The 114,011-nt window shown below is 71.2% G+C and carries 93 protein-coding genes and 1 tRNA gene (2 of these 94 only partly in view); 48 read left to right on the top strand and 46 right to left on the bottom strand.

Annotated elements, in window-relative coordinates:
- Nucleotides 1–2,011: the 3' portion of a sensor histidine kinase gene (locus tag ACX9TP_RS02450; protein ID WP_482978087.1), read on the top strand. It extends 356 nt beyond the left edge of the window; the window shows 2,011 of its 2,367 coding nt (coding positions 357–2,367); its start codon lies beyond the left edge, outside the window; it ends in the stop codon at nt 2,009–2,011.
- 4 nt (nt 2,012–2,015) lie between these two features.
- Here the strand turns inward: ACX9TP_RS02450 and ACX9TP_RS02445 are convergent, their stop codons facing one another.
- Together ACX9TP_RS02445 and ACX9TP_RS02440 are read right to left on the bottom strand one after the other, a co-directional pair.
- Nucleotides 2,016–3,116: a TolB family protein gene (locus ACX9TP_RS02445; protein ID WP_482978086.1), complete on the bottom strand. Its 1,101-nt coding sequence runs from the start codon at nt 3,114–3,116 to the stop codon at nt 2,016–2,018.
- Nucleotides 3,117–3,123: 7 nt separating this feature from the next.
- Nucleotides 3,124–4,752, bottom strand: coding sequence for a golvesin C-terminal-like domain-containing protein (locus ACX9TP_RS02440; RefSeq protein WP_482978085.1), 1,629 nt, complete (start codon nt 4,750–4,752; stop codon nt 3,124–3,126).
- A gap of 441 nt (nt 4,753–5,193) precedes the next feature.
- Here ACX9TP_RS02440 and ACX9TP_RS02435 point away from each other — a divergent pair, with 441 nt between their 5' ends.
- Nucleotides 5,194–5,931 carry a metallophosphoesterase gene (locus ACX9TP_RS02435; protein ID WP_482978084.1) on the top strand — a complete coding sequence of 246 codons (738 nt, stop codon included), beginning with the start codon at nt 5,194–5,196 and terminating at the stop codon, nt 5,929–5,931.
- Nucleotides 5,932–5,992: 61 nt separating this feature from the next.
- Nucleotides 5,993–6,574, top strand: a complete 582-nt coding sequence (locus ACX9TP_RS02430) for a TIGR02265 family protein (protein WP_482978083.1) — start codon at nt 5,993–5,995, stop codon at nt 6,572–6,574.
- A 10-nt stretch (nt 6,575–6,584) separates the two neighbouring features.
- On the opposite strand, the gene ACX9TP_RS02425 is transcribed toward ACX9TP_RS02430, so the two are convergent.
- The 3 genes from ACX9TP_RS02425 to ACX9TP_RS02415 all read right to left on the bottom strand — a co-directional run bounded on the left by ACX9TP_RS02425 (nt 6,585) and on the right by ACX9TP_RS02415 (nt 10,139).
- Nucleotides 6,585–7,610, bottom strand: coding sequence for a hypothetical protein (locus ACX9TP_RS02425; RefSeq protein WP_482978082.1), 1,026 nt, complete (start codon nt 7,608–7,610; stop codon nt 6,585–6,587).
- Between the two features lie 469 nt (nt 7,611–8,079).
- Nucleotides 8,080–8,153 (bottom strand) — tRNA-OTHER (locus ACX9TP_RS02420).
- A 63-nt stretch (nt 8,154–8,216) separates the two neighbouring features.
- Nucleotides 8,217–10,139 carry a potassium transporter Kup gene (locus ACX9TP_RS02415; RefSeq protein ID WP_482978081.1) on the bottom strand — a complete coding sequence of 641 codons (1,923 nt, stop codon included), beginning with the start codon at nt 10,137–10,139 and terminating at the stop codon, nt 8,217–8,219.
- A 258-nt stretch (nt 10,140–10,397) separates the two neighbouring features.
- Here ACX9TP_RS02415 and ACX9TP_RS02410 point away from each other — a divergent pair, with 258 nt between their 5' ends.
- Nucleotides 10,398–13,115, top strand: coding sequence for a sensor histidine kinase (locus tag ACX9TP_RS02410; RefSeq protein ID WP_482978080.1), 2,718 nt, complete (start codon nt 10,398–10,400; stop codon nt 13,113–13,115).
- A gap of 54 nt (nt 13,116–13,169) precedes the next feature.
- On the opposite strand, the gene ACX9TP_RS02405 is transcribed toward ACX9TP_RS02410, so the two are convergent.
- Complete coding sequence (locus tag ACX9TP_RS02405) at nt 13,170–13,715, bottom strand: hypothetical protein (protein WP_482978079.1); 546 nt, start codon at nt 13,713–13,715, stop codon at nt 13,170–13,172.
- A gap of 251 nt (nt 13,716–13,966) precedes the next feature.
- Nucleotides 13,967–15,967: a S9 family peptidase gene (locus ACX9TP_RS02400; protein WP_482978078.1), complete on the bottom strand. Its 2,001-nt coding sequence runs from the start codon at nt 15,965–15,967 to the stop codon at nt 13,967–13,969.
- Between the two features lie 217 nt (nt 15,968–16,184).
- On the opposite strand from ACX9TP_RS02400, the gene ACX9TP_RS02395 reads away from it, so the two are divergent.
- A complete protein-coding gene (locus ACX9TP_RS02395; protein WP_482978077.1) occupies nt 16,185–17,096 on the top strand; it encodes an acyl-CoA desaturase in 912 nt (303 codons plus the stop codon).
- 15 nt (nt 17,097–17,111) lie between these two features.
- On the opposite strand, the gene ACX9TP_RS02390 is transcribed toward ACX9TP_RS02395, so the two are convergent.
- On the bottom strand, nt 17,112–17,771 hold the full coding sequence (locus ACX9TP_RS02390; RefSeq protein ID WP_482978076.1) for a hypothetical protein: 660 nt from the start codon (nt 17,769–17,771) through the stop codon (nt 17,112–17,114).
- A 273-nt stretch (nt 17,772–18,044) separates the two neighbouring features.
- Between ACX9TP_RS02390 and ACX9TP_RS02385 the strand changes: the two genes are divergently transcribed.
- Both ACX9TP_RS02385 and ACX9TP_RS02380 read left to right on the top strand, forming a co-directional pair.
- Nucleotides 18,045–18,644: a hypothetical protein gene (locus tag ACX9TP_RS02385; RefSeq protein ID WP_482978075.1), complete on the top strand. Its 600-nt coding sequence runs from the start codon at nt 18,045–18,047 to the stop codon at nt 18,642–18,644.
- A gap of 150 nt (nt 18,645–18,794) precedes the next feature.
- Entirely contained in the window at nt 18,795–19,130 is a 336-nt protein-coding gene (locus ACX9TP_RS02380) for a hypothetical protein (RefSeq protein ID WP_482978074.1), read from the top strand.
- A gap of 49 nt (nt 19,131–19,179) precedes the next feature.
- Here ACX9TP_RS02380 and ACX9TP_RS02375 read toward each other — a convergent pair whose 3' ends face one another.
- Together ACX9TP_RS02375 and ACX9TP_RS02370 are read right to left on the bottom strand one after the other, a co-directional pair.
- Complete coding sequence (locus tag ACX9TP_RS02375; RefSeq protein ID WP_482978073.1) at nt 19,180–22,791, bottom strand: ABC transporter permease/M1 family aminopeptidase; 3,612 nt, start codon at nt 22,789–22,791, stop codon at nt 19,180–19,182.
- A complete protein-coding gene (locus tag ACX9TP_RS02370) occupies nt 22,788–23,702 on the bottom strand; it encodes an ABC transporter ATP-binding protein (protein ID WP_482978072.1) in 915 nt (304 codons plus the stop codon). The genes ACX9TP_RS02375 and ACX9TP_RS02370 overlap by 4 nt, the downstream gene beginning before the upstream one ends.
- A gap of 140 nt (nt 23,703–23,842) precedes the next feature.
- Here ACX9TP_RS02370 and ACX9TP_RS02365 point away from each other — a divergent pair, with 140 nt between their 5' ends.
- Nucleotides 23,843–24,298, top strand: coding sequence for a VOC family protein (locus ACX9TP_RS02365; RefSeq protein ID WP_482978071.1), 456 nt, complete (start codon nt 23,843–23,845; stop codon nt 24,296–24,298).
- 223 nt (nt 24,299–24,521) lie between these two features.
- On the opposite strand, the gene ACX9TP_RS02360 is transcribed toward ACX9TP_RS02365, so the two are convergent.
- The 5 genes from ACX9TP_RS02360 to ACX9TP_RS02340 form a co-directional block, all read right to left on the bottom strand.
- A complete protein-coding gene (locus ACX9TP_RS02360; RefSeq protein ID WP_482978070.1) occupies nt 24,522–25,784 on the bottom strand; it encodes a type II toxin-antitoxin system HipA family toxin in 1,263 nt (420 codons plus the stop codon).
- Entirely contained in the window at nt 25,771–25,965 is a 195-nt protein-coding gene (locus ACX9TP_RS02355) for a helix-turn-helix domain-containing protein (RefSeq protein WP_482978069.1), read from the bottom strand. The genes ACX9TP_RS02360 and ACX9TP_RS02355 overlap by 14 nt, the downstream gene beginning before the upstream one ends.
- Nucleotides 25,966–26,520: 555 nt before the next feature.
- Nucleotides 26,521–27,354, bottom strand: a complete 834-nt coding sequence (locus ACX9TP_RS02350; protein WP_482978068.1) for a DNA alkylation repair protein — start codon at nt 27,352–27,354, stop codon at nt 26,521–26,523.
- Between the two features lie 83 nt (nt 27,355–27,437).
- Complete coding sequence (locus ACX9TP_RS02345) at nt 27,438–28,121, bottom strand: cytochrome P450 (protein ID WP_482978067.1); 684 nt, start codon at nt 28,119–28,121, stop codon at nt 27,438–27,440.
- Between the two features lie 168 nt (nt 28,122–28,289).
- Entirely contained in the window at nt 28,290–28,703 is a 414-nt protein-coding gene (locus ACX9TP_RS02340) for a hypothetical protein (RefSeq protein WP_482978066.1), read from the bottom strand.
- A 546-nt stretch (nt 28,704–29,249) separates the two neighbouring features.
- Here ACX9TP_RS02340 and ACX9TP_RS02335 point away from each other — a divergent pair.
- A complete protein-coding gene (locus ACX9TP_RS02335) occupies nt 29,250–29,978 on the top strand; it encodes a type 1 glutamine amidotransferase (protein WP_482978065.1) in 729 nt (242 codons plus the stop codon).
- A gap of 101 nt (nt 29,979–30,079) precedes the next feature.
- Here ACX9TP_RS02335 and ACX9TP_RS02330 read toward each other — a convergent pair whose 3' ends face one another.
- Nucleotides 30,080–32,206 (bottom strand): hypothetical protein, encoded by a 2,127-nt coding sequence (locus tag ACX9TP_RS02330; RefSeq protein WP_482978064.1) that lies wholly within the window; start codon nt 32,204–32,206, stop codon nt 30,080–30,082.
- A 911-nt stretch (nt 32,207–33,117) separates the two neighbouring features.
- Here ACX9TP_RS02330 and ACX9TP_RS02325 point away from each other — a divergent pair.
- The gene (locus ACX9TP_RS02325; protein WP_482978063.1) at nt 33,118–33,336 is read left to right on the top strand and encodes a hypothetical protein; all 219 of its coding nucleotides are present in this window, start codon (nt 33,118–33,120) and stop codon (nt 33,334–33,336) included.
- A 420-nt stretch (nt 33,337–33,756) separates the two neighbouring features.
- Here the strand turns inward: ACX9TP_RS02325 and ACX9TP_RS02320 are convergent, their stop codons facing one another.
- The 3 genes from ACX9TP_RS02320 to ACX9TP_RS02310 are packed head-to-tail and all read right to left on the bottom strand — an operon-like array spanning nt 33,757 to nt 35,839.
- Nucleotides 33,757–34,701, bottom strand: a complete 945-nt coding sequence (locus ACX9TP_RS02320; RefSeq protein ID WP_482978062.1) for an alpha/beta hydrolase — start codon at nt 34,699–34,701, stop codon at nt 33,757–33,759.
- Between the two features lie 39 nt (nt 34,702–34,740).
- Nucleotides 34,741–35,340, bottom strand: a complete 600-nt coding sequence (locus ACX9TP_RS02315) for a TetR/AcrR family transcriptional regulator (RefSeq protein ID WP_482978061.1) — start codon at nt 35,338–35,340, stop codon at nt 34,741–34,743.
- A 58-nt stretch (nt 35,341–35,398) separates the two neighbouring features.
- The gene (locus ACX9TP_RS02310) at nt 35,399–35,839 is read right to left on the bottom strand and encodes a group II truncated hemoglobin (RefSeq protein WP_482978060.1); all 441 of its coding nucleotides are present in this window, start codon (nt 35,837–35,839) and stop codon (nt 35,399–35,401) included.
- Nucleotides 35,840–36,011: 172 nt separating this feature from the next.
- Between ACX9TP_RS02310 and ACX9TP_RS02305 the strand changes: the two genes are divergently transcribed.
- Complete coding sequence (locus ACX9TP_RS02305) at nt 36,012–38,474, top strand: PAS domain-containing protein (RefSeq protein WP_482978059.1); 2,463 nt, start codon at nt 36,012–36,014, stop codon at nt 38,472–38,474.
- 16 nt (nt 38,475–38,490) lie between these two features.
- Here ACX9TP_RS02305 and ACX9TP_RS02300 read toward each other — a convergent pair whose 3' ends face one another.
- The 3 genes from ACX9TP_RS02300 to ACX9TP_RS02290 are packed head-to-tail and all read right to left on the bottom strand — an operon-like array spanning nt 38,491 to nt 40,947.
- Nucleotides 38,491–39,402, bottom strand: coding sequence for a nucleotidyl transferase AbiEii/AbiGii toxin family protein (locus ACX9TP_RS02300; RefSeq protein ID WP_482978058.1), 912 nt, complete (start codon nt 39,400–39,402; stop codon nt 38,491–38,493).
- Nucleotides 39,399–40,019 (bottom strand): type IV toxin-antitoxin system AbiEi family antitoxin domain-containing protein, encoded by a 621-nt coding sequence (locus ACX9TP_RS02295; protein ID WP_482978057.1) that lies wholly within the window; start codon nt 40,017–40,019, stop codon nt 39,399–39,401. Before ACX9TP_RS02295 ends, ACX9TP_RS02300 begins: the two co-directional genes overlap by 4 nt.
- A gap of 43 nt (nt 40,020–40,062) precedes the next feature.
- Nucleotides 40,063–40,947, bottom strand: coding sequence for a 5'-3' exonuclease (locus tag ACX9TP_RS02290; protein ID WP_482978056.1), 885 nt, complete (start codon nt 40,945–40,947; stop codon nt 40,063–40,065).
- Between the two features lie 219 nt (nt 40,948–41,166).
- Here ACX9TP_RS02290 and ACX9TP_RS02285 point away from each other — a divergent pair, with 219 nt between their 5' ends.
- The 3 genes from ACX9TP_RS02285 (at nt 41,167) to ACX9TP_RS02275 (ending at nt 43,746) form a co-directional block, all read left to right on the top strand.
- Entirely contained in the window at nt 41,167–41,526 is a 360-nt protein-coding gene (locus tag ACX9TP_RS02285) for a DUF4398 domain-containing protein (RefSeq protein WP_482978055.1), read from the top strand.
- A gap of 26 nt (nt 41,527–41,552) precedes the next feature.
- Nucleotides 41,553–43,088 (top strand): OmpA family protein, encoded by a 1,536-nt coding sequence (locus ACX9TP_RS02280; RefSeq protein ID WP_482978054.1) that lies wholly within the window; start codon nt 41,553–41,555, stop codon nt 43,086–43,088.
- Between the two features lie 73 nt (nt 43,089–43,161).
- Nucleotides 43,162–43,746 (top strand): GNAT family N-acetyltransferase, encoded by a 585-nt coding sequence (locus ACX9TP_RS02275; protein WP_482978053.1) that lies wholly within the window; start codon nt 43,162–43,164, stop codon nt 43,744–43,746.
- Here the strand turns inward: ACX9TP_RS02275 and ACX9TP_RS02270 are convergent.
- Nucleotides 43,743–45,839, bottom strand: a complete 2,097-nt coding sequence (locus ACX9TP_RS02270) for a S9 family peptidase (RefSeq protein ID WP_482978052.1) — start codon at nt 45,837–45,839, stop codon at nt 43,743–43,745. The two genes, ACX9TP_RS02275 and ACX9TP_RS02270, sit on opposite strands and share 4 nt — an antisense overlap.
- A gap of 155 nt (nt 45,840–45,994) precedes the next feature.
- Entirely contained in the window at nt 45,995–46,747 is a 753-nt protein-coding gene (locus ACX9TP_RS02265) for a 2-oxoadipate dioxygenase/decarboxylase family protein (RefSeq protein WP_482978051.1), read from the bottom strand.
- Between the two features lie 123 nt (nt 46,748–46,870).
- Here ACX9TP_RS02265 and ACX9TP_RS02260 point away from each other — a divergent pair, with 123 nt between their 5' ends.
- Nucleotides 46,871–47,599 (top strand): SDR family NAD(P)-dependent oxidoreductase, encoded by a 729-nt coding sequence (locus ACX9TP_RS02260; RefSeq protein ID WP_482978050.1) that lies wholly within the window; start codon nt 46,871–46,873, stop codon nt 47,597–47,599.
- Between the two features lie 494 nt (nt 47,600–48,093).
- Here ACX9TP_RS02260 and ACX9TP_RS02255 read toward each other — a convergent pair whose 3' ends face one another.
- The gene (locus tag ACX9TP_RS02255) at nt 48,094–48,615 is read right to left on the bottom strand and encodes a hypothetical protein (RefSeq protein WP_482978049.1); all 522 of its coding nucleotides are present in this window, start codon (nt 48,613–48,615) and stop codon (nt 48,094–48,096) included.
- Between the two features lie 165 nt (nt 48,616–48,780).
- Between ACX9TP_RS02255 and ACX9TP_RS02250 the strand changes: the two genes are divergently transcribed.
- Nucleotides 48,781–49,299 (top strand): GNAT family N-acetyltransferase, encoded by a 519-nt coding sequence (locus ACX9TP_RS02250; RefSeq protein WP_482978048.1) that lies wholly within the window; start codon nt 48,781–48,783, stop codon nt 49,297–49,299.
- A gap of 113 nt (nt 49,300–49,412) precedes the next feature.
- On the opposite strand, the gene ACX9TP_RS02245 is transcribed toward ACX9TP_RS02250, so the two are convergent.
- Nucleotides 49,413–51,569: a DUF7151 family protein gene (locus ACX9TP_RS02245; RefSeq protein WP_482978047.1), complete on the bottom strand. Its 2,157-nt coding sequence runs from the start codon at nt 51,567–51,569 to the stop codon at nt 49,413–49,415.
- A 732-nt stretch (nt 51,570–52,301) separates the two neighbouring features.
- Between ACX9TP_RS02245 and ACX9TP_RS02240 the strand changes: the two genes are divergently transcribed.
- On the top strand, nt 52,302–52,835 hold the full coding sequence (locus ACX9TP_RS02240) for a phage tail protein (RefSeq protein WP_482978046.1): 534 nt from the start codon (nt 52,302–52,304) through the stop codon (nt 52,833–52,835).
- A gap of 88 nt (nt 52,836–52,923) precedes the next feature.
- On the opposite strand, the gene ACX9TP_RS02235 is transcribed toward ACX9TP_RS02240, so the two are convergent.
- Complete coding sequence (locus ACX9TP_RS02235) at nt 52,924–54,837, bottom strand: S8 family serine peptidase (RefSeq protein ID WP_482978045.1); 1,914 nt, start codon at nt 54,835–54,837, stop codon at nt 52,924–52,926.
- Between the two features lie 177 nt (nt 54,838–55,014).
- Between ACX9TP_RS02235 and ACX9TP_RS02230 the strand changes: the two genes are divergently transcribed.
- The gene (locus ACX9TP_RS02230; RefSeq protein WP_482978044.1) at nt 55,015–56,112 is read left to right on the top strand and encodes an AI-2E family transporter; all 1,098 of its coding nucleotides are present in this window, start codon (nt 55,015–55,017) and stop codon (nt 56,110–56,112) included.
- Between the two features lie 9 nt (nt 56,113–56,121).
- On the opposite strand, the gene bioA is transcribed toward ACX9TP_RS02230, so the two are convergent.
- Nucleotides 56,122–57,453, bottom strand: a complete 1,332-nt coding sequence (gene bioA / locus ACX9TP_RS02225; protein ID WP_482978043.1) for an adenosylmethionine--8-amino-7-oxononanoate transaminase — start codon at nt 57,451–57,453, stop codon at nt 56,122–56,124.
- Nucleotides 57,454–57,659: 206 nt separating this feature from the next.
- On the opposite strand from bioA, the gene ACX9TP_RS02220 reads away from it, so the two are divergent.
- From ACX9TP_RS02220 to ACX9TP_RS02210, 3 genes are all read left to right on the top strand, one after another.
- On the top strand, nt 57,660–58,454 hold the full coding sequence (locus ACX9TP_RS02220) for an acyl-CoA desaturase (protein WP_482978042.1): 795 nt from the start codon (nt 57,660–57,662) through the stop codon (nt 58,452–58,454).
- Nucleotides 58,455–58,756: 302 nt separating this feature from the next.
- Nucleotides 58,757–59,956: a GNAT family N-acetyltransferase gene (locus tag ACX9TP_RS02215; protein WP_482978041.1), complete on the top strand. Its 1,200-nt coding sequence runs from the start codon at nt 58,757–58,759 to the stop codon at nt 59,954–59,956.
- 103 nt (nt 59,957–60,059) lie between these two features.
- Nucleotides 60,060–60,746, top strand: coding sequence for a suppressor of fused domain protein (locus ACX9TP_RS02210; protein ID WP_482978040.1), 687 nt, complete (start codon nt 60,060–60,062; stop codon nt 60,744–60,746).
- Here the strand turns inward: ACX9TP_RS02210 and ACX9TP_RS02205 are convergent, their stop codons facing one another.
- Nucleotides 60,747–62,792: a PAS domain-containing sensor histidine kinase gene (locus ACX9TP_RS02205; protein WP_482978039.1), complete on the bottom strand. Its 2,046-nt coding sequence runs from the start codon at nt 62,790–62,792 to the stop codon at nt 60,747–60,749. It abuts the gene before it with no gap.
- Between the two features lie 314 nt (nt 62,793–63,106).
- Between ACX9TP_RS02205 and ACX9TP_RS02200 the strand changes: the two genes are divergently transcribed.
- A complete protein-coding gene (locus ACX9TP_RS02200) occupies nt 63,107–64,183 on the top strand; it encodes a dipeptide epimerase (RefSeq protein WP_482978038.1) in 1,077 nt (358 codons plus the stop codon).
- A 153-nt stretch (nt 64,184–64,336) separates the two neighbouring features.
- Nucleotides 64,337–70,834 (top strand): ELWxxDGT repeat protein, encoded by a 6,498-nt coding sequence (locus tag ACX9TP_RS02195; RefSeq protein WP_482978037.1) that lies wholly within the window; start codon nt 64,337–64,339, stop codon nt 70,832–70,834.
- A 27-nt stretch (nt 70,835–70,861) separates the two neighbouring features.
- On the opposite strand, the gene ACX9TP_RS02190 is transcribed toward ACX9TP_RS02195, so the two are convergent.
- Complete coding sequence (locus ACX9TP_RS02190; RefSeq protein WP_482978036.1) at nt 70,862–71,767, bottom strand: LysR family transcriptional regulator; 906 nt, start codon at nt 71,765–71,767, stop codon at nt 70,862–70,864.
- Nucleotides 71,768–71,864: 97 nt separating this feature from the next.
- Here ACX9TP_RS02190 and ACX9TP_RS02185 point away from each other — a divergent pair, with 97 nt between their 5' ends.
- Both ACX9TP_RS02185 and ACX9TP_RS02180 read left to right on the top strand, forming a co-directional pair.
- Nucleotides 71,865–72,311, top strand: coding sequence for a DoxX family protein (locus ACX9TP_RS02185; protein ID WP_482978035.1), 447 nt, complete (start codon nt 71,865–71,867; stop codon nt 72,309–72,311).
- A 112-nt stretch (nt 72,312–72,423) separates the two neighbouring features.
- Complete coding sequence (locus ACX9TP_RS02180; protein WP_482978034.1) at nt 72,424–72,807, top strand: hypothetical protein; 384 nt, start codon at nt 72,424–72,426, stop codon at nt 72,805–72,807.
- 101 nt (nt 72,808–72,908) lie between these two features.
- Here ACX9TP_RS02180 and ACX9TP_RS02175 read toward each other — a convergent pair whose 3' ends face one another.
- On the bottom strand, nt 72,909–74,321 hold the full coding sequence (locus ACX9TP_RS02175) for an IS4 family transposase (RefSeq protein WP_482978033.1): 1,413 nt from the start codon (nt 74,319–74,321) through the stop codon (nt 72,909–72,911).
- A gap of 384 nt (nt 74,322–74,705) precedes the next feature.
- Between ACX9TP_RS02175 and ACX9TP_RS02170 the strand changes: the two genes are divergently transcribed.
- Nucleotides 74,706–77,534: a sigma 54-interacting transcriptional regulator gene (locus tag ACX9TP_RS02170; RefSeq protein WP_482978032.1), complete on the top strand. Its 2,829-nt coding sequence runs from the start codon at nt 74,706–74,708 to the stop codon at nt 77,532–77,534.
- Here the strand turns inward: ACX9TP_RS02170 and ACX9TP_RS02165 are convergent.
- Both ACX9TP_RS02165 and ACX9TP_RS02160 read right to left on the bottom strand, forming a co-directional pair.
- Nucleotides 77,497–78,225 (bottom strand): hypothetical protein, encoded by a 729-nt coding sequence (locus ACX9TP_RS02165; protein WP_482978031.1) that lies wholly within the window; start codon nt 78,223–78,225, stop codon nt 77,497–77,499. The genes ACX9TP_RS02170 and ACX9TP_RS02165 overlap by 38 nt on opposite strands.
- A 36-nt stretch (nt 78,226–78,261) precedes the next feature.
- Nucleotides 78,262–79,017 (bottom strand): hypothetical protein, encoded by a 756-nt coding sequence (locus tag ACX9TP_RS02160; RefSeq protein ID WP_482978030.1) that lies wholly within the window; start codon nt 79,015–79,017, stop codon nt 78,262–78,264.
- 287 nt (nt 79,018–79,304) lie between these two features.
- Between ACX9TP_RS02160 and ACX9TP_RS02155 the strand changes: the two genes are divergently transcribed.
- Nucleotides 79,305–80,324 (top strand): SH3 domain-containing protein, encoded by a 1,020-nt coding sequence (locus ACX9TP_RS02155; RefSeq protein ID WP_482978029.1) that lies wholly within the window; start codon nt 79,305–79,307, stop codon nt 80,322–80,324.
- A gap of 34 nt (nt 80,325–80,358) precedes the next feature.
- Complete coding sequence (locus ACX9TP_RS02150; RefSeq protein WP_482978028.1) at nt 80,359–80,727, top strand: hypothetical protein; 369 nt, start codon at nt 80,359–80,361, stop codon at nt 80,725–80,727.
- Nucleotide 80,728: 1 nt separating this feature from the next.
- Here ACX9TP_RS02150 and ACX9TP_RS02145 read toward each other — a convergent pair whose 3' ends face one another.
- On the bottom strand, nt 80,729–81,913 hold the full coding sequence (locus ACX9TP_RS02145) for a S41 family peptidase (RefSeq protein ID WP_482978027.1): 1,185 nt from the start codon (nt 81,911–81,913) through the stop codon (nt 80,729–80,731).
- 122 nt (nt 81,914–82,035) lie between these two features.
- Between ACX9TP_RS02145 and ACX9TP_RS02140 the strand changes: the two genes are divergently transcribed.
- From ACX9TP_RS02140 to ACX9TP_RS02105, 8 genes are all read left to right on the top strand, one after another.
- Nucleotides 82,036–82,680, top strand: a complete 645-nt coding sequence (locus ACX9TP_RS02140; protein ID WP_482978026.1) for a LuxR C-terminal-related transcriptional regulator — start codon at nt 82,036–82,038, stop codon at nt 82,678–82,680.
- Nucleotides 82,681–82,700: 20 nt separating this feature from the next.
- On the top strand, nt 82,701–84,242 hold the full coding sequence (locus tag ACX9TP_RS02135) for an AAA family ATPase (protein WP_482978025.1): 1,542 nt from the start codon (nt 82,701–82,703) through the stop codon (nt 84,240–84,242).
- On the top strand, nt 84,239–85,069 hold the full coding sequence (locus ACX9TP_RS02130; protein ID WP_482978024.1) for a hypothetical protein: 831 nt from the start codon (nt 84,239–84,241) through the stop codon (nt 85,067–85,069). Before ACX9TP_RS02135 ends, ACX9TP_RS02130 begins: the two co-directional genes overlap by 4 nt.
- Nucleotides 85,066–86,730, top strand: a complete 1,665-nt coding sequence (locus ACX9TP_RS02125; RefSeq protein WP_482978023.1) for a M48 family metalloprotease — start codon at nt 85,066–85,068, stop codon at nt 86,728–86,730. The genes ACX9TP_RS02130 and ACX9TP_RS02125 overlap by 4 nt, the downstream gene beginning before the upstream one ends.
- Nucleotides 86,730–87,293 carry a hypothetical protein gene (locus ACX9TP_RS02120; protein WP_482978022.1) on the top strand — a complete coding sequence of 188 codons (564 nt, stop codon included), beginning with the start codon at nt 86,730–86,732 and terminating at the stop codon, nt 87,291–87,293. Before ACX9TP_RS02125 ends, ACX9TP_RS02120 begins: the two co-directional genes overlap by 1 nt.
- Nucleotides 87,290–88,609, top strand: a complete 1,320-nt coding sequence (locus ACX9TP_RS02115; protein WP_482978021.1) for a phenylacetate--CoA ligase family protein — start codon at nt 87,290–87,292, stop codon at nt 88,607–88,609. The genes ACX9TP_RS02120 and ACX9TP_RS02115 overlap by 4 nt, the downstream gene beginning before the upstream one ends.
- Before the next feature lie 706 nt (nt 88,610–89,315).
- The gene (locus ACX9TP_RS02110) at nt 89,316–89,939 is read left to right on the top strand and encodes a helix-turn-helix domain-containing protein (protein ID WP_482978020.1); all 624 of its coding nucleotides are present in this window, start codon (nt 89,316–89,318) and stop codon (nt 89,937–89,939) included.
- A gap of 251 nt (nt 89,940–90,190) precedes the next feature.
- Entirely contained in the window at nt 90,191–90,496 is a 306-nt protein-coding gene (locus tag ACX9TP_RS02105; protein WP_482978019.1) for a hypothetical protein, read from the top strand.
- 51 nt (nt 90,497–90,547) lie between these two features.
- Here ACX9TP_RS02105 and ACX9TP_RS02100 read toward each other — a convergent pair whose 3' ends face one another.
- The 3 genes from ACX9TP_RS02100 to ACX9TP_RS02090 form a co-directional block, all read right to left on the bottom strand.
- Nucleotides 90,548–90,805 carry a hypothetical protein gene (locus ACX9TP_RS02100; RefSeq protein ID WP_482978018.1) on the bottom strand — a complete coding sequence of 86 codons (258 nt, stop codon included), beginning with the start codon at nt 90,803–90,805 and terminating at the stop codon, nt 90,548–90,550.
- Complete coding sequence (locus ACX9TP_RS02095) at nt 90,796–91,038, bottom strand: helix-turn-helix domain-containing protein (protein WP_482978017.1); 243 nt, start codon at nt 91,036–91,038, stop codon at nt 90,796–90,798. Before ACX9TP_RS02095 ends, ACX9TP_RS02100 begins: the two co-directional genes overlap by 10 nt.
- Nucleotides 91,039–91,133: 95 nt before the next feature.
- Nucleotides 91,134–91,922: a radical SAM protein gene (locus ACX9TP_RS02090; RefSeq protein WP_482978016.1), complete on the bottom strand. Its 789-nt coding sequence runs from the start codon at nt 91,920–91,922 to the stop codon at nt 91,134–91,136.
- Nucleotides 91,923–91,975: 53 nt separating this feature from the next.
- Between ACX9TP_RS02090 and ACX9TP_RS02085 the strand changes: the two genes are divergently transcribed.
- From ACX9TP_RS02085 to ACX9TP_RS02070, 4 genes are all read left to right on the top strand, one after another.
- Complete coding sequence (locus ACX9TP_RS02085; RefSeq protein WP_482978015.1) at nt 91,976–93,274, top strand: asparagine synthase-related protein; 1,299 nt, start codon at nt 91,976–91,978, stop codon at nt 93,272–93,274.
- A complete protein-coding gene (locus ACX9TP_RS02080) occupies nt 93,259–94,452 on the top strand; it encodes a glycosyltransferase (RefSeq protein ID WP_482978014.1) in 1,194 nt (397 codons plus the stop codon). Before ACX9TP_RS02085 ends, ACX9TP_RS02080 begins: the two co-directional genes overlap by 16 nt.
- Nucleotides 94,449–95,399 carry an ROK family protein gene (locus ACX9TP_RS02075; RefSeq protein ID WP_482978013.1) on the top strand — a complete coding sequence of 317 codons (951 nt, stop codon included), beginning with the start codon at nt 94,449–94,451 and terminating at the stop codon, nt 95,397–95,399. Before ACX9TP_RS02080 ends, ACX9TP_RS02075 begins: the two co-directional genes overlap by 4 nt.
- A gap of 74 nt (nt 95,400–95,473) precedes the next feature.
- Entirely contained in the window at nt 95,474–96,025 is a 552-nt protein-coding gene (locus tag ACX9TP_RS02070) for a GNAT family N-acetyltransferase (protein WP_482978012.1), read from the top strand.
- Between the two features lie 33 nt (nt 96,026–96,058).
- Here ACX9TP_RS02070 and ACX9TP_RS02065 read toward each other — a convergent pair whose 3' ends face one another.
- Nucleotides 96,059–96,598: a pyridoxamine 5'-phosphate oxidase family protein gene (locus ACX9TP_RS02065; RefSeq protein ID WP_482978011.1), complete on the bottom strand. Its 540-nt coding sequence runs from the start codon at nt 96,596–96,598 to the stop codon at nt 96,059–96,061.
- Between the two features lie 168 nt (nt 96,599–96,766).
- On the opposite strand from ACX9TP_RS02065, the gene ACX9TP_RS02060 reads away from it, so the two are divergent.
- Nucleotides 96,767–98,203, top strand: coding sequence for a hypothetical protein (locus ACX9TP_RS02060; protein WP_482978010.1), 1,437 nt, complete (start codon nt 96,767–96,769; stop codon nt 98,201–98,203).
- A 13-nt stretch (nt 98,204–98,216) separates the two neighbouring features.
- Here the strand turns inward: ACX9TP_RS02060 and ACX9TP_RS02055 are convergent, their stop codons facing one another.
- Together ACX9TP_RS02055 and ACX9TP_RS02050 are read right to left on the bottom strand one after the other, a co-directional pair.
- On the bottom strand, nt 98,217–98,552 hold the full coding sequence (locus ACX9TP_RS02055; protein WP_482978009.1) for a hypothetical protein: 336 nt from the start codon (nt 98,550–98,552) through the stop codon (nt 98,217–98,219).
- A gap of 76 nt (nt 98,553–98,628) precedes the next feature.
- Nucleotides 98,629–99,858 (bottom strand): helix-turn-helix domain-containing protein, encoded by a 1,230-nt coding sequence (locus tag ACX9TP_RS02050; protein ID WP_482978008.1) that lies wholly within the window; start codon nt 99,856–99,858, stop codon nt 98,629–98,631.
- Between the two features lie 319 nt (nt 99,859–100,177).
- Here ACX9TP_RS02050 and ACX9TP_RS02045 point away from each other — a divergent pair, with 319 nt between their 5' ends.
- Nucleotides 100,178–101,074 (top strand): S1C family serine protease, encoded by an 897-nt coding sequence (locus ACX9TP_RS02045; protein ID WP_482978007.1) that lies wholly within the window; start codon nt 100,178–100,180, stop codon nt 101,072–101,074.
- Between the two features lie 21 nt (nt 101,075–101,095).
- Entirely contained in the window at nt 101,096–102,013 is a 918-nt protein-coding gene (locus tag ACX9TP_RS02040) for a S1C family serine protease (RefSeq protein WP_482978006.1), read from the top strand.
- 7 nt (nt 102,014–102,020) lie between these two features.
- Here ACX9TP_RS02040 and ACX9TP_RS02035 read toward each other — a convergent pair whose 3' ends face one another.
- On the bottom strand, nt 102,021–102,875 hold the full coding sequence (locus ACX9TP_RS02035; RefSeq protein WP_482978005.1) for an SDR family oxidoreductase: 855 nt from the start codon (nt 102,873–102,875) through the stop codon (nt 102,021–102,023).
- 248 nt (nt 102,876–103,123) lie between these two features.
- Between ACX9TP_RS02035 and ACX9TP_RS02030 the strand changes: the two genes are divergently transcribed.
- Both ACX9TP_RS02030 and ACX9TP_RS02025 read left to right on the top strand, forming a co-directional pair.
- Nucleotides 103,124–105,904, top strand: coding sequence for a sigma 54-interacting transcriptional regulator (locus ACX9TP_RS02030; protein ID WP_482978004.1), 2,781 nt, complete (start codon nt 103,124–103,126; stop codon nt 105,902–105,904).
- A 279-nt stretch (nt 105,905–106,183) separates the two neighbouring features.
- Nucleotides 106,184–106,831, top strand: a complete 648-nt coding sequence (locus ACX9TP_RS02025) for a LysM peptidoglycan-binding domain-containing protein (RefSeq protein WP_482978003.1) — start codon at nt 106,184–106,186, stop codon at nt 106,829–106,831.
- Nucleotides 106,832–106,855: 24 nt separating this feature from the next.
- Here the strand turns inward: ACX9TP_RS02025 and ACX9TP_RS02020 are convergent, their stop codons facing one another.
- Nucleotides 106,856–107,152 (bottom strand): ubiquitin carboxyl-terminal hydrolase 14, encoded by a 297-nt coding sequence (locus ACX9TP_RS02020; protein WP_482978002.1) that lies wholly within the window; start codon nt 107,150–107,152, stop codon nt 106,856–106,858.
- Nucleotides 107,153–107,310: 158 nt separating this feature from the next.
- Here ACX9TP_RS02020 and ACX9TP_RS02015 point away from each other — a divergent pair, with 158 nt between their 5' ends.
- Both ACX9TP_RS02015 and ACX9TP_RS02010 read left to right on the top strand, forming a co-directional pair.
- Entirely contained in the window at nt 107,311–108,795 is a 1,485-nt protein-coding gene (locus ACX9TP_RS02015) for a DHA2 family efflux MFS transporter permease subunit (protein ID WP_482978001.1), read from the top strand.
- 141 nt (nt 108,796–108,936) lie between these two features.
- On the top strand, nt 108,937–110,295 hold the full coding sequence (locus ACX9TP_RS02010; RefSeq protein ID WP_482978000.1) for a M23 family metallopeptidase: 1,359 nt from the start codon (nt 108,937–108,939) through the stop codon (nt 110,293–110,295).
- A gap of 168 nt (nt 110,296–110,463) precedes the next feature.
- Here the strand turns inward: ACX9TP_RS02010 and ACX9TP_RS02005 are convergent, their stop codons facing one another.
- Nucleotides 110,464–110,703, bottom strand: a complete 240-nt coding sequence (locus ACX9TP_RS02005) for a hypothetical protein (RefSeq protein WP_482977999.1) — start codon at nt 110,701–110,703, stop codon at nt 110,464–110,466.
- A 293-nt stretch (nt 110,704–110,996) separates the two neighbouring features.
- Between ACX9TP_RS02005 and ACX9TP_RS02000 the strand changes: the two genes are divergently transcribed.
- Complete coding sequence (locus tag ACX9TP_RS02000) at nt 110,997–112,181, top strand: Fic family protein (RefSeq protein ID WP_482977998.1); 1,185 nt, start codon at nt 110,997–110,999, stop codon at nt 112,179–112,181.
- A 7-nt stretch (nt 112,182–112,188) separates the two neighbouring features.
- Here the strand turns inward: ACX9TP_RS02000 and ACX9TP_RS01995 are convergent, their stop codons facing one another.
- The 3 genes from ACX9TP_RS01995 to ACX9TP_RS01985 form a co-directional block, all read right to left on the bottom strand.
- Nucleotides 112,189–112,662 carry a GNAT family N-acetyltransferase gene (locus ACX9TP_RS01995; RefSeq protein WP_482977997.1) on the bottom strand — a complete coding sequence of 158 codons (474 nt, stop codon included), beginning with the start codon at nt 112,660–112,662 and terminating at the stop codon, nt 112,189–112,191.
- Nucleotides 112,663–112,747: 85 nt separating this feature from the next.
- Entirely contained in the window at nt 112,748–113,332 is a 585-nt protein-coding gene (locus tag ACX9TP_RS01990) for a thioredoxin family protein (RefSeq protein WP_482977996.1), read from the bottom strand.
- A gap of 54 nt (nt 113,333–113,386) precedes the next feature.
- On the bottom strand, nt 113,387–114,011 hold the 3' portion of the coding sequence (locus ACX9TP_RS01985) for a protein-disulfide reductase DsbD family protein (RefSeq protein WP_482977995.1). The gene runs 1,697 nt beyond the window's last position; only the last 625 of its 2,322 coding nucleotides appear in the window; the start codon falls outside the window, past its right edge — the gene reads right to left on this strand; its stop codon occupies nt 113,387–113,389.

Below are 114,011 nucleotides of genomic sequence, written 5' to 3'. Positions count from 1 at the left end.
CTCGCCGCTCACCTCCGTGTGCCTGGTGCTGCTGGGCTCCGCGCTGGTGCTGCTGGGCGGGCCCCGGCGGCAGGCGAGGATGCGGGACGCGCTCACGCTGCTGGCGATGCTGCTGGCCCTGCTGGGCTTCAACGGCCTGCTGCTCGGCCCGCTGATGGGCGGAGGCGCCCTGCCCTTCCTCGCGCAGCGGAGCATGGGCCTGCCCACGTCGGTGGCGCTGGGGCTGCTGGGCCTGGGGACGCTGTGCGCGCGGCCGGAGCAGGGACTGCTGGCCCGCGTCACGCGCGACACGCTGGGCGGGTTTCTCGCGCGCCGGCTCGTCCCCATGGCGCTGCTGGGGCCGCTGCTGCTGGGCGTGGCCCTGGTGCTGCTGTACGGCGCGGGCCTCATCAACCATGAGGTGAAGCTGCCCCTCTTCGCCACCGTGGTGTGCGCGGGCGGCACGGGGCTGGTGCTGCTGGCGGCGCGCGCGCTGGACGTGCTCGACGTCCGCCGCCGGGAGACCACCGCCGCGCTGGAGTCCTCCGAGGCGCGCTACCGCGGGCTGCTGGAGACGGCGCCGGCCCCGGTGCTCACGGTGGACGCACGCGGCCTGCTGCGCTTCGTCAACTCGGAGGCGGAGCGGGTGTTCGGCTACCGGCGCGAGGAATTGCTCGGGCGCGAGGTGGAGGTGCTCGTGCCCGAGGGCCTCTTCGGCGGGCGCCGCCTGGATGCCACGCCCGATGAGCGCGCCCTGCACGGGCTGCGCAAGGACGGCACGCAGGTGCGGCTGGAGGTGCGGCTGAGCCTCGTGTCGGACCAGGAGGGAACGAGCCTGCTCGCCCTGCTCCGCGACGTCACCGAGCGCGAGCGGTTCCTCGCCGGAGTGAAGCGCGCCCACGAGGAAGCGGAGATGCAGCGCGGCCTCCTCCAGGTGGTGCTGGACCATACGCCCGTGGGCGTCGTGTTCGTGGACCCGGAGGCCGGCACGGTGGTGGCCAACCGCGTCGCCGACATGATGTATGGCCTGCCCCAGACGCCGATGCGGCAGTCCGACTACGTGAAGCTCCTGCGCTATCCGGACGGGCGGCTGGTGGGGATGGGGGAGCTGCCGTCCACGCGCGCCGCGGCGACGGGCCAGGCGGTGGGGCCGGAGGAGTACCTCATCGTCCAGCCGAACGGGCACACCCTGCCCGTGCTGGCCACGGCGGCGCCCATCCCCGGGCCCTCGGGCAGTCCTCGCGGCGTGGTGGTCAGCCTGCAGGACCTCACCACGCGCCACGAGCTGGACCAGCTGCGCGAGGAGTACGTGGGCCTCATCTCGCATGACCTGCGAGGCCCCCTCCAGGTCATCAACCTGCGGGCGAGCCTGCTCCAGCGCGGCCTGCACGCGCGGCACCTGTCGCGCGAGGAGGGACTCACGGAGGCCATCCTGCACAGCGTGGGGTGGATGAGCTCCATGATTGAGGACCTCCTCGAGGGCTCGCGGCTGGAGGGGAAGCGGGCCTCGCTGCGCCGCGAGCCGAGGGACCTGGTGCGCTTCCTGGAGGAGGTGCTGGAGCGCGACGTGCCGCCGAACCTGCGCGAGCGCTTCCGGCTGGAGGTGGCCGGACCGCTGCCGCAGGTGTGGATGGACTCCGCGCGGCTGGAGCGGGTGCTGGCCAACCTGCTCGGCAATGCCGCGAAGTACAGCCCGCCGTCCCTGCCGGTGGTGGTGCGCGCCCGGGCGCAGGAAGGGCGGGTGGTGGTGTCGGTGAGCGACCAGGGGCCGGGGCTGGCCCCCGAGGACGCGGCGCGCATCTTCGACAAGTACTACCGCACGCAGCAGGGCAGCGCGTCCGACGCGAAGGGGCTGGGCCTGGGGCTCTACATCAGCCGCCTCATCGTCGAGGCGCACGGCGGCCACATCTGGGTGGAGAGCGAGCCCGGCCGGGGCGCCACCTTCCTGTTCAGCCTGCCGGTGGAGCCCCCTCGCGAGGAGCCCGGCCCCGGCCCGCTGCCGGGCGCGACGGGGCCGGGGGGCAACGCGTGAGTCGCTAGCGCCGGGCCACCCAGCGCGGCAGCCAGTCCGCGCCCTTCGCCGTGGTGAGCCGCAGCTGCCCGGTGCCGTCCGCGCGCATGAGGTACACGTCCGTGTCCCCTGCGCGCTCGGACACGAAGGCCAGGTACTTCCCGTCCGGGCTCCACGCCGGCATGTCGTCCCGCTGCTGGCCGTCCGTCAGCGCCACCGGCGCGCCGCCGGCCGCGGGCGCCACCCAGATGCGGCTCTTCCCCTGGGGCAGGCGGCTCACGTACGCCAGCTTCTGGCCATCCGGGCTCCACGCCGCCTCGCGCTCCTCGCCCTCGACGGCGGCGCCGGACACCGGCCGCAGGTTCGCCCCGTCCGGGCGCACCACGTAGAGCTTGTCCTGGCCCTGGCGGTCGCTGATGAACGCCAGCCACTTCCCGTCCGGGCTCCACTGCGGCGAGCGGTCCTCCCTGTGGAAGGCGGTGATGCGCCGCTCCTGCGTGCCGTCCGCGCGCGCCACGTAGATTTCCGGGTCGCCCTCGCGGCTGCACACGTAGGCCACCTCCGTTCCGTCCGGGGACACCGCCGGCTCGAAGCAGCCCTGCTTCTCCTGCGTGAGCGGCACCTCCGGCACGCCCTCGCGCGGCTGGAGCTTCACCACGTCGCTGAAGCCCTTCGCGTCGGACTCGGCCACCAGCCACGCGCCGTCCGGCGCCCAGCTCGCGTTGCGCGCGCGCGCCCGGGGCGCATGCAGCGGCACCGCCGCCCCGCCGCCCTCCAGGGGCACCACGCGCAGTTGCTGGAACTGGAGCCCGCCCTGCTCGCGCACGGCCACCACCAGCAGGGACTTCCCGTCCGGCGACGGCGGGCCGGGGTAGTCGTCCTCCTCGCCCTGGGTAACCTGCGTCTCCTTCCCGTCCGGAGTCACCACCCACACGTCCTTCTGCCCCGCCCGCTCCGACAGGAAGGCCACCACGCCCGGAATGGCGCGTGCCTCTTCCTTCGACAGCGGCCCGGCGCCAGACGCCCCGCCACACCGGCCGGAGCACCCGACGCCGAGCACGGCGAGCGCGGCGACTGCCCGCGCCCGCCACGGCCAGGAACGCTGCTTCCGTTCGAGGCCCCGCATCGTCATCTCAGCGGACCTGGATGGCGTCCGCCATGACGACGTAGCCGGCGGTGGTCCAGCGGCTCAGCTGCACCTTGTTCCAGCCGGCCGGGAAGGCGAACGTGCCCAGCGTGTTCCACCTGCTGCCGTTGACCTGCTGGTTCGCGGTGACCGTCACGTTGCCCGACGTGGTGGTGATGATGAAGGGCGCGGCCGGAGCGCGGTTGGTGCCAGCCACCCACCAGGCGTCGATGGTCTTCGTGGCGGCGGCCGGCAGGTAGAACTCGAAGACGGCCGGCGCGGAGATGGCCTCGGTGGCGGCGAAGTAGTAGCCGCTGCCGTAGTAGCCGGTGCTGTAGCCATCCGTCCAGGCGCCCACCGTGGAGAAGCGCGCGTTGGCGGCGTTGTTGTTGGCGTTGTTGCTGTCCACCACGATGGAGCCCGTGGGCGTGCCGCCGTCACCGCAGTAGCTCTTGATCTTGCTGATGTACGAGGACCACGGCCAGTTCGGACCCGGGTCCGTGCGGGTGGCCGGCTGCAGCCGCCCGTGCGCCACGATGTGGTAGCTGTCGCGGGTGATGCCCTGGCCCTTGGTGATGTCGCAGGACAGCTTCGCCGAGGAGTCAATCTGGCCGGCGGGGAACGAGCTCTGGCTGGCGAAGCCGCCGTGCTCGATGCCCACGGAGAAGTGGTTCACCGACGTGCCGTTGAGGCCGCAGTCCACGCTGCCGTTGAGGCTGCAGCTGTAGGTGGCGCCCACGTGCCAGGCGCGGCTGGACTCGCGCACGAGCTGCGAAATCTCCGTGCCGCCCTCGTTGACCACGTAGTGGGCGCTGACGCCCGACGCGGAGTTGACCAGCCAGCCCCAGCAGCCCGCGTAGTTGCCCTCGCAGGTGTGGATGACGATCATCGACACGTTCGTGCCCGTCGGGCGCGCGTTGTAGTTGGGCGACGGCCGCCAGATGGAGGCGGCGTAGTCCGGGCCGGCCGCGAGGGCCTGCATGCGCGGCAGGGCGAACTTCGCCTCCACCGGGCTGGCCTCCAGCGAGACGGCGACCTTGCCCTCGGGGGTGAAGGCGCCTTCACCCGAGCGCAGCACGGCGTACACGTCATTGTGGATGTAGTGCGCCTGCACGTCGGGGTCGGTGATGTCCGTCAGGCGGACGGCCGCCGGGGCCCACGCGCCCAGGTCCGCGCGGTCGATGCCCGCCTCGGTGGCGTACTTCGACAGCAGCGCGGCGCCCGCGCGGAGGTTGGCGAGCGCGTCGGTGCGCACGGCCGCCTCGGACACGCCGGCCAGGGCCGCGCCCTCGGTGATGTGCGCCCCGCGCAGGGCCAGCAGGCCGAACGCGGCGGGACGGCCCTCGAACTCCTCGGCGCCCTGGATGAACTCCCAGCGCGTCTCCGCGTAGGAGATGGCCTTGAGCAGGTTCACCGGGACGTTGAACTCGCCGGCGGCCTTGGCGAACAGCGCATCCAGCTGCACGGGGGTGCGGCGGGCGGCGTCCGCCACCGCGCGGGCGGCGTCCTGGGCCGCGTTGGACGGCGTCTCGGAGGCGGGGGGCGTCTCCGGGGCCGGGGTCTCCGGCTGGGGGCCACAGGCCGTCATGGCCATGGCCGCGGCGACGGCCGCGAGAGTCTTGCGCAGCAGATGCATGGGAACTCCAGTGAGGGGGGTCAGCAGCTCCACGGTCCGCCCCCACTTTTCGGGAGCGGCGCAGGGGCGGGCCATGAGCAGCATGCGTGCCAACCACGTTCTCCCCGTGAAACCATGCTTTCCAGACTTCATCTGGAGCATGGATGCTCCACTCAGGAGTCAAGAAATCGGCCTTTGCCGCGCTGCGGAAGCCTCATAACCCCTCGGAATGACGGACCTTGTGGCTCCAGTCCCCCCGACCTGGAGCGTCAGGGTGGCCCCTGCGTGTCTCACTGACGCATTCCGCGACAGGCACAAGGTAAACAAATCTTACTCAAATTCCCGTATTAATCGCTTTCTGGCGTGTCACCGGAAATGGGAGTGGCGGCTGGCCCTCCGGGGTGCATGCCGGGAGGCATGGCGGTGCCGACAGCGACGGAGGCTTCCGCTATGAGGAGGGGCATGCGGCTCTTCGGCATTGGCGACACGCACCTGCCCTCCACGCGGCAGAAGGACATGCACCGCTTCGGGTGGACGGAGCATCCGCTCCCGCTGCAGCGGGCCTGGGACGAGCGGGTGCGCCCGGAGGACGTGGTCATCGTGGCGGGCGACATCTCCTGGGGCACGCGGGCGCACGAGGTGCTGGACGACCTGGCGTGGCTGGACGCGCGGCCGGGCCGCAAGGTGCTGGTGCGCGGCAACCATGACTACTGGTGGGGCGACTCGGCGTCGAAGCTGCGCAAGCTGCTGGAGCCGTACAAGACGCTGGAGGGCTTCCTCCACAACAGCGCCGTCGTCATGGGCCCGTGGGTGATTGCCGGCAGCCGGCTGTGGACGGCGCCCGAGGCCCCGCCCATGCCCGGTGGGGAGATGGGCGACGAGCCGGCGGACCTGGGCTACGTGGAGCGCGAGACGCGCCGGCTGGCGGCTTCCTTCGACGACGCGAAGAAGAAGGAGGCGGCCAGCCCCACGCCGCTGGTGCGCGTGGTGGCGGTGCACTTCCCGCCGGTGTACGCGAACCAGAAGGCCACCGCCTTCAGCGAGCCGATTGAGGCCTTCGCGCCGAAGGTGTGCGTGTATGGACACCTGCACGCGGAGGGAATCGCCGCGGGCTTCACGGGTGAGCGCGCCGGCGTCAGATACGTGCTGGCCTCGTGTGACGCGGCGCGCTTCGCGCCGGTGCTCCTCGACGAGGTGTGAGTCAGGCTAGGTTCCCGCCACTTCCCGCCGGGGGCCCTGGGCGGGAAGCAGGAGTGGTGTCATGCCGTCCAACAAGGCGGAGCTTGCCTCCCGCATCGCCGCCGTGAAACCCGGCGACTCGGTGCGCGGGCTGTTCTTCAAGACGGTGTTCAGCGTCATCCAGCAGCACGGCGGCCCGCCCGCGGTGGAAGCGGTGCGCGTGGGCGAGCTCGCGACGGACTACTGGGAGCTGCGCTCGTACCCGGTGCAGGACTTCCTCACGCTGCTGTACCGCGCGGCGGATGCGCTGGAGGACACGCTGGGGCCGGAGGACGCCGTGTACCACGCGTGCGGCGAGACGGGCGTGACGCGCTACTCCACCGGGCCGGGCATGCTCATCTTCGGCATCATCTCCCGGGGCGACCCGCAGAAGCTCTTCGCGGGCGCGCAGATGGGCTACAGCGCGGCCGTCTCCTACGGCAGCCGGGAGTACCTCACCACGGGACCGAAGTCCGGCACGCTGCGCGTGCGCCGGGACATGCTGCCGCCCGCGTACCATGAAGGCATCCTCACCGGCGCGCTGAAGGTCCTGGGGCTGAAGGGCACCGCGAAGGCCCAGGCGCACGGCATCGACCGCGTGGACTACGACATCCAGTGGGAGTAGCGCCGCGGCGTCAGTCCACGCGGGTGAAGGTGACGTCCAGCTCCGCCACCACGCGCTCGCCGACGGAGGCCTGGCAGCTGAAGGTGTGGTCATTGCCCTCGTGCGAGCGGCGGACGGCGCCGAACGTCACCGTCTGCCCGGCGAACGCGAGGCTGTCCGCGGACAGGCGCACGTCCTTGGCGAGGCAGCGCGCCCAGGGCGCACCCTCCAGGCGGCGCAGCAGCGTGGTGGCCACGCGAGTCATGCCGCTGGCGACGATGGCCACCGGCATCACCGGGTGCAGGGCGAAGTGGCCCTTGCACATGTCCGGCGTCACCGGGCCGAGCGTGGCGCGCAGGGACTCGCCGTCCGGCCGCCAGTCGCGCAGGGCCAGCGGCTTGCTGTACGGGTTCTGCCGCAGCTTCGCCCACTCCTCGGGGGTGCGCTGCACGTTCTCGTCCCGGCGCGGCTCGCGGCGCATGTCCACGCGCGCCTCGCCGAACAGGCGCGTGAAGGCGGCGGCGGAGAGGACGTTGTAGTCCACCTCCAGGCGGAACAGCGGCGTGCCGTCCTCGAGCGACAGCAGCGTCTGCGCGGTGGCGGTGCGCTTGCCCGTGAATTGCGCGCGGGCCAGCCCCCAGAGCAGCTCCGTGGAGCGGGCCATGGGCTCCGGGCGCAGCCACTCACCGCGCGCGCCGCACGCCAGGTAGAAGTGCTGGCCGTCCTTGGGCGCCATCAGCGCGGACGCGCACGAGCCGAGGATGGCCAGGTGACGCCCCGACTCCGCGAGGCTGATGGGGCCGGCCTCCGCGTCCGGGTCCTGCTGCACCGGAATCCGCGCCACGACCTCGCCCTCGCCCAGCACCATCACATCCTTCAGCGCGTAGTACGGGTCTCTCACGCAGATGCGCGGGTACAGGTCCGCGTGCGTCAGCACCGTGCGCGGCGCCAGCCCCTCGAGGCTCCGCAGAGGCTCCTGCACCTGATTCCAGGAACCCTGGGGGGCGCCGGTGGAGATGAGCGAGGGGGCGGGGATGAACGAGGTGGCGTCGAGCATGGGAGACTGACCTTTTTTCGGACACAGGGTGCCGGGGGACACCTGCTCGCCTTGTAACCGAGGGAGCTTCCGGTGGTACAGAACTTTTTCTGTTACCCGGAAAAATTCTCGCCGGATGGCCCGAATAGTTGCTTCCAACCAGGAAATTTATGTCGCTGACATAAATTAAAGCATGACTCGGCCGGTTGGCTGCCGCTCGGGGCGGAGAAATTCAGCACCCGACGCAGAGAGTCAAGTGAGGACTGGGGTGAAGCCCACCCATTTGCCCGCAAGTGTCGGCCAATGAATCCGCGTACTTAGAAAAACCTGGATTCAAGGGCACACGAAGGCTCTCCAGCGGACATCCAGGGGCTACCCGGGGGCATCGCGGAAGTCCTCGAGGAAGCGGCCGGACACGGGGTGGCCCTACGGGGTTGGCCCTGGAGGCCCCGGTTCATCGGCTCGCGGACGCGGGCGCGAGTGCCCGGGTGGAAACCGGCCGGATTCGAACCGGCGTCCTTCGGCTTACGAGTTCCGACGCGACCACCGCTGCGCTACGGCTCCCACCCGAGCGGGCGGGAGCCTTGCGCGCGGGCGCTGGCGGCGCAAGCCGGGGTCAGCAGCGGCTCACAGCTCCACCTGGCTGCCCAGCTCCACCACGCGGTTGGGCGGGATGCGGAAGTACGCCGTGGCACTGCGCGCGTTGCGGCTCATCCAGGAGAAGAGCGCCTCGCGCCACACCGCCATGCCCGGCTTCTTCGTCGGAATCAGCGTCTCCCGGCCCAGGAAGAAGCTCGTGCCCATGAGCTGGAACTGGAGCCCCTTCTCCCGGCAGCGCTTCAGCACGTCCGGGATGCTCGGGTTCTCCATGAAGCCGTAGCGCGCCACCACCCGCACGAAGCCCTGCTCCAGCGGCTCCACCTCCACCCGCTCCTCACCCGGCACGTGCGGCACGTCTTCCGGGATGATGGTCAGCAGCACCACCTGCTCGTGCAGCACCTTGTTGTGCTTCAGGTTGTGCAGGAGCGCCGGCGGCGTGCCCTCCGCGTTGCCCGTCATGAAGATGGCCGTGCCCGGCACCCGCACCGGCGGATGCCCCCCGAAGCTGTCCAGCAGCTCCTTCAGCGGAATGCTCGCCGCGCGCAGCTTGCCCGCCAGGATGTCGCGCCCCCGCTTCCACGTCGTCATCAGCGTGAAAATCATGAGCGCCAGCAGCAGCGGCAGCCACCCGCCGGCGACAATCTTCACCGTGTTGGCCGCGAAGAACGACAGGTCCACCACCAGGAACAGGCCCGCAATCGGCAGGGCCAGCGCCCGGCCCACGCCCCACCGCTCGCGCGCCACCACGTAGGCGAGGACGGTGGTGATGGCCATCGTCGTCACCGCGGCGATGCCGTACGCCGACGCCAGCGCGCTGGACGAGCGGAAGGTCAGCACCAGCGCCACCACGCCAATCAGCAGCACCCAGTTGAGGCCGGGCAGGTATATCTGCCCCATCTCCTCCGCCGACGTGTGCACCACCTCCATGCGCGGGCTGTAGCCCAGCTGCATGGCCTGGCGCGTAATCGAGAACGCCCCGGAGATGAGCGTCTGCGAGGCGATGATGCCCGCCGCCGTCGCCAGCGCCACCAGCGGGTAGAGCGCCCAGTCCGGCGCCAGCAGGTAGAACGGGTTGCGCGCCGCGCTCGCGTCGCGCAGCAGCAGCGCCCCCTGCCCCAGGTAGTTGAGCGTCAGCCCCGGCAGCACCAGGAAGAACCAGGCCCGCTTGATGGGCTTCCACCCGAAGTGCCCCATGTCCGCGTAGAGCGCCTCGCCGCCCGTCACCACCAGGAACACCGCGCCCAGCACCAGGAAGCCGTGCTTGCCGTTGTGCAGGAAGAAGAGCGCGCCCTCGTGGGGTGACAGCGCCCACAGCACCTCCGGGTTGTGCAGCACCTCCTTCAGCCCCAGCACCGCCAGGGTGGCGAACCACACGCACATGACGGGGCCGAACACCGCGGCGATGCCCGCCGTCCCGTGCCGCTGCACCAGGAAGATGATGACGATGATGACGAGCGTAATCGGGATGACGTAGGGCTCGAAGACGGGCGTGGCCACGTTGAGGCCCTCCACCGCGCTGAGCACGGTGATGGCCGGGGTGATGACCCCATCGCCGTACAGCAGCGCCGCGCCGAAGATGCCCAGCGTCACCAGCACCGGCCGCGCCTTGTGCACCTGCCCCCGGGGGCGCTGCATGGCCAGCGCCATCAGCGCGAGGATGCCGCCCTCGCCCCGGTTGTCCGCCCGCATCACGAAGATGAGGTACTTCACCGACACCACGATGACGAGCGACCAGAAGATGAGCGACAGCACGCCCAGCACGTTGGCCGGCGTGGGACTGATGCTGTGCGGGCCGTGGAAACACTCGCGCAGCGCGTACAGCGGGCTCGTGCCGATGTCGCCGTAGACGATGCCCAGGGCCCCCAGGGCCAGGAGCGCTGTTCGCTTGAAGGAGTCCGGGGCCTCGCGGGCAGCGTCTCCGCCCGGGACTCCCGTCGTGGTGGCTTTCACGCCCCCCGCTTTAGCCGAACCCGGGCCATGAGCAACGGACGTGACACACCGCTCCCCGCTTTCCAACGCCCGGGTGTGTCCATGTGCGCCCGGGTGCGCACGCACCGGGAGCCACAGGACCGCGGACCGGGGTTGCGCGTACGGGAGCAACAGTCGGGGCCGCGGGGTGTTGGCCACCCGAGAAGCCAGGCCGGCCCGGCACACCGGGGGCATCCCCCGTTCGTGAACGGCATGTTCCCATTCCCGGACGGGGGCGCGATGACCAGGTCGGCGGTATCCAGATGGGGTGAGCCGTGGCAGTACGGGGCGCAGGCTCCGGAAGTAGAGGAACGGCTGGCGCTGCTGGCCGAGGCCTCGCGGGTGCTGGCCGACGTCAGCCTGGAGCCCCCGGCCGTCATGGAGCGGCTGTGCGAGCTGGTGGTCCCCCTGCTGGGCGCGGCGTGCGCGCTGCGGCTCACGTCCGAGGACGGCCGGTGGCTGCGCACGGTGGCCTCGGCCTGTGCCTCGCCGGAGACACGTCCCCTCTTCCAGTGCCTCATCGCCCCGGTGCTGCGCGCGGACGAGGGCCCCTCCGCCGAGGTGCTGCGCTCCGGCCAGTCCCTGTGGGTGCCGCGCCAGGAGGTGGAGGAGCTGCGCCGCCTGGTGCCCCCGCAGCACCACGGGATGTTGGAGCGGCTCCCCTTCACCCGCTCGCTGGTGCTGCCGCTGCGCGCACGCGGACGGGGGCTGGGGACGCTCACCGTGTGGCGGGAGCCAGCGGCGGCGCCCTTCGAGGCAGGGGAGCAGCTGCTCCTCCAGGAGCTGGCGGACCGGGCGGCCCAGGCGCTGGACGTGGCACGCGCGTACGCGGCGGAGCGGCGGGCGCGGCAGGCGGCGGAGGTGGCCGCGGGCCGGCTGGCGCGCTTGCAGCGGGTGACGGCGGAGCTGTCCCAGGTGCTCACCGCGCCGCGCGTGGCGGAAGTCGTCGTGGACCAGGGCGTGGACGCGGTGGGCGCGCGCGGCGGCGGCTTCTGGCTGGTGGAGCCCGGGGACAAGGAGGCCCGGCTGCTGCGCTGCACGGGTGAGGACGCGCGCATGCTGTCCGCCGTCTTCGCCGTGGTGCCGCTGGAGCGCACCTCGCCCATCACCGAGTCCATCCGCGAGGCGCGCCCGGTGTGGCTGGAGACGCCGGAAGCGCTGGCCTGGCGCTTCCCGGAACTGGCCGAGCGCTGCCGGCGGGCCCAGGGCAATCCGGCGCCCTCGTCGGTGTGCCTGCCGCTGTCGGTGGACGGACGCGCGCTGGGGGCGCTGCTGTTCACCTTCTCCGAGCCGCGCGCCTTCGACGACGACGAGCGCGCCTTCCTGGAGCTGCTCGCCCACCACGCCGCGCAGGCGCTGGCGAGGGCCCGGCTGCTGGAGCAGGAGCAGCGCGCGAGGGCGGCGCTGCGCGAGGCGCACCAGACGCTGGCCGCCATCATCCAGGCGTCGCCCGCGGCCATCATGCTGCTGGACATGGACGGCACGGTGCGGCTGTGGAACCCCGCCGCGGAGCGCATGTTCGGGTGGACGGCGGACGAGGCGCTCGGACAGGTGCTGCCGGTGGTGTCCGTGTCGCGCCAGGACGAGTTCCGCCGCCACCTGGAAGGCGTGGCGCAGGGCCGGGTGCTGGAGGGCGCGGAGACGGAGGGGCAGCGCAGGGACGGCACGCCCATCCAGGTGGCGCTGTGGACGGCGCGGGTGTGCCCGCCGGGCGGCCCCATGCAGTGCCTGGGCATCCTGGTGGACGTCACCGAGCGCCAGCGCAGCGAGGAAGCCCAGCGCTTCCTCGCGGGCGCCGGCGGGGTGCTCGCCGCGAGCCTGGAGCAGGAGGAGACGCTGGAGCGCGTGGCGCACCTCGCGGTGCCCGCGTACGCGGAGGCCTGCGGCGTCTTCCTCGCGGACGAGGCGGGCGAGGCACGCTGCGTGGCCACGGCGTGCGCGGACGACGGCGTCCCGATGTCGGGAGCGACCATGGCCTCCGCCGCACCGCCCGGTGTCCCGGTCCCCGGCCTGGAAGTGGTGTCGCGAGTCATGGCCTCGGGAGCGCCGGAGCTGCACTTGGACCCGGAGGCGGACGCGTCCGGGGACGCGAGCGCCTCGCTGTGCGTGCCGTTGCAGGTCCGCGGTCAGACGCTGGGGGCGCTGACGTTCGTCACGTCACGGCGGCCCTATGACGCGAGGGACTTGGAGCTGGCCCAGGAGCTGGCCCGGCGAGCGGCCCTCGCCATCGACAACGCACGGCTCTACCGCGAGGCACGTCAGGCCATCCGCCTGCGCGAGGAGTTCCTCTCCATCGCCAGCCACGAGCTGAAGACGCCCATCAGCGCGCTGCAACTCCAGGTGCAGCTCCTCCAGGGGGCGCTGGCGCGCTCGCCCTCGGGCATTCCGCCGGACCGCCTGCGCCGGGGCCTGGACGTGGTGGGCCGCCAGCTGAAGCGACAGACGCAGCTCGTCAACGAGCTGCTGGACGTGTCCCGCATCAGCGCGGGACGGCTGGAGCTCAGCCTGGAGCCGCTGGACCTGGGCGCGCTGGTGCGCGAGGTGGCCGAGCGCTTCGAGCCCGAGCTGTCACGCACCGGCACCCCGCTGGAGCTGGTGCTGGCACCGGACGCCGTCGGACGGTGGGACCGGCTGCGGCTGGACCAGGTGCTCACCAACCTCCTGTCCAACGCGGTGAAGTACGGCCGGAGCCAGCCCGTGCGCATGGTGCTGACGGCCACCGCCGAGCGCGTGCGCCTGGACGTGAGCGACGGGGGCATCGGCATCGCCGCGGAGCACCTGTCGCGCCTCTTCCATCGCTTCGAGCGCGCCGTGTCCGAGCGCAACTACGGCGGCTTCGGGCTCGGGCTCTGGATTGCGCGGCAGATGGTGGAGGCCATGGGCGGCCACATCGCCGTGTGCAGCAACCTGGGCGTGGGCTCCACCTTCACCGTGGAGCTGCCCCGGGCCACGGGGTGAGGGACGCTTCCACGTCCCCCAACCCGGAGCACCGTGCGGAGTGCGCTCCGCGGCCTACAGCGCCAGGAGCAGGATGGCGGCCTTCTCCTCGGGGGAGGCGGCCATGAACTCGTCCGGCAGCCAGACCTCGGACGGCGGCGTGGAGGCGACGTCGCAGCTGCGCTTGCCCACGTAGTAGCGGCCATCCTCCTGCGCCTTCAGCCGGTAGGTGCAGTCACGGACGTAGACCTTCATCTCGTTGGGGCTCAGCTTCAGGTCCACCGGGCGCCCGCCGAAGCCGCCCTTGGCGACAATCGCGTCACCCTCCTTCGCCACCTTCAGGTTCACCGTGGCGCCGGCCAGCACGCCCTTCACCTGGCCCTCCTTCACCTCCAGGGTGACGGCGCCCAGGTACGTGCGGCCTCGCAGCTCCCCGGGGGTGCGCGTGAGCTGGAAGTCCGCCCCCGTCACCTCTCCCGGCGTCATCACCAGGTTGTACTGCTCGCGGGCAATCCGCAGGTTGATGGCGTCATGCCGGGGCGCCGACACCGCGACCCCTGCCCCCAGCAGCACGCCCACCACCAGCACACCCCGACGCAGCGGCATCAGAAAACGCTTCATACGGAATCCTCCCTACTCCCAGGCCTGGCTCCGGGAGTCTTAACGTCCGGCCGCACGGCACATACCGGCCAGACCTCCACCTCGCGCCAACCTCCGGGAATCACATCCGGAAATCTGCGCACGCCCTCGCCGCTTCCCCGCAGGCCGCCTGCCCGCCCGCCCGCTCGCCCGCACCACCCCGGGGAACGGGCCCGGTGTCGGGCCCATCCCCGGAGAGCGGCCCTCCGGGGCCGCAAGTCCCACGCGGCCGGCTACTTCGAGCCGGAAGCGCCACCGCCCCGCGCGGGCGGGGTGCCCAGGTGCTTCTCCAGGAACATCAGCGCGGTCATCTGCGCGTAGTCGCGGTTGTCCTTCTTCTGGAAGCCGTGGCCCTCGTCGGTGGCCAGCATGTACCAGACGTCCGAGCCGCGCTTGCGCACCGCCTGCACCACCTGCTCCGCCTCCGACTGCGGCACGCGCGGGTCATTGGCCCCCTGCTGCACGTAGAGCGCGGCGCGAATCTTCTCCACCGAGCCCAGCGGGGAGATGCGCTCCTGCACCTTGCGCACCTCGGCGTCGCGCTCGTCGCCGTACTCCGCGCGCCGCAAGTCCTGCCGATAGGCCTGCGTATTCTGGAGGAAGCTGCCCAGCGAGGAGATGCCCACCAGGTCCACCGCGGCCTTGATGCGCTCCGGGTAGAAGGCCACCGACGCCAGCGTCAGGTAGCCGCCGTACGAGCCGCCGTAGACACCCACCCGCGCGGCGTCCAAATCCTGACGCGAGGCGATGAAGTCCAGCGTCGCGCCGATGTCCGCGAGGCTCTGCTCGCGCTTCACGCCGTCATCCATGGCCCGGTACGCCTTGCCGTACCCGTCCGAGCCGCGCACGTTGGGCACCAGCACCGCCATGCCCAGCTCCGTCACTAGGTACTGGGTGAAGTTGCTGAAGGTGGGGAGGCTCTGCGACTCGGGGCCGCCGTGGAAGATGACGACGACGGGCACCTTCCCGGTGGCCTGCTTCGGCTTGTAGAGGAAGGCGGGCACCTTCACGCCGTCGGTGGACGGGTAGCGCACCAATTCCGGCTCCGTGAAGAGGTCCGGGTCGATGCCGCCCACCTCCGAGCGCGTCCACCGCGTGGGCTTGCGCGTCTTGAGGTCCAACGTCCACACGTCCGAGGGCGAGCGTGCGTTCCCCATCGCGAAGGCCAGCAGGTCCGGACGCTGGAGCGGGAAGCGCAGCGTGGACACCACGCCCTTCGGAGTCTCCACGGGCGTCAGCTTCTGCGTGCGCGTGTCCATCAGGTACACGCGCACGAAGCCGTCCTCGTTGAGGCCCACCGCGAGCTGGCGGCCGTCTGACGACAGCGCCGCGCTCACCACGTTCCACCGCACCGACTTCGTCAGCGACACGGGCGTCCCGGTGAAGGGCGCCTTCGCCAGCTCCAGGCGGTACAGCTCCGCGAAGTCACCGTACCGGTCCGTCACCAGGTACACGGCCTGCCCGTCCTGGCTGAACAGGGCGAGGCCGACGCTGCCCTTGCCCTCCTTCGGGGTGAGCTGGCGGCGCTCGCCCGTCTTGAGGTCCACCACGTGCAGGTCGGCGTCGTCCACCGCGCGCGTCTGGACGACGAGCAGCTTCGAGCCGTCCGGGGAGAACTCCACCGGGAGCCACGTCCCCTGCGCCTCGGTGACGCGGCGGGCCTGCTTCGCGTCGCGGGTGGGGGCCACGTACACGTCCGTGTCCTTCCCGTTGCGGGCCGTGCTGCTGTACGTCAGCCAGCCGCCGTCGCGCGACACGCGCAGGCCCTCGTGGCGGCTCTTGCCGTCGGTGAGCAGCTCCGAGCGGCCCGTGCGGCGGTCCAGCCGGAAGAGCTGGAAGAACTCACCGCCGCCCTTGTCCTGCAGGTAGTAGATGACCTGCGGGTTGCCGGGCTGGAAGCGCGCGTTGCTGATGGGCTCGTCCGCGAAGGTGAGCTGCGTGCGCGCCCCCATGGGCATCTCCACCACGTGGAGCTGGTTGGTGTTCGCGAAGCGCGTGGCGATGAGCACCTGCTTCCCGTCGCCCGTCACGTCCACCAGCGAGGCCGAGCGCGCCTCCAGGTACTGGTCCAGCCGCTGGCGCAGCTCCGGCGGTACGGGCGGCACGTTGCTCACCCAGACGTTCGGTTGGCCGGGCAGCGGCGCGATTCCAGGCACCTGCGACGGCGCCTTGGACGACGGCGCGGCCTGCGCGGCGAGCAGCGACACAATGAGGGGAAGGGCTCCAAGGGTCATGGACGCGCAAGGTAGCAGCGCGGCTCCGAGACAACCTAGACGTCGATGCTCGCGTCAGTGCTCTGACGCACAGCGCCTCCGCCCTGTCCACGCCGTGCACGGCGCACCGTGAACGGCGTTGACAGTTCCGCCCGCGAGCCCGTGCAAGCGCGCGGAATCAGGCCCTGTCTCCGGTGGCAGGGCGCTTGCGATGGCCTTGTTCCGAAAGGAGCAGGCCATGGACACGCGGTGGGGTGAGGCGAAGCTGGACGCGGGGAAGGTGTTCCGCTGGTGCCTGCTGCACGTGGGCGCCGTCGCGGGCGGCTGGGTGTTCTTCTCGTGGAGCGCGGTGGCGGTGTTCGCCGTGCTCACGGGCGTGACGATGTGTCTCGGGGTGTCGGTGGGCATCCACCGCGGCCTCATCCACCGCGCCTTCCGCGCGCCGCTCGCGGTGGAGCGGACGCTCGGCTTCGTGGGCACGCTGGCGGGCCTGGGCGGCGCCATCGGCATGAGCCGCATGCACCACCTGCGCGACTTCCACCAGAACCAGCCGGAGGCCGACTGCCCTCCCTACTTCGGTTACCGCGCCGGCTTCGCGCGCGTCATGGCGTACGCCCTCTTCCACACGTGGCACGCGAAGGACGCGGCCGTGTACCCGCCCGTGGAGCCGCGCGTGGAGGAGGACGCGTTCTTCCGCGCCCTGGAGCGCGCGGGGCTGTGGCTCCAGGTGCCGCTCGCGCTGGGGCTGTATGCCCTGGGTGGCGCCTCGTGGGTGGCCTGGGGTGTCTTCGTGCGGCTGGCGCTCACGCAGGACGGCTTCTGGTGCGTCCACTACGTGAGCCACGTGGAGGGCGAGCAGCCCTACGAGTTGCCCGGCTGCGCGGAGCAGGGACGCAACGCGGGGTGGCTCGCGCTCGTGAGCATGGGTGAGTCGTGGCACAACAACCACCACGCGTATCCCGGCTCGGCGCAGATGGGGCTTGGCTGGCGGCAGCCGGACCCGGGCTGGTGGACGGTGCGGGCGCTCGCCGCGCTGGGGCTCGTGCACGACGTGAAGGCGCTCGGGGACCTGCCGCTGCGCGCCGGGGCTCGCAGGCGCAAGGAGCCCCGTCACCCCTCGCGGCGTCGTCCCCGCTTCCAGCCCGTGTGAGGCACACCCGGTGCTTCAGAAGGCCCAGCCCACCGACAGGTCCACGCGCTCGCCGACGAACCAGGAGTGGGTGCGGGTGGTCTGCTCGACAACCCCACCGTCGGGCCCCAGCTGCTGCGCGCGTGTCTTCTGGGTGTTGCTGGCATACCGCCCTTCGAGCCCCGCTCCGAACTGGATGGCGAGCCCCCGCCCCACGATGGTGCTGTACCCCAGCAGGGCCGCGCCGCCGAAGCTCCAGCTCCGGAAGTCGGACGGGCCGAAGGCCAGCTCCCCCTCGCCGCTGCTGTTCAGCCATTGGTGGGACACCCCGAGCCGCGGCGACACCCAGAGGCCCTCGGGCGCGGTCCCCGTCAGGAAGAAGCGAGCCATCGGCTCGGCGCCCAGCAGGTACTCGCGCTGGTTGGACGCCCCGTTGATGCTGGGATTGCCCAGGACTTCGGAGCGGTACTCCGAGTGGGCGATTCCCGCCCGCAGACCGAGCCCCACCGACAGGCGCGGCCCCACCACCCGCTCACCGCCCACCTCCATCAGGCCATTGCCGAGGAGGCGCAGCACGGAGATGCCCAGGATGGTCTTTCGCGCCTCCGGCTCGGACGGAGGCGCTGCGTCCGTCGTCGCGGCGCTCGCGGAGGTGGACAGCAAGACGGTCATCAGCAGCGTGTGGATGTGCTTCATCGGTGAGAGCCCCCTCTTGAGAGTGGATGGGCCCGGCCTTCCGGGCATGTGCACAGGCCTTGTGCAACCGCCGTGCACAACGCCGCGCCAGAGGGGACACCGGGACGCGTGGACAGCTCGCCATGCCAGCGTGTCAATGCCTCACGAGCAGGGCCTGTCACGCTGACACCCCGGGCGTGCACCCCACGGCCAAAAAATTGGGACCCGTGATTTTCGCGCCGGGCCGCCCCCCTTTAGGAGGCGCGAGTGAAGTGAGTCCTGACGGGGGAGGTCATGATGAAGACCCATGTGCTGGTGGCCGTGGTGCTGTCCGCGCTGACCGCTTGCGGTGGTGACGAGAACGAGGAAGGCGGTGGTAACGCCCCCACGGAGGTCGACCAACGCTCGCACATGACAGGGACCTACCCCGTCACGGGCACCCTGACGCTCGTGGCCAACGGCGAGTCCGACGTTTCCCAGGTGCAGGACACCTTGCGAATCGCCAACGACACGACCTCCGTCTCCAAGGCGGCGATTCGCCTCGACATCAGCTCCCTGGGCTGCGGCCCTCGCGCGTCGATGAACGGACCGCGCAACTTCTCCGTGAGCAAGACGCAGTGCCCGATGCCTTCGGACAACGGCTGCACGTACTCGATGACGTACACCGGGGGCACCGGCAGCAAGGAGACCGACGGGGCGCTCCGGACGTCCCTCCAGGGGCAGATCACCATCGACTGCGGCGGCAGGAGCCTGACGGTCGACGTCGTCATGGTCATGAACGGCTCGCGGACGGGCCAGTCCCTGCCCGGCACGCGCGAGGACGCGCTCACGGGCACGGCGCCGCTCACGCTGCACGACGCGGTGGAGCGGCTGGCGCGCTCCGCTCAGCACTGAAGCGACCGGCCCCGCGACTCCGGACGCGGGCCTGACACCGTCTGACGTGCCTTCCGCTCCACGGCCACATCGTGGAGCGGTGGCGCATCTGGCACCCGCCTCCACCTCGCGGCAGGCAATCCACGCCGGGCTATTGCAGACTGTCCCGACATGAATCGATGGAAGCTGGCGTTCTTCGCGGTGCTGGGGCTCTGGATGCTGACACTGGTCGTCGGGGCGTACACGACGGTGGACGGGGCCGTCAGCGCGACCTACCAGCGTGATGGATACGCCGACTGCGAGGCGCACCGCGACTGGCTCGACGCGATGCTGCGGGGCCAGGTGACGCGCGCGGAGGTGAAGGCGGCCCGCCCCAAGGTGACGCGCACCCTGGACGACCACAGCGACGTGCTGAAGCCCGGCGACGTCAGCGTCAACTACGACGCGAACGGCCGGTACCGCGCCTCGCAGTTCGGCGCGAGCAGCACGCCGGGATACGAGCCGTAGCCGCGCGGGACGAGGGCCCGGACACGAGGGCCCCTGCCCCGAGCGAAGCTCACAGCTGCAGCGCCGCGACCTCGCGCCGCAACTGGAGCACGCGCACGTCCGGGTCCACCACCCACCGCTCGGGAGCGAAGTCGGCGCGCACCGTCACCTCCGCCTTCTCTCCCGCGCCCAGCACCACCGTCTTCCGCGCGTCCCGGTAGTCCGGGGACCAGGTCGCCGGCCCCTTCGCGGCCTCCTCCTCCGTCCGCTCCGGGAAGCGCTCGCCCTTCACCGCGGCCACCTCCACCGGCATGCGTCCGGTGCCGGTGTTCTCCACCGTCACCGTGGCGACCCACTGCCCACCCTCCTGCTTCACGCTGGCGGCGGACAGCCGGTACTCCGGCACATTCACTTCGTGGAACCACTGCTGGACGAAGGCGTCGTAGGCCGCCGCGTCCTTCGCGAAGGGCCGCATCGCCGCGGTGAAGTCCTGCAGCACCGGGTGGTCCGCGCTGGGGATGTACTGACGCAGGAAGGCCTGGAGGCCCGCGTGCATCGCCTCGCGGCCGAGCAGGTCCTCCATCATCCAGAACACCCAGCCGCCCTTGTCGTAGAGGACGGTGTTGTCACCCTCGCGCGTGCTGTCCAGCTTCACCAGCGGCTGCTCCGAGTCCAGGCGGCGGTCCTTCGCGTAGCGCTCCTCCAGCCGCTTCGCGATTTCCATCCGCGTCGCGGGCCCCTCCAATTGCTCGGCCAGCTTCAGGGCCGAGTAGTGCGACGTGCCCTCCGACAGCACCTCGCCGCCCGGACCCTTGCCCGGAATCAGCATGTTGCCCCACCACTGGTGCGCCGCCTCGTGCGCGGTAATCAGCAGCACCGCGTTCGCCTTCGGCGTGCTCTTGGTGAGGAAGCCGATGCTCTCCGAGAAGGTGATGTTGGTGGCGAAGCCCTGCGCGTACGTGGCCAGGCCGGGGAACTCGGACAGCTTCAACTCCTTCCACGGATACGGGTAGAACCACTCCGAGTAGTACCGGCGCGCGGCGTCCAGTCCGCGCTGCATCTCCCGCACGTTGTACGTGTGCGACGGGTGGTGGAAGACGGCCGTGCCCTCGCCGCGCAGCACCGTCCACTTCCCCGCGACGATGTTGAACATGCTCATCGGGTGGTCGCTCTTCCACACGCTGGTGCGGCGGCCGTCCTTCACCTCGTCGCTCTCCAGCACGCCCACGGAGTTGAGCGTGTAGTCCGCCGGCCCCGTCACGCGGATGTGCGTGGTGAAGGGCGTGCCCGTGCCCCACGCGGCCTCCGTCTGCCCCTCGTAGAAGCGGTCCGGGTACACGCGCGGCTCGTACTTGTTCTCCTTCGGGTCCACGCCGATGTCGTCCCTGAAGCCGATGACGGGCGCGAACGAGGGCCCGAAGCTGGTGAGCACCACGCCCGACGGCAGGATGAACTCCTCCACCTTCCCGCCGTCCTTCGTCGCTCCCTTCGGGAAGTGGCCGTGGAAGTCGAAGCCCACGCGCAGCACCGCGCCCGGCTGCATGCCGCCCGCCGGCCGGAAGACGTACAGCCGCGAGCGGTCCTCCGGCTCGGACTCCTTCCCGTCCACCGTCCAGCGCACGTCCTCCCAGTGGTCTCCACCGGTGAGCGCGAAGGACTCCAGCGGCTTGTCGTGCCGGTTGACCAACGTGTACGTGCCGCGCGTGTGGAACGTGCCGGCCTCGGGCTCCAGGTCCACGTCCAGGTCCACGTCCTGAATCGCCGGCTGCGGCGCGTCCTTCCACGTGGCCAGGTTCTTCTGCCAGTACTCCTTGGCGCGCTTCTTCGCCGCGTCGCCCTGCCAGCCCTGCCCCACCTGCACCGCCGCGCCGATGAGCGCCACCGCCGGCACCACCATCCACGGGGACAGCCGCCACGCGCCGCTCAAGAGCCCGCGAGGCTTCAGCCGCTCCAGCAGGCTCACCGAGTCCGGCGCCCGCCGTCCGTCCAGCCGCACCGCCAGCGCCGCGAAGAAGGCCGCCAGCCCCAGCGCACCCACCCGGTTGAGGACGAGCACCGTGCGGTCCAATTCGAACGGCCCCAGGTCCGACCAGAGCACCGTGCCCCACAGCGGCCAGTTCGTCGCCCAGTTCAGCTCGCCGCGCACCGCCGCGAAGCCGGTGAGGCACAGCACCGCCAGCGCAAGGCCATACGCGCCGAAGCGCCCGCCGGCCACCGCGCGCGCCGCCAGCACGAAGCACGTCCACAGCACGAAGGTGGGCACGAGCAACAGCCCCCAGACCATGGCGTAGGGCACCACCGCCACCGGCACCTTGCCCTGCGCCAGCTGCACCAGCGACGCCGCCAGCCACGTCGCCATCAGAATCGCCACGCCCACGAAGCTGTTGGCGAGCGCCTTGCCCAGCAGCACCGACAGCGTGCGCACCGGGGTGGCGTCGTGGATGGGCGCGAAGAAGTACGCGCGCTCCCGCTCCAGCGACTCCACCGTGTAGAACATGAGCAGCAGGCACACGAGCGTGGACGCCTGCCCCATGCTGCGCACCGCGAAGTGCCCCGGCGTGGCCAATAGCGGCGTGTCGAACGGCCCCACCGCGTTGAGCGACTGCACCACCGTCTGCAACAGGATGATGGGCACGAAGAGGTAGAGCCCCGGCTGGGACAGCAGGCCGCGCGCCTCCACGCGCGCCACGTCCCACAGCCCGGACAAGAGCCCCGGTGCGCGCACGCCCATGTTCAGCGACGCCAGCGGCGCCAGCTCGCGGAACGTCCCCAGCGGCGTGGCGGGCGGCACGTCCGCCAGCGTCTTCCCCTTCACCGGCCGCACCGGCGCGCCGCGCAGCCCCCGCGCCACGTGCCGCGCGCTCCAGGCCACGCCGCCCAGGCCCACGGCGATGAAGCCCAGCCGGCTGAAGACGAAGAGCGCGTCCAGCCCCACGCGCTCGTGGTTGTAGAACTCCACGCCCCGGTCGACCTTCACCCACGTCTCGCTCAGCCACCGCAGGCCCGCCGGCTCCACCGCCATGAGGAGGCGATTCACCCGCGGGTCCAGCCACCCGGGCGACCAGTCCCAGAGGAAGAAGGCGCAGAGGAACATCAGCACCACGGGCAGGAAGTAGACGAGCACCGGCCGCCGCGTCAGCTCGCCCACCGCGAAGGCCGTGCCCGCCATGAACACCAGCAGCGGCACGCCGAAGAAGAGCGCCGGCCGCACGTAGTTGAGCAGCGACAGCGGGCCCCGGTACTCCGCGTTCGCCCCCGCGGGCACCACGTGGTGGAAGAACACCAGGAAGGCCACCATTGCCCCGAGCGCCAGCCCATACGCGGCCAGCACCGCGAGGAACTTGCCCCACACGTACTCGCGCGGCGTCAGCGGCGTGGTGTGGAGGATGGGGCCCACCCGCGCTTCCTCATCCGCGATGACGCCCATGCCGGCGCCCACGGAGATGAAGAACGTGTAGAGGAGGAAGGTGAGGAAGATGAGCGTCTGCGAGACGGCGAACTCGCTCGTCACCCACGCCTTCTGTCCGCCCACCTGGCTGGCTCCGGACTCAATCGTCACGTTGCCGGACGACAGGCCCCACACCACCAGGAAGGTGATGAGCAGCAGGATGACGAACAGCGGGCGGCGCATCTGGTGCGCCAGCTCCGTGCGCACCACGGTGCCCAGCCGTTGCGCATTCATCGCGCCACCTCGTGGACGGGCGCGGGGGCCTCGGCGGGCGTCTGCTCGTCCTTCATCAGGAGCAGGTATGCGTCCTCCAGCGTGGGCGTCACGCGCTCGAAGCCCTCGGGCACGGCGGCGTTCGGCGCGTGGATGCGCACGCGGTTGCGGCCCTCGAAGAGCACGGCCTGCGTGACGCGGCGGGTGCGCTGGAGCTCGGACAGTTCGGCCGCGGAGGCGGTGCCCTCGAAGATGGTGCCTTGAATGGCGGCCTTCGCGTCGGTGGGGGACGTAATCGCCACCACGCGGCCCTGGCGGATGACGGCGAAGCGCGGGCACAACATGGCCACGTCCTCGACGATGTGCGTGGACAGCAGCACCGTGCGCTCGTGGGCCACCTCCGCCAGCAGCCGGTAGAAGCGCAGGCGCTCCTCGGGGTCCAGACCCGCGGTGGGCTCGTCCACGATGATGAGCTTCGGGTTGCCCGCCAGCGCCTGGGCGATGCCGAGCCGCTGCCGCATGCCGCCCGAGTACTCCTTCACCTTCCGCTTCGCCGCGAAGGTGAGATTCACGCGCTCGAGCAACTCCGCGCACAGCTTCTTCAGGCCCTGCGGCGCGGTGACGCCCTTGAGCTTGAGGAGATACAGGAGCATCGCCTCGCCCGTGAGGTACGGGTAGAAGCCGAACTCCTGCGGCAGGTAGCCCAGGTGCGGGCGCAGCGCCTGCGGATTGCGGACGATGTCCGTCCCGTCCAGCGTCACCTCCCCCGAGGTGGGCTCCAGCAGGCCCGACAGAATCTTCATCAGCGTGGACTTGCCGGCGCCGTTGGGCCCCAGCAGGCCGAACATGCCGCGCGGCACGTCCAGGTCCACACCACGCAGTGCGGCGACGGGGCCGGGGTACACCTTCACCAGATTGCGGAGGGAGAGCATGCCCCCATGTACGCCTGGACCTGGGGGGTCATTTCCATCCACTGCTTCACACACCACTGAACAGACTTGCAGGCCGGGGCGCGCGTCGCGCAGTCTCCCGCTCCCCGCGTGGAGCGGGGCCCACCCCCGGAGGAGCAGACATGCCCAAGGCGATTCCCGACGGTTATCACTCCGTGACGCCGTACCTGGCGCTGAGCAATGCGTCGAAGGCCATCGAGTTCTACAAGGCCGCGCTCGGCGCCACCGAGCTGTACCGGATGCCCATGGGGCCGGACAAGGTGGCCCACGCGGAGCTGCAGATTGGCAACTCGCGCATCATGGTCTCCGACGAGTTCCCGGACGTGGGCGCCCGGAGCCCGAAGCACTTCGGCGGCACGCCCATCGGGCTGTGCATCTACACGGAGGACGTGGACGCGCTCGCCGAGCGCTTCGTGAAGGCCGGCGGGAAGATGGTGAGGCCGCTGGAGAACCAGTTCTACGGCGACCGCTCCGGCCACTTCGTGGACCCCGAGGGCTACAAGTGGACCCTCGCGCAGCACGTCGAGGACGTGTCGCCCGAGGAGATGAACCGCCGCATGGCGAAGATGGGCGGGTAGTCGCGCCGCGGGCGGTTGAAGCCCAGGCCCCGGTGCGAGAGGTCGAGTCCGCACCGGAGCGCTTCAGCAGACTGCCGACCGAAGATTCGAAGGCACCTCCGCCGAGCAGCGCCGCCGCCCAGTCAGGCGGAGGTGGAAAGGCTGCTGGAGGTGGTACGCCACCGCGTCCTGCGCCTGTTGGAGAGCCGCGGTGCGCTGCCAACGGAAGGGCCGGAGGGCGGCCTCATGCGCCGACCTTCACCTCGGCCCCGCTGGCACCCTCACCGCGAAGCTCACCCAGGCGCTTCCTCATCGTCTCCCGCAGGAAGCGGGTCTTCCGTTCGTCGAAGCCAATCTCCTCCAGCCGCTCCATCCAGGGCCCCGCCGCGACACAGAGCCTGTCGAGCATCTTGATGACAGCGCCCTCGTTCACCCCGTAGCGCTTCCCGAAGGCGATGAAGTGAGCCCGCTTGAGGTTGTCGTTCCTCCCTTCGAACTGCAGGGCCATCTGCTGGTCGGCATAGGGCAGCGTGGTGAGCAGGTCATAGGCGGGGGACAGTCGGGAGCCCCCCGCCGGGCCATCCGCGAGGATGCTCACGTTCTTGGCATGCAGGTCCCCATTGCCGATGAGGTAACTGAAGGCGATGAGCAGCAGGAAGCGAGCCATTTCAGGAATGGGCGCTGCGCACGTCTCACGGATTCCTTCCGCGATATCCGAGCAGGGGATGCGGTACTTGTCAGCGGGGTACCGATTCAGGAACTGGCAGGCATCCTCCTGGTGGAGCCGCAGGAACCGCTTCTCCGCCTTCAGCCACACGCGGTCGAAGCGCTCCACCAGAAGTCCGGGATTCTTCTCCCGGTCGTGGATGAGCCGGGTGGCAGCAACCTTGAGACCGCAGTCCCTGGCCATCTGCATGAAGAAGTGTTCGCTCTGGACGAGTTGGGGCTTCCCGTCGGGATTCAGCTTGAGGATGTACGCGTGTCGACCCCTCGGCATCAGGGGGAATGAGATGGTCGAAGCCGAGAGCTTCTCCTGCACGCCTGGGATGACAGGCTCGTTGGCCTCCGTCCCAGTCCGAGAGAGGCTCTGCTCGAACAGCTCCTTGAAGAGGACGGTGTCCGGGCGCCAGCGCTCCGCACGCAAGCTGGGCATCACCAATTCCTCGCCCCTCGGTACCACCGACAGGTCTCCAACGGTATCGGTGCCCGCGGCAATCAGCAGACTGAGCAGGTCGTCCTCCGAGGTCTTCGTCCGCTGGATCAACGCACGCAGCCGAAGCCCCTCGGGCAGCAGACCGGCGAAGTACGTGTGGAGGTTCGCCCCCAGCGTCTCGACATGTCGCTGCACATAGGGGAGATGGACCGCCAATCCCCCTTCCTGCCGCCCATGCTTCGCGAAGAACGCCTCGTCGTAGTCGAAGTCCGAGCCTCGAGGTGTCCGGGTGATGGAGCCGACGAGCGTGGTCTCGCGCCACACGTCGGCGACCTGAACATCAGTAGGTCGCATCACCCAGCTTCTCACTCACGCGGAAGCGCTGCTTGCCGCTCTCGAGCGCGAGCTGCAGCCCGAGGACATTGAGTACATCAAGGAGCTTGTCCAGCCGCAGGGTGGGCTTGCGGCCACTCTCCACGTCGTAGATGAAGACGGGGCCACACCCGGCGAGCGTGCTGACGTCATGCTGGGTCAATCCCAACCGCTTGCGTTGGGTGCGAACCGCTTGCGCGAGTGCCTGTCTCCAGACGCTCGAATCACCAGGGGCATCCGCTGGCATGGGCTTCGGTACTCCTGAGGGCTCCCCTGCCTGGGGGCAGAATCCATTCGTTCGGATGGAGTCTAGTGCAGATTGGCGCATTCCGCCATTCTCTAACCCCGAATCCATCCGATCGAATGCAATTTAGGGCTAGATTGCATTCCGGCAGCAGCTTCACACCGTTTCTATTCGGTCGCATGGATCGCAACGCTGACTTTTGCGTCAGGGACGGCGGCTTGCCCTATTTTCCATGCGCTCGCGAGGATTTTCCCTGGCCGACGAGTGCTCCCATGGTGCCCCAGAAGGGGGCACGCCTGCCGGCCTGCCCTGTCCGTGGCGAGCCTGCCTGAAGGGGGCTCCAGCCTCCTCCTCGAAGCCACTGCCCACCATGTGCGTCTGCTCCGCGCTCACACCGTCACCCGGCACGGACACCGTCACGGTGCCGGTGCCCGCACGCCAGCAGCGCCTTCGGTGGCCCCGACATGGTCGAAGTCAGCGCGCCCGCCCCCCGGCGGCTGGCTTCTTTCCGGCGCTCTTGTTCCTGGCCGGAGCAGCCTTCGCCTTCGAAGGTGCCGGCTTCCTTTCTCCGCGCGCCGTCTTCGCCTTCGCGGCCGCCTCCATCGTCTTTCGGGCCACGGTCTTCTCGCCCTTCCGCAGCGCTTGCGCCGCGGCGATCCACTCCGGCGCGTAGCTCGACGTGCAGCCCTTCGGAACCGGTCGCGGGTCCCACCGGCCGAGGCGCTCGCCGATGGCGATGGCCTCCGCGGTGTGCGCGGGCAGGTGGAGGCCCATCCAGACCAAGCAGAAGTTGATGCCCTCCTTCACCCGGTACGGTGCATCCGGCAGCTCACGCTCGATGCGCGCGAGCGTCGAGCCCACGTCGAGCTCCGTCGCGAGCCCGCGCGCGATGCGCCCGGCGAGGAGCTTCCACCCGGCGCGGCGAGGGAGCTCCGCGCGGCCTTCCATCCACCGCGCCTGCAACGCCTGGGCGATGGGCGCATGCACGAGCACGCGTCCGACGAGCTCGTCGACCAGGGTCGGGTTCGAGAGCGGCTCGAGGAGCCCGCGCGCCTCCTTCTCGGTGAGCGCCGCGGGGTCGAGCAGCATGCACGCGAGGATGCGCGCCTCGTGGTTGCCGGTCGCCCACAGCTCCAGGCCGAGCCCATGGTTCGTCCCCAGCGCCTCCGCGAGACCACGAAGCTTGCCGAGCAGCACGCCGAAGACGTTGTCGCCCGCACCGTCGCGCACGTAGCGCTGGCGCACCTTCTCGTCGCCCTGGCTCTCGAGCTGCTTCATCACCTGGGACAGCGTCATCGGTTTAGGCATTCGGGAACACCTCGGCGGACGATGAGAAGGCGACGGGAGGGTGGCACGGCAGGCGCCCGCGGTCGACCGGGCACCGCGGGCCGTCAGAGGGCCTGGCGCGAATGGACGTCCCACGCGACGTCCAGGCTCTCGTGCCTCCGGACGGTGACGCTCTTCAGGAAGCCCGGCTTCTGCCCCGGTACGAGCCGGAGCCCCGGCAGACTCCGGAGCAGGGCCTCCAATGCCAGACGCGCCTCGAGCCGTGCCAGCGGCGCGCCAATGCAGAAATGGAGGCCCTGCCCGAAGGCGAGGTGCTTCTTGACGTCGGGCCGCCGGACGTCGAAGCGCTCCGGCTCGTGGAAGCGGGCGGCGTCGCGGTTGGCCGACGCGTAGACGATTCGGATGTGGGCTCCCCTGGGAATGGAGACGCCCCCGAGCTCCACCGGCTCCAGCGCCGTACGGAACATGGCATGCACGGGGGAAATCATCCGCACTGCCTCCTCGACCGCACCCGCGATGAGGTTCGGGTCGTCCCGGATTGCCTGCAGCTGCTCCGGATTCTCGAGCAGGAGCTCCACCGCGCCCACGATGAGGCCCGCGGTCGTCTCGTGCCCCGCGAAGTGCACCTGCATCAGCAGGCTCACCAGCTCCGCCATGCTCATGGGCGGCGTCATCCCCTGCGCCCCGGTGACGATGTCGCTCATCAGGTCCTCCTGGGGAGCCGTCTTCCGCTCCTCGATCGCCGCGGCGAGATAGCGCTGGAACTCGACCACGCCTCGCGCGCGCACGACCTGATGCTCCACGGGCCCATGGGCCGCGAGGACCGTGCTCAGCTCGTCGGACCAGCGCCGGAACCTGTGAATGTCCGAGCGGGGGATGCCGAGAATCTCCGCGATGATGCTGGACGACAGCGGATGAGCGAACCGGAGGAACAGGTCCCCCTGCCATGCGACGCGTCAATTGCAGAAGACGTAGCTGCTGCACTGCCCGGAGGCGAGCGTCGGGTACGTCCCGGGGATGCTCGCGGACGTGGCGGCGCACTTCGACACTGCCCACGCCTTCAGCGTCTTGTAGCCGATGCACTGGAACGGCTGCGGGTCCCCGAGCCACGTAATCTGGCAGCAGTAGTGGCTGCCGAGGGTCTGCTCGGAGCCCTCGCCCTTCATGGCCTCGTCCAGCGCGCCTGCTTCGCCCTCCGCGACGACTGACTCGTAGGCTCCGGAGACCTCCGGAGGCATGAGGACCCGTGTGGACTCCGCCTCGGGAGAGTCCGAGGTGAGCGCCTCCTCCGCGGGCCCACAGGCCGCCACGAGGGCGAGGAGCGAGAGGAGGGTCAGCGGGTTCAGACGGGACGGGGCGCTTCGGGGCATACGGTCCTCCAGAGGAGTGGACTCACGACGACACCCACCACGAGTGAACAACATACACCCAACCCGTGAACACCTGCAATTCCGTTGCATGACGCAGCGAGGCGTCGCAGCTGCGGTGTTTCGGCATGCCAGTGGTGAAACCGGGCGAAGTGTCACACGTGGCCGAGCTTCGACGGCTTGTTTCGCAGCGAGCGTTCGACCTCCGCGCGCTCGAGCGCGTCGTCGTCGTGCTGCTTCGAATCACTCCCGGGCATGGCGCTCAGCCTCGCATCCTCCGACGTCGAGCGTGGCGCCAGAGAACTCTCCGATACCGAGCGAGATGGAGGCGCGGTCCTGCCGCACACGATGACGGCCCCCCGCGCGCGCAGCTAGCTTGCGAGCGCGCCAGGGCCCGCCCGAGCATGTGCAGCCGGGCGGGGGCGGCGCTCCTCAGGCAGGGGCTCGGGCTGTCACCCAGGTGACGGCCCTGGAAGCGGGTGTCTCGCGGTGGGGTGTCGCGGACATCCATCGCTTGACCCGACGTGCGTCCCTCCGGATGGTTGACGCATGTCTGCTGCAACGCCGCGCGCAGTCCTCTTCCAGCACGATGCCCCCGTGAGCGCGGGCGCCCTCGCGGGTGCGCTCGTCCGGGCGGGGTTCACCCTGGAGACACGCTTCCGCGAAGTGCGGCCCGGTGACGCCGAGGCGGACCTGGTGGTCGTCCTCGGTGGCTTCATGGGCGTCTACGAGGCCGACCAGCATCCCTACCTCCGAGAGGAGCTCGCCCTGCTGGAGCGTCGGCTCCACCAGCGTCGCCCGAGCCTCGGCGTGTGCCTCGGGGCGCAGATGCTCGCGGCCGTCTCGGGCGCCCGCGTGTACCAGGACCCGAAGGGCATGGTGGTGGGAGCCCAGGCCATCCACGTGGCGCCCTCGGGCCGAGCGCACCCCCTCTTCACCGGGGGCCCCGAGTCACTCCTCGTCACCCAGTGGCACGGCGACACCTTCGACACCGTGCGCGGCGCGGAGACGCTCGCGTTCTCGGAGCGCCAGCCGCAGGAGGTGTTCCAGCTGGCGAATTCGGTGGGCTTCCTCTTCCACCCCGAGGTGGAACCTCCAACGCTGGAGTCCTGGGCGCGCGCCTTCCCCCAGTCCCTGTCCCGCGCGGGGCGTCAGCTCGACGACATGCTCGCGAGGGACGTGCCGTCGCTCCAGGCCGCACGGGCCGACAGCGAAGGTCTGCTGAAGCGGGTCGCCGAACACTTCGCTCGCGAGAGGAAGCCTCCTCCATCACCTTGAAAGGGAGGCCTGAGCGGGCTGACGCGCGCTGCAGGTCTCACTGCTCGTGGAGCTTCCACCTCCTCCACGAGCAGCCGCTTCACGGGAGCCGCGGGAACTTCTCAGGGCACGATGGGGAAGGGACGTGGCTCGGTCGTCGGACACAGGCCGTAGATGGTCTGCGTGAACTTGAAGTCAGCCGTGGTGTCCCCGAACTGGGAAGTGCAAAGCGTGGAATCGGTCCTGACGCAGTGCCCCGATGTGTAGGAATTGTGGCCGCTGCCATTGCCAGGCCCGTCCCACTCATACAGGTAGAAATCGAAAGCGCCGCGCGCCCCCCGCGAGAAGTCCCTCACGCACTCGCTCGAACGCAAGCACGTCACATCCGCGAAATAGTTGCACGTCTTGGACCACCAACTCCCCGAGACATGGTGAGGAAAGTATTGCGACGTGGCCGCTTGCTCGAAGGGACGAATCTTGTCGCCCAGCCATTGATAGAGCGTCGTGTTCGCGGGCATTCCTCCCCCGTAGACATTCGTCGGATAGTAGGACAGCGGGTGATTGCACTGGCTCCACTTCGGCATTTCCAGGCACTTTCGCTTCGCTACCCCCAGCTCGGTCGACCCAGCAGCGCAGTTGCTCGCCATGCCTGATGACCCATAGGTGTCCGCGAGCTGGCAGCGCTGCACGCGTTCGATGTCGATCATGTTCCACCGGGCCATCTGGTCGCGCGGCACCTGGTAGTCAGCGAAGACCTCGAAGTAGTCGTAGTTCATGTACTGGGCCGGCTGCATGTAGTGAGCCAGCGACTGCCCGACGAGCGCCGAGTTGCCGACCGTCACACTGTCCACGAAGCCCTGGAAACGCGTGGCGAAGTTGTTGCGATCGATTCCCACCTCGAAGCCGCGAACGCCTCCCACCGAGTAGGCCTTCACAACCACGCCCAGTGACTCCATCAGCTGTTGGGTCTCCTGGTTCACGGAGCCGGAGCCATTGGCGCTCAAGATGCTCTGGATCTTGAGGGCGAGCGAGGAAGACTGTTGCGCCCGGTCGACGCTGCTGAATCGCTTCGCGTCGAACTTGAACACCATGTAGAACTTCGCCCCGCGCGTCACCGCATAGACATACTGGTCACCACAGCGTTCGCGGAACTTGAACTGAGCGTTCTTGTTGTTGGGGATCAGCACGTTGACGAAATCCGGCTTGAGCGGCTCGGCAATCGTGTTCAGGGTCCAGTGGTCGATCTGCTCCTCCCATTCGACGACGATGGTCTCCTGATGGCCATCCGAGATCTGTTCGGTGAACCGGCTCTTCTTGTTGGTCAGGTCGAGCTCGCTCTGTCCAACCCCCAGGTTCAGTCCCCCCGACATGTTGATATCCAGCAACTGCGCCAGATGGCTGATGGTGCTCGCCCGGTTGACGGACATCGACCTGGTATTGACGGGATTCGAGATGACCTGGAAGCTCGGATGAGCTGTATCCAGGCAGATCTGCGCATAGGACTCCGCGATCTCATTGTACCCTTGCCCCAGATACATCAGGCCGCTCACGGGCCCCAGGGTATTGACCGGGCTCGAAGTGACGCTGAAGCCCTGGTTTTGAGCGGTGTAGAGCGCGTTCTCCTGGTCGTGCACGTACAGGAACGGGAACTCGGAGTAGAGGTCGACGGCCGGAACCGGCTCCGCGAGCATGTTCGGACCCCACGTGTAGTCGCTACAAGTCCATGAGTTGCAGGTACGAACCCGGTAGCGATACACGCCTGCGGGAACCTCCGTGACGAAATACGACAGGCCTTGTCCCTGATAGACGACCTGCCAGTAACCAGAGCTCCGAAGCTCCTCGAGGACGTAGTAGTCATCCCAGCCCCAGGTGTCCGACCAGCCCACCGTGAAGGACGGACTCGTGATGTAGGACGGGTAGTTGATCGCGGCGGGGGCTAGAGGCACGGGAGGCGGCGGCGGCGGCGGCGGCTCACACGGGTCCGGATCCCCGGGCAGGTTCTTTTCATTGATCTTGGCAACATCATAGACCTCGATGGGACAGGGCTCGGTCAAGCCTTGAACCGTCTTGTGCTCATCCCCTGTAGCGGGCGCACCGGCCTCGGTCATCCCGTCGGATGGCTCCACCTGGCCGCCACAGGCCCCCAATACCAAAGGCATCACAAAGAGTGTCAAAAGAGAGACCCGTCCCAGAGTTCTTGCGTCCAATGCATCCTCCAAATCAGCAGAAAATAAAAACACCTCAAACACACGACTTCACTCAGAGCGCCTGATAGAAGTAGGGGCCGGGCAAACTCCTCCCTGGGGAAAGCCCCGTCATGCCGGACTTTGTCAGGCGCTCTACAGGGTTGCCCTGTCAGCACCTGGCCGCGCGGCATTGGCATTCATTTCAGGAATTGCAGTTCACACGGCGAGCGCAGAAGGCGCGGCACGCGTCCTGGCATTCGCCTTTTGTTTGTTTCAACCAGGCAATGACGGTGGGGCGCTCATCCTGTCGGATTCCCCTGCAGCGCATGCCGTGTCATCACCAGCAGCACACCGTGCCTGCATGGCTTCGGAGTAGCTGTCTACCTGCAGGCTGGCAGCTCGTTGGGCGAGCTCACCACTGCCGCGGGTAGCAAGAAAGTAAGCAAAGCAGGTCACAACGATTGTCTACGTCTGTCGCATGCGGACTTCCTCCTGACCCTGCTGGTGCAGCCTGGTTACATCCTGGGACTACGTCAGAAAGAGTCACCGAGAGGCCGAACTATGCAGGGCGCCCGGTGTTTTCTTGAAAAGGCCGGCGGGGCGGTCCGTATGCATGAAGGAGCGCACATGGAGTCAGGGGCCCCTCCCGATTGCCTCGAGCCTCGAGTCGAGCTCTGAAACAGGCGGAGGTGGGGCATGCCGGGTTCCTGCTCGGATGACCTATGCGAGCGCGTGCTGGCGGGCTGGAGCGCAGGAGCCGAGCAGCGCCGCTGTGACAGGGGCCGCCCGAGCAGTGCGTCCAGGCGGTGGCTGGCCGCCGACAGCGTCACCCTGCGCCGGGAGCACCGCGCCGGGGAGAAGTGCTTCGTGGACTTCAGTGAGAATGGGGTGCGGGAGCGTGGACGCGGCCACGGGCGAGGTACGGGTGGCGCAGCGCTTCGTGGCGGCGCTGGGGGACCAGCAACCTGACTTGCGTGGAGCCCGTCTTCAGTGAGGACGTGCCCACATGGGTGGGCTGCCACGTGCGGGCCTTCGCGTACTTCGGCGGCGTCAGCGAGTGGGTGGTGCCCGACAACCTCGAGGCCGGCGTCACCGGGGCGCACCGCCACGAGCCGGACGTCAACTCCACGTACGTGGACCTGGCGCGGCATTACGGCTTCGCGATTCTCTGTGTTACCGAGCGAGCGGGTTGATGGGATTGGGCGGGGCAGCAGCGCGCCGATGTCGCTGATGGAAAGGGAGGATGGCGCGCACCGCCTCCGCTTCAATACAGCGATAGAAGCCGCAGACCTCACCCAAACACAGGAGCGCGGTGCACGGGTCGTCCCCGGGCGAATGACACTCCAGCTCCGACTCCTCTCACGCATGCTGCATGGGAGGCTGGTCGACAGGAGAGCAACCCAGCCAGGACATAGCCAGCAACGAGAACCACAATGAAGGGAGGGCTCGCATCAGCGGCGCTCCCCCCTTCCCAACCTGCCCCAGACGGCAAGGCAGGAGCGTCATCGCGGCACCTCGATGCCGGCCCCCGTCCTACGGTTCTCCATCAACACGTTGGCCCGGCAGGTCCGCTTCGAACCGTTACCGCGCGCATGTTCCTCGAGTCAGGCCCCTCAACCTCCCTGCACCATCCGCAGGTAGCCGCGCGGAGCCGCCACCGAGGCTGACGCCAGCAACTCCGGCGCCGGCCACGCGTTGCTCGGCCGGCCCTCCGCGAGGAAGGACACCGCGGGCGTCACCACCTCCGGCGCGTACAGGATGCGGTGGTGCCCCAGCCCCTGCGTGCGCGTCAGCTTCGCGCCCGGCCACGCGCGCGCCACCGCCTCACCCGCCTCCACCGGCACCTCCCTGTCCCCCACGTCGTGGAAGATGCGCAGTGGCACCTGCAACAGGGGGGCGAAATTGGGGAGCGCCAAATCCCGCAGCCGCATGTCGAACCGCGCCTCGATTCGCGCCGCCATCCGCCGCTGCACGCCCTCCGACAGGCCCACCGTCTTCGCGAAGGCCTTGACGCCCCAGCGCGGGTCCGACGGCGGGGAGATGAACACCGCGCGCTCCACCTTGAGCCCGTCGCGCAGCGCCACCGCCGTGGCCGCCGCGCCGAACGAGTGCGCCACCACCGCGTACGGCCCGCCCGTGGCCCGCCCCACCCGCGCCACCATGTCCGCCATCTCCGGCAGCGAGCTGGTGCGCCCGGACGACACCCCGTGCCCCGGCGCGTCGTACGTCACCACCGAGAAGCCCGCCTCCACCAGCGGCGCCACGAAGGCCGTGAGCTGCCCGCCGTACCCGCTCCACCCGTGCACCAGCAGCACCCGCGGGCCCTCGCCCCAGCTCCACACCGCCACCTTCTCGCCGCCCAGCTTCAGCACCCGCTGCTGCCCCCGCGCCAGCGCCGCCTCCGCCGTGCGCGAGCGCCGCGTCCGCCGCGGCGTCAGGAACACCCGCTCCGCCCACGCCGCCGCCAGCCCCGGAGCCACCGCCCCCAGGCCCTTCGCCGTGGCCCTTACTCCCAGCAGCGCCATTTGAGTCCGAACGTTCGTGCTATTTTCTGCCATGATGAGGTCCTCCTCGGAAGGACACGGGAACCACGGAAGTCACTGGGTGGGGTTGCGGGCGGCGGCCACGAGCGCGTCGAAGGCGCGCCGGGCGCGCTCCTCGGCCCTGGGGTCTCTCATCAGCCGCCGCGAGTGGTGGAAGCCCAGCATCGCCGCGTACTCGTCATGGGCGAACTGCTCCACGTCCACGTCCTTGCGGAAGTGCCCCTCCGCCACGGCGATGCGCGCGGCCTGGGCCAGGCAGTCCAGCCAGTCCCGCTGGCTCTGCACCAGCGTGTCCCGCGCGGGCCCCTCCGCGTCGTCCAATTCCGCCGCCGCCGCCACGAAGATGCAGCCGCCCTCGAGAATCTTGTCCCGGTCCCAGGTCAGCCAGCCCTCGAAGAGGGCGCGCACCCGGGGCTCGCCGCGGGGCCGGGCCAGGGCCGGGCGGACGACGCGCTCGGTGAAGACCTCGGTGGCCGTCTGGAGCACCTGCACCTGGAGCTCCGTCTTGGACTTGAAGTGCGCGAACAGGCCGCTCTTGGAGAGGTTCAGCTCCTCCGCCAGCCCGCCGATGCTCAGCCCGTGCAGCCCCACCCGGCTCGCCAGCCGGATGGCCGTCTCCAGGATGGTCTGGTGCGTGAGCTCGCCCTTGCGCATGCCCCTTATTTAGAACGGGCGTGCTTTTTCCGCAAGCCCTTCTCAGCCCTCAACGGCGTCAGCCCTCGGTATTGCGGAGGAAGTCGGCCACCTGGGCGAAGCGCTCGTCGAGGAAGCGGCGCAGGCCGCCGGTGACGCCCCGGGCGTCCAGGGCCCGCTGCATGGAGCGCACCCACGCGTCGCGCATGCCGGTGTCCACGGGCAGGTGGCCGTGGCGCATGCGCAGGCGCGGGTGGCCGTGGCGCTCGGAGTAGTGCTGGGGTCCGCCCAGCCACCCCATGAGGAAGAGGCCGAAGCGCTCGCGCGTGCCCGCATTCACGCGGCCCTCCGCGTCCAGTTCGTGCAGCTTCGCCAGCGCCGGCTCCTCGGCATCCATGGCGTCGTAGAAGGCGTGGGCCAGCGCGCGCGTCGCCTCCTCGCCGCCGAGCCGCAGGTACGGCGTGTCATCCAGGGTGGGCACCCAGTCATCCGAGGGAGGCATCTTCAGTTCAACGGGCATGGCTTCCTTCAACTCCGGGGACGCGAGGCGCCCATCCTGGCGCGGAGGGCCGCCGGGCGCACGCGCAACGATTGCGTGTCTGGAGGGCGGGCGAGGTGGCGTACGGTGCACACCTCGCCCCGTGGAGAATTGACCGGGGAAAGACGGGGTTGCTAAGGGCTCGAACTCCCCCGTGACTCCCTTCTCCGGCCTCACATCGTCCCACGCTCCCCCTCTGCCCCTGGTCTGGGTGCTGGACGACAGCCCCGCGGAGACGGAAGCCATCCGGCGAGCCCTGGCCCCCACCTGCCAGGTCGCCACCTTCGCGGATGGGCCGGCGCTGCTGGAGGCCCTGGGGACGCAGAGCGCGCCCGAGGTGCTGGTGGTGGACTGGGTCCTCCCCGGCATGACGGGGCTGGAGGTGTGCCGCTTCCTGCGCGGCAACCCCGCCACCGCGCACCTGCCCGTGCTGCTGCTCACCTCCAACACGCAGCCGCCCGACGTGGTGGAGGGGCTGACGGCGGGCGCCAACGACTACGTCTTCAAGCCCTTCCGCCCGGCGGAGCTCGCCGCGCGGGTGGGGGCGCTGGCCCGCTGGGAGCGCACGCGGCGCATGGCGCTGGAGGACGAGCGCGCGCGGCGCCTGCTCGCCGAGGGCACGCTGTCCGAGGTGCAGCGCGCCGAGGAGCGCGCGTGGCGCAGCGAGCTGCGCTTCCGGCTGGCGGCGCGCGCCACGCGGGACGCGGTGTGGGAGTGGGACCCGCGCACCGACTCCGTGGACTGGACGAGCGGCGTGCACGAGGTGTTCGGCTACACGCCCGCGGACGTGCGCGACACGTTCGCCTGGTGGGAGGAGCGCCTGCACCCGGAGGACCGCGAGCGCGTGGTGCGGGGCATGCACGCGACGGTGGCGGGCACGGAGCACGAGTGGCAGGACGCGTACCGCTTCCGGCGCGCCAACGGCACCTGGGCGCACGTGGTGGACCGCTGCCACATCGTCCGCGACGCGAAGGACCGGGCGGTGCAGGTGGTGGGCGCGATGCAGGACGTCACCGAGCGCTACGAGGCGGAGGCCGCGCGCGCCCGGCTGCTGGAGCTGGAGCGCCGCGCGCGCGAGGAGGCGGACCGGCAGCGCGCCATGCTGGCCACCCTCTTCGAGCAGGTGCCCGCGCTGCTCGGCGTGCTGCGCGCCCCGGACCAGCGCTTCGTGGTGGCCAACGCGCGGATGCGGCAGCTCTTCGGAGACCGCCCGCTGGCGGGGCGCCCCGTGCGCGAGGCGCTGCCGGAGCTGGTGGGCCAGGGCCTGCTGGACCTGCTGGACACGGTGTTCGCCACCGGCGAGCTGTTCAGCGCCCGGGAGATGCCGGCGCGCATCGACCGGCGCAACGACGGCGAGCTGGCCGAGGGCTACTTCGACTTCATGTACCAGCCCATGCTGGACGCGGCGGGGCAGGTGGAGGCCGTCATCCTCTTCGCGGTGGAGGTGACGGACACGGTGCACGCGCGGCGCAAGGAGTCGGAGCTGGCCGGGGCGCTGCGCGAGAGCGAGCAGCGGCTGCGCTCGGCGCTGGCGGCGGCCAACGTGGGCACGTGGCGGCTGGACCTGGCGTCGCGGATGATGCTGCGCGACGCCAACTACAACCGGATTCTCGGGCTGGAGGCGCGCGAGGCCGTCTTCCCGCTGGAGGGCGTCTTCTCCCGCATCCACCCGGAGGACCGTCCCACCGTCGAGCGCAACAGCGAGCGCGCCATCCGCGAGCGCGGCGTGTTCGAGGCCGAGTACCGCATCCTCCTCGCGGACGGCACGGAGCGGTGGCTGAGGGACCAGGGGCGGGTGTTGCTGGACGCGCGGGGCGAGCCCACGCACTTCACCGGCGCGCTGGCGGACATCACCGAGCCGAAGCGGCTGACGGCGGAGATGCGCGCGCGGGCGGACTTCGAGCGGCAGCTCATCGGCATCGTCAGCCACGACTTGCGCAACCCGCTGAGCGCGATAACGCTGGCGGTGTCGGTGCTGCTGCAGCGGGGCGGGCTGGACGAGCGGATGCAGCGGCACGTGCAGCGCATCCACCGCTCGTCGGAGCGGGCGACGCGGATGATTCGCGACCTGCTGGACTTCACGCGGGCGCGGCAGGGCGGAGGCATTCCGTTGTTCCCCCGGCCGGTGGACCTGCACGAGGTGGTGCACGCGGTGGTGGACGAGGTGCAGGCGGCCTCGCCGCAGCGGCGCATCCACGCGGAGTACACGGGGAGCGGCGCGGGGACGTGGGACCCGGACCGGCTGGCGCAGGTGCTCAGCAACCTGGTGGGCAATGCGCTGCAGTACAGCCCGCCGGACACCGCGGTGCGCGTGGTGGCGCGGGGTGGAGAGCACGGGGTGGAATTGGAGGTCCACAACCAGGGGACGCCGATTCCTCCGGAGCAGCTGCCGCGCATCTTCGAGCCACTGGAGCGCGGCGTGGAGCGTCCGGAGGACCGCGGGGGGCGCAGCATCGGCCTGGGGCTCTACATCGTCCGCAGCATCGTCCTGGCGCATGGCGGCACGGTGGAGGTGACGTCCACGGCCGAAGCGGGCACCACCTTCACGGTGCGCCTGCCGCGCCAGGCCCCCATGGCCCACGTGGGCCGCGAGGGCGCGGACGAGGCGGCGGGGTAGCGCGCGGGCAAGGGCATCAGGGTCCGGACCACGGACCACCCGCCGGCCACCGCCAGTCGATTGACCTCGCCTCCTGGCAGGCCGACGCGACCGGTCCCAGGAAGGCGGCAAGCGCCGCTACGACGGCGCCCATGTCCTCCGGAGCATTCAGCAGGCCGGACTTCTTCCGGAACGCGCTCCATCCCATCCGTGCGTGCGCGCCACTGACGAAGTCCCTCGAGAAGGCGAGGGGCGCGGGCTCGATGCGCGTCTCTCGCCGGGCGAACGTCGCGGCCACGGCCCTGGTCAGGACGGCGCCGTCGAAGTCGAAGCGGCGAGACAGCAACCAGATGTCATAGAAGTCCTTCATCCGGCTGTTGAGGGCGCCGAGAAACACCATCGCCTGGAACTTCTCCGCGATGACCGTTTCACGTGGGTAGCCCTCCAGCGAGGGGGCGGGCATGTCCAGCAGCGTCGGATAGACGAGGGGCACCGGGCCGGGGACGACCACGTCACCGAAGCCGATGTCGAGCTGCATCCCCAATCGGACCTTCCCGAGCAGCCCCGTGAAGCGAACCCGCACGCCTGGAGATTCGGCCTCTTCATGGATGTGCTCGACGGTGAGGGAGTCCGGGGCGAAGAGCAGGCCGTCCGGCGCTACCTCGGTAACGCAGACCTCCCGGATGGTCCTCCCCACCACGTCCAGCGAGTTCTCCATCCTCCCGAGCAGGTCCACGTCCCGCGTCACGCGAGCCAGGGGGGCCTTCCAGACGTGCAGCATCAATCCCCCCTTGAGCACGAAGCGCGAGCGGTGGGGAGAGGATGACAGGCGGTAGAGGAACCGCTCCATGGCGTAGTACTGGAGCAACTCCTGAAAGGGCCGCTGGGTTTCACGGGCCTGGTTCATCAAGCGGGCCTGCACGGACGCGGGCAGGTTCTTCTTCGTCAAATGAGCGCCTCCAGATAGGGCCGCATCACCTTTTCGACGCGGCACTGGCGCCCATGCAGGAGTAGGGCCGGCAGGTGCTTGCGGCGTCGCGAGCGCCACAGCCGCAGCGCTTCGAGCGCCACGTCCATGCCCACCTTGTTCCGGTACTTGAAGCAGTCCGCGAGCGTCTTCTCCGGTCCGTAGACGTGGACCTCCCGTCCGTCCAGCACGTGGGACTCGATGCCCTCGTGGAAGGCGGCGCCGGAGAACCAGAAGAAGCGCACCGGAGGATGGTCGACGCGGGGATGTCTGGCGCCCCGCTCCAGCGCCACGTCCACCACGTGCGGCACCTGGGTGGTGAGCTCGTGAAAGGAGAGCGCGGAGACGAGGCAGATGACGCCTCGGGGGATACGCGTTGCAATCGTGACGAGGTCCGGATGACCGAGCGGTGCCAGCCGACTCAGGCGATAGAGCCCGCGACCGGGCGAGTCCAGCACGCCGGCATCTCGCATGCCGTACAGCGCCCTGCGGGAGATTCCGAGCCGCAGCACCTCCGACATGCGGAGCAGACCGCCCCGCGCCTGGATGAGGCGCACCTCTCGCTCGAAGGCCTTCAGGTGGGGACGGCTGGGAGACACAGTGCCTTCAACTGTAGATATCTGAAGGCGTTTTGTCTCTTGCCTACGGAGCCCAGCGCTTCGGGCGCTTCTTGAGCGTGGTGAGTCCCAGCCTGTCGCACAGCGCCTCGAAGCGCGCCCGCGGCACGCCCTGCCACTCCAGGTCCGCCAGCGACGCCGTGCCCGGCAGCGGCGCATCCGTCACCAGCGTGGCCAGCTTGCGGTACAGGAGCGCGTCCTCGCGGTGCTCGCGCAGCGTCGCCGCCAGCTTCTCCGCGCCGCGCGGGCGCACCGTCCAGGCGGAGGCCTCGGCCGGAATCGCCTCCAGGTGGCCGTAGGCGCCCAGCAACGCCGAGGCGCCCTTCTCCCCGAAGCCCGCCAGCCCGGGGATGCCGTCCGCGTCGTCCCCCATCAGCCCCAGCAGGTCCGGCACGCTCGCGGGCAGCACGCCCAGCTTCGCGCGCACCCCCTCCTCGTCGAACTCCTTCTCCTGCCGCCGGTCCACCTGCACCACCCGCTTCCCCCGCACGCACTGGCCCAGGTCCTTGTCCGGCGTCATCAGCCGCACCTGCTCCACCTCGCCCGCGAAGCGCGCCGCCGCCGTGGACAGCGCGTCGTCCGCCTCGTACTCCTTCATGGACCACGCCGTGACACCCAGCGCGCGCACCGCCTCTTCCGCCAGGTCGAACTGCGCGTGCAGCTCCGGCGGCACGCCCTCGTCGCTCTTGTAGCCAGCGAACAGCGCGTTGCGGAACGAGCGGATGGGGTTGTCGAACGCCACCGCCACGTGCGTCACCGCCTCCGTGGCGTCGTGCAGCAGCATCAGCAGCGACGACATCAACCCCACCGTCGCCTTCACGTCCTGCCCTCCCGGCGCCTCATGGCCGGGCCGGGGCGAGAAGTGGGCTCGGTACAGCTCATACGTCCCATCCACGAGGTGCAGGCGCATGGGCTTCCGTCTACCTCCGCCGGGTGTGTCCCGGCCAGTCCCCCCGTGCACCCCGGCAAGAGGATTCATACCTTTGGACCAGACGCCACGCGCCTGCTCGGCCCCTCTTCAAGCGTCTGCGGCCCGGGCGGATTGTCGGCTCGCGGGGGAGGCCCCACCTCTGGCATTGGGCGCGCCGTCCCGCGCCCGGTGTCATGCCCTGACGGTTGGAGGTGAACCGTGCGACCGAAGCTGCTTGCCGCCGTGATGTGCCTGACCCTTGCCGGGTGTGCCAGCCAGCCTGTCATTCCCACTCCCACCGAGCGCCGTGTCCAGGCCGAGGCCTCGCTGAGGGCCGCGGAAGGCGCTGGCGCCAGCCGCATCCCCGAGGCCGCCCGGCACCTGGAGTTCGCCCGGCAGCAGATTGCCGACGCCGAGCGGCTGCTCGTCGAAGGCGAGCAGGAGGCCGCGGAGATGCGCTTCCTGCAGGCCGAAGCGGACGCGGACCTGGCGCTCGCGCTGGCCCGCTCGGTGCCCCTCGAACGCGAGGCGCGGAGGGCCACCGAGCAGGCCGAGTCCGCGCGCCGCAGCCTCCAGTGAGCCGCCACCCCCGAGAGGAGAGCGTCATGGTGCTTTGGAAACGTGGATGGAAGGCCCTCGTCGGGGCCACGGCGTTGGTCGCGGTGGGCTGCGCGTCGGGCCCCCCGCCGCGGGAGCTGATGGACGCGCGCGCCGCATACGAGGAGCTGTCCACCAGCCCCGAGGGCCATGAGCGGCCCCAGGACGTCGCCGAGGCCCGCGACGCGCTGCTCGAAGCCGAGCGCGAGTATGACAACAGCAAGGACTCGCCCCGGACGCGCTCGCTCGCCTACGTGGCGCTGCGCAAGGCGGAGACCGCGGAGGCCCGCGGCTCCGGGGAGCTCGCGGCGAAGCAGCGGGCCCAGGCCCAGGCGGCGCTCGCGCAGGCGCAGGCGGCGCAGCAACAGCGCGTCCAGTCGGAGCTGGAGGCCGCCCGGCAGCAACTGGCCCAGGCCGAGCAGGAGCGGCAGGAGGCACTCGCGCAGCAGCAGCGCGCCTCGCAGATGGCCCAGTCGCAGCAGGCGGAGGCGGAGCGACTGAGGGCGGACGCGCAGCGGCGCCAGCAGGAGGCGGAGCAGCTGAGGGCCCAGGCCCAGCAGCGGCAGGCAGAGGCGCAGCAGCTGTCGCAGGAGACGGCGCGGCGCCAGTCGGAGGAGCAGCGCCGCATGCAGGCGGAGGCCGAGGCGCAGCGGCTGGCGCAGCAGAACCAGGAGCTGCAGCAGCGCGCGTCGCAGCTCGAGTCGGAGCGCCAGGCGCGCGTGCAGGCCGAGCAGCAGGCCGAGCAGGAGCGGCAGGCGCGGGTGGAGGCGGAGCGCAGTGCCACCGCGGCGCTGACGAAGCTGCAGGAGACGGAGAAGGGCCTGAAGGTGCGCGAGGAGGAGCGCGGCATCGTGGTGACGCTCTCCGGCAGCGTGCTCTTCGCGTCGGGCGCGGTGGACCTGCTGCCCGCGGCGCGCGACAGGCTGTCCGAAGTGGCGGACGTGCTGAAGGAGACGCAGAGCCCGCTGCTCATCGAGGGCCACACGGACTCGCAGGGCAAGGACGCGTACAACGAGGACCTGTCCTACCGCCGCGCCGAGCGCGTGCGGGAGTTCCTCACCTCGCGCGGCGTGCCGGCGGAGCGCATCAACATCCGGGGCCTGGGTGAGTACCGGCCGGTGGCGTCCAACGGCACGCCCGAGGGCCGGGCCAACAACCGGCGCGTGGAAATCATCATCGAGCGCGACCAGCGGGCCGTGGGTGGCAGCGGCGCGGAGCAGCAGGGCACGGGCGGCACGGGCTCGCAGCAGCCGCCGCCGCAGGGCGGCACGCAGGTCCAGCCGCCGCCGCAGGAGCTGCCGCAGGCCACGCCGCCGGAGCGTGGGACGACGGACAGCAGCGCGCAGCCGCAGGGCACGGGCGGCAGCGGGCAGGACGTGGGCTCGGGACACTCCGCGCCTCCGGGACAGCCCGCGACGCCGAGTGGTTCGGACACGCAGGGACATGGGGGGAGCGGCTCGCTGGACAGTGACGTCCAGGAGGGCGCCACCCCACCACAGCCCGGCGCCAGGCCCGGCGAGAGCGACACGCAGCCGCCGCGCTGAACCCGGGCTCCCTCCAGCAGTCGCGACGACCACCGCCTCCGGGACGCAGTAGCCTCGGGGGCGGTTTCGCGCCATGCCCTCCGACACCACCGCCCTGCTCACCACCGAGCGCCTCTCCCTGGCGCTGCTCCCGCCGGACGCCGCGTGGCGGGTGCTCGCCTACCACGAGGCGAACCGTGAGCACTTCGGCCCGGTGTCCCCCGCGCGGCCCGCCAACTTCTTCTCCGTCACCTACTGGCGCACCCGGCTCGCGCAGGACCGCGAGGACTTCCGGCATGACCTGTCCCTGCGCCTGTTCCTCCTCCCGCGCGCCGAGCCCCTCGCCACCGCGCCCGTCATCGGCAACATCTCCCTCACGCACATCCGCCGGGGCCCCCTCCAGGCCGCGGACCTCGGCTATGCCCTGGACCAGCGCCACGAGGGCCAGGGCCTGATGACGGAAGGCCTGCGCGCCCTGTGTGACTACGCCTTCGGCCCCATGGGCCTGCACCGCCTCCAGGCCAACCACCTGCCGGAGAACCTCAAGAGCGCCGCCGTGCTCGAGCGCCTCGGCTTCGTCGTGGAGGGCTACGCCCGCGACTTCCTCCTCATCGACGGCCGCTGGAGGGACCACGTCCTCACCAGCCTCGTCGCGCCGCTTCCACGCGACGCCCGCTAGCGCATCGGCATCGGCACCTTCGGCGCGGGCAGGTTCGGCGGCGGCAGGTGCGCGTCGAACCACTGCACCAGCCGCAGCGAGCGGTCCTTCTGGTGGTCCGGCTTGCGCAGCCCGTGTCCCTCGTCCGCGTAGATGACCAACTGCGTCTCCACGCCCAGCGCCTTGAGCGCCTTGAAGAACTCGTAGCTCTGCGACGCCGGCACCTCCACGTCCCGCTCGCCGTGCTGGAGCAGCGTCGGCGTGCGCACCAGCTTCACGAAGTTGATGGGCGAGCTGCGCGTGTACACGTCCGGCTCGTCGTACACGGACGCGCCGAAGTACGGCAGCATCCACGTGTCGATGTGGTTCGTCCCGTAGTAGCTCTGCCAGTTGGAGATGCCCGCCCCCGCCACCGCCGCGCGGAAGCGCTGCGTCTGCGTCACCGCCCACATCGTCATGTAGCCGCCGTAGCTCCACCCCGTCACGCCCAGCCGCGCCGGGTCCACCGGCTCGCTCGCCAGCACCGCGTCCACGCCCGACATGATGTCGCGCAAATCGCCGTACCCGAAGTCCCGCCGGTTGGCCTGCACGAAGTCCGCCCCCTGCCCGAAGCTGCCGCGCGGGTTGGGGAAGAAGACGTAGTAGCCCTGACTCGTCAGCAGCAGCGCCTGCGAGTTGAAGCTGGACAGCACCCCGGACGCCGGCCCGCCGTGAATCGACGTCACCATGGGCGCCCGCGCGCTCCCCACCGGCGCCGTCGGCGGCGCCAGCAGCCAGCCCTGCACGTCCCGCCCCTCGCTCTTCCACGTCACGCTGCGCACCGGCCCCACCGGCAGCCGCACGTCCGCGTTGAGGCGCGTGACGGGCTTCCACTCCCCCACCGGCCCCACCCACACGTCCGGCGCGCGCGTGAAGGACTCGCGCACCACCGCGCTCGTCACGCCGTCCTCCGCCAGCGACGCGCCCACCACCCCGCCCGCGCTGATGCGCTCGGGGCCCTTCCACAACATCGTCACCCCGCCCTTCACCGCGTCCACCGCCGCCAGCGCCGAGTCCCCCATCACCTGCGCGCCGAACACCAGCCGCCCCTTCTCCGGCCAGTCCAGGCTCGTCGCGGTGGCCTTCATCCCCGGCGTGAGGTTGCGCGCCTTGCCGCCCGCCACCGGCACCGCGTACACGTCCCCGCCGTTGGAGCCCTGGTCGCTCATCAGCCCCTCGATGAACGCCAGCTGCTTCCCGTCGGGGCTCCACGTGGGCTCGGTGAGCTGCCACTTCGGCGTGTACAGGAGCCGCGCGCGGCCCGACTTCACCTCCACCACGTGCAGCTTCGCCACCCACCAGTTCGCATCCCCCGGCGGAGGCGCGGCCGTCACCGCGAGCTGGTCGCTGTCCGGGCTCCACGCGTACTCGTAGACGAAGAGGCCTTCCGGCGTCACCTTCCGCACCGCGCCGTCGTCCGCGTCCACCACGGCCACGCGCCGCACCGGGTGCACCGTCTGCACCACGCCCGTCTCGCGCGCCGCGGGGCCGGTGGGGCCCTTGGCGTGCTCGGCGCCCTCGCCCTCGATGACGAGCAGCGCGAGAGAGTCCCCGTCCGGCGACCACCGCGGCGCGGAGGCCGGCCCCTGGAAGGACGTCAGCTTGCGCACCGGGCCTTCCGACACGTTGGCGACGTAGAGCTGCACCGGCCCGCCCAGCCCCGCGTCGGAGAGGAACGCGAGCTTCCGCCCGTCCGGGCTCCACGCCAGCGAGGACTCGTTGCACGAGCGCATCGCCAGGCAGACGGTGATGCGCTCGGGCTTCGCGTCCGACTCGGTGAGGTCCAGCACCTGGATGATGCTGCCGCCCGGGTTCGCCCCGGCGGCTTCCGAGCCGGACTCCACCCACGCCAGGCGCCGGCCATTCGGAGCGAGGGCCACCTGCCGGAAGCGCACGGTGTGCCGGAGCGCCTCGTAGACGGAGTCGAGCGGCGGCCGGACGGCCTTCGCCACCGCGCCCTGGAGCGCCACGTCCGCGCGGCGCACCTCGACACCCGCGTCACCCGCGGAGCTTTGCTGACCGAGCACCGGCCCCGCGCCCAGCAGCACCGCACCCAGTCCGAAGATTCTCGCCACCCGCCGCATCATGTCCCCCAGGAGGTCGTGGAAGAGGCACCCAGCCTACAGGAGCGGGCCGCGAATGGTACGCGCACTCCTTCACGTGACGGGGACGCCCGCCCGGGGACCTGACCCAGCTCGCTCGCCCGCCGCACGGACTCCTGGAGGGAGCGTCACCCGCGCTTCGTCATGTCGAAGAGCGCGCGGGCCTGGGGACCGAGGAAGCCGTCGAAGTCCGGCGCGCGCTGCGCAATCTCGAAGTAGGCGTAGGGCCACGCGCGCGTGCCGCCGCCCTTGAGCGCCACCGGCAGCGGCGCGGCGTGGGTGGCCGTCTGCCGCAGCGACGTGCCGGCGGCGCCTTCAATATCCGCCTTCATGGGCACGCCCGCCTCGCGCATGCGCCGCTGCCACGCCTCCACGTCGTCCACCGTGCCGGTGAAGTGGTTCACCTTGCGCCCGAAGGCGAGCAGCCAGGCGCCGTACTGCGACTCCTTCTCCAGCTCCAGCAGCGCGGCCTCCTCCGGCGGGGGCGGCGGGGAGAACCACGCGGCCAGCGCGTCCACGTCCTCGGGCGCGGGCACGTCCTCGGGCAGCGCGGCGAGCAGCTCGCGGGCGCGCGGGGACAATTCCTCCTGCTTCAGCTCGGAGATGAAGACGCGCGGCAGCCCCGCGGGGTGCGCCATGTAGATGGCGGACAGGTGCGCGTCCGGGAAGGTGTACGTCCCCGCGGCCTTCCAGCCGAGCCGCTCGAAGGGGCGCGAGAAGAGGGCGATGCCGCCGCCGGGCCGCGCCAGCGAGCGCAGCGCGACGTGGTCATTGCGGAAGCGGCCTCCGGAGAGCTGGACGAAGGTGCGCGCGTAGGGCACCTCGGCGGCGTAGCGCTCCCAGAGCAAATCGAGCAGGCGGGTGGCGTGGGCAGTCGTCATGGCGCGGCAATGTAGCGCCCCGTCCTGGGGGGCGTCGTCGCGCGCGGTGCACCGTTGGCCGGGTGACGGGGCCCCTTCACGCCGGCTGGCCGCGCGGGCGCGAGCGCGTTAACCGGGCCGACCATGACGACGACTGCGAAGTCGGCCACGAAGGTGGCCGCGGTGGTGGGAGCGGGCCCCGGGCTGGGCACGGCGCTGGCCTGGCGCTTCGCCCGCGAGGGCTACACGGTGGGCCTCTTCGCCCGGAGCGAGGAGACGCTGCGCCAGGTCCAGCGCGACGTCCAGCAGGCCGGAGGCCTCGCGAGCATCTACCCCACCGACGCCACGGACGCGGGCGCGGTGAAGGCGTCCTTCGCCCGGCTTCGCGAGGAGCACGGCGCCCCGGAGGTCTGCGTCTACAACGCCGGCGTCTTCCACATGGCGGGCTTCCTGGAGACGCCGCTCGAGGACTTCGAGTCCTCGTGGCGCGTCAACTGCCTGGGCGGCGTGCTGTGCGCGCGCGAGGTGCTGCCCGCCATGCTGGAGGCGGGGCGCGGCACGCTGCTCTTCACGGGGGCCACCGCGTCGCTGCGCGGCGGCCCGCGCTCGGCGAGCTTCGCCGCGGGCAAGTTCGGCCTCAGGGCCCTGGCGCAGTCGCTGGCCCGCGAGTTCGGCCCGCGCGGCATCCACGTGGCCCACGTCGTCATCGACGGCATCATCGACACGGACCGCACGCACGCCCGGGGCGGCCCGAAGCCCGCGCACCGGCTGTCGCCGGACGCCATCGCGGAGACGTACTGGCAGCTCCACCGGCAGGACGCTTCCGCGTGGACGCAGGAGCTCGACGTGCGGCCCGCGCCCGAGAAGTTCTAGCCGGGAGGAGAAAAAAGAGCGGCGGCGCGCGATTCCAGGTCCTTGGAGGGGACTTCACTGCTGGAAACGCGCGCCGCCGTGCAGCGCGGAGGCTGCTAGAGACTCGCCTTGGAGTTTCGAGTCTCTACACCGATGGTATGCATTGACTTCCTTCCCGCCACCACTCCTCACCGCCCGGAAGCGAGCGCGGAAATAGGGTGTGCCGGGGGAAAACGCCAGGGGGAGGCAAGCGCCTTCACCAACAGCGCATTGCGCCATCCTGAAGCACAGCTAATTGACACGTTCGACACGGTAAGATTACGCCATGGATGCGTCAGCGCCCTCCCTCCATGTCCGCGAAACTCCTGGGCTTTGAGAGGATGAAGGCGGGAGTGGGGACGAGCCCCCAGGCCCCTCCCCACTCCCTGCCAGCGCGGACTCCCACACCGGAGCCCGCGCCGGTGGCAGAGAAACGGGACTTTCCGTGAATCTTCCCGGCGGCGCGGCGCGAGGGCTCAGTGCAGGTGCTCGGGGTGCATGGGCAGGCCGTGGAAGAAGCGGCGCCCGCTCTCGAAGCGGCGGTGGAAGCAGACGCGGTCCTCCAGGTACAGCCGGGCCATGTCCTCCTCGCCGTAGGCGCGGAAGAAGGTGGAGCGGGCCTCGTCGCACGCCACCTCGTACTCCACGCACAGCGCCTCCCAGTCCTCGGGCGTCTCCTCGTCGTCGCGCCAGACGCCGTCGCCCACGCCGTACTCGGCCTCCATCAGGTCCAGCTCGCGGGCCAGCCGGCGCACGCGGGGGTCCTCGGCGAGGGCCTCGTCCGCCATGGCGGTGAGGATGTGGGCCACCAGGAAGAAGCCCGCGTCCGGCGGCACCACGCCCTCCTCACGCGCGGCGCGGAAGGCCACCAGCAGCTGCGCGTCCATGGCGTCGTCCCCCAGCTCCAGCAGCCGCGCGGCCAGCCCCCGCCACCGCTCCTCCGTCTCGCGGGCCTCCTGGAGGGCCAGCGTCAGGTCCTCGTCTCGCGTCTTCTTCATGGCGTGCTCCTGAATGAAAAGTCCCCCCAGACTCCCACCCGGGTCTGACGTCTGAGCGGTGAATCCCGGGGTGTCGGAGCTGGCGGCTGCCGGCCCCTGCCGTCGGGTGGAGGACGCGGCGGGTGGGGCGCGTGCGGTGGTGGACGCGGGGTTGCCCGTAAGTCCATGCTCCGCGCCACCGTGTCCGTCACCTTGCGCCCCACCTCCGCCTCGGATGAGGCGTTCCTGTTCACCCTGTACGCGAGCACGCGTGAGGGCGAGGTGGCCATGTGGGGCTGGGCGCCCGCGCAGCGGGACGCCTTCCTGCGCATGCAGTGGATGGCGCAGGGCCGGGACCAGGCCACGCGGTACGCCGGGGCGGACCACCGGGTGGTGCTGGTGGATGGCGCGCCCGCCGGCAGGCTGCTGGTGGCGCGGGGCGCGACGGAGTGGCGGCTCGTGGACATCGCCCTCTTGCCGGCGCACCGGCGCGCGGGCGTGGGGACGCGGCTGTTGCGCGAGCTGTTGGACGAGGCCGCCAGGGCCCACGTCCCGCTGCGGCTGCGCGTGCTCTCCACCAGCCCGGCGCGCGCGCTGTACGAGCGGCTCGGCTTCCGGCCGGAGCCGGCGTCGGCTTCGGCGACGGAGACGGGCGCGGACCCGTACCTCGCCATGGAGTGGCTGCCGGGGCCGCGCGGGGGCTGACGCTCCCGGGCCCGGGCTTCGAGAAGACACGGCATGCGCCTCGAAACACGAACGGCCCGCGAGCTGATTGCTCGCGGGCCGCTGTGTGCCGTCGGGGGACGACTCGGGGGGAACTAGAGGAAGAGGTTCTCCGGGCTCGGCACCACCGTGGTGATGGCGTAGCCCGCGCTACCGGCCGTGGCCGCGGTGAACGCCTGGCCCGCGACGGGGTTGCCGAAGCCGCCGTTGCCGCCGTTGCCCGCGGTGGCGCCGCCGCCGCTGCCGGCCTGGTTGGTGCTCGAGGAGGAGGCGTCCGTGCCGGCGGAGCCACCGCTCACGAGGAGCTGGGAGCCGGGCGCGTTGACGGTGCTCGACGAGACGAGGTGGATGATGCCGCCACCACCGCCACCGCCGCCGCCAGCGCCACCGGCGCCGCCGTTGCCATTCACCCCCGGGCCACCCGCGCCGCCCACGGCCCGCAGGAAGCCGTTCACGGTGATGCTGCCCTGGGCGCCGATGACGATGACGCCACCACCGCCGCCGCCGGGGCCCGGGATGTCCGTGGCGCCGCCCGGGTTGATGCCGCTGCTGCCATTGGCATTGATGGCGCCACCCGCCGCGATGCTCACGTTGCCGCGCGCCACGATGAGCAGCGCGCCACCGCCCTCGCCGCCCGTCACGTTGCCCAGCGAGATGTTGCGGTCACCCGCGCCGCCCGCCAGCGGTCCCGGACGCACCACATGGGCCGACTGGAGCACGCCCAGGCCGATGCCGCCGTGAATCTGACCCGCGGGGGCCCGGGACACGCCGGGGTTCGGCGCGCCGTTGCCGGAGTCCTGCGTGCCCGCCGCCACGATGATGGTGCCCGTGCCCGTCACCGAGACGTTGCCGGTGGCGCGCAGCACCGTGCCGCTGGGGACGATGAGGGTGCCGCTGATGGTGATGTCGGTGAACTGCAGGTGGTGCCTGCCGGCCAGGGTGTTGAAGCCCGACGTGGTGCTCAGGTCCACGGTGTTGCCGAACGGGACGTTGTACGAGCCGCCCGAGCCGTCACCGTAGACGCCGCTCGAACCCACGGGGCCCTGCGGACCCTGCGGACCCTGGGGGCCCTGAGCGCCCGTCGCGCCCTGCGGCCCCGTCGCGCCCGTCGCGCCCGCCGGCCCCTGGATGCCCTGGGGACCCTGCGCGCCGTTGCACACGTAGCGCGTCAGCGCGGCATTGATTTCGCCCGCGTCCAGCGTGCCGTTGCTGTTGGCGTCCTGGCCGAACTGGATTCGCACGCCGCCCGTGGCGCAGTTGGCGCCCGCGGGCTCCGCGGCGGTCGACGCCAGCGAGTGGAGGCCGGCCGCGCCCTGGGGACCCTGCGGCCCCTGGAGACCCTGGGGACCGGTAGCGCCCTGCGGACCCTGCGCGCCCGTCGGCCCCTGGGGACCGGTGTCGCCCTGCTGCCCCTGGGGACCGGTGGCACCCGTGTTGCCCGTGTCACCCTTCACACCCTGGGGACCCTGCGGACCCTGGGGACCGGTGGCGCCCTGGGGACCGGTGGCCCCCGTGTCGCCCGTGTCACCCTTCACACCCTGGGGACCCTGGGGACCGGTGGCGCCCGTGTCGCCCGTGTCACCCTTGTCTCCCTTCACGCCCTGGATGCCCTGCGGACCCTGGGGACCGTTGCACACGAAGCGCGTCAGCGCGGCATTGATTTCGCCCGCGTCCAGCGTGCCGTTGCGGTTGGCGTCGATGCCCGTCTCCAGCATCACACCGCCGGTGGCGCAGTTGCCGCCCGCCGCCTCCGCGGTGGTGCGCACCAGCGCGCTCAGGCCGACGTTGCCCTGGGGACCCTGGGGACCCTGGGGGCCGATATTCCCGGTGTCGCCCTTGTCGCCCTTCTCGCCCTGGATGCCCTGGGGACCGGTGGCGCCCTGGGGACCGGTGGCACCCGTGTCGCCCGTGTCGCCCTTGTCACCCTTCACGCCCTGGATACCCTGGGGACCGGTGTTTCCCTGGGGCCCCATGGGGCCCGTGTCGCCCGTGTCACCCTTGAGGCCCTGGGGACCGGTGTCGCCCTGCGCGCCCTGGATGCCCTGCTCGCCGCGCAGACCCTGCGGACCCATCGGGCCTTCCGGACCGGTGGCGCCGCGGTCGCCCTGCGCGCCGTTGCACAGGTAGCGCGTCAGCTCGTCGTCCACCTCGTCGTTGTCCAGCTCGCCGTCGCGGTCGGCGTCGATGCCCGCCTCGAACAGCACGCCGCCGGTGGCGCAGTTGCCGCCCGCCACCTCCGGAGTGGTGCGCACCAGTGCGCTCAGGCCCGTGTCACCGCGGGGACCTCCCGCCGGACCGGCGGGCCCCTCGGGACCGGCGGGACCGGCGGGACCGACGTCGCCCTTCTCTCCCGGAGCGCCATCCGCACCGTCCACACCGTCCGCGCCAGCGGGGCCCGGCTCACCCTGTGGGCCGCGTGCACCGGCGGGCCCCTGAGGACCCTGTGGGCCCTCCTTGCCTTCGTCACATCCCGACAGCACCAGCAATGCCGCCAGCGGAAGTGCCTTCAAGAATGCCCAATGCGCGGGGCGCTGCCAGTTCAGTCGAGCCATCTAGTGCCTCTCCTCATCGTGGGACTCAGTGCCGGGGGCCAGAGCAAGCCCCACGCCAGAGCGCGGTCAGGGGTCGCCGCGCGCGTGATTCAGCAATGAGGAGGCGATTGTGTATCGAGTTGCCCCTTCAGGGCCATACCCCCCCTCCGCGTCCCCCCGGAACGCGATTGCGTATGGACCCGACGCGTGGGTCGCGCGATGGGGCGAATCCAACCCGCCGTCCTAGGAGAACGCAGTTGCGTTTCAACGGGACGCAGCGACACGACGCGCCACAGACGCTCTCGGCGCACGCACCTGTGGGTGACGCATCACGGCGCCTTGAAATCCCTGTTTCGACCCCGTGGCCGGTCCTTTGCTCAGCGAGCAGCCGACGTGCTCTGCTGCGTCTGAAACGCTCTTCAACTCAAGCTCTTCAACTCAAGGAAGGTGTACGTGTCCGAGCCATTCATCGGTCAGATCATGATGTTCGCAGGCAACTTCCCCCCGCGTGGCTGGCAGTTCTGCCAGGGGCAGATTCTCTCCATCGCGCAGAACACCGCGCTGTTCTCCATCCTCGGCACCACGTACGGCGGCAACGGGCAGACGACGTTCGCCCTGCCGGACCTGCGCGGCCGCTATCCCATGCAGCCCGGCCAGGGCCCCGGCCTCTCGCCGCGCACCCTGGGCGAGCAGGGCGGGAGCGAGACGGTGACGCTGATCGCGACGCAGATGCCGGCGCACACCCACGCACTGACGGCGAGCAACTCCGCGGCGGACCAGCCCATCCCCGAGGGCAACGTCACGGCCACGCGCATCGAGTCGAGCGTTCCGGTGAACTCCTACACCACGCCCAACAACATCAACACCACCATGGCCCCGAACTCCATCGGCGTCGCCGGTGGCAGCCAGCCCCACAACAACATGTCGCCCTTCCTGTGCATCAACTTCATCATCGCGATGGAAGGCATCTACCCGTCGCGCAACTGAAGTCCTCCTGAAACAACCCGGCGCGCCCCGCTCCCCGTTGAAGGAGAGCGGGACGCGCCGGACGCTTCCCCCTCTTGCGCGGCCCCGACTACGGCAGCGGCACGAGCCGGTCCACCGCCGCGGTGCCGGTGTACTGCGTGGGCGTGTTGAGGTAGCCCTTGAGCTGCACCCGCCACGTGCCCGCCACCGGGTGCGGAATCGACACCGACTCACCGGTGGAGGTGCCGTTGGCGCTGGAGCCCACCAGCTCCCCGCTGGGCCCGTAGACGTTCATGTCCAAATCCAACGCCGGGTTGCCCCAGTCGGTGGTGATGCGCAGCGCGCTCGCGCCCTCGGGCACGACGACGCTGTGGTTGTCCTCGGCGGCCAGCAGCGCCACGTCCGCGACGGGGATGTTGATGCTGATGCCCACGCTCCCCGTCCAGCCCGGCAGCGCGGTGGTCTGCGTGGTGTAGCGCGTGCCCGCCGTCTCGGAGGCGACGCGCACCGCGGCGTACGCATCCGCGTAGCCGGCGCCCACCTCCCACACCTCCAGCTGGCGGGTGGTGCCGTCCGCGTTCTTCGCGAACATGGGCTTCGCGGTGGCGGTGAGCGCGGCGAGCACGTCGTCCATGGTCATCGCCGGGTTGACCTCGAGCATCAGCGCGATGACGCCGGCCAGGTGCGGGGTGGCCATGGAGGTGCCGGAGATGGACGCGTAGAAGGGCTCCGGGTGCAGCGCGTCCAGGCCGAGGTACGGCGGGACGATGGCCGGGTTGCCGCTGGTGGCGCGCGCCGCGACGATGTTCACCCCGGGCAGGGTGATGTCCGGGTGGTGGAGCGCGTCACCGGGCACGCCGCGGCTGGAGAAGTCCGCCAGCGCGCCGGGCAAGTCCTGGCTCACCAGCGGGTTGATGGCCCCCATCGTGTCCTTGGCGGTGCCGGCCGCGACGGAGATGACACACGGCGAGGCGCTGTACGGGTTGAGCGTGTCCGCGCCCGGGCCCTCGTTGCCCGCCGCGAAGACGACGATGACGCCCAAATCGTAGGCGCGCTTGCTCGCGATGGCGATGGGGTTGAACGGCGCGAAGCGGCCGGAGGTGCCCCACGAGTTGGAGATGACGCGGACGTTGTGCGTCTCGCGCACGTCCGGGTCCAGGAGGAAGTCGAAGCCCTCCACGCTGTAGAGGATGCTGATGGCCTCGCCGGCGCCCACGCCGAGCAGCGTCGCCCCCGGCGCCACGCCCTTGTACTTGCCGCCGGAGCGCGCGCCCGAGCCGGCGATGGTGCTGGCGCAGTGCGTGCCGTGGCCGCTGGTGAGGTCACTGTCCGCCACGTCCAGGTAGAGCGCGCCGCCCACCGGCACGCCCGACACCGGGGCAATGACCTTCACGTTGCGGGCGAGGTTCGGGAAGTCGCCGTGCAGGCCGTCGATGCCGGAGTCGATGACGCCCACGCCGATGCCGGCGCCGGTGGCCTGGAAGGCGGTGCGCGCGGTGTCCGCGCCGATGTACGCCACGCTCTCGTCCAGGAAGTACTCCAGCGGCCGGTCCTCGTAGATGGAGAGCAGGCCCAGCGGCTGGAGCTGCGTGCGCAGCAGCGTCAGCACCAGCGGCGTCACGGGCAGCTTCACCACCACCATGGGCAGGGCCTTCAGCGTGCCCAGCCCCTTGCCGGGTTGCAGTCCCAGGAGGCCGGACAGCGTCGTCACCGCGGGCGCCAGCGCCGCGTCGGTGTTGAAGGACAGGATGAGCGTGCGCGTCGTGCCGTCCGCCTTCAGCCCCGGGTCCACCACGGCCTGGGTCAGCGCGGACTGGGCCTGCGGGGAAGCGTAGAGCGCGGTGCAGGCGCTGGGGGCGGTGGCCGTCGGCGACTCGACAATCTTCTTCGAGGTGCGGCTCGCGGCGGCGCGGACCGAGCCGGTTGCGCCCGACGGAGACACCGTTTCGGACGGCTGCCCGGAGCCGCAGCCCAGTGCGGCACAGGTGGTGACGGCCCAGCCCAGCGACTTCAACCGCTTCATGTGGAGTACCCCGGCGAACGAGGCCCGGCGCATCCGGGCATGAAGATGTTGTGCATTGCCGTTCGGGTTGGATCTCTCCGCCGTGGACGTCGGGTGTCGGACACCTCCGCGCCCGTGACGGCGTGGGTGGGTATGGTTTTTCCACAGGTGCATGCCGACCCTGGACGCGGGAGGAAGATGACCGCGGAGCGTGAAGTGGGAAGGCAGCCTTCACAGGTGACGTTGAAGACGGCGTTCACCGTGTGCTTCGCCGTGCTCACCGTGGTGGCGCTGGTGGCACTGGTGATGCGCACGACGGTGGCGCTCACCCTCACGGGCATCGCCATCCTGCTGGCGCTCGCGCTGGAGCACGGGGTGTCCTGGCTGGAGCGCAAGGGACTGCCGCGCATGCTGGCCATCGCGGTGGTGATGCTGGGGTTGTTGACGGCGATTGCCCTGCTGGCGCTGCTGGTGGTGCCCGCCGCGGTGGTGCAGGTGGACGCGCTGGTGGTGCAGTGGCCGCACCTCTGGGCGGAGCTGCGCGACTCGCGCGTCTTCCGGCTGGTGAGCAGCCGGCTCTCCACGCTGGGCTGGCCGCGCAAGCCGGAGGACGCCGCGTCGCACCTGGCCGGGGGGACGACGCTGCCGGAGCTGGTGGTGCTGGCCATTGGCGGGGTGGTGGGCCTGGCGGGCGGAGCGCTCACCGTGTTCTTCCTGGTGGGCTTCATGCTCGCGTTCGGCGGCGGCATGCTGAAGCGGCTCTTGGACCTGGCGGGGCCGGAGCACCGGCTGCGCTACGTGCGCGTGCTGCGCAACGTGTACCGGGCCACCGGCGGCTACCTGGCCGGGCTCACGCTCATCTGCACCATCAACACCACGCTCACCACCACGGTGCTGGCCGTGTTGGGGGTGCCGTACTTCCTGCCGCTGGGCATCGCGAGCGGCTTCTCCAGCATGGTGCCGTACGCGGGGCCGGTGATTGCCGGTGGCTTCATCACCCTGCTGACGTGGGCCACGGGCGGCATGTGGATGGCGCTCGGGGTGATGCTGTACTTCGTACTGTACGGGCAGCTGGAGGGGAACATCCTGGCGCCGCTCATCTTCCGGCGCACGGTGCACGTCAACCCGCTCATCGTCCTGCTGGCGGTGCTCTTCTGCGCGGAGCTGGCCGGCGTGGTGGGCGCGGTGGTGGCGGTGCCCGTCGCGGCCGCCGCGCAGATCATCACCCGCGAGGTGCTCAGCTTCCGCAAGGAGCGCCGGGGCGCGGTGAGCCAGGCCCCTCCGGGCGCGGCGTGAGGGCCCGCCTCAGCCTCCCGCCACCTCGCGCAGGGACGCCTCCACGCCGTCGAGCAGCTCGTCCAGCGCGGCCTCCGGGAGGTTGAGCGCGGGGGCGATGTACACGGTGTCGCCCAGGGGCCGCAGGTAGAGCCCGCGCCGCCGGGCCGCCTCGTACACGCGCCAGCCGCCGCGCGCCAGGTAGCCGCCCCCACCCAGGTCCACCGCGCCCACCATGCCGAGCGCGCGCGGGCGCACGAGCCCCGGAATCGTTTCCGCCATCCGCTCGAAGGCGGCCCGGATGCGCGGCGCCTTGCGCGCCACCTGCCCGAGCACGTCCTCGTCGCGGTACACGGCGAGCACCTCGCGCGCCACCGCCGCGCCCAGCGGGTTCCCGCAGTACGAGTGCCCGTAGTACAGCGCCCGCTGCGGCGCGCCGAGGAAGCCGGAGAAGACGCGCTCGGACGCGAGCGTCGCGCCGAACGGCAGCAGCCCGCCGGAGAGCGCCTTCGCCAGGCACAGCAGGTCCGGCACCACGCCGGCCAGGTCCACCGCGAAGCGCGCGCCGGTGCGGCCCAGGCCGGTGAAGACCTCGTCAGCGATGAGGAAGGTGTCCACCGCGCGGGTGGCCTCGCGCACCGCGCGCACGAAGTCCGGCGAGTACATCAACATGCCCGCCGCCCCTTGCAGCACGGGCTCCAGGATGACGCCGGCAATCTCGTCCGGGTGCGCGCGCAGGGCGGCCTGCACCTGCTCGAAGGCGCGCTCCCAGCCGCCCTCCTCCGCCGGAGACGGCACGTGCACCACGTCGAAGAGGAGCGGGCCGAAGACCTCGCGGAACAGCGGCACGCCGCCGACGCTGGTGGCGCCCATCGTCTCGCCGTGGAACGCGCCGGACAGGGTGATGAAGCGCGAGCGGCGGGGGCGCCCGTTCTGCGCCCAGTACTGCGCCGCCATCTTGATGGCCACCTCCACCGCCGTGCTGCCGTTGTCGGAGAAGAAGACGCGCGACAGCCGCTCGCCCGCCGGCAGCGAGGCGTGGTCCGCGCCCGGGGCGATGGCGGCCAGCTCCGCCGCGAGCAACGCGGCCGGCTCATGGGTGACGCCGGCCAGCGAGACGTGCGGCAGGCGGCCCGCCTGCTCGGTGAGCGCACGCACGAGCCGTGGGTGGCGGTGGCCCAGCGTGGACACCCACCAGGAGCCGTTGGCGTCGAGGTACCGCTGGCCGTCCACGTCCCAGAAGTACGGCCCTTCCGAGCGGGCGACGACGAGCGGATTCGTCTCCGCGATGTACGCCTCCATGGCGGTGTAGGGATGCCAGACGTGGCCCTTGTCCGACCTGACGATGTCTGCCCGTTCCACGCGTGTGCTCCGGGTCATGGATTGTTTGGTGCTCCTCGGAGTGCCTCGTACCGGAAAGGCAGGGCCACGGCACCGTGCGTCACGCGGGGTGGCTCCCGGTTCTTCTGATGGAAACCTGAAGCCAGGGCCCGTTCCGCCGCCCCCTGTCACGTCTTCGGGGCCCGCCATGACGCTGCCATGACATGGGGGGTGTTCCTTCACACATCATGGTCGTCATCGCCTTCTTCATCTCGCACTGGCTGCTCTGTGTCTTCTTCCAGAGCTTCTTCCAGCATCGCTACGCCGCGCACCGCATGTACACCATGGGTCCCCGCACGGAGCGGGTGGTGCACCTGCTCACGTACCTGGTGCAGGGCTCCTCGTACCTGTCGCCGCGCGCGTACGCCGTGCTGCACCGCGAGCACCACGCGTTCTCCGACACGGAGAAGGACCCGCACTCCCCGCACTTCTTCAAGGACGTGGCGCGGATGATGCTGCACACGAAGAAGCGCTACGAGGACTACTGCGCCGGGCGCGGTCAGCCCGAGCCCCGCTTCCTGGGCGGCTACCCGGAGTGGCCGCTGGTGGACGACACGCTGCGCACCTCGTGGCTGGCGACGCTGGGCTGGGTGGGGCTGTACACGGCCTTCTACGTGGCCTTCGCCACGTCGCCCTGGCAGTTCCTGCTGCTGCCCATCCACTTCCTGATGGGCCCGGTGCACGGCGCCATCGTCAACTGGTGCGGGCACAAGTACGGCTACCGGAACTTCAACAGCACCGACAAGTCGCGCAACACGCTGCCGGTGGAGGTGCTCTGCATGGGGGAGCTCTTCCAGAACAACCACCACAAGTTCGGCAGCAGCCCGAACTTCGCGGCCCGCAAGTTCGAGGTGGACCCCACGTGGCAGGTGATGCGCGTGCTGGCGAAGCTGGGCGTCATCCGCATCGCCACCCCGCAGCGCGCCGTCTGGCCGGAGCCCCGCGAGGCCGCTCGCGAGGCCGGGACGGCCCAGGCCGCCTGACGCATCCAGGAGGGGGCGGGCCTCCCCGTCCCTTCCGCGGCTCGCGCCCACCGGCATGCTGGCCGGACGCGCGGGCCGCCCGAGCTGGCCTCCCCGCCCCTTCCGCGGCTCGAGCCCACCGGAACGCGGGCCGGACGCGGGCCGCACGGCTCACGCCCACGGGCAGGCGGGCCCGCTTCGCGGGCCGCCCGGGGACGGTGACGGTCGCAAGCCGCCCCCGTAGCTCACGCGCTGTCTGCCTGTCGGCGAACCGAACGGGCAACCCGCAGCACGGGCTCGGGGCCCGCGTTAAATGAGCCCCCGTGCCCGCTGACACCCCGCTCCGCCTCCGCATCCTCGAAGCAGTGACAGACGTCCCGGCCGCCGCCTGGGACGCGCTCACCGGCCCCGACGCGCCCCCCTTCGTCCGCCACGCGTGGCTTTCGGCCATGGAGGAGAGCGGCAGCGCCACCGAGGAGACGGGCTGGGCGCCGCACCACCTGACGCTGTGGCGCGACAAGCAGCTCGTCGCCGCCGCGCCCGCGTACCGCAAGTTCCACAGCATGGGCGAGTACATCTACGACTTCGGCTGGGCGGACGCCGCCGCCCGCCTCGGCGTGGAGTACTACCCCAAGCTCGTCGTCGGCGGCCCGCTGTCCCCCGCCACCGTGCCGCGCTTCCTCATCGCCCCGGGCGAGGACGTGCCCGCCCTGCGCCGCGCCCTCCTCACCGCCGCCACCGAGAGCGCCCGCGAGTCCGGCTGCTCCTCCGTCCACATCCTCTACCCCACCGGGGAAGAGGCGGACTTCCTCGAGGGCGAGGGGCTCGCCCGCCGCATCACCCTCCAGTTCCACTGGAAGAACCCGGGCTACCGCACCTACGACGACTACCTGTCCCGCTTCGACTCCAAGCGCCGCAACCAGCTCAAGCGCGAGCGCGGCGCCGCCGCCACCCAGGGCATCTCCCTGCGCACCGTGCGCGGCGACGAATTGACGCAGGCCCACGCGAAGCGCGCCTACGGCTTCTACACCTCCACCTGCGAGCGCCACGCCTGGGGCCAGATTCAGCTCACCCCGGGCTTCTTCACCCGCGTCTTCCGGGACTTGCCCGACGCCGTGGAGATGGTGGAGGCGGTGAAGGGCCCGAAGGTCATCGCCGGGGCCTTCAACCTGGCCACCCGGGAGCGGCTCTACGGCCGCTACTGGGGCGCCTTCGAGGAGCACCCCTTCCTCCACTTCCACGTCTGCCTCTACCACTCCGTGGAGGACTGCATCCGCGCGGGCCGCAAGGTGTTCGAGCCCGGGGCGGGCGGCGAGCACAAGGTCTCCCGCGGCTTCGAGCCCACCGCCGTGCACAGCGCCCACCTCATCTTCGACAAGCGGCTGGATGGCGCGGTGCGCAGCTTCCTGCACCGCGAGCACGCACGCCTGGCGCCTGCCATCGAGGAGGCGGAGAAGATTTGCGGCCTCAAGCCCTGGCCCCTGGCCGCCAGCCCCGCCGCCGGGGGAGCCACCGGTACCTGACGCGCCTGGGGGGCCTCGGGGACCGGCCGGACTGTCAGCCCGAAGCAGTCCCCCCTCTTAACGAAGTTGTGAAACCTGGGTGGGCCCGTAGAGTGTCTCCGCTATGAAAGCCCCGGAGACGACCGAAGACTTCATCCAGTGGTACGAAGACTGCTGGGCGGACCGCGACGAGGTCGAGTACCCCAAGATGTTCGGCGCCATCGACGAAGGCGTCTTCACGCTCGACCAGACGGACGCCATTCAAGCGTGGATGGAGAGTGAGCTGGCGCAGGTGCAGGAGCCGGACCCGAACTGGGAGCCCATGGGCGTGCGCGTGGCCCCGCCGAGCGCGGACTACCCGTACTGGACCTATGTCACCAGCGGCCTGTCCAACCCCTTCACCGTGGCGCCCGGCGAGGAGTTCCCGGACGACGCGCCCAGCGGGATTGGCTACGAGATGGTCATCCACACGCCCGAAGAGGCGAAGTGGCCGGTGTTCCGGCTGCTGGACATGATGGCCTACAACCTCGTCTGCATGCGCGCCTTCGCCATGGGCCACCGCTACCCGGTGGAGGGCACGCTGGACGGCGGTGACTCGAAGCTGGCCGGCTTCGTCTTCGTGAGGGACCCGTCCCGCCCGGACCACTTCGTGCTGCCCAGCGGCAAGGTGCAGCTGATTACGCTGGTGGGCGCCACGAAGAACGAGATGGCCTTCGCCCGCTCCAACGGCATGGACAAGCTGATGGCCAAGCTCGTCGCGGCCGGCAGCGGCTACATCACCCAGCCCGAGCGCGACGAAGTGAAGCTGTAGTCACGTCCCCTCCGCCGCGCGCGCCGGAGGCCCTCGTGCCCCGGCGCGTGGCGGCGCGCCCTCCACCAGCGCGCGCAGGGTGCCCGGCTCGAAGGGCTTCTCGATTCGCGGCAGCGGCACCGTCTGCAGGAAGGCGCGGGCGCGCTCGGTGAAGCCGCCGCCCGTCATGAAGACGAGGCGCGACAGCACCGCCGGCTGGTGGCGGGCCAGCTCCTCGTACACGTCCATCCCCGTCACGTCCCCCATCATCAAGTCGCAGAAGACGCGGTCGAACGCGTCGTCCCGCGCCAGCAGCTCCAGCGCCTCGCGCCCGCTGTGCACCAGCACCACCTCGTGCTGGCCCTCGAGCACCCGGCGCAGCACGGAGGCGACCTGCGGCTCGTCGTCCACCACCAGCACCCGCTTGCGCTCGCCCAGCACGCGCTTGCGCTCGCCGTCGCACTCCGCGGCCTCGGGCTCGGCGGGCAGGGCGACTTCGTGCGTGGTGGGCAGGCGCACGCGGAAGGTGCTGCCGCCGCCGGGCGTGCTGGTGGCCGTCAGCTCCCCGCGCATGCTGCGCACCAGCCCCAGCGCGGTGGACAGCCCCAGCCCGGTGCCGGCGCCCACCGGGCGCGTGGTGAAGAAGGGCTCGAAGACGCGCTCCAGCACCTCGGGCGCCATGCCGTGGCCGGTGTCCGTCACCTCCACCACCACCCACGTGCCCTCGACGCGCGTGCGGAGGGTGACGCGGTGGTGGCCGGCGTCCCCCTCCGGAATCGCGTGCGCGGCGTTGACGAGCAGCTGGAGGAACACCTGCCCCAGCCGCGCCTGGTGCGCCATGACGGTGGGCACGACGGCGAAGTGCCGCTCCACCTGCGCCCGGTAGCGCAGGTACGGCATGGCCATGGACAGGCCGAACTCCAGCGCCGCGTGCACGTCCACCGGCGACAGGTGCGGCTCGTCCGCGCGGGCGAACGTCAGCAAGTCCCTCACGGTGAGGCGGATGCGCTCCGCGCCCTCGCGGGCCTCGCGCAGCGCGTCCAGCGCCTCGCCCAGCGCCTCGCCGTCACCGGGGTTGCCCGAGAGCAGCTCCAGCTGCTCCAGCGCGAACTGGAGGTTGCCGGTGACGTAGGAGAGCGGGTTGTTGATTTCGTGCCCCACGCCCGCCGCGAGCTGGCCGGCCATGGCCAGCTTCTCCGTGCGCACCAGCTGCTCGCGCGCGGCCACCAGCTCCTCGGTGCGCTGCTGGACGAGCGCCTCGGCCTCCAGGCGGCCGGAGTGCTCGCGGGCCAGGAGCATGTCGCGCTCGGCCTCCAGGTGCTTCTTGCCGGTGATGTCGGTGCCGAAGACGGACAGATTGCCGTTGGCGCACCAGGCGTGCACCTCGTGCCAGTGGCCGGGGGAGATGCGCACCTCGAAAGTCGTGGCCGCGCCCTCGGTGGCCACGCGGCGCAGCTCGCGCTCCAGCCGGGTGCCGAGCAATTCCGGGCACGCCTCCCACAACACGCGGCGGAAGAGCTGCTCCTGCGTGCGTCCGCTGATGGCGGCGGCCTGGTGGTTGACGTAGGTGACGCGCCATTCCGGGTCCACGGTGAAGAAGGCGTCCGGGGTGCCCTCGAGCACGTCGCGCACCCAGGCCAGCGTGTCGCGCACGCCCTCCTCCACGCGCACGGCGCTGGTGACGTCGCGCAGGCGCAACAGCACGCCGTCGCGCAGCGGCACGGCGGTGCCCTGCAGCCAGGCCTCGCCCTCCGGGAAGCTGTCCGCGGCGGGCCGGCCCGTCTCCACCACCTCGCGCAGCACGTCCACCCGGCCGCCCAGCCCGGCGTCCGCGGACACCTCCCGCAGCCTTCGCCCGCGCAGCGTCTCCGGCGAGCAGCCCAGCGCGCGCGCCGCGGCGGGGTTGGCCCACAGCCACTCGAAGTCGGTGATGGCGCCGCCCGCGTCGCGCACGGCGCGCAGCACCATGCAGCCCTCCGGCTGACAGCGCTCCGCCTCCTCCAGCGCCGACAACAGCACGTCCGCACCCGGCGCCAGGGTCCTCGGGGTTGTGTCTGTCTCCTCCATGCGCCGCCCACTCCCGACCTACGCGCGCCCGGAGGCCAGCGTCCAGAAACAGCAGGGGTTCCCCGCAATGTCGCCATGAACCGGGGGCTTTCTCAAGCCACGCCGGAGATGGTTGCCGCGTGACGTCAAACGCGTCGCCGCGTGAAAACACGAGAACTCGCGAATCCGGCCAGGGGGGAAGACCCGTCACGGTGGGTTCCGGCCACGGAGCTTCCCACCGTGTGAGTGGCGCGTGACGGGATTCCGGACGGAGACACGGGCTTCTCTTGGGTGTCCCGTCTTCACGGAGAGCGGACTAGGGTGCGGCCTCCGACATGACGCCCACCCTCATCACCGCCGTCGCCTTCGAGCCGCTGCACCTGCCCCTCACCGAGCCCTTCGCCATCGCCACGGGCGCGCAACACACCGCGGAGAACGTGCTGGTGCGCCTGACGCTGGCGGACGGCACCGTGGGCCTGGGCGAGGCGGCGCCCTTCACCGCCGTCAGCGGTGAGACGCAGGGCAGCACGCTGGCCGCGCTGGAGACGGTCCGCGCGGGGTTGCCAGGCAAGGACGTGCGCGCGTGGCGGCCGGTGTCGGAGTGGCTGGGAGACTCGCTGGCGCTGGCGCCGTCCGCGCGGGCCGGCGTGGAGATGGCGCTGCTGGACGCGCTGGCGCGGCACCACCGCGTGCCGCTGTACGTGCTGCTGGGCGGGGCGGGGACGACGCTGGAAATCGACATGACGGTGACGGCGGGGGACGTGGCACACGCGCGCGAGTCCGCGAAGGCCATCCTCGCGCGCGGCATCTCCACGCTGAAGGTGAAGGTGGGGGCGCTCGCGCCGGACCAGGACGCGGCGCGCATGGTGGCCATCCACGAGGTGGCGCCCCAGGCCCGGCTCTTCGCGGACGCCAACGGCGGATATGACGTGAGCGAGGCGCTCGCCTTCCTGAAGGAGCTGGAGCGGGCGGACGTGCCGCTGGCCCTCTTCGAGCAGCCGGTGGCCGCGTCGGACTTCGCCGGCATGGCGGAGGTGTCGAAGCGCTCGAAGGTGCGGGTGTGCGCGGACGAGTCGGCGCGCTCGGCGAAGGACGTGCTGCGCCTCATCCGCGAGGGGGCCGCGCACGGCATCAACATCAAGACGATGAAGTGCGGCGTGGTGGAGGCGCTGACGATGTGGAGCCTCGCGCGCGCGGCGGGCATGGAGCTGATGGTGGGCGGCATGGTGGAGAGCGTGCTGGCCATGACGGCCTCCGCGCACCTGGCCGCGGGCCTGGGCGGCTTCACCTACGCGGACCTGGACACGCCGCTGTTCATCGCCAGCCACCCGTTCCGGGGCGGCGCGCGGTACGAAGGCGCGCGGCTGGATTTGGACCCGGACGCGCCGGGGCACGGCGTCACGCTCGCCTGAGCCCGGGTGCCGGTGCACCCGGACGGCGCGAGCACCCTCCTCGCACGGCCGGCCGCTGTGTTGCCGGGGTGACGGTTCCGGACGTGACACGCGGTAGATTGAGCCCGTCAGTCATGCGGGCCATCACCCGCGCGGCATCCGTCCGAGGGGGACATGAGACACCTGGGGAACTTGCGCCAGCCGCTGCTCTGGCTCGCCGTCACGCTGGCCGTGGTGGGCGGGTGCACGGAGTCCGTGGCCCCGAAGCCTGACGACGGCCCGCGTGGCACGTCCTCCGCCGCGCTCGATGTCACGGGGCCCGAGCTCGTCGCGGACCTGCGAGCGGGCTTCTGGAGCACCCAGCCCGGGAGCGCTCCGTACGGCTTCGTGGACCTGGGCGGCGGCACGGTCCTCTTCGCCGCCACGGAAGCCAGCAGCGGACGCGAGCTGTGGACGAGCGATGGCACGGAGTCCGGCACCCAGCTCCTCGAGGACCTCCGGCCCGGCGCCGAGAGCTCCGCCCCCAGCGACTTCATCGTCATGGGCGGCGTCATCTACTTCACCGCGGATGACGGCAGCTCGGGGCGCGAGCTGTGGCGGACCGACGGCACGGCCTCCGGCACCGTGCTCGTCAAGGACATCCACTTCGGCTCGGACTCCTCCAATCCCAGCAGCCTGGCGGTCTTCAACGGCGTCCTCTACTTCTCCGCGACAGACGGCATCGGGGGGCTCGAGCTGTGGCGCAGCGATGGCACCACCCAGGGAACGAGGCTCGTGAGGGACATCGTCTCGGGCGCCAACGGCTCCTCGCCCCAGAACCTCACCGCCGCGGGCAACCTGCTCTTCTTCTCCGCCACCACGCCGAACAACGGCCGGGAGCTGTGGCGGAGCGACGGGACGGCCAACGGCACCGCGCTCGTCAGGGACGTCGGCCTGGGCTCCCTGGACGGCTTCGTCTCGGAGCTGGTGAGCGTGGGCACCCGCGTCTTCTTCATCGGCACCGAGTCCTCGGTCTTCACCGCGCTCTGGACCAGCGACGGCACCGCGAGTGGCACCCGGCTGGTCCATTCCACGCGGCCCTACCTCCCGGCCGACAGCGACAGAATCCAGTCGCTCACGGCCATGGACGGGAAGCTCTACTTCGCCTCGATAGGCACGTCCGCCGGCGCCCTTGTCGGCTCCGAGCTGTGGGCGAGCGATGGGAGTACGGCGTGGCTGGTGAAGGATATTGCCCCCGGCACCGGAGGCAGCACGCCGCGGGAATTGGTGGCCGTGGGCAGCACACTCTACTTCAGCGCGAACGACGGCAGCACCGGCGCCGAGCTCTGGAAGAGCAACGGCACGGCGGCGGGCACGCAGCGCGTCGCCGACATCGCGGCGGGCGCGCAGGGCTCCGGCCCCCAGAAGCTGACCGACATCCACGGCGTGCTCTACTTCAGCGCGAACGACGGCCGCACGGGCCGGGAGCTGTGGCGGAGTGACGACACCCCCTTCGGGACGCAGCGGGTGATGGACCTCAACTTCGGGCCGGAAGACTCCAATCCCGAGGGGATGACCGCCGTCGGCACGCGCGTCTTCTTCGCCACCAACGGCCTCGGCTGGGGCATGGAGCCCTGGTGGACGGACGGCAGCGACTACAGGCCCGTCAGGGACATCCTCACCGAGACGGCCCACTCGGACCCGCGGGCCCTCACCGTGTTCGGCGGCAGGCTCTACTTCACCGCGGACGCGGACGAGCTCGGCCGGGAGCCCTGGGTGACCGACGCCTCCGGTACCCGGCTCCTCCAGGACATCTACCCGGGCGCCTTCAGCTCCAACCCGACCCGCTTCGTCCCGCGGTTCAACGCCCTCCTGTTCGACGCCAACGACGGCGTCACCGGCCAGGAGCTGTGGACGAGCGACGGAACCCCGGCCGGCACCCGGCTCCTCAAGGACCTCCAGCCCGGCGCCCTCTCCGGCTCCCCGAGGGACTTGAAGGTCCTTCCGCAGCTGGGCAGCCGGATTCTCTTCACCGCGAACGACGGACAGACAGGCTTCGAGCCGTGGATCAGTGACGGCACCACCAGCTACATGCAGCTCCTCAAGGACGTCTGGGCGGGGAACACGGGCGTCTCCATGAGCAGTGGTTTCGTCGGGTTCCAGGACAGGGCCTATTTCGGTGCCTCGGACGGCACGGGCACCACCCTGTGGCAGACCACGGGCACGGAGGCGGGGACGGTCTCCCTGAAGAACGTCATTCCCTCCTTCGACACCGCCTTCGCAGCCACCCCGGGGTTCTTCTATTTCCCCGGGTCCTCGGGCACCTCGAATGACGTCGAGCTGTGGCGAAGCGACGGCACCGCCAACTTCACGTTCCGCATCAAGGATCTCAACACGTCGGGCTCCAGCTCGCCGGGCGACTTCGTGCTGATGGATGACGTGCTGTACTTCAGCGCCTCGCCGATCGCCACCGCGCGGGGCCTCTGGCGCAGCAACGGCACGGAGTCAGGCACCCAGCTGGTGGTGAGCTACGCCGCGGGAACGAAGGGCTTCGGCCCGCGACACCTCACGGTGGCGAACCGCGTCCTGTTCTTCCAGGCGCAGGTCCCGGATATCGGCATCGAGCTGTGGCGGAGTGATGGAACGCTGCAGGGCACCCGGCCCGTGACGGACCTCAACCCCGGCTCCACTGGCAGCATGGCCGACCAGCCGATGCTGGTACTGGAGCCGGAAGGGCTGGTGGTGTTCGCCGCCTCGGACGGCGTCACCGGCATGGAGCCGTGGATTTCGGACGGCACCGAAGAGGGGACGCGACCGCTCGGGGACCTCGCGCCGGGCGCCCTCTCCTCCAACCCCCGCCTGTTCACGCGCAAGGGCAAGGACGTCTACTTCGTCGCCAACGACGGAACCACCGGCTTCGAGCTGTGGCGCGTGACGCTGGACATCCCGCCGGACACCACGCCGCCCACCGTCACCTGTCCGCCCTCCGTGACTGTCGAGGCCCAGAGCAGGTCGGGTGCGACGGTGAGCTATCCCTCGGCCACCGTCACGGACAATGCGCCCGGCAGGCCGGTCCTCGTCTACAGCCGGGCATCCGGGACTGTGTTTCCCCTGGGGACGACGAGCGTCACCGCCACCGCGACGGATGCGGTCGGCAACCAGGGGGCGTGTTCCTTCACCGTCACCGTCCAGGACACCATCGCGCCCTCGCTGACGTGTCCCGCGGACGTCACGGCCGAGGCCACCGGCAGCACGGGCGCCATCGTCAGCTACCCGGCCGCCAAGGTCTCCGACACCGGCTCGGCGCCGGAGGTCACCTACAGCCAGGCGTCGGGGACGCTGTTCTCCGTCGGCATCACCGCCGTCACCGTCACCGCGAAGGACACATCCGGCAACAGCACCACGTGCTCCTTCAACGTCACCGTGCGCGACACCACGCAGCCGGCCGTGACGTGTCCGGCCAGCGTCACCGCCGAGGCCACGAGTGCCTCGGGAGGCCTCGTCAGCTATCCGCCCGCCACGGCTGACGACACGGCCAGTCCTCCGGTGACGCTGAGCTATAGCCGGGACTCCGGGACGGTGTTCCCGCTCGGGGAGACGCTCGTCACCGCGACGGCGACGGACGCGGCGGGCAACAGCGCCGCGTGCACCTTCTCGGTGACGGTGCGAGACACCAGCGCGCCAGTCCTGAGCTGTCCCACGGACGTCCTCGCCGAGGCCACTGGCGCGTCGGGCGCTGTCGTGAGCTACCCGCCGGCCACCGTCTCGGACGCCGTCACCGCCTCGCCCGTGCTGACCTACAGCCAGGCTTCCGGCACGGGGTTCAGCCTGGGGACGACGCGCGTCACCGTCACCGCGCGGGACGCGGCGGGCAACACCTCCGCGTGCAGCTTCGACGTCAGCGTCCGGGACACCACCGCGCCTGCACTGAGCTGTCCCGCGAACCTCGTCACCGAGGCCACGGACTCCTCCGGCGCCGCCGTGCCCTATTCGCCGGCCACCGCCTCCGACGCCGTGACGTCCTCGCCCGCGCTCACCTACAGCCACGCCTCCGGAGCAACGTTCCCCCTGGGCACGACGACGGTCACCGTCACCGCCACGGATGCGGCCGGCAACTCCACCGCGTGCACCTTCGGCGTCACCGTCCGGGACACCACCGCGCCGGTCCTGAGCTGTCCCGCGGACGTCGCCGCCGAAGCGGTCGATGCCTCGGGCGCCACCGTGAGCTACGCGCCCGCCACGGCTTCGGATGCAGTGACGGCTTCGCCCGCGCTCACCTACAGCCAGGCTTCGGGGACGCTGTTCTCGCTGGGCACGACGCGCGTCACCGTCACTGCCACGGACGTGGCCGGCAACACCGCTTCGTGCGCCTTCAACGTCATCGTCCGGGACGAGACGGCGCCCGTCGTGACGTGCCCCATCGCGGTGACGTCCGAGGCCACCCGTGCAGCGGGCGCCATCGTGAGCTACCCGTCCGCCACGGCTTCGGATGCCGTCACCGCGTCGCCCGTGCTCACCTACAGCCAGGCTTCGGGGACGGTGTTCTCGCCAGGCACGACGACGGTCACCGTCACCGCGACGGACGCGGCGGGCAATGCTGGCTCGTGCGCGTTTGACGTCACCGTGCAGGACACCACCGCTCCCACGCTGAGCTGCCCCGCGGACGTCACCGCCGAGGCCGTCAGTGCCTCGGGCGCCACCGTGAGCTACACGTCCGCGACTGCTTCCGACGCCGTCACCGGCTCGCCGCAGGTCACCTATAGCCAGGCGAGCGGGACGCTGTTCCCGGTCGGCACCACCGCTGTCACCGTCACCGCGAAGGACGCGGCCGGCAACTCAGCCTCCTGTTCCTTCAACGTCAGCGTTCGTGATGCCACGATGCCGGAGGTGTCGTGTCCAGCGAGTGTCACCGTCGAGGCCACGAGCGCCTCGGGTGCCTCCGTGAGCTACCCGCCCGCCACCGCCTCCGATACGGCCAGTCCTCCCGTGACGCTGGGCTACAGCCAGGCGTCCGGGACGGTGTTCCAGCTCGGAGTGACGACGGTCACCGTCACCGCGACGGATGCGGCGGGCAACACCGCCTCGTGCACGTTCGACGTCACCGTGCAGGACACCACCGCACCCGCACTGACCTGCCCCGCGAATGTCACTGCCGAGGCCACCAGCACGGCGGGCGTCACCGTGAGCTACGCGTCCGGGACTGCTTCGGACGCCGTCACGGCTTCACCGGTGCTCGGCTACAGCCACGCCCCGGGAGCGCTGTTCGCACTGGGCACGACGCGCGTCACCGTCACGGCGACGGACGCGGCCGGCAACGCCGCCTCGTGCTCCTTCGACGTCACCGTGCGGGATGCCACGACCCCGGCCGTGACGTGTCCCGCGAACGTCACCGCCGAGGCGGTCAGCGCTTCCGGTGCCTCCGTGAGCTACCCGCCCGCCACCGCCTCCGATACGGCCAGCCCACCCGTAGCACTGAGCTACAGCCACGCCTCGGGGACGCTGTTCCCGCTGGGAATGACGACCGTCACCGTCACCGCGACGGATGCGGCCGGTAACGCGGCCTCCTGTACCTTCAGCGTCACCGTCCGGGACACCACCGCACCCACCGTGCGCTGCGCCACGGACATCACCACGGAGGCCGCCACGGCCTCGGGCGCCACGGTGAGCTACGCGTCGGCCACCGCGTCGGATGCCGTCACCCCCGCCGCCTCGCTCACCTACAGCCAGGCCTCGGGGACGGTGTTCCCCCTGGGCGTGACGACGGTCACCGTCAGCGCGACGGATGACGCCGCCAACACCGAGACCTGTGCCTTCACCGTCACCGTCCGGGACACCACCGCGCCCGTCCTGGCCTGCCCCACGAGCGCCACCGCCGAGGCCACGAGCGCTTCGGGCGCCACCCTGGAGTACGCACCGGTCACCGCGTCCGACGCGGTCACCTCCGCGCTGGAGCTCGTCTACAGCCACGCCTCGGGCTCGACATTCCCGCTCGGTGCCACGGACGTCGCCGTCACGGCCCGGGATGCCTCGGGCAACGAGGCGACGTGTCACTTCACCCTGACCGTGCGTGACACCACCCCGCCCGCCGTGGGCTGCACGGCGGACCTCACCGTGGAGGCCGAGGTCGCTGACGGCACGCCCGTCGCCTTCGAGCTGGCGAGCCCCGTGGACACCGTCACCCGCGCTCCCCAGGTGTCCACGAGCCATTCCCCGGGCAGTCGCTTCCCGCTGGGCACGACGGCCGTCACCGTGACGGCGCGAGACGAAGCGGACAACACGGCCTCCTGCACCTTCTCCATCACCGTGCGGGACACCACGACGCCCGTGCTCTCCTGCCCCGCCGACCTGACCGTCGAGTCGCAGGACGTAGAGGGCGCGCCTGTCACCTTCACCGCCTCCGCCAGCGACGCGGTGACGACCTCGCCCGAGCTGACCTACAGCCACGCCTCCGGCAGCCTCTTCCCGCGAGGCACCACGCCCGTGACAGTCACCGCGCGGGATGAGGCGGGGCAGACCGCCGAGTGCACCTTCCAGGTCACGGTGCGACGGCCGGTCTCCGTGCCTGCTCCGGAGGAGCCGATCGGCTTCGGCTGCGCAGCGGGAGGCTCGGGAGGTGGCGGAGCCGGACTGTGGCTCCTGCTGCTGGGGAGCGCTGTGTGGCGCCAGCGTCGCTCCCGCTCGCCCGTACGTTGAGGCCCCCGGACGCACGGGGGCACCCAATCACACGGGCCGCTCGCACGACCGCTCGCAGGACAGGAGGTGCTGGGACAGGAAGTCGCGCAGCAGCGTCACACGCTTGGGCAGGTGCCGGGAGGCGTGCACGAGCGACTGCAGCGCGCCCGTGGCGCTGAACTTCGGCAGGACGTGCTGGATGGGCATGGCCGACGCGGAGAGCCGCGAGAGGAGCTGCTCGGGCAGCAGGCCGATGCCATGGCCTCCCGCCACGGCCTCGAAGACGAACTGCACGCTGTCCCCGCTCAGCGGCCCCTGGACCTTGACGCTCTCGGGACCGCGCGGCCCGACGAGCTCCCAGGTCGCGTGGCCGGCGCTCCCCCGGTACAGCACCGCGTCGTGGCGAGCCAGGTCCGCCACCGTGCGAGGCACCCCGCGCCGCTCGAGGTACGCGGCGGAGGCGTACAGCCGGTGCACGCTCACCCCGAGCTTCCGGACGATGAGGTCCGAGTCCCGCAACTGCCCGGAGACGATGGCGATGTCCACCTGGCCTCCGACGAGCTCCGCGCCACGGGCCGTGGTGATGACGTCGACGTGAATCCTCGGGTGCTGACGGATGAACTCCCCCAACAGGGCGGCGAGCTTGCCTCCCAGCTCGGGCGGTGCCGCGACGTGCACCACGCCACTCGGCTCGCGCGCGGCCTCCCCTGCCAGCAGGTTCGCCTCGTCCAGCCCGGCGACGGCCTCGCGGGCGCGCTCGTAGTACGCGCGGCCGGCGTCGGTGAGGGCAATCTTCCGCGTCGTGCGCTCCAGCAGCACGATGCCCAGGTCCTCCTCCAGCTTCGCGACGCTGCGACTCACCGAGGATGTGGGTAACTGAAGGTGCGTCGCGGCGGCCGTGAAGGAGCCGGCCTCGACGACGCGGAGGAAGGTGGCGACGCGGTTCAGGTCCATTGCTCTCAAAGCAATAATACGTTGTCGGGCGGTGGACTAGTGCGGCTCGGGGAAGGCCGTTACCGTGTCGGGGACGAACTTCCCTGGAGCGCTTCCAATGTCTCTCTTCACCAAGTGGGGCCCGCGCGTCGCGCAGAGCCTGCTCGGCCTCGTGTTCTTCGTGTTCGGCCTCAACTTCTTCCTCAACTTCATGCCGCCGCAGCCTCCGCCTCCCCCGGCGGCGGCGACGTTCACCGGAGGGCTGATGGCGAGCGGCTTCGTCTTCCCCCTCATCAAGGCCATCGAGGTGGTTGCCGGCCTCGCGCTGCTGACGAACCGGTTCGTCCCGCTCGCGCTGACGCTGCTCGCCCCCATCATCATCGTCATCGCGGGCTTCCACTTCCTGCTCGCGCCGGCGTACCCGGTGCCCATCATCCTCCTCGTGCTCGAGCTGTACCTCGCGTGGAGCTACCGCGCGGCCTTCGCGCCGATGCTGCGCGCCCGCGTGTCGCCTACCGCCTCGGCCGCGGAGACCTCGTCCGGCCATGCGGTGACCGCGCGCTGAACGGCGCGGCGTGCCCACGCCCTCGGCGCATGGAGCCCCGGGCTCGGGTGAAATCACCTACGCTGTCCGGGGTGCGCTCTCATCCGCTCCCCGGGCACGAGGTCCGCTCCCCATGACTGAACCCACGCGCTTCGGTGGCCATGGCATGCGGGCGCGCAGCATCTTCCTGTTCCTCTGGTCGGCGCTGTCCCTGCCCAATGTGCTGGCACTCATGGACGCGGGCATGGTGCCCACAGCCGTGGGGGCCGCCGTGGCGCTCGCGGCGGGCGTGGGCCTGGGCTGGGTGGCCTCCCGGACGGACGAGAGCGTCGGGTGCCTCTTCGTCCTGCTGGCCGGCGGCGGGGTGTGGTTGGGCTGGACGGTGGGCGAGGCCTGGGCCGGAGCGCCCGTGGGCCGACCTCTGGGTGCGCTCGTGGGTGGCGCGCTCCTGCCCTCGCTGGCCGTCGGCGTCCGCGCCGTCATCGAGCTCCGTCGGGCACGTGCCGGCGACGCGTGACGCCGCCCCCCTCCCGGGCGGCGGCCTCGCGGAATGAACGTTCCTTCCACGCTCCCCCGGCTCCCGGGCGGCGGCCTCGCGGAATGAACGTTCCTTAGGATTCAACAGAACTCTGGAGCGGCCCGAGCAGCCAGCCATCCCTCTAGAGCAGTGGTGAGCCTGTCCTGGCCGCGCGCGAGCGTCTGCCACCCGGGGCGTCCGTTGTGTTTGAGGTGGCCGCCCAGCCCGCCCAGGGCGAGGAGTGCCTCACCGCAGGTGGGTTTGGGGCCGAGGTGCACGCGCACCGAGAGATGGCGCAGCAACGCGAGCTCGTCGGGGCTGAAGAGGTCCGTAGCGAGAGTGGTGGGGGACTGGTGCGCCAAGGTTCTGAGGGCCAGCAGGCGCCAGGCCAGCGGAAGCAGGAGTGCGAGGGCGTTGAGCAGCGCGTGCAAACTCATCAACTGACGCTTCTCCAAGGCACAGCCTGTCTTGAGGGCCTTGAAGAGTTCCTCCACACTCCAGCGTGCCCGGTAGCAATCCACCACGTGCGCGACAGCCTCCGGGGTGTCCACCGGCAGCGTCGTCAGCAGTACCCAGCGCACCGGTTGCTGGCCCTCGGCAGGCCGCGGCTCCACCACCTCCACCGCATTGAGAGTCAGGGTGGAGGGCACGTCCGCATCGCGTTGGGAGTACTCGCTGGCGTGCAGGACCAACCCGCTTCGGGCACGCACCTCAAGGTGCGCGGTGCGCGCCTGCCGTGCGGGCTGCTTTTTGGCGGGCGCGCCCCCATTGCGGCCCTTCCACCGGGCCTTGACCGCCCCGAGCGACACCTCTCGGGTGAGCAGTGTCGGTGCGGTTTCGAGTGCGGCGTGTAGGTGGCGGGCCGGGTCCGTCTCAGAGCCCAGTGCGTCCACCAGCCGGTTGAAGCGAGTGCGGATGACGAAGGCGCAGTCATGCTGGGTCAGCTCGTAGAAGAGACGGAAGCTGTCGGCCTCCTGGTCCATGACGTGCACCACCTGGGGCACGCCGGCCTGGGTGCACCGCTGCTGCACGGTGTGCGCCAGCGTCTGCCACATCTGCGACTCACGCTCTGCCTGCGGGCGTGCCTGGCTCTCCTTCTTCTGCTGCGCAGTGGTGCGCTTGGGGCGCACAGGACGCACGTGGGGGTGCAGTCCGACAACGCCCAACGGGTGCGCCAGCACGTGCTCAGGCGACGGTAGACTGCAGGCGAGCGCCAGGTGGGCCTCGAAGCCGGATTCGCCTCGGTTGAGCGTCCCCACCCCCTCGCGCACGCCCGCCTCACTGCCCACAAACCGCACGCTGGTGGTGTCATGAGCGACGACCACGGGGCGGCCCTGCGCTGCCGCGGCCTGGCAGCGCGCAAGACTCTGCGCGATATGGGGCGCCAGCACGTCCGCCCACTCCACCTTCTTATTGCTCAGCAAGCGGTAGCACCCCTCCAGCTCCGCCGCGCCTCGGCAGGCTTCCGGAAAGCTAGTGCCGGGCGCAGGCGCGAGCCGCTCGGCAATGGCCACCAGTCTCTGGGTGCGACGGGTGTCCCCCAACTGCGCTGACTCATACTCCTCTGGAAGCGGAGGCAGCCGGGCTGAAGAACAGGCAGGCACACCGGCCGCAGCAGGCTTCTTGCGCAAGAGCATCTATGCGCAACCCGTCTCGCGTTCTGTTGAATCCTAAGGAACGTTCCTTCCACGCTCCCCCGGCTCCCGGGCGGGGTGGCCCCCTCCTGAACCCGGGCCCGCCCGCGCGGCCACCCGGTTCGCCGGTCGACACTCGCGCGGCCTCACAGCCCGGCGCGTCATGGGCTTCACTGCACCATTCCGCCCGTGCTGCGGCCCCAGCGCCCGCCGCCGGGTGGGTGCCTTGCCGCCCCGGCGCGGTTGGCGCGACTCTTTCTCGAAATGCCCGTCTCCCCCGATGAAACACTTGCATCCCTGCTGCACCCCCAGCGGCGCGACGCCGCGCGCAGGCGCCGCCTGGCGGTACTGGTGGCCTGCGCCCTGCCCCGGCCCGTGCCGCTGAGCGCGCTGGTGACGGAGCTCGGCGAGGACCTCCAGGAGGGCGCCGAGCTCGCCTGCGACGAGGGCCTGTGCGAGCTGCGTCCCGGCGACCTGCTGGTGCCGTCGGGCCCGGCCACGCTGGACATGGCCATCAACCAGCTGGAGGTCTCCGAGGTGCGCGCCACCTGCGCACGCGTCGTCCGGTGGGCCGCGTCCCCCGACGAGGCCCTGCTGCTGACGCTGGCGGCGGATCCGCTGGGCGAGGGGCTCCGTCACCTGGCGCACGCCGAGGGGCGCGCGGCGAGCATGACCGACGGGCTGCGCCACGTCCTCGAGTCCCCGCTGGACGAGCCGCTGCCAGCACCATGGGATTTCCACGCCTGGGGCGAGCGGGGACGCTGGGCCGGCGCGCTGCTGTCCACGGCGGCGCACGTGCTGGTGCGGGTGGGCCGCCCGGAGTCGGGCCGTGCGCTGGTGGCCTGGGCGCTGGGGCCGGAGGGGCTCGCGGGGCGCGTGGCGCCCGCGCAGAACTTCCTGGCCCCCACGCACTTCCAGTTCCTCATCGACACGGGGCAGCGCGAGGAAGGCGTGGCGTATGCGCGCGAGGCCTGCCGCCACCTGTCCGCGCAGGAGGACACCTTCTCGCGGCTGATGCTGACGGTGCTGGACGGGCGCGTGACGATGGACGCGGGCGACGAGAAGCTCGCGCGCCGCCTCTTCACCACCGTGGAGCTGCAGGCCCGCGCGGCCGGGCTCGGAGACATGGTGGGCCTGGCCAAGGTGGCCTTCGCCACGCTCGCGCGGCGCGCGGAGCAGAACACCGCCGCCATCCAGCTCGGCCTCGCCGCGCTGGAGCTGCTGCGCGGCGACGTCCCCTTCGAGTCGGTGGCCCTGCTGGGGCTCGGCCTCGCCTACGCCAAGGAAGGGCGCCCCGTCGAGGCCCAGGCCGCCCTCACCCGGGCGCTGCCGGGCCTGGACATCCCCTTCCAGCAGCTGCGCGCCTACCCGCAGGCCATCGCCGCCGACTGCTTCCTCGGGGACACCGCCGAAGCCGAGCGCAAGCTGGCGGAGCTCACGTCCCTGGCGCCCGACACGCCGGCGGGACGGAGGGCCATCAGCCTGGGCCGGGCCCACGTGCGGTGCGCGCGAGGTGAGTGGCAGGCCGCCCTGGAGACGCTGGACGGCCTGGGCACGCCGGACGACGCCGGGCGCGACGACCTGCACACGCTGCCCGCCGGCTGGCTGCGCGTGGAGGTGCTGCTTGCGCTGGGCCGCGCGAAGGAGGCGGCGCAGGTGCTGGACGCGCTCGCCCGGGGCCTCTACCTGCGCAACCGCTCCACCGAGCCCGCGCGGCTGCACCTGCTGGATGCGCGCGTCGCCCTGGAGAACGAAGACGCGGCGCGCGCGAGGCGGGCGCTCCGTCGCGCGGAGGCCTCTCCCGAGCGGCTGCGCGCCCACGACTTCGCCCTGCGGGCCCGGCTGCTCGCGCTCCAGCTCGCCGAAGATGGAGGCAGCGAGGCCCAGCGCCAGCGCGCCCAGCAGGCCGCGCGCGAGGAGTGGCGGCAGCTCGGCGCACAGCTGCCGGCGGACGCCCTGCACCGCTTCCGGCGCGCGTACGACAGGCCCCAGCTCCAGGCGCTCCTGGGCGAGACACCCGCGGAGGACGTGTCCGCGCCGGAGTACCTGCGCGGAGGCTCGCCCGCCTTCCGCGCCGTGGTGGCGCAGCTCCGGCGCGTGGCGGGCTCGGACGCCAGCGTGCTGCTGTTCGGCGAGACGGGCGTGGGCAAGGAGCTGGCGGCGAGAGCCATCCATGACGTGTCCCGCCGCTCCTCGGGCCCCTTCGTCGCGGTGAACTGCGCCGCCATCAACGATGAGCTGCTGCTGTCGGACCTCTTCGGCCACGAGCGCGGCGCGTTCACCGGTGCCATGACGCGCCAGCGCGGCCGCTTCGAGCAGGCGCATGGCGGCACCCTCTTCCTGGACGAGGTCGCCGACATCAGCCCGAGAGGCCAGGCCGCCCTGCTGCGTGCGCTGCAGGAGCGCGCCTTCCAGCGCGTGGGTGGCACCGAGGAGGTGCGCGTGGACGTGCGTGTCGTCGCCGCCTCCAATCGCAACCTGGCAAAGGCGGTGCGCACGGGCGAGTTCCGGCAGGACCTCTTCTTCCGGCTCAACGGCATCCAGGTGGAGCTGCCCCCGCTGCGAGAGCGGGACGGCGACGTGTTGCTGCTGGCCACCTGGTTCCTCCAGCAGGCCGCCCTGGAGCGCGGCGGCCCGCCCCGCTCCTTCACCCCCGAGGCCGAGCGCCTGCTGCGCGCCCACCCGTGGCCCGGCAACGTGCGCGAGCTGCACAACACGGTGCGCGCGGCCGACGTCCTCTCCGACACGCCGGCCATCGGCGCCGCGGTGCTCGCGCCGCTGCTCCAGCGGGCGCTGGAGTGCGCCGAGCCGCGCTCCGTGCCCTCGGGGGTGACGGACCTGAACGGCCTGTTCCGCCAGCATGGGGGCTCGCTGCGGGACTTCCTCACGGAGGTGCAGCGCCAGTGCATCGCGCAGAGCCTGGTGGAGAACGGCGGCAACATCGTCGCCACCGCCTCCGCCCTGCGCATCTCCCGCTCGCGCCTCACCCAGCTCGTCCTGGGCAACGCGGAGCTGCGCCGCATGTCGGGCCGGGAGCTGGACGCGCCCCCCGCGCCTACTTCCCGTCGAAGGACGGCTTCTTCACGCTCATGACGGACCTGTCGGTGACGGACTTCTCCACCACGTCACCGAGGACGCCGGGCAGCGCGCCGTCCTCCGACGCGCGCTGGAACCCGGCCGCCATCGGCTGGAGCCCCACCGCCTGCGCCAGCCAGCGTGAGGTGAACTCCGGGTCATCCAGGTAGGACTCGCGCACGACGAGCGCCGTCGTGACCTCCGCCAGCACGTGGTCGTCCACGCGCAGGAACTCCGAGGCAGCGCGCTCGGCCTTGCGCTCGCCCAGCACGACGTCCGCCGTCTTCTCGTCGAGCACGTGGATGACGGTGCGGTAGCGGCCGGGCTTCGTGGTGCGGCCCACACCGACGATGGACTCCTTGGGCTCCAGCCGCTCCAGCGCCAGCTCCGGCCCCGGGCAGCCCGCCTCCACGGTGGGCGTCTTCGAGCCGAAGCGCGCCGCGGCCCAGTCGGGGTGGGCGCCCACGGCCTTCAGGCTCGCGGCGAGCCGCTCGGTGACGCGGGGACCACTGGCGCGCAGGGACGGGGCCTCCCGGACGCACAGGCGCAGGGCATCGCGGTTCGTCGTCAGGAGCGCGCTCTGGTCGTTGAAGTGGACGTCCTCGTCCAGGACGTTGGGCGGGGCCTCGCCGCCGCAGCGGACCGCCGCGAGCACCATGCCGGACATCGCGGCCACGTGGAGCAATTCACGCAAGGGGAAACGCTTCATGGGTGTGTTCCTCGAAATCGAAAGGGGTGGGGGAAATCAGTTGGTGCGGTCCGCGATGGAGCGCACGGACACGAAGTCGGACGTGGTCGGGTGCCACACCGGGTCCGTGCAGCCGAGGCTCTCGTAGAGGTTGTTGTGCATCACGCTGTGCATGCAGTGACCGTAGTAATTTGGGTCCCGCAGGCCCAGCAGGTGGCCCGTCTCGTGGTTGATGAACTTGCGAGCGCGCGTGGTGGTGGCGAGCGCGGCGAGCTGCTCCCGCTTCAGGTGCGCGTTCATGTAGAGGTAGTGCTGGTGCGCGCCGCTGGAGTCCGTCACGGGGGACATCGCCGTAACGCACGCGTACTGCTCACCGCCGCACAGCGCGGCCCAGGACTCGCGGACGCGGAACTCCAGCTCGATGCGGTTGCGGTCGGCCGTCGCGTACTCGTTGCAGAACTTCTGCGTGCGCCACAGGTCCACGCGCCAGTCGGCGGAGCCGTCCCAGACGACGTCGAAGGACAGCTGCGTCAGCGTCTCCTGGATGAAGGGCGCGATGGTGGAGGCGGGCATCGCGGACGTCTCGGACATGATGCAGTACTCCTCGTCCTGCGTGCCCGGGCCGCTGCCGCCGCTCGCGGGCCCGTTGTTCCCGTGGATGGTGGCCACGTGCCTCTGGTCCCAGCCGGTGTGCGAATGTGACGCGTCCGCGGTGGGCATGAGGCGGTACCCGGCGAAGGCGGCGGTGGCCATCCAGCCGGCGAGCAGCCAGCGCGAGGCGCGCGGGCGGGAGGTGAGCGGGTTTTCAACCATGTGAGGGCTCCTGAGGGGATTGCGCTGCGGGATTGAGACGCGGGAAGACCTTGCAGCGCGTGTGCCGTGGCCAGGCTCGCGTGCGCGCGCTTCGTTTCCCGTCGCGCCTCCTTCGAAATGGCGGCGCCGGAAGCGGTGCTCATGCGCGGCCGGAACCAGTCACCTGACGCATGGAATGACCGGAAAGTGGTCAGCCACCGTCCCTGCCCGGGAGCGCGACACCCGGGCGCCGCGGGGGCATGGGCCGTGCACAGCGGGCCGGCGCTGTCTCCCCTCAGGAGGTCTCCATGTCCCCCGTCCGCCGTTCCCTGCTGGCGTCATCGTTCCTGCTGTTCACCCTCGCGTGTGGCGAGGGCCTTCCCCCGGAGGAGGTCGCGGTGGAGCCCGAGGCCGAAGCGGTCGGCACCACCGAGTCCCCGCTGCTCTTCGGAATCCTCGCCGGCTCGCGCGTGCGCGCGGTGGAGAACGTCTATCTGCGCACGGGCCCGGCCACCTCCTATGCGTCCATCCGGCTGGTCTCCATCGGCGAGCAGGCCACGGTGGTGAGTGAGTCCGCGAGCGGCGGCTTCTACAAGCTCAACGTGGGCGGCACGGTGGGCTGGTCCCACGGTGACTACTGGGACCAGGTCCCCACGCTGCGCGTGAATGGCTACCTGCTCAGCAAGGACCAGGAGAAGTGGCTGCGCTGGGTGGCGGCGAAGACGGTGCCCCGGCTGACGGGCACGCGTGAGCAGCGCCTGGACAAGGCGGCCCGCGTGTCGTGGTGGGCCATCAAGGAGGGCATCTGGGATTTGGGCCCCAACCGTCCCAACCCGGGCTCCAACCCGCAGTCCTTCTCCCTGTGCAGCACGTCCACCGGGGACAAGGCCATCTGGCCGCTGGAGACGTGCAACAACGGCGGCGGGGCGTGGCAGGTGGGTCTGGCCGGGGCGCAGGTGAGCTGGGTCTCCCTGGCGGACGTGGAGGCCGTGGCGCGGCAGCTCTATGCGCCCGAGGGGTGGAGCATCGCCCAGATTCTGGACCACACCGCGCGCACGGCGGGCTTCCCGGCGGGCAGCACCGAGCACACCACCATCGTCAACACGACGAACTCCGCGCTGCGCAAGTCCTGGCTGCTGCGCAACCACGGCGTGGGCTTCACCTTCGAGAACGACGTCGTCTACAACGAGTGCATCGTCCAGGGGCTGGGCTGGTGCTACGGCAGCGGGCAGACGTGGGACCCGGCGTACAAGTTCGCGTCGAGCTGGTCCGCGATGAACACCTCCATCGCGAACATCCGCCAGCACCTGAGCACCCTCGCGCCGTGAGCACACGCGCTCCGGTTCGGGTTACGCTGCGGGCATGACCCTGGCCGTCTGTGTCCGCTGCGGTGAGTCGAAGGTGGGTGCATTCACGCCGTGCGCCCGCTGTGGTCTCGACCCCGCCGCGCACGGCACGGACAAGGAGCTGCAGGCCAAGAGCCTCCTGCTCACCGACCGGTACTTCCCGGGAGGCGAGCTGGAGGCGATGGGCCGGAAGCTGCGCGCCGGGGAGCTGGTCGCCTTCGACTCCGCGAAGCTCGCCGAGCTGGTGGAGGAGCTGAAGACGCAGAAGCTGCCCATCGTGTCGAAGGCGTCGCCGGGGTGCTCCATCATCGGCTGGGCGCTGCTGGGTGGGGCCATCCTGTTCGTCGTGGGCGTGCTGTGGCTGTGGCGCTCGCGCGGCGCGTGAGTCAGCGGCGGCCCACGGCGGAGGCGGCCACGTCGAGCGCCTTGTCGAGCTGCGGGTCCTTGCCTTCCGCGTACGGCAGCGCGTCCGGCACTTCGACGTCCACGTCCACGCCTCTGCCCTCCAGGCGCACGCCCTCCACCTCCACGTCCATGACGGCGAGGTAGAGCAGGTCTCCGTTGGACAGGAACAGGGGCGCGCCCGCGAGCACGGCGCCCGCGGTGCGCTGGCCGACGAGCGTGGCGCGCTTGTGCCGCTTGAGGGCGAAGGCGACCATCTCCTTGCCGCTGCGGGAGTTGCCGTTGACGAGCAGCACCACCGGCTTGCGCCACGTGGTGGCGCGGGTGTTGCGCTGGCCCTCGCGGTTGATGTCGGTGAAGAGGGGCACCAGCGGGTTGAAGAGGTTGAGGAAGTCGGGATTGCAGCCGCCCCAGCCGTCGCGGAAGTCGATGACCAGCGCCTCGGCGCTCGCGAAGGTGCCCGTCAGGGCGTCGTGGAGCGTCTCCTGGTGCTCGGTGCCGGCGCACGAGTAGAGGTGCTGGTACGCCACGCGCCGGCCGTTGTGCTCGACGATGAGCGAGCTGCCGCGCTGGACTTCCAGCCACTCGGCCTTGGGGTTCACCGAGCGCGGGGTGACGGTGAGGGAGAGGGGCGCGGCGCCGCGGGTGCGCTCCACGGAGATGCGCGTGGGCCTGCCGGCGCGGCCCTCGAATGAGCTGCCGGAGACGAGTCGGTCGCCGCGGAGCAGACCGGCGCGGGCGGCGGGGCCTCCGGCGAAGACGTGACGGACGAAGACGCCGTCGGGCCGCTCCACGAGGTCGGCGCCGATGCTGGCGTATTCGACGCGGGGGAGCTTGAGGAACTGCTGGAAGATGGCGGACAGGGCGGTGTGGCCCGGGCTGCCCTTCGGGTAGAGGACGCTGTGCGACGCGCCCAATTCGGCGAGGGCGGCGTTGGTGCGCTTCGCGAAGTCCTCCGCGTTGCTGGCGGCGGCGCCGTAGCCCTGGTGCTTCGCGGCCCAGGCCTCGGCCTTCTTGGGGTCGTAGAAGCGGGTGCGGACGAACGCCACCACCTCGTTGCCGGGCTTCAGGTACGGCCCGGAGGCGGCGGCGTGGGCCCCGGTGGCGAGGAGGGCGCAGGCCACCAGGAGGGCCCGACGGATTCCGAACACAGTGCGCGAAGCGCTCATCCCGTGCCTCCTCCTTCAAACTTCTTCATGGACGCGGCGCCTGCCGCCCGTGACCTCTTGACGCTACCAGCCCCACCGCCCCACGAGCGGAGCCCTGGGGTGCCGGTTAAGGAAGAGGTCCCGTGCTGGACGCAGCCACCGCCCCCTTACGCCTCGCCCTCGTCGCCGAGGACCCGCTCGCCCGGGGCGCGCTCTCCCGCGCGCTGGGCGACCAGGGAGGCGAGCTGCTCCTGGTGGCGTCCGGCACCCAGATGGAGCTGGAGTCCGCGGCCGGCGAGGCCCCGGACGTGGTGCTGTGGGACACCGGCCTGCGCCTCCCGGAGCATGACGCCCGCGTGGAGCCGCCCGACCTGGGCGCCCCCGTGCTCGCCCTGGTGGCGGACGAGGCCGCGGGCGAGGTGGCGCTGACGGCCGGAGCGCGCGGGCTGCTCTTCCGCGACGTGCCCCCCGCGCCGCTCGTCGCCGCGCTGCTCGCCGTGGCCCGGGGGCTCACCGTGTTCGATTCGGCGCTCTCGGAGGTCCGCGCCTCGCCCCGGGCCCCCACCTCCGCCACCGGCACGCCGGGCCCGGACTCGCTCACCCCCCGCGAGCGCGAGGTGCTCGCCCTGCTGGCGGAAGGCCTGTCCAACAAGGCCATCGCGGACCGGCTCTCCATCAGCGAGCACACGGCCAAGTTCCACGTCAACGCGGTGCTCGCCAAGCTGGGCGTGCAGCGCCGCACCGAGGCCGTCGTCCGCGCCGCCCGGCTGGGGCTCGTCACCCTCTAGGTGATACGCTCCTGTGTCGAATGGCCAATCAGGACTGGGTATCGCGCCTGCTGCTGGGGCGCGCTTCGACGGACACGGACAAGGGGCTCAGCGTCCACCTCTCGGAGCGCGACGGGGGCACTCTCCACGACAAGATGCGGCAGGCGTACTGGTGGATCACCAACAACGCCGTCATCTGTCCCTACTACGACCTCGAGTTCGGACAGGCCACGTCCCTCAAGAGCACCGCCGGTGACGTGGTCCACCTCCCCGAGGACACCAGCTACAGCTCCTTCGTCCTCATCCCCCTGCTCACCCTCTTCACCTGCCGCCGCGCCCTGCTCGTCGGCGGGCCGGGGCGCGGGAAGACGACGTCCGCCGTCCTCATGGCCCTGCTCTCCGGCATGAGCCGCGACGAGGTGCACCGCGGAATCCAGCGCGGCCACCCGCAGCTGTCCATCGCCGACCTGCTCGGCGCGCCGCTGCCGTCCGACATGCTCAAGGCGGAGGACCTGTCCGCCGTGAAGGTGAGCTGGCGCAAGTGGATTGGCCAGCGCGTGAAAATCATCGACGAGTACAACCGCATCCCCACCAAGACGCAGTCCGCGCTCCTGTCCCTCATGGCGGAAGGGTACGCGGAGATGATGGACCAGTACGTCTACGCGGGCCGCTCGTCCTGGTTCCTCACCGCCAACGACGACCAGGGCGGCGGCACCTTCCAGGTCATCGAGGCCCTCAAGGACCGCATCGACGTCGTCGTGCGCGCCGTGCCGTTCAACTCCGGCTTCATGGACCAGCTCCTCCAGCGCCTGGAGGCGGACAAGTCCCCCGAGGAGCTGCTCCCGAAGGAAATCATCTTCACCCCCACCGAGCTGGAGCGCGCCTACGCGTCCATCCTCGAGGTGGAGGTGCCCAAGGCGGTGCTGGAGCGCATCGCCTTCTTCCTCGGCCAGCTCGACTTCTGCCGCATGGCCTCGCCGCGCTTCGAGTTCAAGCACAAGGACACGCTGAAGCTCGCCGGCCAGTCGGTGGCCGCGGTGTGCAACGAGCAGTGCCCGCTCGACAAGCGGGTGCACCTGTGCACGCAGACGGAGAACGGCGTCAGCGTGCGCGCGTACCAGACCATCCTCCACTACGCGAAGGCGATGGCCTTCTTCCGCGGCCACGACACGGTGGAGCTGGAGGACTTCCGGCAGATTGCCCCGTGGGTGCTGCACGAGAAGCTGGTGCCCAACACGCGCAGCGCCTTCTTCGAGGTGAAGGGCCACCGCACGCTCCTCCAGGACCGCGTCGCCTGGATTCGCCACATGTTCGACATGGCCATGTTCCGCTATGAGACGCACGAGCCCATCCGCCGCCAGGTGGCCGGGCTGCGCAACGAGCTGGACCAGGGGCTGGCCGGCGTGGACCTGCCCACCACCGAGCAGCGCATCGCCGGCATCACCACCCTGATGAACACCCTGCTCACGAAGCAGGAGCTGTCCGGCCCCGTCTACGAGGACCTCATCCACCTCAAGTCCATGTACAGCCGCTACCGCAACTACGCCACGTGGCTGAAGGAGAACCCGGGCGGTACGGCATGAGCAGCTTCATCGACGAGCTGGAAGCCAATGCCCGCGGGCGCTTCGTGCGCTGGTCCCCGGCCCAGTGGCGCGAGCTGCTCGAAGGCCCGGGGGCGCAGCTGGGCCGGGCCCTGTCCACCTCGGGCGCCAGTCCCGAGGCGTCCGAGGAGCTCCTGCGCACCTACCTGCGCCTGGGCGCGGAGGCCATCGGCCTGGGCTACCTCTACCCGGCCAGCGCGGGCCGGCGGAACTTCTTCACCCTCGCGTGGTCGGACCTGCTGCCCCGGCTGCTCGCGCAGGCCCCCGAGTCCGGGCGCGCGGGCGCGCTCGCGCAGCTGTGGAACCTGGGGGAGAACCTGGAGTCCGCGCCGCCCTGGGTGCAGCGCATCTTCTGCCGCGTGGGCGAGGGGCTCACCTCGCTGGCCGACATCGAGGCGCGGCTGCGCGACACCGCGTCCCGGGCCCTGGAGCCGCCGCGGACGAAGCTGGGCCAGAAGTCGAAGCCCTTCCTCGTCCACCTGGCCAGCGAGGACAGCCGCTTCCTGCCCGGGGCCCTGCACTTCCTGTCCCCCACGGTGCTGTGCGTCCACGACAGGCACCGCAAGGCCACCGGCGGGCGCGAGGCCGCGACGCAGGGCCTGTGGCTGACGGGCGACGCGCCGATGCGCCTGGGCGCCATGGGCTGCCGCGAGACGCCGGAGCCCACCCACGAGCAGACACCGGCGCTGGGGTGGCTGACGTGGAACGACCCGCGCGTGGATGACTGGTACGCCACCACCGTCAACGACTGGCGCGCCGCGGGGACCCTGTTCACCTCGCAGTTCGTGCTGGTGCTCCTGCCGTCATGAGCCCGCCGAGCTTCACGCCCGAGCATGTCGCCACGTGCTGGTCCGACGCCCTGGACGTCTGGGACGTGCGCGTGCACTTGAGCCCGCCCGAGCCGCACGTGCCCTTCCATCCGGACGCGGACCACCGGAACGAGCCGCTCGCGTACATCGACCTGGCGAAGCGTCAGGTCTACGTCCACTTCGAGCTGCTGCACGACATGGGCGCGGCGAACAGCCTCACCGCGGTGCTCGCGCACGAGGTGGGCCACCACGCGCGCTTCCCGCACACGCTGGGCTGGGACGCGGAGCTGCGCGTGCTGGAGCAGCGGCTCATCCCCGGGCTGAAGCAGTCGCTCACCAACCTCTTCTACGACTTGCAGGTGAACGAGGTGGTGGGCCGCACGCGCGCGATGGAGCTCGCCGACGTGTACCTCGGCTTCCAGCGCGTCCGGGGCACCGGGGACATGTCCCCGATGTTCTTCTTCTACCTCGCCATCTACGAGGAGCTGTGGAGGCTGACTCCGGGAGCCCTCGCGCCCGCGGCCATGGAAGCGCCGCTGGAGCAGCGCTTCCCCGGCATGCGCGCCGAGGCCCGCATGTTCGCGCAGACCTTCTACGCGCTGCCGGACCCGCGCCTCCAGTTCCTCTACTTCTGCGCCACCTTCATCCGCTACATCGACAAGCCCGAGGAGCTGACGTACTGCCTGCCCCTGGCCGGGGACGTGTCGACGCCGGACCTGGACGACCTCGACGCGGCCATCCACGGCGCGGGGCGCTGGGAGGACGCGCTGGAGGAGGCGAAGCAGCGCGGCTGGCTCCAGGGCACCTCCGGGGCCACGTCCCCGGAAGACGCGCTGGAGACCATCCGCCGCGTCACCCACCACCTGCCCGGCAGCGGCCGGGGGAACCTCCAGCAGGCGCTGGTGGGCCGGCACTACAAGCGGCTGGTGGACCAGCACATCCTGAAGCTCCCGTCCGCGCCGTCGAAGCCGGAGCCGTACCTGCGCACCACGCCCGAGGCGTGGGAGTACGGCGACGACCCGTCCGCCATCGACTGGACGCTGACGGTGATTTCCCAGGGCCACCTCGCGGCGGTGTCGCCGCTGCGCCGAGAGCTGGAGGCGGACCTGCCTCCAGCCGCGGACCTGGGCGTGCCCTCCGTTGAAATCTACCTGGACACCAGCGGCTCGATGCCCAACCCGGCGATGCAGTTCAACGCCATGACGCTGGCGGCGCAGGTGCTGTCCGCCTCGGCGATTCGCAAGAAGGCGACGGTGAAGGGCGTCATCTACTCGCACGGCACGCCCGTGGTGTCGCCGTGGATGTACGACGAGGAGACGGCGCGCGACTTCCTGCTGGGCTACCTCGGCGGCGGGACGCAGTACCCCTTCAGGCTGCTCGACTCCCTGTCGCAGGAGCGGCCGGACGCCATGCGCATCATCATCTCCGACAGCGATTTCCTGGCGAACGTGTCCTCGGAAGACCACATGAAGCGGCTGGTGGAGGCGGTGCGGCGCTCGCGCCTGGTGGTGGCATTCCTCGCGCTGCCGGACGACAAGGCGGCGCGCAAGGTGCTGGCGCCGGTGCTGGCGGAGCGGCGCTTCCGTCTCGTGGTGGTGACGTGGCTGACGGACTTCGGTCCCGCGGCCGCGTCCCTGGCCCGGGCCCTGCTGGAGAACTGATGCTCTTCGACATCCAGACCCTTCGAAAGCAGCTCGAGGCGGCCCCCATCGTCTCGCCGTACCCGCATGAGCTGGCGGTGGCCATCATCTGCGACACCTTCCGGCTGGCGAACCTGCGTCCGCCCTCACGGCAGGACTGGGTGGACCTGGAGCAGTACGCCCACCACCCGCTCTGGAAGGAGCAGGTGGTCATGCTCGCGCACCTGCTGGCCAACTCCGCGCTGCGGGACGACTCGGCGAAGGCGCTGAAGAAGGGCACGGAGGCCATGTCCGTCCTCCGGCACTTCTTCGAGGACATCGCCCCGCTGACGGCGGAGATGGTGCGCTCGAACGCCTTCCGGCAGGAGGAGTTCCTGCGCAAGTGGGTGCGCGCGCTGGGCGGGACGGTGCTGAACGAATCCAGGAAGGAGTCCGAGAAGCGCCTGGACCAGCTCGACTACCGCAAGGCCCAGCAAGAACTGAAGCGCGCGGAAGAGGCGCGCAGGCAGGAGGCGGAGCGCCGCGAGCAGCTGCTCCGCGAGGCGCAGCAGCGCGAGGCCGAAGCGCGAGGCTGGCGCGAGTGACGCTGTCCTTCCCCGCGGACCTGCGCGTCGCCCCGCGCGCCCACATCCGCCGGGACACCTCCACCCAGCGGCCCTACATCCCCTGGGCCGACGCCATCGACAGGGGCCTCGCGCGCCTCGCCTCCGTCGCGGATGAGGCAGGGGCCCGCGCGCGGCTGGAAACGTGGCTGGAGAACCTGCGCGGCGCGCTGCTCGCGTCTCCGTATTACGTCCGGCGGCTCCAGGAGGCAGGGCTCCACCCGGGAGACCTCCAGCGACTGGAGGACCTGGGCGGCTTCCCCACGCTGGACCGGGAGACGCTGGCGCGGCACTGGGACGCGGTGCCCACGCTGCCGGCCGAGCACGACGAGTGCGTGGTGGTGAAGAGCTCCGGCTCCACGGGGGCTCCGGTACGCGTGGTACGCGACAGGCAGGACTGCCTGCACATGTGGGCCGTGCTCCGCTTCCTCGTGGCGCGCGCGGGCGCCGTGCTGCCGCCGCGTCCCCGCGTGGTGCTGCTGGACGCGCTGCCGGGCGGGCTGGAGTACTCGGTGCGGCTGCCCATCTTCCATGACGGGGCGCTGCACCGCGTGTCCGCCCTGCGCGACGACGCGCGCGAGCGCCTGTGCCGCGTGCGCCCCGCGGTGCTCTTCTCGGACCCGGAGGGGCTGCGCTGGCTCGCGGAGCAGCGCGACGTCCCGACGCCACGGCTGATTCTCACCTCCGCGCAGCACCTGCCCGCCGGGCTGCGCGCCACGCTGGCACGCAAGGTGCCCGCCCCCGTCCTCAACTACTACGCGACGACGGAGACGGGCCCGCTCGCCTGGGAGTGCCTGCGCGAGGACGCCCCCGGCCGCTTCCACGTCTTCGCCCCGGACGTGTGGCTGGAGCCGGGACGGGACGAGGTGGTGGTGACGCGGCTGCGTCCCAGCGTGCTGCCGCTGCTGCGCTACCTCCCCGGCGACGCGGGCACGGTGCGCCGGGACGCCTGCGCGTGCGGCTTCCACGGCTGGACGCTGGAGGACTTCGGCGGGCGCGGCGCGTGTCACTTCCTCACGCCGTCCGGGCGCGCGGTGGACGCGTGGGCGCTGGCGTGGGTGTTCAAGCACCATGCCCTGCGCGCCTTCCGGCTGACGCAGGTGGAGCGCTCGCGCTTCACGCTGGAGCTGGCCGGCGCGGCGGAAGCGGACGTGGGCCCCCTGTGCGAGCGGCTCACCTCGGCGCTCCGCAACCTGGGATGGCTGGAGCCCCAGCTGCGGGTGTCGCACGTGGAGTCCGCGACGCTCGCCACGGGCGCCAAGCCCCAGCCGTTCCAAGCGAGCCCGATATCCGGCTGAGCCGTCCCCGCACTCCAAGCAACACGGCTCCAAGGAAGCGTCGTCCGCACGAGCTCCGAGCGTGGCTACTGTAGCCCTCCACCGTCTGGCCAGCCGGGTTCCCTGCCCCGCTCGCTCCCGCGCGCTGGCCGCCGCAGCAGGCTCTCTGGGGGTAGCCGCTGCACTGCGGCCGCGGCAGCCCCCGTCAGCCCTCCTTCATGGCGCGAGCCCCTGCGCTCTCCTGGCGCCAAGGGGTGGTGCGTCCGGCAACCCGCTCAGAGGCGCTGTGCGGGACGGGGAGCACGGCCATGGAGGACCCTTCCTGCCCCCTCTGCGCCCCATGCCCACTCGCCCCTCACGTCGCAACAGGGCCCCTGTTCCTCCTATGCGCGACGAGGCCGTGCGGGCGATGCGGACCACGCTGGCGCTGTGCTGGGACTGAGGCCACGGCTTGGCTAGGCAGCGAGACCGCGAGAGTGAGAACATGGACAGATTTGTCCAGTAGGAAGGTCATAGTTGGCCAGAGCTCCTGGTCCCAAGTGGCCAAGTAAGAACTAGAACCTGAATAACATTGAACCCTGGCCCACGAGCCCAAGGATGCCCTCATAGGGTAGACACTGCTGTCTACCTTCCACTGCTTGGAAGGCGCCCCCCCACAGGACTATCAATGGCCGTGTTGGCGCGCACCACTCGCGCTGGCCGAGTGCTTTCGAGGTTCGAGATGGGAATGCCGAAGGAGAAGTCGACAAAGAAGAAGACGGTGCCCACGAGCAAGGCCGTGGCTCCGGAAGCGAAGGCGGAGGCCCCCGCGCCCCAGAGCGCCGTGGAGGCGGAGCCCTCCGCGCCGACGGAGCCTGGCCCCTCCACCGGCAAGGGTCGCGACAAGCGGAACACCGAAAAGTGGGGCCAGACGGCGTGGAAGAGCGGGTGGATGGGAGTGCCGGGCATTCTCATCACGCACCAGGCGCGCCTGGGGCTCGAGCCCAGCGACCTGAACGTCCTGCTCCACCTCATCGTGCGCTGGTGGGAGCCCAACCGAAAGCCCTACCTGGGCAAGAGGGAAATGGCCAAGGCGATGGGGGGCGTGAGCCTGCGCACCGTGCAGCGGTCGCTCTCGCGCTTGCGCAAGGCGAACTACATCGTCCAGCGCCCCCGGATGCGCGCCGACGGTTCGCACACCACCCCGGAGTACGACCTGAGCGGGCTCGTCATGCGCGTAAACGAGCTCGCCCAGGAAGAGCTCAACCGGCGCACCGCGGAGGCCAATAGCGCGCAGGGCGCGCGGACGCGCAGGAGGCTGCGCACCAAGACATCCCCCATCGCTCAGGATGGAGACGCGGTCGCCGCCTGATGTGAAAGGGCCCGGGAGTGGGGCGGTCCGGGCGAGGGAATGAACATGGAGAGGCGGTGGCGTCCGGCCGGCACGCGCCCCATGTAGGCCAGGATTCACGGCCCGCCTCCAGGTGAGAACCCATTCCAGAAAGGTGGTTAAGCGGACGGCACCGCAACGGGAGCCGTGCGCCTCGAAATCGCGTCGTGAACACGCAGTCGACGAGTCGAAGACGTAGGACGAGCAGGAATCTTCCACGGAAGGAAAACGCAATGACGAAGAAGAAGGAGCGTGCGGTGACCGCAGCATCGATGAAGGTGAAGACGGCCGCGCAGCGGGAAGGCGCCGTCGGGATGGCAAAGACGGCGAAGACGGTGTTCTGTCGGCTGGCGCGACTGGTCCCGTGGGGACTCGCTTTCGGAGCCATCCTCTACGGTGGGGTGACCTGCTCTGGCAGGGGAGCCTCCAATCCGGATGGCCACTTCTCGTGGGAGTTCCTGGCGAAGGTGTCCGCTGGCGCGGAGGTCCATGGCGCCGCGGAATCGCAGTCGCCGCAGCAGGCCTCGAAGGAGCCGTGAGCCGGCGTGGAGGGCGGGCCCCAACGCCCGCCCATGCACGGCGTGTCGAGCTCAGCAGCTCAGGATCGTCTGGATGTAGTCGACGGACGAGTCGTCCTGCATCTGGAACTGGAGCATGTCGCCGACGAGGGCCACGTTGAGCGGCATGCACATGGTGGCGACCTCGCCCGGGTTCCAGGTGGCGCGCAGGTTGGGCACCACCAGCTGGCGCGGAGGATGGCGTGCGCCACACGCGTGAGCGGCCAGCGCTCGGTAGGAAAACCGCAGGTGCGCGCCCCTGCCCGTACCAGCCCCGCTACCTACTGCCATTCCCCCGAAGTCAACTTCGACGGCCGACCCGTGCACGGCCTCGACTTCAACCCACGTGTACTGCCGCCCGCCTCAGGCAGTCGCCGCGCCCAACGGCTCACGGATGCCTCGCTGACGCCCATCTGGCGCGCGACCTCCGCCTGCGACAGGTTCCCCCGTCGCAGGAGTCGTCCGGCCGCAAGCCGCCGCTCCTCCAGCTGCTGAACCGTCCAGTGCTTCGGCTGCCACGCCATGGCCGCTCCCGCCATGGCGTAACACGTCAGGCCCCTACCCGGACTTCCCCGAAGGGGGTTAGTACACCCCGCTGGTTTCCGCCGCCCGCCGAGGCTCAGACGCGGGCGCGCGGCAGCTGCGCGTGAGGTCGCCACTCACCGCTGGCGCCCAGGCAGTAGCGGCAGGTCTCCAGCGGCACGTCGCGCTCCAGGTAGCCGAGCATCCGCTCCAGCAGGTCCGGCGCGTCGAGTGACACGCCGTCCACCTCGGCCAGCGAGGGCATCTCCGGGTACCGCGCCCCGAGCACCGTGGCCACGTGCGGTGGACGCGTGCAGGCGTAGAAGCGGCCGGCGTGCACGAGGTGACAGCGGACCTTCAGCCAGCAGCGCTCGTACACGTCGCGCACGGTGGTGTCCGAGGAGTGCGGCGCGTCGGGCGTGAGCTGCTGGAAGGCGTCGATGCGCTTCACCGAGAGGTGGACGCCGTGCCGCTCGCAGCGCTCGGTGATGCGCTGAATGGAGCGCTCCGGGAGCGACGCGGAGGAGTAGACGGACAGCGTCATCCGGTCCAGCCGCTCGTAGACGGCATCCGGCGCGCTCTGGGCGAGGAAGCCGTTGGTGGTGATGGACACCTGCTCGCAGATGCCGGAGTCGCGCACGGCGTCGAGCACCGCGGGGAGGTCCGGGTGGAGGAAGGGCTCACCGCCGGTGAGCTTGAAGATGTTGGGGTGGAGGACGCGGGCCAGCCGGCGCAAGTCGTCACCGAGCGCGGACGGCGCCACGGCCCACGTGGGCAGGTGCGGCGAGAGCGGGCAGCACTGCACGCAGCGCAGGTTGCAGTGCGTGGTGACGTGCGACTCCAGGGACCAGGTGAGGATGCGGTCGTCGTGGAGCTCGTAGCGCACGCCCCGACTATAGCGGGGTTGCCCGGGCCCTCCGCGCTTGTCACAGTCCCTGCGTGTCCCACGCCCCCGGCGGCCCGCTCGCCACCCTGCCCCGCTACCTGCCTCGGGAAGACGCGCCCACGGCGGAGTCCGTGTGGCGACTCGCGCCGGAGGGCCTGGACCCGGAGGCCGTGGCCGCCTTCCTGCGGCACGGGCTGCCCCCGGAGGAGAGCCTGTTCCAGGACGTGGGGCGGATGCCGGTGATGCTGCCCCGGATGCGGCGCGCGGCGGTGCCCACCGGGGACGAAGGCAGGCTCGCCGAGGGCCTCCTGTCCGCCATTGGGGGCACCGTGCGGCACCGCGTCGCGGCCGGGGCGCGGGACGTCAGCCTGAGCGGCGGCGTGGACAGCGCGGCCCTCTGCCTGCTGGCCGCGGGCGCGGCGCCCGGGCAGGTGCGCGCCTGGACGATGGATGTCCACTTCGCCGACGCGGTGGAACGCCGGCACGCGAAGACGGTGGCGCGGCTGGCGGGTGTGGAGTGTGTCGATGTGCCCATCCCCGACGCCGCACTGCCGGACCTGTTCGAGCCCGCCGTCCTGAGCAATGAAACGCCCCTCATCAACGCCCGCGCCGTGGCCAGCTTCGCCTTCTACGCGGAGGCCCGGAGACACGGGGCCTCGGTGATGCTGAGCGGCGCGGGCGCGGACGAGGTGCTGCTGGGCAACCCGGAAGCGCTCGCCGGAGCACGGGCGCGGGTGGACGAGGACCGGCGCCTCGCCCGCGAGGTGCTGCGGCCCTCCGGTGTGGACGACCTGGGGACGGGTCACGACGCGGACCGTGCCCCCTGGGGCCTGGTCCCCGAGGACGTGCACCGCCCGGAAGAGGTCCGCTACGCGGCCTGGGTCCTGCGAGAGCTGGTGCTGCCTCCCGAGGTGAGGGGCGCACGGGCCCACGGCCTCACCGTGCTCACGCCGTATCTCGACGCGGACTTCATGGAGGTGGCGCTGGCACTGCCCGTGTCCGTGCTCGTGCGCGACGGAGTCGGCAAGTGGCTCTTCCGTCAGGCCGTGCGGGAGCTCGTCCCCGACGAGGTGCGCCTCGCGCGCAAGACGCCGCGCTACGCGCACACGGCCCTGTCCAGCCCCGTGCGTGAGCGCTGGCTGGAGCTGTACCGCGCGTGGCTCTCGCCCTCGCAGCTGGAGCCCCTGGCGGTCATCGACCCCGTCGCGGCGCTCGCCCTCCTGGAGCGCTACACCCGTCTGTCACCCGACGCTCCCGAGGCCAGCGGGATGGACCGGCTGTTGATGCGGCTCGTCTCCCTCGCCATGCTCCACGCGCACTGCGCCTCCCGCACCCCATGTCCCGAATCCTGATTGCCACCTCGCCCGAGAAGGGCCACCTCAACCCGATGATTGGCGTGGCGCAGTGGCTGCGCCGCCTGGGACATACCGTGGGCTGGCTGTGCATCCCCGAGCCCGCCCCGCAGCTCGCGAAGCTCGGCGTGGAGGTCCTCCACCTGCCCCACCCCGAAGCCCCGGCCCCCGCCATCGAGACGGGCGGCGAGGCCCTGGCGCGGCTCGTCCTCGACGAGGTGGCGCTGGGGAAGTGGATTCGCGGCCTGCTCATCGACGCGGTGCCCGCGCTGCTGGAGCCCGTGCGCCAGGCGGTCCGCGACTTCCGCCCGGACGTCATGGCGCTGGACGGGATGCAGTACTCCGCCGTGCTCGCCGCGCATGCGCTGGGCATTCCGTGGGCCGGGGTGTCCTCGGCGCTCTCGCTGCTGGAGCCGCCCATGGACTACGGCCTCAAGCGCAACGTGCGCGCGCTGGCGCCGGAGCGGCAGGCGCTGTTCACCCGGCACGGCTTCGACGCGCGCTTCCGCAACTGCGAGTGCCTCTCGCCGCGCCTCAACGTCATCTTCGCCACCGAGGCCTTCCTGGGCCCGGACGCCGGAGTGCCGCCCGCCACGCACCTCGTCGGCCCCTCGAATCCGCTCGCCGAGCGCGGTGACGAGGTGGACTTCCCCTGGGAGCGGCTGGGCACGAAGCCGGTGGTGTACGTGTCCTTCGGCAGCCAGATTTCGTGGCAGCCGGAGCTGTTCCGCACCCTCGCCGAGGCCGCCGCCCCGCTCGGCGTCACGCTGGTGCTCAGCGCGGGCGAGCTGGCCGACACGGACTTCTCCCGCTCGCTGCCCGGGGACGTGGTCGCCGTGCCGTACGTGCCGCAGCGCCAGCTCCTGCCGCGAGCCTCGGCCTTCGTCTCGCATGGCGGGGCCAACTCGGTGATGGAGGCGCTGACGGCGGGGGTGCCGATGCTGCTGTTGCCTATCTGCAACGACCAGCCCATCCAGGCGCACTTCCTCACGAAGTCGGGAGCGGGGCTCGCGCTGGAGCCGCGCACGCTCACGGTGGAGGCGTGCCGCGCCGCGCTCCGCCAGCTCCTGGAGCCCGGCACGCCGCTGCGGCAGAAGCTGGCCGCCATCTCCGCCACCTACCAGGCGCGCGACGGGGCGAAGGAGGCCGCCGAGCGCATCGCCGGGCTCGCGGCATGAGCCGGAACGCGCACGGCTGGGACGTCCGGCGCCATGTGCCCGAGGGCGTGACTTCGCTGGAGGTGTGGAACCTCCCGGTGCTCGGGCACGAGTTGTGGGAGCTGCTCGGCGCCACGCGGGTGGAGCGGGACAGGAGCGAGGGAGTCCCCGAGTCGATGCTCGCCTTCCACCTGCTCCCCGTGCTCGCCGGAGCGCTGGCGGAACTGGTGCCCCGGCATGACGCGGACGCGGTGTGGCTCAGCGGCGGGCTGGCGTGTCTCGAAGGCTTCGCGGAGCTGGTGGAGGAGAGCACCGCGTCGCTCCCCTTCCCCGTGTACGTCGCGGAGGACCCGGCCTTCGCCCCCGCGCGCGCGGGCCTGCGCCTGCTGGAGCCGCTGCGGCCTGAGCGCCCGGTGGCACTCGACGTGGGGCAGACCCGCATCAAGTGCGCGAGCCCGGACGGACAGGGCGTCTTCGAGCGGGACACCACGGAGCTGCCGTTCCTCCTCATAGGCACGCCGCGCCCGGAGGACGGCCACCACGTAGCAGCGGCGGTGCGCTTCATCGGAGGCGCCCTGCGCACGTTCGTGGCGCAGTCGGTGCCTCCGCACACGACGCATGAAGCAGCGGCGCCCGGTGCGCGTGGCAGCGCGGCGGCTCCGAGCAGGGCCGCGCGAGCTGGTGCGGGCACTCCGGACGCGCTGTGTCTCGCGCTCCCATGCCCGCTGGATGCCGCGCTCGTGCCCGGCGGCTGCACCTATGGCTGGGAAGGACACTCGCCGCTGGTGGCGGACCTGCTCCACGCCGCCGGGCTCACGGCGCCGGAGGGGGGCGGCACGGTGCTGGTGCTCAACGACGCGGAGCTGGCCGCGGAGGCCGCGCGCCATGACCCGCGTCTCGACGGCAGCAGGCGCGTGCTGTGCCTCACGCTCGGGTTCGGCCCGGGAGGGGCGCTGCTCGAGCGCTGAGGGCGCCGAATCGGAGGACGCAGCGCCCGGACATGGATAGTGTCCCCCGACTCCAGGCCAGAGGAGGAGTGCCCATGCCCGCAACCGCCATCCCCACCGTCGAGACCGAGCGCCTCATCCTGCAGGGCCACAGCCTCGAGGACTTCGAGGAGTGCCTCGCGATGTGGGCCGACCCCACGGTCGTGCGCTACATCAGCGGCAAGCCGTCCACGCGCGAGGAGATGTGGGCCCGGCTCCTGCGCTACGTGGGCCACTGGGACCTGCTGGGCTACGGCTTCTGGGTGGTGCGCGAGAAGGCCACGGGCCGCCTCGTGGGCGAGGTCGGCCTGGGCGACTTCCACCGCGACATGCAGCCGCCGCTGGGCGACACGCCCGAGGCCGGCTGGGTGCTGACGCCCGGCTCTCACGGCAAGGGCTACGCCACCGAGGCGGTGCGCGCGGCCCTCGCCTGGGCCGACACCCGCTTCGGTCCCCAGCGCGTGGTGTGCATCATCTCCCCCGAGAACGCAGCCTCCATCCGCGTCGCCGGCAAGTGCGGCTTCCGGCAGACGGGGCAGGCCGTCTACAAGGGCGAGCCCTCGCTCACGTTCGAGCGCCTGCCACCCACGGGCCCGGCCACCCGGTGAAGCACGGGGTGGCCGGACGCCGCGTCCGGGCGCTCAGTGCTGGAGGTCCAGCTCCTTCTTCGGCGCGGGCTCGGGGCGCTGCTTCGTCACCAGGGCCTTGGCGGTGCTGAAGAGGACCTTGAGCTTGCCTCCCGCGGGGTGGACGTACTCGGCGTGCTCGGGGACGAAGCGCAGCAGGGCGATGTCGCCCTCGTCGGGGCCCTTGGGGAACCACGGCTTCCAGTCCGCCTCCCACAAGTCGTGGATGACCTTCCGGTCGCGGACGATTTCCACGGTGCCCGAGACGGAGAGGTACGTGGCGCTGTTCTCGGTGGAGTGGAAGGCGAGCGAGCAGTGCGGGTCCGTCTCCAGGTCATGCACCTTCTGCGTGTCCACCCAGGTGGCGAACCAGATTTCGGCGCCGGACTTGCGCTTCTTCGACAGGGCCATGGGGCGCGTGTGGAAGTGCCCGTCGGTGCCTCGCGTGGTGAGGAGCGCTACGTCGTAGTCCTTCAGCAGGGCCTCGAACTCGTGGCGGTCTCCCGGAGCGACTCCCTGCGCCGGCTTCGTCGTACTCTCACGCGTCTGTTCCATGGGCTCACCTCGCGTTCGATTCCAGGATGGAGCTTCGCGGAATCGGAAAGGGGACCCAAGACAAGCTAGGAATGCCCTCGCCCAGTGTGAGCCACGGGGCGAGAGGAGAGCGCATCGCCCGCACGGCTGGCTGGTGGCCGGGCCCGGCTCTCGCTGAAGATGGGGGGCATGAGACTGCGCTCCTGCCTCGTCCTCCTCGCCAGCCTCGTGTCCGCGTGTAGCGCGCACCAGGCCCCCGCCATGACACCGGCGGCTGACTCCGCTCCGGCCCCCGAGCCCCGCTATGTCGTGGGCATGCTCCCGATGCGCCTCGCGACGCCCGAGGTCTTCGCGGAGGCCCAGGCGCACGACCAGCGCATCCGCGCCGCGCTCCAGGGACTCATCGCGAACACGCCCATCGACCTGGTGCAGCCCGTCCTGCGGGCGCCCGCGAACCTCGAGGAGGCCCGTGCGCGGGCTGCCGAGGCGAAGGTGAACACGCTCGTCTGGGGCGAGGTGTCGCGGGAGGGCAACACGCTCACCGTCAAGATGAACAGCTACGAGTCGACGGTGGATGCGCCCTCCAGCTTCTGGCCCATGGCGTACGACTCCAGCACTGGGAAGGCCCGCGAGCAGCTCGACCTGGACGCGCTGCGACTCGGACAGGCCATCATGCAGGAGGCGCTGCTGCCGATGATGATGCGAGACCAGCCGTCGAACGTGCGCGCGACGCTGGAGGCGCTGGTGTCGAAGCACCCACAGGACTGGGTGGAGTGGAACCGGGACATCATCGAGCGCCGCTGGGGGATGCTGGGGCGCCTGACGCGGGACGGGGCGCTGACGGAGAAGGGCTACCGGGGCGCGCTGGCGGACGTGGCGGCGTGGCGTGCGAACCACGAGGCGACGCCGAGCACGAATGCGAAGGAGGCCTTCTACAGCGTGGGCCTCGCGAGGGGCTTCCTGCTGCAAGGGCGGCCCCAGGCCGCGGTGGACACGCTGGAGCCCATCGTGAAGCGCATGCCCGGGGACATGGAGTCACGGCTGGTGCTCGCCCGCGCGCAACTGGCGACGGGGGACACGCAGCAGCCCACGGTGGTGCTGCATCCGCTGGTGGACGAGGGGAAGAGCCCGGCGGCGGCGCGCATGTACGTGGCGGCGGTGGTGTCGTCGTACAGCGGGGCGGAGCAGGCGAACACGGCGCTGGACCGGCTCGTGGAGAAGAGCCCGGATGACACCATGGCGTGGCTGCTGCGCTACCTGACCGCACCGGGAGCCGCGCGGCTGGCGGAGCTGCGGGCCTTCACGGCTGCGCATGCGTCGGCGGACTGGCCGCTGCCGGTGGCGCGTCACTTCACGGGCGAGCTGGACGAGCAGAAGCTGTGGGCGGCGACGAAGGACGCGGACTCGCACATGGAGCGCATCCGCCGCATCCAGGTGCACTACTACCTGGGCGAGGCGGCCCTGGCGGGGCGGCTGCCGGGGCACGAGGGCCATCCGGACAAGCGCGCGGCGCAGCGGCACTTCGAGGCCGCCATCGCCACGCACGCGTTCCACCATCCGACGTATGACCTCGCGGACTTCCAGCTCGAACAGCTCCGCAGGGGCCCGGTGGCGGCCGGGCGCTGAGCCCACGGCGCGGCTACCACCAGATGGGTGCGCGCTGGGGAACGAAGCGGGCGCAGTACCATGCGGACAGCTCGTCCGAGGCCCGCTTCGTCAGTCCGTGTCCAGCGCGCAGCACCGCCAGGAAGCCATGCCAGGAGACGACACGGCCGTGCAGCTCCTCGATGCCGCGGTGGAGCGCCCTGCGGTCGTTGAGGACAGCCGTCACGTCCCCGTGGTGAAAGGCGTAGGCGATGACCGAGTGCTCACCGAGTCCCTCGGTCGGGGGCGGAAGCTGAAGCTGGACGAGCGTCCGCGCCTCGGGACTCTGCGGTGTCAGCATCATGGGCGTGCCTGCAATCGCCCGCAGCATGTCGTCGGCTTCCTTCACCAACCTGGGCGCGGCACCGTTCAACCGGGCGTTGACCGTCAGCTCGTCCCAGACCGTGTCAGTGATGACGACGGGAAGCGGGCCCAGCCTTTCCAGAGTCCCCGCGTGGCCCGCCCGCTGGATGTTGGCCAGGATGTCCGTATCCACCACGTACCGCTTCATGCAGAGAGCGCTCCTCCAGGGAGCCACCAAGCAACTCTCGTGCACGGCTTGCGGAGATGATGTCCCGGGAGTGGGCCTCCAGCGCTCTGCGCTCCAGGCCGTCGAAGTGGGATGCTTCCTCGAAGCCCGACAGCGGGGCTTCATCCGGTGTGGTCAGCAGGGCCTCGACGGTCTCCGCTGAGCGGAAGTAACGGAGGTTGTAGAGGTGCCAGGCCATGGCCGGGAAGCTGAGGCCGAAGCGTGTGCGGGCCCGGGTGACGAGCGCCTTCGCCTCCGCGAGCCCGTACCCCTCTGCCTTCGCGGGCCCCAGCTCCCGCCGCACCGCTTCCTCGGGCGCGAGCAGCATGGCGGCGAAGGCGTTGGCCCGCTTCTCTTCTGGCGGGTTCTCCATCCAGAAGCCCGAACTCTCGAAGCGCCCCTCGTCCATGGTGACGCCGCTGTCGGAGAGGTCGAGCAGTTGATGGGCCAGCTCGTGCGCGAGGACGAAGCGGTAGACGGGCTCGCGCTCGATGCGGGTGTTGATGACAATCAGGCGTGCTCGCCCGGAGCGGCAGCTGGCGCCGAGCACCGAGGCCTGCTCGAAACAGTGCCGCAGGACGAGGATGTCGAAGCGGGCTTCCACCAATCGCGTCAGTCCGCGCAAAGGCCCCTGGCGCTCGGGGAGCAGGGCGCGTACCTGGAGCGCGCTCGAGCAACCCGCGCGATGCGCGTTCCTCGTGGGCGCGGACTTCGGGTGGAAGCCGTCCGCGAGTCGCTCGACGCGCAGGAGGTCTCCGAGCAATGAGAAGGCCTGGGCCTTCTGGAGTCCCCTCGCGAGCGCTTCGCCATCCTTGGGCGACAGAGCAGCGCCCACGGAGCGGCCCTTCAAGAGGACCCCGGGCTCGACGGGCGCCCGCTCCTGCGGAGCCGACGTGTGCAGGAAGGCCGTGGGAGAAACACCGAGGGCGCTCGCCAGCCGTGTCAGCGCCCCCGCGCCCAGCGATCCATCTCCCTGCTCGAAGCCCTCGATGAGTCGAGCGGGCACTGCCGTGCGAGCGGCCAGAGCGTCGATATCGAGCCCCGACTCCCTCCTCCGCCACGACAGCCGTCGTCCCAGCTCCTTCAGTGCCTCCGCCTGACTCTCCATGCCTCCACGCCCTTCCTTCATGTGCGGCCAGGTCCGCCGCCAGCCTGCCTACCTGTCACGTTTCCCTTCCATACGACAGTATAGGCAGCCCCTGACATGATGACTCCAACCTCCAGGGTTCCGCTCACGCCGCCGCTGTTGCCTGACATGCAGTGAGTTTCGCAAGGCGGGCTGACCCCAGCCGTCCCCATCCGAACCACCAGCCCCCACCCCCAGATGGCCAGCCGACCTACCCGAACGGGTAGCTCCGCGTCCTGCCCGGTCCGCCGATGTGGCGCCCTTTCGAGGCCTTTACCTTGAGCCTCGAAAGGAATCCGCCATGTCCACCGACCTCCAGTCCCTCTCCCAGTCCCTCGCCTCCGTCGTCGAGCGCGTCGCCCCCAGCATCGTCCGCGTCGAGGCGCGCCGCCGTCGCGGGGCCTCGGGCATCGTCTGGGGCGCCGAGGGCCTCATCGTCACCACCAGCCACGCCGTCGAGCACGAGGGCCACATCCAGGTGGGCCTCGCCGACGGCCGCACCGTCTCCGCCGAGCTCATCGGCCGTGACGCCAGCACCGACCTCGCCCTCCTCAAGGCCGAGGCCTCCAGCCTCACCCCGCTCCCGCCGGCCCCGCTCGACGAGGTGAAGGTCGGCCACCTCGTCGTCACCGTCGCCCGTCCAGGACGCACCGCGCGCGCCACGCTCGGCATGGTCAGCACCCACGGCGAGGGCTGGCGCACCCACGCCGGGGGCCGCGTGGACCGCTACCTCGAAACCGACGCGGACCTCCCGCCCGGCTTCTCCGGCGGCGCGCTGGTGGACACGCAGGGCCGCCTCGTGGGCCTGCTCACCGCGGCCTTCTCGCGCACGGCCGCCGTCGTCATCCCCGGCGACACCCTCACCCGCGTGACGGCCGCGCTGAAGGAGCACGGCGGCGTGCGCCGGGGCTACCTCGGCGTGGGCGCGTACCCCGTGCGCATCCCCCAGCACCTCGTGGAGCGCGCCGGCACCGAGGCCGGCCTCGTCTTCCTCTCCGTGGACCCGGACGGCCCCGCGCACAAGGCGGGCCTGCTCCTCGGCGACGTGCTGGTGAGCCTGGGCGGCCAGTCGCTGCACCGCGTGGAGGACCTGCTCGGCTACCTGGGCGACGAGAAGGTGGGCACCACCGTCCAGGCCCGCGTGCTGCGCGCCGGTGAGCTGCGCGAGGTGCCCATCACCGTGGGCAAGCGCTCCTGACGTGAAGGAAGGAATGACACGATGAAACTCCTGCAACAGTTCTCCGATGACCTGGAGTCCCTCGTGGAGCGCGCCTCGCCCGCCGTGGTGGGCGTGGAGCACTCGCGAGGCCACGGCACCGGGCTCTTCCTCACGCCTGACGGCTACGTCCTCACCAACCGCCACGTGGTGATGCGCAACCCGCGCGGCCTCACCGTGCAGCTCTCCAACGGCGAGGAGCTCCGAGGCACCCTCGTGGGCGGAGACGCCCCCACGGACCTCGCGGTGGTCCGCGCCGAGGGCACCGACTTCCCCACCCTGCCGCTGGCCGACCCGCGGTCCGTGCGCGTGGGCCAGTTGGTGATGGCGATTGGCAACCCGTTCCGGCTGGAGCAGTCGGTGTCCATGGGCGTGGTGAGCGCCATCAACCGCAGCCTCACGCTGCCCAACGGCGTCATGCTGGAGGGCATGCTCCAGACGGACGCCGCCATCAACCCGGGCAACTCGGGCGGGCCGCTCATCAACACGCGCGGGCAGGTGGTGGGGCTCAACACGCTGGTGCTGCCGTACGCGCAGGGCATCGGCTTCGCGGTGGGCGCGGCCACGGCGGCGTGGGTGGCCAGCCTGCTCATCCAGCGCGGCAAGGTGGAGCGGCGCTTCCTCGGCATCGCCGCCACGGCGGTGAACCTGGACACGCGGCTGGCGCAGGACACGGGCCAGCCGCGCGCGGTGAAGGTGCTCAAGGTGCAGGACGGCACCCCTGCTTACGACGCCGGGCTCCAGGTGGACGACCTGCTGCTGGCCATCAACCGCAAGACGGTGGGCAGCGTGGACGACCTGCAGCGCCTGATGGCCCTGGCCACGGATGAGGAGGTGACGCTCGACATCCTCCGCAAGGGGGGCGGCCGGAAGAAGCTCTCCGCCCGCACCCGCCCGCGCGTGGAGCCCGTGGCCGCGTGAATGCGCGTCACTTGAAAGCGGCGGCGTGCCTCCGAGCCCAGTCGGCGAACGTCCCCGCCTTGCGGCCCACCACCTTCTGCACGGTGTCCGTCACCGTGGCCGTCCTGCCCGCCTTCATCGCCGCGAGCAGGTCCAGCAGCGCGTCCACGTAGGCCCCCGGCATGCCCGTGCCCGCCATGGCCTGCTTCGCGGCCTCGGGTGGCACGTCCACGAACTTCACCTCGCGCCCGAGCGCCTTCGTCAACACGGCCGCCTGCTCCGCGCTGGACAGGGCCTCGGGGCCGGTCAGCGTGTACGCCTTGCCCTCATGGCCCGGCTCGGTGAGCGCCTTCACCGCCACCGCGCCGACGTCCGCCGGGTCGATGACGGACGTCTTTCCCTCGCCCGTGGGCTCATAGAAGGCGCCCTGCCCCTTGATGCTGCCGATGTTGCCGAGCATGTTGCTCATGAAGTTGACGGGCCGCAGGAACGTCCACGCCAGGCCGGACGCCTCCAGCTGCTTCTCCACGGGGCGGTGCCAGCGGGCGAAGGTAATCGCCTCCTCCTGCGCGCCGAGCACCGACAGCTTCACCACGTGCTTCACGCCCGCCTTCTTCGCGGCGTCGACCGCCTTCGCCTCCAGCGCCTGCCCGTCCACGCCGGACCCGACGAGGAACAACTTCTCCACACCCTGCATCGCCCGCTCCAGCGAAGCCGCGTCGCCGAGGTCGCCCTTCACGATGTCCGCCTTGCCCTCGAACTCGCGCGCCTTCGCCGGGTCTCGCACCAGGAGGCGGGGCCGGACGCCCGCCGCGATGAGCTGCCGCGCCACTTCACCGCCGATGGTGCCCGTGGAACCTGTCACCAGAATCGTGCCTGCCATTGCGGCCTCCTCATGAGGGATGAACGCGCCCACCAGAAGGCAGCCCCGGGGCCGTGGCAATGCACCCCGGGGCAGGGTGTCCTCCCGTTACCTGTCGCCCCGCGGGGCCTGCCCAGCTCCATTGACGTTCCTCCCCGCGTCTACCGCTTCGGCTGGACGTCCAGCGCCACCGGCCCGTCCCACGGCGACTGACTCGGCAACCCGCCCTGGATTTGCCAGCCTCTCCCGATTGCGGGGAGGCTGAGGCCGTGACGACACCTCCGGACCTGCTCGCCCCCTTCTTCCGTCCCGAGCGCCGGGCGCGCGCCCTCCAGCGGCGCCTCGCTGTCCTCTCCTCCTGCGCGCTGCCCGAGCCCGTGACGGTGGCGGCGCTGAGCGAGGCGCTCGGCGAGGACCTGGAGGAAGGCGTGGAGCTGGCGTGCGAGCACGGCATGTGCCGGGTGCTGCCTGGCGGCGAGGTGACTCCCGCCGGGCACGCGGTGCTGGACATGGCCGTCACCCTGCTGGAGGTGCCACGGGTGACGGCCACGCTCGGCCGGCTCGCCGCGCTGGCCCCGGACGAGGACACGCGGCTGTTGCTATGGCTCGCCGCGGACCCGACGGAGGAGGGACGCCGCCGCCTGGAGGCGCAAGCCCCGGGCCGCGCCGCGGGCATGGCGGCCGGACTGCGCCACGTGCTGGACACCCCTGGGACGCAGCCCGCGCCCGCGCCGTGGGACGCGAGTCCCTGGGGCGCCGAGGCGCGGCGGGTGAGCGCGCTGCTGGCCACGGCCGCGCACGTGCTGGTGCGCATGGGACGGCGCGCGGCGGGCCGGGCGCTGGTGGCCTGGGCGCTGGGGCCGGAGGGGCTCACCGGGCGCGTGTCGTCACACCACGGCTTCCTCGCGCCCACGCACGTCCAGTTCCTCCTGGACACGGGGCGCCGCGAGGAGGGCGCCGCCTTCGCTCGCGAGGCCCAGGCGCGCCTCACCGCGCCCGAGGACACCTTCTCCCGCCTCATGCTGAAGGCGCTGGAGGGGCGCGTCGCCATCGACGGAGGAGAGGAGGCGCTGGCCCGCCGCCTGTTCACACAGGTGGAGCTGCAGGCGCGCGCCGCGGGGCTGGAGGACCTGGTAGGCCTCGCCAGGGTGGCCTTCGCCACGCTGGCGCGCCGCGCGGACCAGAACACCGCCGCGATTCAGCTCTGCCAGGCGGCGCTGGAGCTGTTCCTCGGGGACGAGCCCTTCGAGGCGCTCGCGCTGCACAACCTGGGGCTCGCGCTCTCGAAGGACGGGCGGCATCTGGAGGCCCGGGCCGCGCTCACCCGCTCGCTGGAGGGGCTGGACATCCCCTTCCAGCAGCTCACCGCGTGGCCGCAGGCCATCGCCACCGACTGCTTCCTCGGCGACACGACCGAGGCGGCGCGCAAGCTGGAGGCCTTCACCGCGCTCGTCGCGGACACGCCGCAGGCGCGGCTGGCGCTCGGGCTGTGCCGGGCCCACCTCCAGTGCGCACGCGGCGAGTGGGAGGACGCGCTGCGCACGCTGGACGGCCCGCACGTCGGCGACGAGACGGCGCAGAACCCGCTCTACGCCGTGCCCGCGGGCTGGCTGCGCGTGGAGGCGCTGCTCGCCGTGGGGCGTCCCGAGGAAGCCGCGAAGGTGCTGGCCGGGCTGACGCGAGACCTCTACCTGAGCAACCTCTCCACACAGCCCACGGGGCCGCACCTGCTGGATGCGCGGGTGGCCTTCGCCAACGGAGACCGGGCGCGGGCGCGGCGGGCCTTGCGGCGGGCCTCCCTCCACCCGGAGGCGCTGCGCATGCAGGACTTCGAGCTGCGCGCGCGGGTGCTGGACCATCAGCTCGCCAGCACCGAGCCGGGAGAGGCCCCGCGCGAGCGCACCCGCCGCGCCGCGCTGGAGGCCTGGCAGGCCCTCACCGAGCCGCTGCCTCCGGAGGCCCGTGCCCGCTTCCGCCGCGCGTATGACCGGCCGCAGCTGCTGTCGCTGCTGGGTGAGGCGCAGGAGGAGGCGGCGGAGGCGCTGCCCTATCTGCGCGGCAACTCCTCCGCCTTCCGCGCCGCCGTGTCCCGGCTGCGCCGCGTGGCGGCCTCGGACGCGAGCATCCTCCTGCTCGGGGAAACGGGCGTGGGCAAGGAGCTGGCGGCGCGCGCCATCCACGACTTCTCGCGCCGGGCGGGCAGCCCCTTCGTGGCCGTCAACTGCGCCGCCATCAACGACGAGCTGCTCCTGTCGGACCTGTTCGGCCACGAGCGGGGCGCCTTCACGGGCGCGGCCACGCGCCACCGGGGCCGCTTCGAGCAGGCCCATGGGGGGACGCTCTTCCTGGACGAGGTGGCGGACATCAGCCCACGCGGGCAGGCGGCGCTGCTGCGCGCGCTCCAGGAGAAGACCTTCGAGCGGGTGGGCGGTGGCGAGCCGGTGCGCGTGGACGTGCGCATCATCGCCGCGTCCAACCGGGACCTCGCGGACGCGGTGCGCGTGGACGGCTTCCGGCAGGACCTCTTCTTCCGGCTCAACGGCATCCAGGTGGTGCTGCCGCCCCTGCGCGAGCGGGGGGACGACGTGCTGCTGCTGGCGCGACACTTCCTGGAGGAGGCCGCCCGTGAGCGCGGTGGAGAGCCCAAGCACCTGTCCGCCGAGGCCGAGCGCCTGCTGCGCGCCCACCCCTGGCCGGGCAACGTGCGCGAGCTGCGCAACGGAGTGCAGGCCGCGGACGTGTTGTCCGAGTCGCCCGCCATCTCCGCCTCGGTGCTCGCGCCGCTGCTGCAGCGGGGCCTGGCGTGCGCGGAGTCCCGCCCGGGCGTGACGGCGGGGGCGCCAGACGCCTACGCCCTCTTCCTCCAGCACGGAGGCACGCTGAGACGCTTCCTCGCGGACCTCCAGCGCGGGTGCATCGAGCGGTGCCTGGTGGAGAACGACGGCAACGTGGCGGCCACCGCGGCGCAGCTCGGCATCTCCCGCTCGCGGCTGACGCAGGTGGTGCTGTCCGACGCGGAGCTGCGCCGGCTGGCGGGCCGCGACGGCTGAGCGCCCCGAATCGCCTGGCGCCAGGAGGCTCGCGGGGGTGCGGCCCGACGTGGCGCCGCGCCGGCTGGCGGGCATGGGACACGCCCGCGATGCCGCATCGTGCGACGCGAAGCGACCGACGGGTGGACACCGCACAACGTCACGTCTCTTGACGTTTTCGACCGCGCCCGGGCGCGCGTCGACGGCACATCCCACCCTGCGCACCCTATCGCACCGCTGGCCTGCCGCTTGCTCGGGGACACGCTCCGCAGCCATCCCCCTTCCCCTCGAGGAGCGCCCATGTCCGTCTACAGCGTGAAGTACGGAGACACCCTCAGCCAGCTTGCCATCCGCATGAACACCAGCGTGCAGCGGATTGCGCGGGTCAATGACATCGAGGACGTCGACCAGATTCAGGCAGGCCAGAAGCTCGCCATTCCCGGCCAGCGCGACGAGTTCATCCCCAGCGACGCCGTCAAGGCCGCGGGCGGTCCGGCCCTGACGGGCGAGCCCGCGCCGCGAGGGGTGGCTCCAGTGCCGGGGAGCACGCCCACGGAGGCGAGCGCTCCGGTGTCGGGGAGCGGCTCGTCGTCGGCCGCACTCGACAGGGCCCGGAGCCTCATCGGCCGTGCGTACGGAGACCCGGCGGGCGCGTCGGCGGAGCCGGTGGGGCCGGACTCGCCCTTCATGCACTGCGCGCAGTTCGTCAATGCCGTCTATCCGGACCTGCCCGCCAGCGCGCCGCAGATGGCGGACATGGCGACGCCGGGACTGGAGCCCAAGGCGGGTGACGTCCTCTGCTCCACGTCCCCGGCGCCCTGGGGACACGTCGGCATCATGACGGAGCAGGGGACCGTCATTCACTCCATTCCCGGCGCCGGCGTCCACGAGTCGTCGCTGGCGGAGTTCGAGGCCTCCTCCCCCATCACCGGGGTCATCCCGCGCTGAGCGCGGCCCGGGGTGCGGGCGCGGCTACGTCCGCGCCTCGTGCCCGTGCTGGGGCCGGCCCTCCAGGAAGAGCTCGTCCACGAAGCACCACAGCCAGTCCTCGCCCGGCTGGAAGGACTGGATGACGGGGTGCTTCGTCTGGTGGAAGTGCTTCGTCGCGTGTTTGTTCCTGGAGTCGTCACAGCAGCCGACGTGGCCGCACGACAGGCAGCGGCGCAGGTGCACCCAGTCGTCGCCCATCTTCAGGCACTCTTCGCAGCCCTGCGGCGTCCGGGGCTCCGGGTCCCCCGCCGCCTCCACGTGGTCGCACGTCTCAGCCATGGTGCACCTCCATCTGAACACCGTACGCACGCCGCGAGCGCGCAACATCCCCAGCACCCGGGCAGACGTGCGCGCGCCCCCGCGAGTGCCCTGAATCACGCCTCGTCAGTGGCTCCAGGCATGGCGTGGCCGTGGCCGCATCTCCACGCTTGAGCCATATGGCCCCCGACACTCCGGCTCCTCCCTCCTCCGTGGCCTATGCGAGCAAGCAGGGCCGGAGCGTGCTGCTCGCCAGCGTCCTCGGCAGCGGCATGGCGTTCCTGGATGGCACCGCCGTCAACGTGGCCCTGCCGGCCATCGGCCGCGAGCTGGGGGCGGACCTGTCGGGCCTCCAGTGGGCGGTGGACGCGTACCTGCTCACGCTCGGCGCGTGGGTGCTCACGGGGGGCGCGCTGGGGGATGCTTTGGGTCAGCGCCGCGTCTTCCTCCTGGGCCTGGTGGCCTTCGCCGGAACGTCGGTGCTGTGCGGCCTGGCGCCGGGAGTCTGGACGCTCGCGCTGTTCCGCGCCGCGCAGGGCGTGGGGGCCGCGCTGCTCGTGCCCGCGAGCCTCGCGCTCCTGCGCACCTCCTTCGCGGAAGCGGACCGCCAGCGCGCCGTGTCCGCCTGGGCAGGACTGTCCGGTGTCACCACGGCGGTGGGGCCGTTGCTCGGTGGCTGGCTGGTGGATGCGGGCTCCTGGCGCCTCGTCTTCTTCCTCAACGTGCCCGTGGGAGCGCTCGCCGTCTGGGTGGCGCTGCGCCATGTGCCGAACGACGCGCCGACGGGGGACGCGCGCCGGTTGGACCTCGCCGGTTCGACGACGGCGGCGCTCGGCCTGGGCGGCGTCATCTACGCGCTCATCGAGGGCCCGGCCCACGGCTGGAACGCGCCCATCATCCTCGCGGCCGTGGGAGGCACCGCGCTGCTGCTGGCCTTCGTCTTCGTGGAGGCGCGGCAGCGTCATCCGATGCTGCCGCTCACCCTCTTCCGCTCGCGCACGTTCTCCGGAGCGAACCTCACCACGCTCGCGGTGTACTTCGCCCTGGGTGGCGCCATCTTCCTGGTGGTGCTCGCGCTGCAACAACAGCTGGGGTACTCGGCGCTCGCGGCCGGGGCCTCGCTGCTGCCGATTACACTGCTGATGCTGGCACTGTCGCCCGTGGTGGGCCGGCTCGCGGGCCGCATCGGCGCGCGTCCGCTGATGGTGGTGGGGCCGGTGCTGGCGGGCGTGGGATTGGCGCTCCTGACGCTCATGCGTCAAGGCGGAAGCTACGTGAGCACCGTGCTGCCCGGCGTCATCGTGCTGGGACTGGGGCTGGCCATCACCGTGGGCCCGCTCACCGCCGTGGTGCTCGGCGCGGTGGAGGACCGATACGCAGGCATCGCCTCCGGGGTGAACAACGCGGTGGCGCGAATCGCCGGCCTGCTCGCGGTGGCGCTGCTGCCGCTGTTGGGCGGACTGAGCGGGAGCGCCGGCGCGGACTTCCTCGAAGGCACCCGGCGCGCGCTCTGGGTGTCCGCGGGGCTGTGCTTCGTGGGTGCCCTGTGCGCGCTGCTCACGATTCCCCGCGAGGCCGGCCGCGCGGAGAAGGGCACCCCGACACCGCCCCCGTCACGTGAGCAGCACCGGCGAGGCCTTCCGCCCCGGGAGCAACACGCATAGGGGAGGCCACGGCCTCGCTCGAGCAGCACCGCCACGGCCCCCGGGAGCGCCCGCGGCCGGCTGGGACTTCCGTGGCATCGGGATTGCTCAGGGCGGAGTGCCCGCTTCGGCGGGCCTGTCCCCCCCACCCGGGAATCCCGAATGCGACTGCGAACCCTCCTGCTGACCAGTGCCACCCTGCTGACCGCCTGCGCCGACGCGCCCGCGGACACCCCGCCGGACCTCCGGCGATTCACGGATGACGCCGTGGGCGTGTCCGTCCCCCTCCCCGAGGGCTGGGAGGTGAACCGCGACGCCGTGCTGTTCGACGACAGCCACGGCTTCCTCATCTCCGGCGAGGACCGGGACCCGTCCGTGGACGGCCCACATGACCGGGAGCCCATCGCCCGCATCGCCCGGGTGCGGGACGCAGGGCCCGAGCAGCTGGAGGCGCGGGTCCGTGCGCAGCTCGAGTCCATGGAGGCGCACCCGGGCGTCCCCCGGCCGGTGCGTGCCGACGTCACCGTGGCGGACGGCCTGCGCGGCGTCGCCGTCACCGGGCTGCCGGGCACCCAGCCGTACTCGGTGGTCTACGTGGCCTCGGGAGAGAGCCTCTACGAGATTGGCGTGTGGACGGCACAGCCGGGGCTGGATGACCGGGCCCGCGCGCTGCTGGGCACCCTGCGCTTCGTGGCGCCCACCCGCCCGGTGCACTCGCTGGGCCTGCAGTCCGAGAAGGAGTCGCTGTACTGGGAGCCGGAAGGCGAGCAGGCGCGGCGGAGCGAGGCCGCGCGCGCCGAGCGGATGGCCCAGGCCCTGGAGGACGCGAAGGCGGGCCTCTCCACCGGCGAGGTGCCCGCCGCGGAGGCTTCCGGTGACACCCACGCCGCCTCCGCCGAGCTGGCCTGCGGCATCCTGGCGCCGTACGGCACCGACATGCAGTGGCAGACGCAGTGGGACTCCACGGCCAACTTCTACGGCGACCGCGGCTGGACGCGCATGAGCGGCAACGGCGGGAGCTGGTGGGGCGAGGGCTTCCACGTGAGCTGCGAGGACCCCGGCTACCACAACCAGCAATACGCCAATGACTGGCCGCTGCAGTTCGGCGCCAATGTCTACTCCCACTTCTCCGGCACCGTCCGCTACGCAGGCTGGGCGAAGGGCGGCCATTACACGCTGGGCCGCATCGTGATTGTGCGCCACGGCCTCTGGAGCAGCCTGAGCGCGCACCTGAACGGGTGGGGCCCGGGCATCAGCGCGGGAGCGAGCGTGGATGCCTACTCGACGGTGATTGGCTACGCGGGCAACTCGGACGGGGGCGCCGGCTACAACTGGGCGCCCCACCTGCACTCCCGCGTCACCAAGAACGAGAGCTACACCGCCAGCGGGATGCCCTACGGGGGCGTGGCCGTCAAACCGCGCGCGTTCCGCTGCTACCAGTGCACGGACTTCGACGAGAAGACGGCCGACGGGCGCAAGTGGTACACGAGCTTCTTCCAGAACCGCTGGATGAGGAACTGATGCACCCGGGGCGCCGGCCCGGAGGCCGGTGCCCCACCCGTCGCATCCGGGCACACCGGGTGCCCGGTCATGCACCAGGCACGGCTTCCAGGAGCGGGGCCCGGAGCGGCTGCTGGCGGCGCGCTCACGGACAGGGGCTTGCGAAAGCCGGGCGTTCGACTTCGCGCCTCAGCGATTGCGGTCGTCCTTGTCACTCACCGGGGGCGCCTCACGCGCGGGAGCGGTGCCCTTCTCGGCGCCGTAGCCGCCAGTCCCCTTCTGGTGGATGCGGTCCTGGCCCACGTCCTCGTCGGCCACGTCACGGCGCTCTCCGCCTTCCTGGTGGCGCGCCTCCCGCTGAAGCTCCTCGGCGCTCTTCGTGTCCGTCCGCTCGTCACCCTTCACTGGCTTGCCCTTGTTGTCGGCCATGCGTCGTTCCTCCTCTGGGCCCAAAGGTCCGAACCCGACGCGCGTGGGACAAGGCACCGGCCGGGGCTCCGCTGGCCGCTCCCTTCGCCAGGAAGCGGCATGCCGGCAGGGAATGAGCCGCGCCGGCCCCTCCCATGTCGATGGGCCGCAGCGCCTCTTCGTACAGGGCAGACTGCGGCCAAAGCCCCGTAATCACTGAATAAAATATCTATTAAAGGCGGCCTTCCTTGGAAGGCGGCTTATTTAAATTTCAGCCCCTTGATTTAAATAACCCCCATCAGGATGCTGGGGGCATGGCTGAAACGGCAGCTGCGTCTTCGAGGCTGGGCCGGTTCGTGGAGACCACCGCCGCCGGGGAGCGTGTGCGGTCGTTCGTCCCGCCGCCCTTGCCGCCAGCCCCGCCCATCGACGTCCTGGCGCTGCTGAACCGGCTCAGCCTCGCCGAGCGGGCACTGGGCCGCCTTGATGGAATCACGATGCTTCTGCCGCGCCAGGAGCTGTTCCTCTACATGTACGTGCGCAAGGAGGCGGTGCTCTCCTCGCAGATTGAGGGGACGCAGTCGACGCTCTCCGACCTGCTCCGGTTCGAAACCGAGGCCCAGGAAGGCCAGCCCATCGACGACATCCGTGAGGTCTCCAATTATGTCGACGCGATGATGTACGGGCTCGAACGGCTCGAGCAGTTGCCACTCTCGCTCCGGCTCATCCGTGAGATGCATGCGCGGCTGCTGCAGAGCGGACGCGGTGGCACGAAGGACCCCGGTGAGTTCCGTCACTCGCAGAACTGGATTGGAGGGACTCGGCCCGGAAATGCCCTGTACGTCCCGCCCCCTGTGACGGAGCTCGACGGTTGCCTCGGCGCCCTCGAGGACTTCATGCACGAGGAGCAGTCCCGGCTGCCGGCCCTCATCAAGGCGGGGCTCCTGCACGTGCAGTTCGAGAGCATCCACCCCTTCCTCGACGGAAATGGCCGCATCGGCCGCCTCCTCGTGACGCTCTATCTGTGCGTCCAGGGCGTGCTCCGCAAGCCGCTGCTCTACCTGAGCCTCTTCCTGAAGACGCGCCGGGCCGATTACTACCGGCTGCTCCAGGAGGTCCGTGAGCGGGGGGCATGGGAGGCCTGGCTCGAATTCTTCCTCCAAGGCGTCGAGGAGACGGCGAACCAGGCGTTCGAAGCGGCAACAAGAATCGTCGAGCTCTTCAAGCGCGACCGGGAACGCATCACGACCGAGAGCGAGCGCACCGGTTCAGCGCTCCGAGTGCACGAGCTGTTGCAGACGCAGCCGTACTTCACTTCGAACCAGCTCGTCGCTCGGACCGGACTGACTGCCCCCACGGTGAACGCGGCGCTTGCCGACCTGGAGCGCCTGGGCATCGTGGAGGAGGTCACCGGGCGCAAGCGAGGCCGCGTCTTTGCCTACCGCGGCTACCTCGCCATCTTGAACGAGGGGACAGCCCCGCTGCAGGGGGCGTCGTAGGGCCGCGCTATGACTCCCCGGGCGTCCACTCGAGCGCCATCGGGTTGGGCGCGAAGCCCAGCTTCTCGTACAGCGGCCGGCCGTCCTCCGAGGCATGCAGCCACAGCCGTCCCATGCCCGCCTCGCGCGCGAAGGCCATCAACTCCTTCATCAGCGCGCGCGACAGGCCCCGGCCCCGCCACGCGGGCGCGGTGTACATGTTGAGGATGTAGCCCTCCAGCCCGCTCAGGTGGTTCGCCGCCGGAGGCCGCTCGAAGGGAGACAGCCCACTGCACGCCACGGCCTCGCCTTCCACGGAGGCGAGCCACACGTGGAACCGTCCCTCGGGCAGCGCGGTGCGCAGGTAGCGCCGGGTGGCCTCTTCCCACGCCGCGGCGTTCGCCTCCGTCAGCCCGCCGAAGATGCTCATCAACTCACGTCGCAGCCGGACGACATCCTCGATGTCGGCCACTCCAGCCTTGCGGATGCTCCACGTGCTCATGCGTCCCTCCACCGCGAAAAGCAGAAGGCCCCCGTCCACGTACGGGACGAGGGCCTCCGGGCATCATCCCACGAGGGGACGCAACCTAGCTGCTCTTGTACTTCACCGAGCAGCCGTACGGCGTGCTGGTGGCGGTGGGCACCGCCTTGCCGCCCAGCAGCGCGTCCACCGCCGTCTTCACGTGGTTGACCTTCTTGTCATTCTTGCCGCGCGGGTCATCGTCGATGGCGCCCGCGTAGCGCACCACGCCCTGCTCGTCGATGACGTACATGTGCGGCGTCGTCTTCGCGCCGAAGGACTTGCCCACCGTGCCGCTCGCGTCCTGGAGCACCGGGTAGGTGAAGCCCTCCGTCTTCTTCCAGGCCGCGGACTTGTCCGGCGTGTTGTGCGCCGTGGAGTCCACCGCCAGCCACACCACCTTCTTCGCGTCGAAGCCCTTCAGCGTGTTGGCCATGGTGTCGGCCGAGTAGTGCCGCTGCACGAAGGGGCACTCGGGGTTGGTCCACTCGAGCACCACCACCTTGCCCTTGTACTGCGCCAGCGAGTGCTCCTTGCCCGTCTCGTCCTTCAGCGTGAAGGCCGGGGCGGCCTTGCCCACCTCGGCGTCGGCGAAGGCGGGGGCGCCCAGGAACAGCGCGCCGAGCGAGAGTGCGGTGAAGACCTGCTTCATGGCGTTCCTCCTCTACATTGAGACAGCGGAATACCGACGACAGACAGCCACACTTCAGGGCCGGGGGAACCCGACGGCACAGACGATGTTGGCCCCATCCTTGCGGCGCGAGGGCGAGCACTCCGCCGCGCGCTTCACCGCGTCCACCACCAGGTCCGCGGTGAGCAGCTCCGGCAGCACCTCCGGCTTGTCCGGAGCACCGGGGCTCAGCACCAGGTACATGGGCACGCCGGCGCGGCCGTGCTCGGCCAGCTTGGCGGTGATGCGCGCGTCCCGGCGCGTCCAGTCGGCCACGAAGAAGGCGACCTGGTGCTCGGTGAAGGCGGCCCGCACCTCGTCGCGCGCCAGCACGGTGCGCTCGTTGAACTTGCAGGTGAGGCACCAGTCCGCGGTGAAGTCGATGAACACCGGCTGCCCGGCCTCCAGCGCCGCGGTGACGGCCGCCGCGTCCCACGGCTGCGTCCGCGCCACCACCGAGGAGGACGCGCGGGCCTCGGGGGCCAGCCCGTCGAAGCGCAGCGACGCCACGCCCGCGCCCACCAGCACCAGCGCCGCCAGCGCCACGCTGGCCCACCTGCGCCCGCCCTCCTGCGCTTGCGACTGGCCGTACACCCACGTGCCCAGGCCCACCGCGACGAGGAAGGCCAGCAGCCGCGCCATGCCGTCCACGCCGGCCAGC

The sequence above is a fragment of the Pyxidicoccus sp. M15 genome (assembly GCF_056858435.1).
This window is presented reverse-complemented; position numbering and strand designations above follow the sequence as displayed.

Coding starts and splice junctions, on each gene's coding strand:
- ACX9TP_RS02125 (WP_482978023.1), top strand. CDS start 85,066: ATGAGCCCGCCGAGCTTCACGCCCGAGCATGTCGCCACGTGCTGGTCC.
- ACX9TP_RS02350 (WP_482978068.1), bottom strand. CDS start 27,354: ATGCCTAAACCGATGACGCTGTCCCAGGTGATGAAGCAGCTCGAGAGC.
- ACX9TP_RS02360 (WP_482978070.1), bottom strand. CDS start 25,784: ATGCGACCTACTGATGTTCAGGTCGCCGACGTGTGGCGCGAGACCACG.
- ACX9TP_RS02400 (WP_482978078.1), bottom strand. CDS start 15,967: ATGACCCTTGGAGCCCTTCCCCTCATTGTGTCGCTGCTCGCCGCGCAG.
- ACX9TP_RS02070 (WP_482978012.1), top strand. CDS start 95,474: ATGCCCGCAACCGCCATCCCCACCGTCGAGACCGAGCGCCTCATCCTG.
- ACX9TP_RS02075 (WP_482978013.1), top strand. CDS start 94,449: ATGAGCCGGAACGCGCACGGCTGGGACGTCCGGCGCCATGTGCCCGAG.
- ACX9TP_RS02180 (WP_482978034.1), top strand. CDS start 72,424: ATGACTGAACCCACGCGCTTCGGTGGCCATGGCATGCGGGCGCGCAGC.
- ACX9TP_RS02080 (WP_482978014.1), top strand. CDS start 93,259: ATGTCCCGAATCCTGATTGCCACCTCGCCCGAGAAGGGCCACCTCAAC.
- ACX9TP_RS02445 (WP_482978086.1), bottom strand. CDS start 3,116: ATGCGGGGCCTCGAACGGAAGCAGCGTTCCTGGCCGTGGCGGGCGCGG.
- ACX9TP_RS02000 (WP_482977998.1), top strand. CDS start 110,997: ATGGCTGAAACGGCAGCTGCGTCTTCGAGGCTGGGCCGGTTCGTGGAG.
- ACX9TP_RS02310 (WP_482978060.1), bottom strand. CDS start 35,839: ATGCCCGTTGAACTGAAGATGCCTCCCTCGGATGACTGGGTGCCCACC.
- ACX9TP_RS02195 (WP_482978037.1), top strand. CDS start 64,337: ATGAGACACCTGGGGAACTTGCGCCAGCCGCTGCTCTGGCTCGCCGTC.
- ACX9TP_RS02265 (WP_482978051.1), bottom strand. CDS start 46,747: ATGACGACTGCCCACGCCACCCGCCTGCTCGATTTGCTCTGGGAGCGC.
- ACX9TP_RS02365 (WP_482978071.1), top strand. CDS start 23,843: ATGCCCAAGGCGATTCCCGACGGTTATCACTCCGTGACGCCGTACCTG.
- ACX9TP_RS02185 (WP_482978035.1), top strand. CDS start 71,865: ATGTCTCTCTTCACCAAGTGGGGCCCGCGCGTCGCGCAGAGCCTGCTC.
- ACX9TP_RS02435 (WP_482978084.1), top strand. CDS start 5,194: ATGCGGCTCTTCGGCATTGGCGACACGCACCTGCCCTCCACGCGGCAG.
- ACX9TP_RS02315 (WP_482978061.1), bottom strand. CDS start 35,340: ATGCGCAAGGGCGAGCTCACGCACCAGACCATCCTGGAGACGGCCATC.
- ACX9TP_RS02190 (WP_482978036.1), bottom strand. CDS start 71,767: ATGGACCTGAACCGCGTCGCCACCTTCCTCCGCGTCGTCGAGGCCGGC.
- ACX9TP_RS02425 (WP_482978082.1), bottom strand. CDS start 7,610: ATGCTCGACGCCACCTCGTTCATCCCCGCCCCCTCGCTCATCTCCACC.
- ACX9TP_RS02135 (WP_482978025.1), top strand. CDS start 82,701: ATGGCCAATCAGGACTGGGTATCGCGCCTGCTGCTGGGGCGCGCTTCG.
- ACX9TP_RS02005 (WP_482977999.1), bottom strand. CDS start 110,703: ATGGCCGACAACAAGGGCAAGCCAGTGAAGGGTGACGAGCGGACGGAC.
- ACX9TP_RS02375 (WP_482978073.1), bottom strand. CDS start 22,791: ATGAATGCGCAACGGCTGGGCACCGTGGTGCGCACGGAGCTGGCGCAC.
- ACX9TP_RS02130 (WP_482978024.1), top strand. CDS start 84,239: ATGAGCAGCTTCATCGACGAGCTGGAAGCCAATGCCCGCGGGCGCTTC.
- ACX9TP_RS02100 (WP_482978018.1), bottom strand. CDS start 90,805: ATGGCAGTAGGTAGCGGGGCTGGTACGGGCAGGGGCGCGCACCTGCGG.
- ACX9TP_RS02380 (WP_482978074.1), top strand. CDS start 18,795: ATGAATCGATGGAAGCTGGCGTTCTTCGCGGTGCTGGGGCTCTGGATG.
- ACX9TP_RS02095 (WP_482978017.1), bottom strand. CDS start 91,038: ATGGCGTGGCAGCCGAAGCACTGGACGGTTCAGCAGCTGGAGGAGCGG.
- ACX9TP_RS02160 (WP_482978030.1), bottom strand. CDS start 79,017: ATGGTTGAAAACCCGCTCACCTCCCGCCCGCGCGCCTCGCGCTGGCTG.
- ACX9TP_RS02205 (WP_482978039.1), bottom strand. CDS start 62,792: ATGGAGGAGACAGACACAACCCCGAGGACCCTGGCGCCGGGTGCGGAC.
- ACX9TP_RS02050 (WP_482978008.1), bottom strand. CDS start 99,858: ATGGAGAGTCAGGCGGAGGCACTGAAGGAGCTGGGACGACGGCTGTCG.
- ACX9TP_RS02405 (WP_482978079.1), bottom strand. CDS start 13,715: ATGAAGCGTTTTCTGATGCCGCTGCGTCGGGGTGTGCTGGTGGTGGGC.
- ACX9TP_RS02210 (WP_482978040.1), top strand. CDS start 60,060: ATGAAAGCCCCGGAGACGACCGAAGACTTCATCCAGTGGTACGAAGAC.
- ACX9TP_RS01995 (WP_482977997.1), bottom strand. CDS start 112,662: ATGAGCACGTGGAGCATCCGCAAGGCTGGAGTGGCCGACATCGAGGAT.
- ACX9TP_RS02010 (WP_482978000.1), top strand. CDS start 108,937: ATGCGACTGCGAACCCTCCTGCTGACCAGTGCCACCCTGCTGACCGCC.
- ACX9TP_RS02020 (WP_482978002.1), bottom strand. CDS start 107,152: ATGGCTGAGACGTGCGACCACGTGGAGGCGGCGGGGGACCCGGAGCCC.
- ACX9TP_RS02440 (WP_482978085.1), bottom strand. CDS start 4,752: ATGCATCTGCTGCGCAAGACTCTCGCGGCCGTCGCCGCGGCCATGGCC.
- ACX9TP_RS02395 (WP_482978077.1), top strand. CDS start 16,185: ATGGACACGCGGTGGGGTGAGGCGAAGCTGGACGCGGGGAAGGTGTTC.
- ACX9TP_RS02280 (WP_482978054.1), top strand. CDS start 41,553: ATGGTGCTTTGGAAACGTGGATGGAAGGCCCTCGTCGGGGCCACGGCG.
- ACX9TP_RS02165 (WP_482978031.1), bottom strand. CDS start 78,225: ATGAAGCGTTTCCCCTTGCGTGAATTGCTCCACGTGGCCGCGATGTCC.
- ACX9TP_RS02220 (WP_482978042.1), top strand. CDS start 57,660: ATGGTCGTCATCGCCTTCTTCATCTCGCACTGGCTGCTCTGTGTCTTC.
- ACX9TP_RS02260 (WP_482978050.1), top strand. CDS start 46,871: ATGACGACGACTGCGAAGTCGGCCACGAAGGTGGCCGCGGTGGTGGGA.
- ACX9TP_RS02060 (WP_482978010.1), top strand. CDS start 96,767: ATGAGACTGCGCTCCTGCCTCGTCCTCCTCGCCAGCCTCGTGTCCGCG.
- ACX9TP_RS02105 (WP_482978019.1), top strand. CDS start 90,191: ATGACGAAGAAGAAGGAGCGTGCGGTGACCGCAGCATCGATGAAGGTG.
- ACX9TP_RS02055 (WP_482978009.1), bottom strand. CDS start 98,552: ATGCTGCGGGCGATTGCAGGCACGCCCATGATGCTGACACCGCAGAGT.
- ACX9TP_RS02390 (WP_482978076.1), bottom strand. CDS start 17,771: ATGAAGCACATCCACACGCTGCTGATGACCGTCTTGCTGTCCACCTCC.
- ACX9TP_RS01990 (WP_482977996.1), bottom strand. CDS start 113,332: ATGAAGCAGGTCTTCACCGCACTCTCGCTCGGCGCGCTGTTCCTGGGC.
- ACX9TP_RS02430 (WP_482978083.1), top strand. CDS start 5,993: ATGCCGTCCAACAAGGCGGAGCTTGCCTCCCGCATCGCCGCCGTGAAA.
- ACX9TP_RS02040 (WP_482978006.1), top strand. CDS start 101,096: ATGAAACTCCTGCAACAGTTCTCCGATGACCTGGAGTCCCTCGTGGAG.
- ACX9TP_RS02255 (WP_482978049.1), bottom strand. CDS start 48,615: ATGAAGAAGACGCGAGACGAGGACCTGACGCTGGCCCTCCAGGAGGCC.
- ACX9TP_RS02340 (WP_482978066.1), bottom strand. CDS start 28,703: ATGCCCCGAAGCGCCCCGTCCCGTCTGAACCCGCTGACCCTCCTCTCG.
- ACX9TP_RS02155 (WP_482978029.1), top strand. CDS start 79,305: ATGTCCCCCGTCCGCCGTTCCCTGCTGGCGTCATCGTTCCTGCTGTTC.
- ACX9TP_RS02145 (WP_482978027.1), bottom strand. CDS start 81,913: ATGAGCGCTTCGCGCACTGTGTTCGGAATCCGTCGGGCCCTCCTGGTG.
- ACX9TP_RS02410 (WP_482978080.1), top strand. CDS start 10,398: ATGACCAGGTCGGCGGTATCCAGATGGGGTGAGCCGTGGCAGTACGGG.
- ACX9TP_RS02150 (WP_482978028.1), top strand. CDS start 80,359: ATGACCCTGGCCGTCTGTGTCCGCTGCGGTGAGTCGAAGGTGGGTGCA.
- ACX9TP_RS02235 (WP_482978045.1), bottom strand. CDS start 54,837: ATGAAGCGGTTGAAGTCGCTGGGCTGGGCCGTCACCACCTGTGCCGCA.
- ACX9TP_RS02230 (WP_482978044.1), top strand. CDS start 55,015: ATGACCGCGGAGCGTGAAGTGGGAAGGCAGCCTTCACAGGTGACGTTG.
- ACX9TP_RS02320 (WP_482978062.1), bottom strand. CDS start 34,701: ATGGCAGAAAATAGCACGAACGTTCGGACTCAAATGGCGCTGCTGGGA.
- ACX9TP_RS02290 (WP_482978056.1), bottom strand. CDS start 40,947: ATGCGCCTGCACCTCGTGGATGGGACGTATGAGCTGTACCGAGCCCAC.
- ACX9TP_RS02035 (WP_482978005.1), bottom strand. CDS start 102,875: ATGGCAGGCACGATTCTGGTGACAGGTTCCACGGGCACCATCGGCGGT.
- ACX9TP_RS02250 (WP_482978048.1), top strand. CDS start 48,781: ATGCTCCGCGCCACCGTGTCCGTCACCTTGCGCCCCACCTCCGCCTCG.
- ACX9TP_RS02015 (WP_482978001.1), top strand. CDS start 107,311: ATGGCCCCCGACACTCCGGCTCCTCCCTCCTCCGTGGCCTATGCGAGC.
- ACX9TP_RS02200 (WP_482978038.1), top strand. CDS start 63,107: ATGACGCCCACCCTCATCACCGCCGTCGCCTTCGAGCCGCTGCACCTG.
- ACX9TP_RS02025 (WP_482978003.1), top strand. CDS start 106,184: ATGTCCGTCTACAGCGTGAAGTACGGAGACACCCTCAGCCAGCTTGCC.
- ACX9TP_RS02045 (WP_482978007.1), top strand. CDS start 100,178: ATGTCCACCGACCTCCAGTCCCTCTCCCAGTCCCTCGCCTCCGTCGTC.
- ACX9TP_RS02110 (WP_482978020.1), top strand. CDS start 89,316: ATGCCGAAGGAGAAGTCGACAAAGAAGAAGACGGTGCCCACGAGCAAG.
- ACX9TP_RS02065 (WP_482978011.1), bottom strand. CDS start 96,598: ATGGAACAGACGCGTGAGAGTACGACGAAGCCGGCGCAGGGAGTCGCT.
- ACX9TP_RS02120 (WP_482978022.1), top strand. CDS start 86,730: ATGCTCTTCGACATCCAGACCCTTCGAAAGCAGCTCGAGGCGGCCCCC.
- ACX9TP_RS02275 (WP_482978053.1), top strand. CDS start 43,162: ATGCCCTCCGACACCACCGCCCTGCTCACCACCGAGCGCCTCTCCCTG.
- ACX9TP_RS02370 (WP_482978072.1), bottom strand. CDS start 23,702: ATGCTCTCCCTCCGCAATCTGGTGAAGGTGTACCCCGGCCCCGTCGCC.
- ACX9TP_RS02335 (WP_482978065.1), top strand. CDS start 29,250: ATGTCTGCTGCAACGCCGCGCGCAGTCCTCTTCCAGCACGATGCCCCC.
- ACX9TP_RS02385 (WP_482978075.1), top strand. CDS start 18,045: ATGATGAAGACCCATGTGCTGGTGGCCGTGGTGCTGTCCGCGCTGACC.
- ACX9TP_RS02170 (WP_482978032.1), top strand. CDS start 74,706: ATGCCCGTCTCCCCCGATGAAACACTTGCATCCCTGCTGCACCCCCAG.